85 protein-coding genes and 2 pseudogenes (1 of these 87 running past the window's edge) are annotated in these 105,363 nt (G+C 63.2%); 58 read left to right on the forward strand and 29 right to left on the reverse strand.

Annotation, left to right across the window (positions count from 1 at the left end; all coding sequences use genetic code 11):
* The 18 genes from J5J83_RS17525 to J5J83_RS17610 form a co-directional block, all read left to right on the forward strand.
* On the forward strand, positions 1-895 hold the 3' portion of the coding sequence (locus J5J83_RS17525; protein WP_212351237.1) for a GTP-binding protein. 242 nt of this gene lie to the left of the window's left edge; only the last 895 of its 1,137 coding nucleotides appear in the window; its start codon lies beyond the left edge, outside the window; it ends in the stop codon at positions 893-895.
* Between the two features lie 214 nt (positions 896-1,109).
* The gene (locus J5J83_RS17530; RefSeq protein WP_212351238.1) at positions 1,110-1,799 is read left to right on the forward strand and encodes a DUF3047 domain-containing protein; all 690 of its coding nucleotides are present in this window, start codon (positions 1,110-1,112) and stop codon (positions 1,797-1,799) included.
* A gap of 57 nt (positions 1,800-1,856) precedes the next feature.
* Entirely contained in the window at positions 1,857-2,399 is a 543-nt protein-coding gene (locus J5J83_RS17535) for a DUF2946 family protein (protein ID WP_212351239.1), read from the forward strand.
* A gap of 445 nt (positions 2,400-2,844) precedes the next feature.
* Positions 2,845-3,540, forward strand: coding sequence for a TetR/AcrR family transcriptional regulator (locus tag J5J83_RS17540; protein ID WP_212351240.1), 696 nt, complete (start codon positions 2,845-2,847; stop codon positions 3,538-3,540).
* 66 nt (positions 3,541-3,606) lie between these two features.
* Positions 3,607-6,081, forward strand: coding sequence for an acyl-CoA dehydrogenase (locus J5J83_RS17545; RefSeq protein ID WP_212351241.1), 2,475 nt, complete (start codon positions 3,607-3,609; stop codon positions 6,079-6,081).
* Positions 6,078-7,364, forward strand: a complete 1,287-nt coding sequence (locus J5J83_RS17550) for an acetyl-CoA C-acetyltransferase (protein WP_212351242.1) — start codon at positions 6,078-6,080, stop codon at positions 7,362-7,364. The genes J5J83_RS17545 and J5J83_RS17550 overlap by 4 nt, the downstream gene beginning before the upstream one ends.
* Positions 7,361-9,370: a 3-hydroxyacyl-CoA dehydrogenase NAD-binding domain-containing protein gene (locus tag J5J83_RS17555; protein WP_212351243.1), complete on the forward strand. Its 2,010-nt coding sequence runs from the start codon at positions 7,361-7,363 to the stop codon at positions 9,368-9,370. Before J5J83_RS17550 ends, J5J83_RS17555 begins: the two co-directional genes overlap by 4 nt.
* Entirely contained in the window at positions 9,367-9,771 is a 405-nt protein-coding gene (locus J5J83_RS17560) for an acyl-CoA thioesterase (RefSeq protein ID WP_212351244.1), read from the forward strand. Before J5J83_RS17555 ends, J5J83_RS17560 begins: the two co-directional genes overlap by 4 nt.
* A 134-nt stretch (positions 9,772-9,905) precedes the next feature.
* Positions 9,906-11,180, forward strand: coding sequence for an outer membrane protein transport protein (locus J5J83_RS17565; RefSeq protein ID WP_212351245.1), 1,275 nt, complete (start codon positions 9,906-9,908; stop codon positions 11,178-11,180).
* 122 nt (positions 11,181-11,302) lie between these two features.
* A complete protein-coding gene (locus tag J5J83_RS17570; protein WP_212351246.1) occupies positions 11,303-13,684 on the forward strand; it encodes a 3-hydroxyacyl-CoA dehydrogenase/enoyl-CoA hydratase family protein in 2,382 nt (793 codons plus the stop codon).
* Positions 13,685-14,236: 552 nt separating this feature from the next.
* A complete protein-coding gene (locus J5J83_RS17575; RefSeq protein WP_212351247.1) occupies positions 14,237-15,436 on the forward strand; it encodes an acetyl-CoA C-acyltransferase in 1,200 nt (399 codons plus the stop codon).
* A 263-nt stretch (positions 15,437-15,699) separates the two neighbouring features.
* Positions 15,700-17,037 carry a Na(+)-translocating NADH-quinone reductase subunit A gene (locus J5J83_RS17580; RefSeq protein WP_212351248.1) on the forward strand — a complete coding sequence of 446 codons (1,338 nt, stop codon included), beginning with the start codon at positions 15,700-15,702 and terminating at the stop codon, positions 17,035-17,037.
* Between the two features lie 2 nt (positions 17,038-17,039).
* Positions 17,040-18,254, forward strand: coding sequence for an NADH:ubiquinone reductase (Na(+)-transporting) subunit B (locus tag J5J83_RS17585; protein WP_212351249.1), 1,215 nt, complete (start codon positions 17,040-17,042; stop codon positions 18,252-18,254).
* Positions 18,244-19,032 (forward strand): Na(+)-translocating NADH-quinone reductase subunit C, encoded by a 789-nt coding sequence (locus J5J83_RS17590; protein WP_212351250.1) that lies wholly within the window; start codon positions 18,244-18,246, stop codon positions 19,030-19,032. The genes J5J83_RS17585 and J5J83_RS17590 overlap by 11 nt, the downstream gene beginning before the upstream one ends.
* 2 nt (positions 19,033-19,034) lie before the next feature.
* The gene (locus tag J5J83_RS17595) at positions 19,035-19,703 is read left to right on the forward strand and encodes an NADH:ubiquinone reductase (Na(+)-transporting) subunit D (RefSeq protein WP_212351251.1); all 669 of its coding nucleotides are present in this window, start codon (positions 19,035-19,037) and stop codon (positions 19,701-19,703) included.
* Between the two features lies 1 nt (position 19,704).
* Positions 19,705-20,313, forward strand: a complete 609-nt coding sequence (nqrE, locus tag J5J83_RS17600) for an NADH:ubiquinone reductase (Na(+)-transporting) subunit E (protein WP_212351252.1) — start codon at positions 19,705-19,707, stop codon at positions 20,311-20,313.
* 15 nt (positions 20,314-20,328) lie between these two features.
* Positions 20,329-21,555, forward strand: a complete 1,227-nt coding sequence (gene nqrF / locus J5J83_RS17605; RefSeq protein WP_212351253.1) for an NADH:ubiquinone reductase (Na(+)-transporting) subunit F — start codon at positions 20,329-20,331, stop codon at positions 21,553-21,555.
* A gap of 163 nt (positions 21,556-21,718) precedes the next feature.
* A complete protein-coding gene (locus tag J5J83_RS17610; RefSeq protein WP_212351254.1) occupies positions 21,719-22,519 on the forward strand; it encodes an enoyl-CoA hydratase in 801 nt (266 codons plus the stop codon).
* Positions 22,520-22,579: 60 nt separating this feature from the next.
* Here the strand turns inward: J5J83_RS17610 and J5J83_RS17615 are convergent, their stop codons facing one another.
* A complete protein-coding gene (locus J5J83_RS17615) occupies positions 22,580-23,359 on the reverse strand; it encodes a YdcF family protein (protein ID WP_212351255.1) in 780 nt (259 codons plus the stop codon).
* Positions 23,360-23,493: 134 nt separating this feature from the next.
* Here J5J83_RS17615 and J5J83_RS17620 point away from each other — a divergent pair, with 134 nt between their 5' ends.
* The 9 genes from J5J83_RS17620 to J5J83_RS17660 all read left to right on the forward strand — a co-directional run bounded on the left by J5J83_RS17620 (position 23,494) and on the right by J5J83_RS17660 (position 31,471).
* A complete protein-coding gene (locus tag J5J83_RS17620; protein ID WP_212351256.1) occupies positions 23,494-24,093 on the forward strand; it encodes a DUF2802 domain-containing protein in 600 nt (199 codons plus the stop codon).
* The gene (locus J5J83_RS17625; RefSeq protein ID WP_212351257.1) at positions 24,090-24,671 is read left to right on the forward strand and encodes an SPOR domain-containing protein; all 582 of its coding nucleotides are present in this window, start codon (positions 24,090-24,092) and stop codon (positions 24,669-24,671) included. The genes J5J83_RS17620 and J5J83_RS17625 overlap by 4 nt, the downstream gene beginning before the upstream one ends.
* Before the next feature lie 56 nt (positions 24,672-24,727).
* Positions 24,728-25,162, forward strand: a complete 435-nt coding sequence (gene fliW / locus J5J83_RS17630) for a flagellar assembly protein FliW (protein WP_212351258.1) — start codon at positions 24,728-24,730, stop codon at positions 25,160-25,162.
* Between the two features lie 137 nt (positions 25,163-25,299).
* Positions 25,300-25,680 carry a RidA family protein gene (locus J5J83_RS17635; RefSeq protein WP_212351259.1) on the forward strand — a complete coding sequence of 127 codons (381 nt, stop codon included), beginning with the start codon at positions 25,300-25,302 and terminating at the stop codon, positions 25,678-25,680.
* A 20-nt stretch (positions 25,681-25,700) separates the two neighbouring features.
* Entirely contained in the window at positions 25,701-27,761 is a 2,061-nt protein-coding gene (recG, locus tag J5J83_RS17640) for an ATP-dependent DNA helicase RecG (RefSeq protein ID WP_212353361.1), read from the forward strand.
* Positions 27,762-27,801: 40 nt separating this feature from the next.
* Positions 27,802-28,671 carry a 4-hydroxybenzoate octaprenyltransferase gene (ubiA, locus tag J5J83_RS17645; RefSeq protein ID WP_212353364.1) on the forward strand — a complete coding sequence of 290 codons (870 nt, stop codon included), beginning with the start codon at positions 27,802-27,804 and terminating at the stop codon, positions 28,669-28,671.
* A 27-nt stretch (positions 28,672-28,698) separates the two neighbouring features.
* Positions 28,699-29,511 carry an orotidine-5'-phosphate decarboxylase gene (pyrF, locus tag J5J83_RS17650; protein WP_212351260.1) on the forward strand — a complete coding sequence of 271 codons (813 nt, stop codon included), beginning with the start codon at positions 28,699-28,701 and terminating at the stop codon, positions 29,509-29,511.
* A gap of 12 nt (positions 29,512-29,523) precedes the next feature.
* Positions 29,524-31,014, forward strand: coding sequence for a 4-hydroxy-3-polyprenylbenzoate decarboxylase (gene ubiD / locus J5J83_RS17655; RefSeq protein ID WP_212351261.1), 1,491 nt, complete (start codon positions 29,524-29,526; stop codon positions 31,012-31,014).
* A 37-nt stretch (positions 31,015-31,051) separates the two neighbouring features.
* Positions 31,052-31,471, forward strand: coding sequence for a hypothetical protein (locus J5J83_RS17660; protein ID WP_212351262.1), 420 nt, complete (start codon positions 31,052-31,054; stop codon positions 31,469-31,471).
* 17 nt (positions 31,472-31,488) lie between these two features.
* Here J5J83_RS17660 and dacB read toward each other — a convergent pair whose 3' ends face one another.
* A complete protein-coding gene (gene dacB / locus J5J83_RS17665) occupies positions 31,489-32,889 on the reverse strand; it encodes a D-alanyl-D-alanine carboxypeptidase/D-alanyl-D-alanine-endopeptidase (protein WP_212351263.1) in 1,401 nt (466 codons plus the stop codon).
* Between the two features lie 175 nt (positions 32,890-33,064).
* On the opposite strand from dacB, the gene J5J83_RS17670 reads away from it, so the two are divergent.
* The gene (locus tag J5J83_RS17670) at positions 33,065-33,409 is read left to right on the forward strand and encodes a hypothetical protein (RefSeq protein WP_212351264.1); all 345 of its coding nucleotides are present in this window, start codon (positions 33,065-33,067) and stop codon (positions 33,407-33,409) included.
* A gap of 31 nt (positions 33,410-33,440) precedes the next feature.
* On the opposite strand, the gene lysA is transcribed toward J5J83_RS17670, so the two are convergent.
* Both lysA and J5J83_RS17680 read right to left on the reverse strand, forming a co-directional pair.
* The gene (gene lysA, locus J5J83_RS17675) at positions 33,441-34,703 is read right to left on the reverse strand and encodes a diaminopimelate decarboxylase (RefSeq protein ID WP_212351265.1); all 1,263 of its coding nucleotides are present in this window, start codon (positions 34,701-34,703) and stop codon (positions 33,441-33,443) included.
* Positions 34,700-34,885, reverse strand: a complete 186-nt coding sequence (locus tag J5J83_RS17680; protein ID WP_212351266.1) for a lipoprotein — start codon at positions 34,883-34,885, stop codon at positions 34,700-34,702. The genes lysA and J5J83_RS17680 overlap by 4 nt, the downstream gene beginning before the upstream one ends.
* Before the next feature lie 45 nt (positions 34,886-34,930).
* Here J5J83_RS17680 and cyaY point away from each other — a divergent pair, with 45 nt between their 5' ends.
* Entirely contained in the window at positions 34,931-35,257 is a 327-nt protein-coding gene (gene cyaY / locus J5J83_RS17685; protein WP_212351267.1) for an iron donor protein CyaY, read from the forward strand.
* Between the two features lie 11 nt (positions 35,258-35,268).
* On the opposite strand, the gene J5J83_RS17690 is transcribed toward cyaY, so the two are convergent.
* Positions 35,269-37,671 carry a penicillin-binding protein 1A gene (locus tag J5J83_RS17690; protein WP_212351268.1) on the reverse strand — a complete coding sequence of 801 codons (2,403 nt, stop codon included), beginning with the start codon at positions 37,669-37,671 and terminating at the stop codon, positions 35,269-35,271.
* 182 nt (positions 37,672-37,853) lie between these two features.
* Between J5J83_RS17690 and J5J83_RS17695 the strand changes: the two genes are divergently transcribed.
* The 11 genes from J5J83_RS17695 (at position 37,854) to J5J83_RS17745 (ending at position 52,933) form a co-directional block, all read left to right on the forward strand.
* A complete protein-coding gene (locus J5J83_RS17695) occupies positions 37,854-38,930 on the forward strand; it encodes a pilus assembly protein PilM (protein WP_212351269.1) in 1,077 nt (358 codons plus the stop codon).
* Entirely contained in the window at positions 38,927-39,508 is a 582-nt protein-coding gene (locus J5J83_RS17700) for a PilN domain-containing protein (protein ID WP_212351270.1), read from the forward strand. Before J5J83_RS17695 ends, J5J83_RS17700 begins: the two co-directional genes overlap by 4 nt.
* Entirely contained in the window at positions 39,505-40,179 is a 675-nt protein-coding gene (locus J5J83_RS17705; RefSeq protein ID WP_212351271.1) for a type 4a pilus biogenesis protein PilO, read from the forward strand. Before J5J83_RS17700 ends, J5J83_RS17705 begins: the two co-directional genes overlap by 4 nt.
* Positions 40,179-40,697 carry a pilus assembly protein PilP gene (locus J5J83_RS17710; protein WP_212353367.1) on the forward strand — a complete coding sequence of 173 codons (519 nt, stop codon included), beginning with the start codon at positions 40,179-40,181 and terminating at the stop codon, positions 40,695-40,697. Before J5J83_RS17705 ends, J5J83_RS17710 begins: the two co-directional genes overlap by 1 nt.
* Complete coding sequence (locus tag J5J83_RS17715) at positions 40,694-42,847, forward strand: type IV pilus secretin PilQ (RefSeq protein ID WP_212351272.1); 2,154 nt, start codon at positions 40,694-40,696, stop codon at positions 42,845-42,847. The genes J5J83_RS17710 and J5J83_RS17715 overlap by 4 nt, the downstream gene beginning before the upstream one ends.
* 108 nt (positions 42,848-42,955) lie before the next feature.
* Complete coding sequence (locus J5J83_RS17720) at positions 42,956-43,462, forward strand: shikimate kinase (protein ID WP_249116057.1); 507 nt, start codon at positions 42,956-42,958, stop codon at positions 43,460-43,462.
* Positions 43,450-44,532, forward strand: coding sequence for a 3-dehydroquinate synthase (aroB, locus tag J5J83_RS17725; protein WP_212351274.1), 1,083 nt, complete (start codon positions 43,450-43,452; stop codon positions 44,530-44,532). Before J5J83_RS17720 ends, aroB begins: the two co-directional genes overlap by 13 nt.
* Positions 44,529-45,659: a deoxyguanosinetriphosphate triphosphohydrolase gene (locus J5J83_RS17730; RefSeq protein ID WP_212351275.1), complete on the forward strand. Its 1,131-nt coding sequence runs from the start codon at positions 44,529-44,531 to the stop codon at positions 45,657-45,659. The genes aroB and J5J83_RS17730 overlap by 4 nt, the downstream gene beginning before the upstream one ends.
* Before the next feature lie 249 nt (positions 45,660-45,908).
* Positions 45,909-50,582, forward strand: a complete 4,674-nt coding sequence (gene gltB, locus J5J83_RS17735; protein WP_212351276.1) for a glutamate synthase large subunit — start codon at positions 45,909-45,911, stop codon at positions 50,580-50,582.
* Positions 50,583-52,049, forward strand: coding sequence for a glutamate synthase subunit beta (locus tag J5J83_RS17740; RefSeq protein ID WP_212351277.1), 1,467 nt, complete (start codon positions 50,583-50,585; stop codon positions 52,047-52,049).
* A gap of 128 nt (positions 52,050-52,177) precedes the next feature.
* Complete coding sequence (locus J5J83_RS17745) at positions 52,178-52,933, forward strand: sulfite exporter TauE/SafE family protein (protein WP_212351278.1); 756 nt, start codon at positions 52,178-52,180, stop codon at positions 52,931-52,933.
* Positions 52,934-52,952: 19 nt separating this feature from the next.
* On the opposite strand, the gene J5J83_RS17750 is transcribed toward J5J83_RS17745, so the two are convergent.
* The gene (locus tag J5J83_RS17750; protein WP_212351279.1) at positions 52,953-54,140 is read right to left on the reverse strand and encodes an acetate/propionate family kinase; all 1,188 of its coding nucleotides are present in this window, start codon (positions 54,138-54,140) and stop codon (positions 52,953-52,955) included.
* A complete protein-coding gene (locus J5J83_RS17755; protein ID WP_212351280.1) occupies positions 54,137-55,546 on the reverse strand; it encodes a bifunctional enoyl-CoA hydratase/phosphate acetyltransferase in 1,410 nt (469 codons plus the stop codon). Before J5J83_RS17755 ends, J5J83_RS17750 begins: the two co-directional genes overlap by 4 nt.
* A 188-nt stretch (positions 55,547-55,734) precedes the next feature.
* Between J5J83_RS17755 and glmU the strand changes: the two genes are divergently transcribed.
* The 6 genes from glmU to J5J83_RS17785 all read left to right on the forward strand — a co-directional run bounded on the left by glmU (position 55,735) and on the right by J5J83_RS17785 (position 67,256).
* The gene (gene glmU / locus J5J83_RS17760; RefSeq protein WP_212351281.1) at positions 55,735-57,093 is read left to right on the forward strand and encodes a bifunctional UDP-N-acetylglucosamine diphosphorylase/glucosamine-1-phosphate N-acetyltransferase GlmU; all 1,359 of its coding nucleotides are present in this window, start codon (positions 55,735-55,737) and stop codon (positions 57,091-57,093) included.
* A gap of 45 nt (positions 57,094-57,138) precedes the next feature.
* Positions 57,139-58,965, forward strand: coding sequence for a glutamine--fructose-6-phosphate transaminase (isomerizing) (glmS, locus tag J5J83_RS17765; protein WP_212351282.1), 1,827 nt, complete (start codon positions 57,139-57,141; stop codon positions 58,963-58,965).
* Positions 58,966-59,726: 761 nt separating this feature from the next.
* The gene (locus tag J5J83_RS17770; RefSeq protein WP_212351283.1) at positions 59,727-60,794 is read left to right on the forward strand and encodes an OmpA family protein; all 1,068 of its coding nucleotides are present in this window, start codon (positions 59,727-59,729) and stop codon (positions 60,792-60,794) included.
* Positions 60,795-61,755: 961 nt separating this feature from the next.
* Positions 61,756-63,066 carry a Glu/Leu/Phe/Val dehydrogenase gene (locus J5J83_RS17775; protein WP_212351284.1) on the forward strand — a complete coding sequence of 437 codons (1,311 nt, stop codon included), beginning with the start codon at positions 61,756-61,758 and terminating at the stop codon, positions 63,064-63,066.
* Between the two features lie 88 nt (positions 63,067-63,154).
* Positions 63,155-65,890, forward strand: coding sequence for an aconitate hydratase AcnA (gene acnA, locus J5J83_RS17780; protein ID WP_212351285.1), 2,736 nt, complete (start codon positions 63,155-63,157; stop codon positions 65,888-65,890).
* Between the two features lie 7 nt (positions 65,891-65,897).
* Positions 65,898-67,256 (forward strand): MFS transporter, encoded by a 1,359-nt coding sequence (locus J5J83_RS17785; protein WP_212351286.1) that lies wholly within the window; start codon positions 65,898-65,900, stop codon positions 67,254-67,256.
* A gap of 28 nt (positions 67,257-67,284) precedes the next feature.
* Here J5J83_RS17785 and J5J83_RS17790 read toward each other — a convergent pair whose 3' ends face one another.
* The 5 genes from J5J83_RS17790 to J5J83_RS17810 form a co-directional block, all read right to left on the reverse strand.
* The gene (locus J5J83_RS17790; protein ID WP_212351287.1) at positions 67,285-68,025 is read right to left on the reverse strand and encodes a gamma-glutamyl-gamma-aminobutyrate hydrolase family protein; all 741 of its coding nucleotides are present in this window, start codon (positions 68,023-68,025) and stop codon (positions 67,285-67,287) included.
* Entirely contained in the window at positions 68,010-69,008 is a 999-nt protein-coding gene (locus J5J83_RS17795; protein ID WP_212351288.1) for an amidoligase family protein, read from the reverse strand. The genes J5J83_RS17790 and J5J83_RS17795 overlap by 16 nt, the downstream gene beginning before the upstream one ends.
* 44 nt (positions 69,009-69,052) lie before the next feature.
* The gene (locus tag J5J83_RS17800) at positions 69,053-69,496 is read right to left on the reverse strand and encodes a gamma-glutamylcyclotransferase family protein (RefSeq protein WP_212351289.1); all 444 of its coding nucleotides are present in this window, start codon (positions 69,494-69,496) and stop codon (positions 69,053-69,055) included.
* A gap of 64 nt (positions 69,497-69,560) precedes the next feature.
* A complete protein-coding gene (locus J5J83_RS17805; protein ID WP_212351290.1) occupies positions 69,561-70,343 on the reverse strand; it encodes an alpha/beta hydrolase in 783 nt (260 codons plus the stop codon).
* A 4-nt stretch (positions 70,344-70,347) separates the two neighbouring features.
* Positions 70,348-71,364 carry a M14 family zinc carboxypeptidase gene (locus tag J5J83_RS17810; RefSeq protein WP_212351291.1) on the reverse strand — a complete coding sequence of 339 codons (1,017 nt, stop codon included), beginning with the start codon at positions 71,362-71,364 and terminating at the stop codon, positions 70,348-70,350.
* Positions 71,365-71,509: 145 nt separating this feature from the next.
* Here J5J83_RS17810 and J5J83_RS23175 point away from each other — a divergent pair, with 145 nt between their 5' ends.
* From J5J83_RS23175 to J5J83_RS17820, 3 genes are all read left to right on the forward strand, one after another.
* Positions 71,510-71,638 (forward strand): hypothetical protein, encoded by a 129-nt coding sequence (locus J5J83_RS23175; RefSeq protein ID WP_282959134.1) that lies wholly within the window; start codon positions 71,510-71,512, stop codon positions 71,636-71,638.
* A gap of 135 nt (positions 71,639-71,773) precedes the next feature.
* The gene (locus J5J83_RS17815) at positions 71,774-74,671 is read left to right on the forward strand and encodes an EAL domain-containing protein (protein ID WP_212351292.1); all 2,898 of its coding nucleotides are present in this window, start codon (positions 71,774-71,776) and stop codon (positions 74,669-74,671) included.
* A gap of 166 nt (positions 74,672-74,837) precedes the next feature.
* Positions 74,838-76,091 (forward strand): nitronate monooxygenase, encoded by a 1,254-nt coding sequence (locus tag J5J83_RS17820; RefSeq protein WP_212351293.1) that lies wholly within the window; start codon positions 74,838-74,840, stop codon positions 76,089-76,091.
* Positions 76,092-76,125: 34 nt separating this feature from the next.
* Here J5J83_RS17820 and J5J83_RS17825 read toward each other — a convergent pair whose 3' ends face one another.
* Positions 76,126-77,388, reverse strand: coding sequence for an Hsp70 family protein (locus J5J83_RS17825; RefSeq protein ID WP_212351294.1), 1,263 nt, complete (start codon positions 77,386-77,388; stop codon positions 76,126-76,128).
* Positions 77,389-77,520: 132 nt separating this feature from the next.
* Between J5J83_RS17825 and J5J83_RS17830 the strand changes: the two genes are divergently transcribed.
* The 6 genes from J5J83_RS17830 to J5J83_RS17855 all read left to right on the forward strand — a co-directional run bounded on the left by J5J83_RS17830 (position 77,521) and on the right by J5J83_RS17855 (position 85,818).
* Positions 77,521-79,149 (forward strand): thymidine phosphorylase family protein, encoded by a 1,629-nt coding sequence (locus tag J5J83_RS17830; protein ID WP_212351295.1) that lies wholly within the window; start codon positions 77,521-77,523, stop codon positions 79,147-79,149.
* A 2-nt stretch (positions 79,150-79,151) separates the two neighbouring features.
* Complete coding sequence (locus J5J83_RS17835) at positions 79,152-80,033, forward strand: ribose-phosphate diphosphokinase (RefSeq protein WP_212351296.1); 882 nt, start codon at positions 79,152-79,154, stop codon at positions 80,031-80,033.
* Positions 80,030-80,596, forward strand: coding sequence for a DNA-3-methyladenine glycosylase I (locus J5J83_RS17840; protein ID WP_212351297.1), 567 nt, complete (start codon positions 80,030-80,032; stop codon positions 80,594-80,596). Before J5J83_RS17835 ends, J5J83_RS17840 begins: the two co-directional genes overlap by 4 nt.
* Before the next feature lie 149 nt (positions 80,597-80,745).
* The gene (locus J5J83_RS23265; protein WP_212351298.1) at positions 80,746-81,660 is read left to right on the forward strand and encodes an adenylate/guanylate cyclase domain-containing protein; all 915 of its coding nucleotides are present in this window, start codon (positions 80,746-80,748) and stop codon (positions 81,658-81,660) included.
* Between the two features lie 91 nt (positions 81,661-81,751).
* The gene (locus tag J5J83_RS17850; protein WP_212351299.1) at positions 81,752-82,729 is read left to right on the forward strand and encodes an efflux RND transporter periplasmic adaptor subunit; all 978 of its coding nucleotides are present in this window, start codon (positions 81,752-81,754) and stop codon (positions 82,727-82,729) included.
* A complete protein-coding gene (locus tag J5J83_RS17855) occupies positions 82,726-85,818 on the forward strand; it encodes an efflux RND transporter permease subunit (RefSeq protein WP_212351300.1) in 3,093 nt (1,030 codons plus the stop codon). The genes J5J83_RS17850 and J5J83_RS17855 overlap by 4 nt, the downstream gene beginning before the upstream one ends.
* Positions 85,819-85,838: 20 nt before the next feature.
* Here the strand turns inward: J5J83_RS17855 and J5J83_RS17860 are convergent, their stop codons facing one another.
* The 7 genes from J5J83_RS17860 to J5J83_RS17890 form a co-directional block, all read right to left on the reverse strand.
* Positions 85,839-87,143 (reverse strand): TolC family outer membrane protein, encoded by a 1,305-nt coding sequence (locus J5J83_RS17860; protein WP_212351301.1) that lies wholly within the window; start codon positions 87,141-87,143, stop codon positions 85,839-85,841.
* Positions 87,144-87,161: 18 nt separating this feature from the next.
* Complete coding sequence (locus J5J83_RS17865; RefSeq protein WP_212351302.1) at positions 87,162-87,485, reverse strand: rhodanese-like domain-containing protein; 324 nt, start codon at positions 87,483-87,485, stop codon at positions 87,162-87,164.
* Positions 87,486-87,494: 9 nt separating this feature from the next.
* Positions 87,495-88,148 carry a protein-L-isoaspartate O-methyltransferase gene (locus J5J83_RS17870; protein ID WP_212351303.1) on the reverse strand — a complete coding sequence of 218 codons (654 nt, stop codon included), beginning with the start codon at positions 88,146-88,148 and terminating at the stop codon, positions 87,495-87,497.
* A gap of 172 nt (positions 88,149-88,320) precedes the next feature.
* Positions 88,321-91,488: an efflux RND transporter permease subunit gene (locus tag J5J83_RS17875; RefSeq protein ID WP_212351304.1), complete on the reverse strand. Its 3,168-nt coding sequence runs from the start codon at positions 91,486-91,488 to the stop codon at positions 88,321-88,323.
* Positions 91,485-92,579, reverse strand: a complete 1,095-nt coding sequence (locus J5J83_RS17880) for an efflux RND transporter periplasmic adaptor subunit (protein ID WP_212351305.1) — start codon at positions 92,577-92,579, stop codon at positions 91,485-91,487. The genes J5J83_RS17875 and J5J83_RS17880 overlap by 4 nt, the downstream gene beginning before the upstream one ends.
* A complete protein-coding gene (locus J5J83_RS17885) occupies positions 92,576-93,229 on the reverse strand; it encodes a TetR/AcrR family transcriptional regulator (protein WP_282959135.1) in 654 nt (217 codons plus the stop codon). The genes J5J83_RS17880 and J5J83_RS17885 overlap by 4 nt, the downstream gene beginning before the upstream one ends.
* 150 nt (positions 93,230-93,379) lie before the next feature.
* On the reverse strand, positions 93,380-93,838 hold the full coding sequence (locus J5J83_RS17890) for a hypothetical protein (protein ID WP_212351306.1): 459 nt from the start codon (positions 93,836-93,838) through the stop codon (positions 93,380-93,382).
* Positions 93,839-93,995: 157 nt separating this feature from the next.
* Between J5J83_RS17890 and J5J83_RS17895 the strand changes: the two genes are divergently transcribed.
* Positions 93,996-95,399, forward strand: a complete 1,404-nt coding sequence (locus tag J5J83_RS17895; RefSeq protein WP_212351307.1) for a PLP-dependent aminotransferase family protein — start codon at positions 93,996-93,998, stop codon at positions 95,397-95,399.
* Between the two features lie 9 nt (positions 95,400-95,408).
* Here the strand turns inward: J5J83_RS17895 and J5J83_RS17900 are convergent, their stop codons facing one another.
* The 7 genes and pseudogenes from J5J83_RS17900 to J5J83_RS17930 all read right to left on the reverse strand — a co-directional run bounded on the left by J5J83_RS17900 (position 95,409) and on the right by J5J83_RS17930 (position 102,083).
* Positions 95,409-96,479 (reverse strand): carbonic anhydrase family protein, encoded by a 1,071-nt coding sequence (locus J5J83_RS17900; protein WP_349251918.1) that lies wholly within the window; start codon positions 96,477-96,479, stop codon positions 95,409-95,411.
* A gap of 199 nt (positions 96,480-96,678) precedes the next feature.
* Positions 96,679-97,098: pseudogene (locus tag J5J83_RS17905) on the reverse strand (transposase); the annotation flags it as partial.
* Between the two features lie 15 nt (positions 97,099-97,113).
* Positions 97,114-98,145, reverse strand: a pseudogene (locus J5J83_RS17910) (ISAs1 family transposase); the annotation flags it as partial.
* Positions 98,146-98,226: 81 nt separating this feature from the next.
* Complete coding sequence (locus tag J5J83_RS17915) at positions 98,227-100,812, reverse strand: phage tail protein (RefSeq protein WP_212351308.1); 2,586 nt, start codon at positions 100,810-100,812, stop codon at positions 98,227-98,229.
* Positions 100,812-101,033, reverse strand: coding sequence for a hypothetical protein (locus tag J5J83_RS17920; RefSeq protein ID WP_212351309.1), 222 nt, complete (start codon positions 101,031-101,033; stop codon positions 100,812-100,814). Before J5J83_RS17920 ends, J5J83_RS17915 begins: the two co-directional genes overlap by 1 nt.
* Positions 101,030-101,254: a hypothetical protein gene (locus J5J83_RS17925; RefSeq protein ID WP_212351310.1), complete on the reverse strand. Its 225-nt coding sequence runs from the start codon at positions 101,252-101,254 to the stop codon at positions 101,030-101,032. Before J5J83_RS17925 ends, J5J83_RS17920 begins: the two co-directional genes overlap by 4 nt.
* A 10-nt stretch (positions 101,255-101,264) precedes the next feature.
* Positions 101,265-102,083 (reverse strand): phage BR0599 family protein, encoded by an 819-nt coding sequence (locus J5J83_RS17930; RefSeq protein ID WP_212351311.1) that lies wholly within the window; start codon positions 102,081-102,083, stop codon positions 101,265-101,267.
* Positions 102,084-102,181: 98 nt separating this feature from the next.
* Here J5J83_RS17930 and J5J83_RS17935 point away from each other — a divergent pair, with 98 nt between their 5' ends.
* Together J5J83_RS17935 and J5J83_RS17940 are read left to right on the forward strand one after the other, a co-directional pair.
* Positions 102,182-103,429 carry a phage tail tape measure protein gene (locus tag J5J83_RS17935; protein ID WP_212351312.1) on the forward strand — a complete coding sequence of 416 codons (1,248 nt, stop codon included), beginning with the start codon at positions 102,182-102,184 and terminating at the stop codon, positions 103,427-103,429.
* Positions 103,430-103,437: 8 nt separating this feature from the next.
* On the forward strand, positions 103,438-103,773 hold the full coding sequence (locus J5J83_RS17940; protein ID WP_212351313.1) for a phage tail protein: 336 nt from the start codon (positions 103,438-103,440) through the stop codon (positions 103,771-103,773).
* 75 nt (positions 103,774-103,848) lie between these two features.
* Here J5J83_RS17940 and J5J83_RS17945 read toward each other — a convergent pair whose 3' ends face one another.
* Together J5J83_RS17945 and J5J83_RS17950 are read right to left on the reverse strand one after the other, a co-directional pair.
* Positions 103,849-104,070 (reverse strand): hypothetical protein, encoded by a 222-nt coding sequence (locus J5J83_RS17945; RefSeq protein WP_212351314.1) that lies wholly within the window; start codon positions 104,068-104,070, stop codon positions 103,849-103,851.
* Positions 104,071-104,232: 162 nt separating this feature from the next.
* On the reverse strand, positions 104,233-105,240 hold the full coding sequence (locus tag J5J83_RS17950; RefSeq protein WP_212351315.1) for a TIR domain-containing protein: 1,008 nt from the start codon (positions 105,238-105,240) through the stop codon (positions 104,233-104,235).
* Positions 105,241-105,363 lie beyond the last annotated feature (123 nt).

Genomic DNA, 105,363 nt, shown 5'->3' on the forward strand with positions numbered 1-105,363 from the left:
GCAGGGCGATCTGGTCAAGGCACTCAAGGGCATGTTCATGCGCGCGTTGCGCAAGGAGATTCCCCCGGTGAGACGGGTGCTGATCGAGACCACCGGCCTGGCGGATCCGGTACCGGTGGTGCACACCCTCATGGAAGAGCTCTTCATCGCCGATCGCTATTATTGCGATGGTGTCATCACTGCGGTCGATATCACCCATGCGCTCGATCAGCTTGGTGCACATCGCGAGGCCGTGCGCCAGGTGGCAATGGCCGATCGTGTGCTGCTGACCAAGATGGATCTTGCGGAGGAAACGATGTCCGCAGCCGTCGCGGCCCGTGTGAGCGCACTCAATCCCGGCGCGAGCCAGGTGCGGGTCAGTAGCGGCAGGGTGGCCGCTGACGCAGTATTCGGTTGCGGGTTGTATGACGCCACGGCCAAGGTGCCGGATGTTGCCGCATGGTTGGGTGAAGAGCGCGTGCGCCGGGAGCAGGCGCGCGCGGCGGCCGCACCGGGGGCATGGCGCTCGCCAGGACGTCGTGCCGAGGTCAAGGGCGGGTCAGTGCCTGTGCGTCACGACTCGGGGGTGAGCAGCTTCGTGCTGCGTTTCTCCGAGCCACTGAGCTGGTTCGGGTTTTCCGACGCACTGGGTTTGTTGTTGCAGGTATACGGCGAACGTATCCTGCGTATCAAGGGGGTGCTCAATGTCATCGGCGACCCCCTGCCACGCATCATCCAGTGCGTTCAGCACACCGTCTATCCGCCCACCAGCCTGGCTGTGTGGCCGGAAACGCCGCCATGCAACGATCGCAGGAGCCGACTCGTCTTCATCGTGAGGGATCTGCCGCGGGAAGAGGTGGAGAACATGCTGATCAGCGTCGGCGGCGTGCAGACCGACCCCGATTTGCCCGCCTGAACGGCTTGGATCGTACCGGGCCGAAGGCGGACCGTCGTTGCTCGCCCGTTGCTGTTCGGGCTGTAAGCGTCGGCTACCGAGTTCCGACCAAACGTGTGGGAGCATCGCGGTGTCCAGCGCCGGCGTGCAGACGGGAAAAGTCGATATCGATGAGGGGCCAGGCATGCGGCAGTGCTGGATGGGAATGCTTTTCTGCTTCGGGTGCAGCCTCGCCGTGACGACGCATGCCCAGGACCTCCGCGCTCCGGTGAGCATCGCTGCGTTCTCGGCAGCCGCGCCCGGAGCGCCGGTTCCGCAGCCGTGGCAGGTGCAGACCTTGCCGGGGGTGGCGCGCGAGAACACGTTTGCATTGGTGTCCGACGAAGGTCGCACGGTGCTGGAGGTCCATTCCGAGTCGGCGGCGTCGACGTTGGCGCATGCGCTCGCGGTCGATCCGGAACGGTTTCCGCGCCTGAGCTGGCGCTGGAAAGTATCGAGGGCCGTCGCGGGGTCGGACTTTTCCCGCAAGGCGGGCGACGACTATGCCGCCCGGGTGTACGTGCTCTTCGACTATCCGCTTGAGAAGCTGTCGCTTGGTGACCGCATCAAGCTGGCGTTGGGGCGAACGCTCTACGGCGCCGAGCTGCCGACTGCGGCCATTGCCTATGTGTGGGGGACGGCGCAGCGCGCCGGGGCCAGCGGACCCAATCCGTACACCGATCGGGTGCAGATGATCGTCGTCGACAGCGGTGACGGAGCGGTCGGCCAGTGGCGCGAGGTGAGCCGCGACCTTGCGGCGGACTTCCGGTCCGTATTTGGAGACGAAGTCCCGCGGGTGGTTGGCATTGCATTGAGTGCGGATACGGACAACACCGGTGAAACGGTGACGGCGCGCTTCGGCGATTTGCGCTTTCTGTCGCGCTGATGTCCCGCCCGGCGACGGGGGCGGTATCCTGAGCTTTTCTGTCTTGGCTGAACGACGATGAGCGCTGCTTCGTCCTTTCCTGAATGGCCTTCCGTGCCGGCCTGTTATGGGTGGCTGTCCCTGGACCGTCGCGGGGCCTGGCGCTTGCGTGGAGACCCCGTCCGCCATGCGGGGCTGAACGCCTTCATCGCCGCGAACTATGAAGCTGAGCAGGGCGGCGCATGGGTGGTCAGGAACGGGCCACAGAAGGTCTACGTCGCGCTCGATTACACGCCCTGGGTCATGCGGCTCGATGGGGACGGCAGACTCCGGACCCACACGGGGCGTCGTGCCGGTGAGGTTCTGGCGGCGCATCTCGACGAGCAGGGCAACGTACTGTTTGCCACGACGGTCGGCGTGGGGCTGCTCGACGATCGCGACCTCGCGGACTTTCTTGCCCAGTGTCGCCTGAGCAATGGCCTGCCGGCCGATGAGGAGGCCCTGTTCGCGGTCATGGCGGGTGAGGGCCGTGTGCTGTGGAACGGTGTGACGCTTACCCCCATTGCGGCCGAAGACGTGCCGGTACGCTATCAATTCGATCCCGCGCCTGCCGGGTCATGATTTGTGCGGTGCGGTCAGACTGGCTGGAAGAGATGAATATCAGATAATGACGAATGACATTCTTTCATCGCTGTATGTGGATTAAGTGGCGCAGAATGGTGTCTTGAGCATTTATAAAGATTCTTATACCGTCATAGATAAATTCACGAGGCGGGTTATTGCATCGCAGCAATGATGGCGCTATTCTGCAGCTGTCTCCTCCACTCTCCTCCATGGATGTGGATTTCAGCCCGGGCCCGAAAGCGCCCGGGCTTTTTCTTTTCTGCGCTGCCTCGGCTCTCGAAGCGGCCTTCGCCTGCACACAATGATGCATCGGGTTCCGGTGACCTCGCCGGGGGGCGTGCGCCTTTCAGACGGGCGCTTGATCGGGCTTGCGATAATTAATACTTGACATTGGATAAGTGAAACGTATGATTAAAACGATCGTTTTAATTGGATGTTTCAAATGACCCTGTCAGACAGTCGTTCGACGACGCCCGACACCCGTGATCGCATTCTCGATGCGGCTGAGGCCCTGTTCGTGGAGCATGGGCTCGAAGCCACCTCGATGCGCATGATCACTGGCCGGGCCGCGGCGAACCTGGCAGCGGTCAATTACCACTTCGGCAGCAAGGATGCGTTGATCCAGGCAGTCTTCAGGCGCAGGCTGACCGAGCTCAACCGTCAACGCTTGGCTGCACTCGATCGTATCGAGGCCGAAGCGAGCGGGGCTCAGATCAAGCCGAGCCAGATCGTAGAGGCCTTTTTCGGCACCGCACTGGCGCTTGCCGCAGACACCGAGCATGGCGGCAGTACCTTCATGCGTCTGCTCGGGCGCACCTATACCGAGCCCAACGGCTTCGTGCGCCAATTCCTAGCCGAAGAGTACGCCGAAGTGCTGGAACGCTTTCTCGCCGCGCTGTACGGATCTCTGCCCGGTGTGCCGCGTGAGGAAATCCTGTGGCGTTTCCATTTCATGATGGGCGCCATGTCCTACGCAATTGCAGGCACGGACGCGCTGCAGCTCTTTGCGGGGACCTTTGACGATGCCGATCCGCAGCGACTGATGCCGCGGCTGATGTCCTTCCTGCTGGGCGGCCTGCGTGCGCCGCTGCCGACCTTCGTGCCGACCGATGAACGCCATGGGCTCGATGCTGCCTGACCAATACTTGCGATTGATGGCGAAGCGCAGCGACAAGACTGCAATCGCCGGTGAAAGGAGACTGTGATGATGTGGCTGATTCTGTTTTCCCTCCCTCCCTTGGCTGGTGCGCTCGCCTACGGGCGAGCGCCACTTTTTGCCTGGCTTGGGGTTGGTCTGGCGTGGATCGGCGCCTTCGCCGCCGCGGCGGGCTGGTCGATCTGGGCGGCGCTGCTGGTGATGCTGGTGTTCGGTGCAATCATGGGGGCCTTCATCAACCGGGCGTTCCGTCGCGACTTCATCACCGCGCCGATCTTCAAGGCCTTTCGTCGCGCCCTGCCCTCGATGTCGCAGACCGAGCGCGACGCGCTCGAAGCCGGCACGGTGTGGTGGGAAGGCGAGCTGTTTACCGGTGCCCCGGACTGGAAGAAGCTCTCGGCCTATCCGTGGCCCAGGCTCAATGAGGAAGAGCAGGCCTTTCTGGATAACGAGACCGAGGAACTGTGCCGCCTGGTCAGGGACTGGGATGTCACCCAGCAGCAGGACATGCCGGAACAGGTGTGGGCATATATCCGGTCCAAGGGCTTCCTCGGCATGATCATTCCCAGGGAATTTGGCGGCAAGGGATTCTCCGCCTTTGCTCATTCCCAGGTCGTCACCAAACTGTCGACACGATCGTCGACGCCGGCGGTGACGGTCATGGTGCCCAATTCGCTCGGGCCGGCGGAACTGTTGCTGCACTATGGCACCGACGAACAGAAGGCGTATTACCTGCCGCGCCTGGCGCGGGGCGACGACATTCCGGCCTTTGCACTGACCAGTCCGTGGGCGGGGTCGGACGCGGCGTCGATTCCGGATGCGGGCGTGGTGTGCAAGGGAATATGGAACGGGCAGGAAGTGCTAGGCGCGCGGGTGTCCATCGACAAGCGCTACATCACGCTGGCGCCGGTATGCACCGTTTTCGGCCTGGCATTCCGTCTGTACGACCCCGAGCACCTGCTCGGCGAAGAGGCTGATCTCGGCATCACCTGCGCACTGGTGCCGCACGACCACCCCGGCGTGGAGATCGGCCGGCGACATTTCCCGCTCAATGCGGTGTGGATGAACGGGCCGATTCGCGGCAAGGATGTCTTCATGCCGCTTGACTTCATCATCGGCGGGCCGGCAATGGCGGGGCAGGGCTGGCGCATGCTGATGGAGTGCCTGGCCGCAGGGCGCAGCATCTCGCTGCCGGGCTCCAACACCGGCATGCAGAAACTCACCGCGCGCGCCGTCGGTGCCTATGCGCGGGTGCGCTATCAGTTCAAGACCGCCATCGGCCGGTTCGAAGGTGTGGAGGAGGCGCTTACCCGCATCGGCGCCAACACCTATTTGAGCGACGCCACTCGCATCATGACTGCAGGGGCAATCGATCTCGGCGAGAAGCCTTCGGTGGTGTCGGCCATCGTCAAGTATCACGTTACCGAGCGTGCGCGTCAGACCGTCAACGACGGCATGGATGTGATCGGCGGCAAGGGCATCTGCCTCGGGCCGCAGAACTTTCTCGGCCGCGCCTATCAGCAGATTCCGGTTGGCATTACCGTCGAAGGTGCCAACATCCTCACCCGCAGCCTGATTCTGTTCGGCCAGGGTGCGGTGCGCTGCCATCCGCATGTGATGGATGAAATGAAGGCGGCGCAGCAGGGCGATCTGGATGCCTTCGATGCCGCGCTCTGGGCGCACGTCGGCTACACGGTGACCAACGGCGCACGGGCACTTGTGATGGGGCTCACCGGTTCCCATTTCGTAAAGATCGACGCCGACGTGGCGCCCGAAACGCGTCGCTACTATCAGCAGCTGACGCGTTTCTCGGCGGCGTTTGCGTTCCTCTCCGACCTGTCCATGGGCACCATGGGCGGCGCGCTCAAGCGCAAGGAAAAGCTCTCCGCCCGGCTGGGTGACATCCTGTCGCTGATGTACCTCGCCTCGGCCACGCTGCGGCGCTTCGAGGCCGAGGGGCGGCAGCAGGCCGACGCGCCGCTGATGCACTGGGCGATCTGGGATTGCATGTTCCGCGCGCAGAATGCCTTCGAAGGCGTGATTGCGAACTTCCCCAATCGTCTGGTTGCCATGTTGCTGCGACGGCTGGTCGTGTTCCCGCTCGGCCGCCCCTACGTGGTGCCGTCGGACCGACTGGGCCACGAGGTGGCGAAGCTATTGATCGAGCCGTCCGCGAGTCGCGACCGGCTTACCGCGGACGTCTATCTGCCGACCGATCTCGATGAGCCGGTGGCGGCGCTTGAAGCCGCCCTGCTGGCGACGGTCGAGGCCGAGCCGATCGAGGCAAAGGTCAAGCAGGCGATGCGAGCGGGCAGCTTCGAGCCCGGGCTGCTGGTGGGCGGCGGGGTGGATGCCCTGTGGAAGAAGGCCCACGAGACTGGCGTCATCGGCAGCGACGAGTTTGCAGTGCTGCAACGTCGTGGCGAGTTGCGCGACAAGGTCATCCGGGTGGACGACTTCCCTTTCGATTTCGGACTGCGCGCGGCCCTGCGTGACATGCCGGCGCTGAAGGAGGCCGCGTGAGTCGGGACGTATTCATCATCGACGGTGCGCGTACGCCATTTCTCAAGTCGCGCAATACGCCGGGGCCGTTCTCGGCGTCCGATCTGGCAACAGCGGCGGGCACCGCCCTGCTGGCACGCCAGCGCTTTGCGCCCGATCAGCTGGACGAAGTCATCCTGGGGTGCGCCAGCCCTGCGCCCGACGAAGTGAACATCGGCCGCGTGACGGCATTGCGCATGGGCTGTGGGCTGAAAGTGCCCGGATGGACGGTGATGCGCAATTGCGCCAGCGGCATGCAGGCGATCGATTCGGCAATGGTCAATATCCAGGCCGGGCGCTCGCAGCTGGTGCTGGCGGGCGGTGTGGATGCACTGTCGCGTGCGCCGCTGCTGCTGTCGGAGGCGATGGTGCGCTGGTTGTCGTCATGGTACGCGGCGAAGTCGGTCAGCGAACGCTTGGCGGTGGTGCGCAGATTCCGCCTCGGCAATCTTGCCCCGGTGATCGGCATCATGAAAGGCCTGACGGATCCGGTCGTGGGGCAGTTGATGGGGCAGACCGCCGAGAATCTGGCATGGAAATTCGGCATCACGCGTGAAGACATGGATGCGTACGCGGTCGAGAGTCACAAGCGTGTCGCCTTTGCCCAGGATGCGGGCCATTTCGATGCCGAGATTGTGCCGCTGATCGATCGTGACGGCACGGTGTATAAGACCGATGACGGCCTGCGCCGCGATGCGTCGATGGCTGGGCTGGCAAAGCTCAAGCCGTTTTTCGACAGGCGCTACGGCAAGGTGACCGCCGGTAACAGCTCCCAGATCACCGATGGTGCGGCCTGGCTGGTGCTGGCCTCGGCCGAAGCGGTCGAGCGCTTCGGGCTGGAGCCGATGGGGCGTATCGTCGACAGTGAATGGGCGGCCCTGGCGCCCGAGCAAATGGGCTTGGGGCCGGTGCATGCAGCACAGCCCATCCTGCACCGACATGGCTTGCGCCCGGGCGATCTCGACGCGTGGGAGCTCAACGAGGCGTTCGCCGCCCAGGTCGTCGCCTGTCTGCTTGCCTTCGGTGACGACGCCTATTTCAACGAGCACTTCGGCGTCGACAAGGCACCGGGTGCGCCCGACACCGCCCGGCTCAACATCGACGGCGGTGCGGTGGCACAGGGTCATCCGGTGGGGGCGAGCGGCGTGCGCATCGTGCTGCATCTGCTGCAAGTGTTGCGACGTACAGGCGGGCGCCGCGGCATGGCCAGCATCTGCATCGGTGGCGGACAGGGTGGCGCCATGCTGGTGGAGGCAATGCAATGAACCAGGTCGTAAACGACTGGCAGCACTGGCGGCTGCGCCGTGAGGCGGACGGCCTGGCGTGGCTGGCGCTCGACAAGGCAGGCAGTACCACCAACTCGCTCTCTGCCGCCGTGATGGACGAGCTTGGTAGCGTGCTCGACGCGCTCGACGCCGAGCCGCCTGCAGCGTTGGTGATTGCTTCGGCCAAGGCGTCGGGTTTCATCGCGGGAGCTGACATCGAGGAGTTCTCGACACTCACCTCGGCTGCCGACGCCCGCGCGCTGGTCGCCCGCGGTTGGCTGCTGTTCGAACGTCTGGCAGAAGTCGACTACCCCACGCTGGCACTGATCCGGGGGCACTGTCTGGGCGGCGGACTCGAACTTGCGCTGGCTTGTCGCTATCGAGTCGTGGTCGACGAGCCAGGAACCCGGCTCGCGCTTCCCGAAGTGATGCTTGGCATCGTGCCGGGCTGGGGTGGCATGAAACGTCTGCCGGCCCGCATCGGACCGGTGCAGGCCCTCGACCTGATGCTCACCGGCAAGTCGGTGGATGCAAAGAAGGCGACGCGTATCGGCTTGGCCGACGATTGCGTGCCACCACGGGTCATGGAGAACGCGGCCCGCATGCGGGTGCGCTCGGGCTGTGCCAATCTGCCCCTGCCGTGGATGGCGCGGCTGATGAATGGGCCGCTGAAATCAAAGGTGGCGGACAAGGCAAGAAAGCAGGTCGCCGATCGAGCGCGCCGCGAGCATTATCCCGCGCCTTACGCGATCATCGACATGTGGGCGCGCTTCGACGGCAATGCGCTGGCGGTACCGGCGGGTGAGCCGGCCTCGCTGGAGACGATCTTCGCCTCGCCCACCACGGGCAACCTGCTGCGGGTCTACCATCTGCAGGAGCGCCTGAAGGGCTTCGGCAAGGACGTCGATTTCACCCCGCGTCATGTACATGTGGTCGGCGCCGGGGTGATGGGTGGCGACATCGCGGCCGTGTGTGCGCAGCGCGGCCTGACCGTGACCCTGCAGGACCAGACCGTGGAGCGCATCGCCCCCGCGATTGCGCGCGCAGCCAAGATGTTCGAGCGCCGGTTCAAGGGCGACGGGCGCCAGGTGCGCTTTGCGCTCGATCGCATGATTCCCGATCCTCGGGGCCATGGTGTCGCGCGCGCCGATGTCATCATCGAGGCCATCTTCGAAAATCTGGATGCGAAGCGGGCCCTGTTTTCCGAGCTCGAGCGCAAGGCACGGCCGGATGCCATCCTCGCCAGCAACACCTCCAGCCTGAAGCTGGAAGACATCGCAGGCTGTCTGTCCGATTCCGCTCGCCTCATTGGCATTCACTTCTTCAACCCGGTTGCGATGATGCCGCTGGTCGAGGTGGTGGCGGGCGAGCAATCGGATGCGCTTGCCTTGCAGCGTGCGGCAGCCTTTGTACGCAGTCTCGACAAGTTGCCGCTGCCGGTGAAGAGCGCCCCCGGCTTCCTCGTCAATGCAGTGCTTGGCCCCTACATGCTGGAGGCGCTGCGCTGTGTCGAGGAAGGCGTCGCAGCTGAGGTCGTCGATACCGCACTCGTCGAGTTCGGCATGCCGATGGGACCGGTAGAGCTGGTCGATACGGTCGGCCTCGATATCGCGGTGGCAGCCGGCAAGGCGTTGGCCGGCGACGGTGGCGAGCCACCGCAGAAGCTGCTGGCGCTGGTGTCGGCGGGCAAGCTCGGCAAGAAAAGCGGCGAGGGCTATTACCGGTGGGACGATGGCAAGCCAGAGCGGGCAAAAGGGGTGACTGCACCCACAGGGCTTGCCGAGCGCATCCTTTCGCCGCTGCTGTCCGCCACCCGGCGCTGTGTTGACGCAGGCGTCGTCGCGGACGCCGACCTGGCCGACGCCGGCGTGATCTTCGGTACCGGTTTCGCGCCATGGAGCGGCGGCCCGATGCACTACCAGCAAACCCGCAAGAAGGCGCCGACTGGTAGCGCAGTCGCCGTCAACGATCATATTTCGCCAGCCGCCCAACAGGAGCCGTCATGAGCGCCTCAAACATCTTCACCAACTTGCCCGATGGTCGGCAGCCCGCGCTGCGCGTCATGCCCATGCCCGCCGACCTCAACCCTGCCGGGGACGTGTTCGGTGGCTGGATCATGGCCATGGTCGACATCGCCGGGGCGATACCTGCGCGGCGGCGTGCCAAATCGCGGGTCGCCACCGTGGCGGTGAACTCCTTCGTATTCAAGCAGCCCGTATCGGTCGGTGATCTGGTAAGTTTCTATGCGGATGTCGTGTCTTCCGGGCGCACATCGGTTACCGTGGATGTCGAGGTCTACGCCGAGCGCGATCCCGAGAATCCGGTCGTGGTAAAGGTGACCGAGGCACGGCTGACCTATGTCGCCCTGGACGACAAGGGGCGCAAGCGGCCGATGCCCGCGGAGTGATTGCAATGGCGGAGGAGGTGGCAGCGGCCTTCTCCGCCCTGCATCGAAGGACCCGTTCGCCAGCCGGTGCGTGCGGGGGATGTTGACGGCACACACTCACAATTTGTCGCAACACATGAATGGAGGAGACTTTCATGAAAAAAAACAGAATCGCAGTTCATCTATCGTTGGGCATCCTGTCGCTGTGGGCGGGGGCTGCGGCCGCATCAGGCTTCCAGTTGCTCGAGCAGAACGCGAGCGGCCTCGGCAATGCCTATGCGGGGTCGGCGGCAGTGGCCGAAGACGCCAGCACGATCTTCTTCAACCCGGCCGGAATGACGCAACTCGGCGCGCGCGAGCTCTCCGTCGGCCTTGCCGCGGTCAGGCCCAGTTTCAAGTTCAGGGACAAAGGCTCGCAGTCGGGTCTGTTATCGGGAAACACTGGTGATGCAGGAGACTGGGCCGCGCTGCCAAACGCCTACCTGTCCTGGGCACTGAACCGGGATCTCTACCTCGGCGTGGGCGTGGGCGCCCCTTTCGGCCTGGTGACCGAGTATGACAAGGACTGGGTCGGTGCCGCCCACTCGATCACTTTCGACATCAAGACCTACAACATCAACCCGTCGATCGCATACCGCATCAATGACAAGGTTTCCATCGGCGCGGGCGTGAATTGGCAGCGCATGGATGTCGAATACACGCGTGCAGCGGCGGTGGTGTCGGTCCCGCTCACACGGACCTACGCAACGCTCGACGCCGCCTCGGACGCCTGGGGCTGGAATGCAGGTGCCCTGTTCACGCTGTCCGCGGCAACCAAGCTGGGCTTGTCCTATCGCTCGTCCATCAAGCACGAACTCGACGGGGATCTTAGGGTGAAGGGGCTTGCCGCCGGCGCCAGCGCCGCACTGACGACAGGCCGCGCCAGTGCAGACGTGGAACTGCCCGATACCTTCATTCTCAGTGCGACGCACAAGCTCGACAATCGCTGGGAACTGCTGGGCGACGTATCGCTGACAGGATGGAGTTCGATCAAGAAAGTAGACATCGTTCGCACGTCGGGGGTCCTGTCGGGCGTTACCGTGCAGACGCTGGAAACCGAGTTCAGGGACACTTGGCGTGTCGCAGTTGGTGCCAACTACCAGATGAACGACGCGTGGAAGCTTAAGTTCGGTCTTGCCTACGATCAGACGCCGGTCCGCGACAAGGAGCGCCGCCTGGTGTCCCTGCCTGACAATGACCGCACCTGGTTTACCGTTGGCGGACAGTACAGGATGTCGAATGGCGCACGGCTCGACCTTGCCGCCGCCTACCTCTACGTCCCCGATACCCGCATCGACAACAATCAGGCTGCGGCCGGACGCGGGCGCGTGACCGGGGAGTACGATTCGAGCGTGTGGATCCTCGGCGCCCAGTACTCGATGGCGTTCTGACCCTTCGACCCGGCTGCCGAACCCGATGCGCGCAGTTCGCGAATGACGGGGTCGACGGTCGGAACTCTGCTCATGGCGAGCCCGGATGAGACGGGCGCGCCGCTGCAACATTGGAGACCCACGTGAGTAATTTCATCATCCGCAAGGTCGCCGTGCTGGGTGCCGGTGTGATGGGGGCGCAGATTGCGGCCCACTGCGCCAATGCCGATGTGCCGGTAATCCTGTTTGATCTCGCGGCAAAGGAAGGCGATGCCAATGCGGTCATCAACAAGGCACTGGCGGGACTGAAGAAGCTCGATCCGGCGCCGTTGGCGGCAAAGGATCGGGCGCAGCACATCGAGGCGGCCAACTACGGCAGCGATCTCACCCGTCTCGGCGAGTGCGACCTGGTGATTGAGGCCATCGCCGAGAAGATGGAATGGAAGCTCGACCTTTATGCGAAGGTCGCGCCGCACCTTAAGCCCGGCGCCGTGTTCGCGTCGAATACTTCCGGCTTGTCCATCAATGCGCTTGCCAACGGGATGCCCGAGGCGCGGCGTAGCCGCTTCTGCGGCATCCACTTCTTCAATCCGCCGCGCTACATGCCGTTGGTGGAGCTGATCGCGACCGCGGATACCGACCCGGCGATGCTGGACAATCTTGAGGCGTGGCTGACCTCCCGGTTGGGTAAGAGCATCATCCGCGCCAAGGATACGCCGAACTTCGTCGCCAACCGGGTTGGGGTGTTCTCGATTCTCGCGGTGATGCACCACACCGCCAGGCTCGGACTGAGCTTCGACGAGGTCGACCTGCTCACCGGTCCGCGCATCGGCCGCCCGAAGAGTGCAACGTTCCGTACTGCCGACGTGGTCGGACTGGATACGCTGGCGCATGTGGTCGGCACCATGCAGGCGACGCTGGCGGACGACCCCTGGCATGCCCATTTCCGCACCCCCGAGTGGTTGCAGGCATTGATTGCAAAGGGCGCGCTGGGACAGAAGACGCGTGCCGGCATCTATCGCAAGGACGGGCGCAGGATCATGGTGCTCGATCTCGCGCACGACGACTACCGCGAGGTCGGCGCAGAGATGTTCCCTGATGTCGATGACATTCTGAGCCTGAAAAATCCGGTGGAGAAGTTCGCCCAGCTGGCGGCACATCCGCATCCGCAAGCGCAGTTCCTGTGGTCGATCTTCCGCGACGTGTTTCACTACTGCGCGGTTCACCTGGGCGCGATTGCGGACAATGCGCGCGACGTCGATCTTGCGATGCGCTGGGGCTTCGGCTGGGCGCAGGGGCCATTCGAAACCTGGCAGGCGGCGGGCTGGGCCGACATTGCGGAAATGGTGAGGGATGACATCGAGCATGGCCGGGCGATGTCGAATACGCCCCTGCCCGCGTGGGTGTTCGAGCGCACGGGGGTGCATGCTATCGAGGGCTCGTTCAGCGCAGCCGAGGTGGCGCTCAAGCCGCGCCCGACGCTCGCGGTGTATCGGCGTCAGCTGTATCCCGATCGCGTGCTGGGTGAAGCGCCGGACGATCGTGGCGAGACCTTGTGGGAGAACTCGGGCCTGCGTCTGTGGCGGCGTCCGGACCAGGATGCGCGCATCGGCATTGTGTCGCTGACATCGAAGAAGCATGCGATCGGCGATGAGGTGCTCGACGGCATGCTGGAGGCGATCGCGCGTGCCGAGGCCGATCTCGATGGTCTGGTGCTGTGGAACGATGCGCCGTTTGCCGTGGGTGCAAACCTGCAGCAGGTTGGCGAGGCCTGCCGAGCCGGGCAGTTCGACATGCTGGAGCAGGTGGTGGCGAAATTCCAGCGCACCTCCATGGCGATCAAGCATGCGCAAGTGCCGGTGGTGGCCGCGGTGCAGGGCATGGCGCTGGGCGGCGGTTGCGAGTTCGTGATGCATGCGGGCCACCGGGTGCTGGCGCTGGAGAGTTATGTCGGCCTGGTCGAGGCCGGCGTCGGCCTGATTCCGGCCGGAGGCGGCAGCAAGGAGTTCGCGCTGCAGGCCCATGTCATGGTGCAGCGGGCGGCCGGCGGCGACGTGTTTCCCTACATCCAGAATGCGTTCCAGACCATCGCCATGGCGACGGTGGCCAAGAGCGGTCTCGAGGCGGTGCAGTTGGGCTTCGGTCGCGCCGGGGACGACATCGTGTTCAATGCCCACGAGTTGCTTTACGTGGCAATCCGGCGCGCGCGGGCGATGGCCGAGGCCGGCTGGCGGCCGTCCTTGCCGAGTTCTGCGGTGACGGTGGCCGGGCGAAACGGGATTGCGACCTGCGAGTTGATGCTTGTGAACATGGCCGAGGGAGGCTTCATCTCGGCGCATGACTACAAGGTGGCGAAGGCCGCGGCGACGGCACTGTGCGGTGGGGAGGTGGATACCAATGCACGGGTGAGTGAGCAGTGGATTCTTGACGTCGAACGCGCCCAGTTTGTCGAGTTGCTGAAGACGGAGAAAACGCAGCAGCGGATTCAGTACATGCTGGAGACGGGGAAGCCGTTGCGGAATTGAGGTTGTTGGTTGTTTTTTGGGTTGGGGAGCGTTGCGGTTCGGGGGCGCTGCGCGGGGCATCGGTCATTTGCTCAAGAGGCTGCGGAACTCGCCCTGCGGGCTCGGACAGTCCTCGCCCCTTGCTCAAATGACCGACACCCCACTGCGGTTGATTGGGGTTGTTATTTAAGGGAAAGGCGGGCGGTGAGTCGGGTTTCGATGCTTTGAGGCCAGTTCTTGCAGGCGTCAGGGCCGTGGGCTGCAAATTTGAGGTTCGCGTACGCAGAGCGTAGTTTTTATTTTTCGGCTCAGTCTTTGCCTTTGTCTTTGCTTTTACCTGCCCTAGAGCAACCGTGATGTGCCGTGACGGGGGTGAGTGTTTGTGGCGCGGGCGAGGACTGTCCGAGCCCAAAGGGCGAGTTCCGCAGCCCGCAGAACAAGCACTCACTTCCGGCGCGGAGATCTACCACGAACACAAACGCGCAGAACCGCCACGACAACCGACCACGAGTCCGACCACCGCGAAATGTGTTGAAGAAACGCCGACAAGCAGTTCTTTCGGAGACAGAGCAAATGAACAAACAGATTCAGGATGCATACATCGTCGCCGCAGTGCGTACCCCGGTGGCTCGGCGTAACGGCGCTTTCCGCCATGTACGACCGGACGACATGTTGGCCAAGGTGCTGCGCGAGGTCGTCACCAAGGTGCCCGGGCTAGATCCGGCCGAGATCGGTGACGTGATCACCGGCTGTGCCATGCCGGAAGCCGAGCAGGGCATGAACGTGTCGCGTATCGGTCTGTTGCTCGCCGGCCTGCCGGACACCGTGCCGGGCATCACCATCAACCGCTTCTGCGCTTCCGGCCTGCAGGCGGTGGCCGATGCCGCCAACCGCATCCGCCTCGGCGAGGCCGATGTGATGATTGCCGCCGGCACCGAGAGCATGAGCGCGATGCCGCAGATCATGGGCAACAAGGTCAGTCTCAACCCGGAAATATTCAGCAAGGCCGAGAACATCGGCATCGCCTACGGCATGGGCCTGACGGCCGAGAAGGTGGCCGAACAGTGGGAAGTCAGCCGCGAGGACCAGGACGCCTTTGCCGTCGAATCGCACCGGCGCGCATGCGCGGCGATTGTGGCCGGACACTTCTCTGCCGAGATCTCACCCTATGCCGTGCAGTCCTACCTGCCGGGCGAAGGCGGAAGCGTGCGTATCGCCGAGCGTGTGCTCGAGCATGACGAAGGCCCGCGGGCCGATGCCGCAATGGAGCGGCTTGCCAAGCTGAAGCCGGTGTTTGCCGCGCGTGGTTCGGTGACTGCCGGGAACAGCTCGCAGATGTCGGACGGTGCGGGGGCGGTGCTGTTGATGAGCGAGGCTGCGCTCAAGCGCTTCAATGCCGCTCCGATTGCGCGGTTTCGCAGCTTTGCGGTGGCAGGCGTGCCTCCGCAGGTGATGGGTATCGGTCCGGTCGAGGCCATCCCGCGGGCGCTGAAAATGGCGGGTGTGGCGCAGGACGATATTGGCTGGATCGAGCTCAACGAAGCTTTTGCCGCACAGGCGCTGGCAGTTGTTCGTCAGCTGGGGCTGGACCCGGCGAAGGTGAATCCGCTGGGGGGCGCCATCGCACTCGGGCATCCGCTGGGTGCGACCGGCGCGATCCGTACCGCGACCCTGATGGCGGCAATGCAGCGCGATACGGGGCTCCGTCTTGGCGTGATCAGCATGTGTATCGGCACCGGCATGGGTGCTGCCGGTGTGTTCGAACGGGTCTGAGCAGAAGTCACCATACTGGTGCATTTTCAAAAAGACCATTTCTTAACAATGGTTTTTCCCGGGCGCTTAGTCGGTATGAATTTAAGGAAACTCTTATATAAAAGAAATGTGTCTTATATGTGATTCCCGCAAGTGATAGGCCGGTAACAATCTCCTATAATTCGGGGGTTTGTTTACGCGGGGCTTGCGTGCGCTTGCCGGAATGACGGCTCGGGAGCATCTCAAGACCCCACCATTCTCACGAGTGATTGGGCGATAGACGCATGATAGAAATCAAACGCGGCCTCGATTTGCCTGTCACCGGCGCACCCGTGCAGCGTATCGAAGCCGGGCGGCCGGTGCGTAGCGTGGCCGTCATCGGCTTCGACTATCACGGCATGAAGCCGACGATGGCGGTGCAGGTGGGCGACCGGGTCAAGCTGGGCCAGGTGCTGTTCTCCGACAAGAAGACCGAGGGCGTGCATTTCACGGCGCCCGCCGCTGGTGTGGTGAGCGCCATTCACCGTGGCGAGCAGCGCGTGCTGCAGTCGGTGGTGATCGACGTCGACGGTGACGATGCGATCGAGTTTTCACGCTACAGCGATGCCGAGCTCGATGCGCTGACGCCTGAGACGGTGCGCGAAAACCTGCAGCAATCGGGCTTGTGGACGGCGCTGCGTACGCGCCCCCTGAGCAAGGTGCCAGCGGTGGATGCCATGCCCAGCTCGATCTTCGTGACCGCGATCGATACGCATCCGCTCGCGGCCAATCCCGCGGTAGTCATCGCCGAATATGAGGAAGACTTTACGCGCGGACTCACGGTGCTCGGCAAGCTCGCACGGGTGTTCCTGTGCCAGGCGCCGGATGCGAAGTTTGCCGCCGCCGGTGTACGCAATGTCACTGTCGAGACCTTTTCCGGGCCGCACCCCGCTGGTCTGCCGGGTACCCACATCCACTTCCTCGACCCGGTCGATGCGCACAAGTCGGTGTGGTACCTGAATTATCAGGATGTGATTGCGATCGGCAAGCTGTTTTCCTCCGGGCGCCTGTGGGAAGAGCGCGTCGTCGCGCTGGCCGGACCGGTTGTGGACAAGCCCCGCCTGGTTCGCACCCGGCCTGGCGCCAATCTGGATGAACTGACCGCAGGCGAGATGGCGGTGGGCCGCAACCGGGTGATCTCCGGTTCAGTATTCGGCGGGCGCACGGCGCGCGGTGCCTGTGCCTACCTCGGCCGCTATCACTTGCAAGTGTCCTGCCTGCGGGAAGGGACCGAGCGCGAGTTCATGCACTACCTGCGCGCCGGTACCAACAAACACTCGGTGCTCAATATTTTTGCTTCGAAGCTGTTCGGCGAGCGCAAGCTCGACTTCACCACCACCACCAATGGCAGCCCGCGTGCCATGGTGCCGGTTGGCAACTACGAGGAGGTGATGCCGCTCGACATCCTGCCGACCCAGCTGCTGCGCTACCTTATCGTCGGCGATACCGAGATGGCTCAGAAACTCGGTGCGCTCGAACTGGATGAGGAGGATCTTGCGCTGTGCACCTACGTGTGCGCGGGTAAGTATGAGTACGGCCCGATCCTGCGGGACAACCTGACACGCATCGAAAAGGAAGGCTGAGCATGGGTCTGCGTTCATATCTCGACAGTATCGAGCACCACTTCGAAAAGGGTGGCAAGCACGAGAAGTGGTACGCCCTCTACGAGGCCATCGATACCGCGCTCTACCGCCCGGCCATTGTCACCCGCACCACCGCACACGTGCGCGACGGTCTCGACCTCAAGCGCATGATGATCACAGTGTGGCTGTGCACCTTTCCGGCGCTGTTCTTCGGCATGTGGAACATTGGCTATCAGGCCAATACCATCTATGCAGCCACGCCGGACCTGCTCGCGGCGCAGCACGGCTGGCGGATGGCGCTGATCGGCGCCCTTGCCGGTTTCGATCCGGGCAGCGTATGGGACAACATGGTGCAGGGCGCAGTGTATTTCCTGCCCATCTACCTGGTGACCTTTGTCGTTGGCGGCTTCTGGGAAGTGCTGTTCGCCTCCATTCGGCGCCATGAGGTCAATGAGGGTTTCTTCGTGACTTCGGTGCTGTTCGCACTGATCTGTCCGCCGACAGTGCCGCTGTGGCAGGTCGCGCTCGGCATCAGTTTCGGCGTCGTGATCGGCAAGGAGGTGTTCGGCGGTACCGGCAAGAACTTCCTCAATCCCGCACTGACCGGCCGGGCCTTCCTCTACTTTGCCTACCCTGCACAGCTCTCGGGCGATGCGGTATGGACGGCAGTCGATGGCTTTACCGGTGCCACCCCGTTGTCGCTTGGCGCGGCTGGCGGCCTCGACCAGATCGTCGCCGGCGGCATCACCTGGATGGATGCCTTTCTTGGACTGATCCACGGCTCGGTGGGTGAGACCAGTGCGCTGGCGATCTTCATCGGTGGCGCGGTGCTGCTGATCATGAAGATCGCGTCGTGGCGGATCGTGTCCGGGGTGATGCTGGGGATGATCGCCACCAGCCTGCTGTTCAATGCCATCGGCTCGGCGACCAATCCGATGTTTTTCATGCCCTGGTACTGGCACATGGTGGTGGGCGGATTTGCCTTCGGCATGATGTTCATGGCGACCGATCCGGTGTCGGCTTCGATGACAAATACCGGCAAGTGGATCTTCGGCGCCTTTGTCGGGATCATGACGGTGCTCATCCGGGTGGTTAACCCGGCCTTCCCCGAGGGCATCATGCTGGCGATCCTGTTCGCCAACCTGTGTGCCCCGCTGATCGACCACTTCGTGGTCTCGGCCAACATCAAGCGGAGGTTGGCGCGCAATGTCCAGTAAGAAAGAATCGACAAGCCGCACGCTGTTCGTGGCGTTGGCGGTCAGTCTGGTCAGCTCGGTGTTCGTGGCCGGTGCAGCGGTATCGCTGAAGCCGGTGCAGATCGAGAACCGCCAGCTCGACAAGCAGCGCAGCATCCTTGCCATCGCCGGGCTGGGCGATGGGAGCCTGTCCGGGCGCGAGGTCAAGGCGCTCTTCTCCAAGCGTATTACCGCCAAGGTCGTCGATCTGGAAACCGGTGAGTATTCCACCGCGTTCAATCCGGAGACCTTCGATCCGCTCAAGGCTGCGCGCGATCCGAAGTTGTCCGAAGCCTTGCCTGGTGAGAAGGACACGGCATTGATCAAGCGCCGTGAGCGTTTCACCACGGTGTATATGGTTGAACAGGACGGCAAGCTCGAATCGCTGATCCTGCCGGTGCGCGGGTACGGGCTGTGGTCCACACTGCATGGCTTCATGGCGGTGAAGGCCGATCTCAATACGGTAGTCGGCTTCGGCTTCTACCAGCATGCCGAGACACCGGGTCTTGGCGGCGAGGTCGACAACCCCAAGTGGAAGGCCCTGTGGCCAGGCAAGACGCTGTTTGACGAAGCTGGCAAGCCGGTCATCCAGATCGTCAAGGGCGGGGTGGATCCGGCCAGTCCGAATGCCAATCACCAGGTTGATGCGCTGGCGGGGGCAACCCTCACCAGCAAGGGCGTCGACCGCCTTCTCCAGTTCTGGCTCGGCGAACAGGGCTTCGGCCCCTATCTCGCCAAACTGCGTTCCCAGGGGGTCTGATCATGTCGCAACCCACGGTAAAAGAAGTCCTCTTCAACCCGATCTTCCACAATAACCCGATCGGCTTGCAGATACTCGGTATCTGTTCTGCACTCGCGGTCACGTCGAACCTCAAGACCGCGGTGGTGATGTCGATCGCGCTGTCGCTGGTGACGGCGTTCTCGAGCATGTTCATCTCGATGATCCGCAGCCAGATCCCGAGTTCGATCCGCATGATCGTGCAGATGGTGATCATCGCCTCGCTGGTGATCGTGGTCGATCAGATCCTGCGTGCCTACGCCTTCTCGCTGGCCAAGCAGCTGTCGGTGTTCGTCGGCCTGATCATCACCAACTGCATCGTGATGGGACGTGCCGAAGCCTTCGCCATGCAGAACCCGCCGCTGTTGTCGTTCATGGACGGTATCGGCAACGGCCTGGGATACAGCGCGATGCTGCTTACACTGGGGGTGATCCGCGAGCTGTTCGGTGCCGGAAAACTGTTCGGCTTCGAGATCCTCAGCCTGGCCAAGGATGGTGGCTGGTACGTGCCCAACGGCCTGCTGCTGCTGCCGCCGTCGGCCTTCTTTCTGATCGGCCTGATCATCTGGGGCCTGCGTACGTGGAAGACCGAACAGGTCGAAGCGCCCGCGTTCAAGATGGCACCGCAGGTGATCAACAAGGAGGCGTACTGAGATGGAGCACTACATCAGCCTCTTCGTGCGTTCCGTGTTCATCGAGAACATGGCGCTGTCCTTCTTTCTCGGCATGTGCACCTTCATTGCCATTTCGAAGAAGGTCGAAACTGCCATCGGTCTGGGCATCGCCGTCATCGTCGTGCAGACCATTACCGTGCCGGCCAACAACCTGATCTACACCTGGTTGTTGCGCGACGGCGCGCTGGCGTGGGCGGGCCTTCCCGACGTCGACCTGTCCTTCCTCGGCCTGCTGTCATATATCGGCGTCATCGCGGCCATCGTGCAGATCCTGGAGATGCTGCTCGACAAGTACGTGCCCAGCCTCTACAACGCGCTCGGTGTATTCCTGCCACTGATCACGGTGAACTGCGCCATCATGGCGGGTTCGCTGTTCATGGTGGAGCGTGACTACAACCTGGCCGAGAGCACGGTGTATGGCGTTGGTTCCGGGGCCTCCTGGGCGCTGGCGATCGCCTTGCTCGCCGGCATTCGTGAGAAGCTGAAGTACAGCGATGTGCCTGAAGGCCTGCAGGGCCTGGGCATCACCTTCATCACCATCGGGTTGATGTCGCTGGGCTTCATGTCTTTCTCCGGCGTACAGCTGTAAGGACGGGGCAGATCCATGAACAGTCAGGAAATCTTCATCGCCATCGGCATGTTCACCGCCATCGTGCTCGCACTGGTCGTGATCATCCTGATGGCCCGTGCCCGCCTCGTTTCGAGCGGTGACGTCACCATCAACATCAACAACGAACGTACCATCACCGTGCCTGCAGGCGGCAAGCTGCTGCAGACCCTTGCTGCCAACAACATCTTCCTGTCTTCTGCCTGTGGCGGCGGCGGCACCTGCGCACAGTGCAAGTGCGTGGTGGAGTCCGGCGGCGGCGAGATGCTGCCGACCGAGGAGTCGCACTTCAACAAGCGCCAGGCCAAGGAAGGCTGGCGCCTGTCGTGCCAGACCCCGGTCAAGCAGGACATGAAGGTCGAGGTGCCCGAGGAAGTGTTCGGGGTGAAGAAGTGGGAATGCACGGTGGAGTCCAACCCCAACGTCGCGACCTTCATCAAGGAGCTCACGCTGCGCCTGCCCGAAGGCGAGAACGTCGAGTTCCGCGCCGGCGGCTACGTGCAGCTGGAGTGCCCGCCCCACGTGGTCAATTACAAGGACTTCGACATTCAGCCCGAGTACCGCGGCGACTGGGACAAGTTCAACATGTGGCGCTTCGTATCCCGGGTCGACGAGACCGTGATTCGGGCGTACTCGATGGCGAACTATCCAGAAGAGAAGGGGGTAGTGAAGTTCAACATCCGCGTGGCCTCGCCGCCGCCCGGACGCGACGATATCCCGCCGGGCAAGATGTCGTCCTGGGTGTTCAACCTAAAGCCGGGCGACAAGGTCACCGTGTATGGCCCGTTCGGCGAGTTCTTCGCGCGCGACACCGACAACGAGATGGTCTTCATCGGTGGTGGTGCCGGCATGGCGCCGATGCGCTCGCACATCTTCGACCAGCTCAAGCGTCTGTCGAGCACGCGCAAGATCAGCTTCTGGTACGGCGCGCGGTCGATGCGCGAGGCCTTCTATGTCGAGGAGTTCGACCAGCTTGCGGAAGACAATCCCAACTTCAAGTGGCACCTGGCGCTGTCCGATCCGCTGCCGGAAGACAACTGGAAGGGATACACGGGATTCATCCACAACGTGCTGTACGAGAACTACCTCAAGGACCATCCGGCCCCCGAGGACTGCGAGTTCTACATGTGCGGCCCACCGATGATGAACGCCGCTGTGATCAAGATGCTGCTCGATCTGGGCGTCGAGCGCGAGAACATCATGCTCGACGACTTCGGCGGCTGATTCATTTGCACGCCGGGTCCTGTCAGGCTCGGCGTGGAGAACGCGCCCCTGCTTCCGACGATGTCCGGATGCGGGGGCGTTTTTTATTTCGGCGTTCCGCGCTAACCTGTCGTCCTCAACATACGGTGCAGAATGGTTGCCCGACAGAGAAGAGGAAGACAGCATGGCCGGAACCGTATTGCTCGACGTCGCTGACGGCGTCGCCACACTCACCCTGAATCGCCCGGCGGCCCTGAATGCGCTGTCGGTCGAAATGATGCAGGACCTTGCCGCTGCCACCCGCGAGCTGACAAAGCGCAAGGACTTTGCGGTCCTGCTGATCGTCGGTGCCGGAGATCACTTCATGGCAGGCGGCGATCTCAAGGACTTCGCCACGCATTTGCATCTGTCGCCGGAGGCGCGACGCGCGAGCTTTCGCGCGATGATCGAGCAGTACATCAATCCCACCGTGGAGGCGCTGCAGGCGCTCGAACAGCCGGTGATCGCCAAGGTGCGCGGGGCTTGTGCCGGATTTGGCCTGACCTTGATGCTGGGTTGTGACCTCGTGGTCTGCGCGGACAGTTCGGTATTCACCACCGCCTATGCGGCGATCGGCCTGTCCGGCGACGGCGGCGCATCGTATTTCCTGCCGCGCATGGTGGGTCGGCGCAAAGCGGCCGAGCTCCTGCTGCTGGGCGAACGTTTCGATGCGGCTGAAGCTTTGCGGCTCGGTCTCGTTACCCGCAGCGTGCCGGCGGCCGAGGTCGACGTTGAGACGGAGAAACTGTGCACCCGACTGAAAGCCGGGCCGCTGCAGACCTATGGCGAGATCAAGCGCCTGCTTGCCGCATCGCTCGACAGCCAACTCGAAACGCAACTGCAGAGCGAGGCGCTTGCTTTCGGACGCTGCGGCGGCAGCGAGGACTTCGCCGAGGGCGTCACCGCTTTTCTGGAAAAGCGAAAGGCGGTTTTCAAGGGGCGCTAGCCTCGCCAGCATGGGTACGGACGTGGGAGGGGCCGAGGGCTCCCGCCCCGGTCGGCGAATTCAGCGCGACAGACGGTAGGCCAGCAGTCCAAGCCATTCATGCGCCGCGTACCAGCCGGCGTAGGCCGCAGCCGGGTTGGGTATCGCCGCCAGCGCGTCGCCTTCGTTCCTGCCGTCACGCGGTCCCTGCCAGGCTGTGGGTGCGCTGACCACCTGCAGGCCCTGCGACTCGAATTCCAGTTGCGCCCGTTTCATATGGGCGGCATGCGTGACCAGGGCGATGTGGGTGATGCCCGAGGCTTTCAACTGCAGCGCGGAATAGCGAGCATTTTCGCGAGTGTCGCGTGATGACGGCTCAACCCATCGTACGCGAATGCCGAAATCCTCCTCCAGCGCGGACTTCATCAGGATCGCCTCGGGAATGTCACCGCTGGGCGCGCCGCCGCTGACCAGCACCGGCAATCCGGAGCGGCGCGCCAGCCTGGCGCCGTAGCGCAGGCGCTCGAGGGTAAGGCGATTGACCGTGTCACCGCCGTATTCCGGGGCGTCGCTGGTGCGTCCGCCGCCAAGGATCACGACGGCTTGGGCATCGGCCAATTGTTCGGCGCGCAAGGGCACACGGGGTTCAAGTGCTTCCAGCATCCAGCCGACTGAAACCGGCGTGACCAGCGCGACGCCGACGACGAGCCCGGTCCAGACGAGCAGACGGCCGCCGCGTGCGCGTCGTCGTCCGATCAACAGGCCTGCAAAGATCAGTACGAAAGGCAGTAGCGGCGGAAGCAGCAATATCGATAGCAGCTTCTTGAGCCAAAACAGTCCCAGCACCCAGTCGAGGTTCATGTGTGTTTGTCCAATCTAGCCGTGGCCAGTATTATCAGTGCAATTCAATCCGGCGCCTTCAACCCATGTCCATGTATTGCCGCTTGCCGTTCGTGGCGCATGCCGCTGCCTTCCCGGCGGTGCGCTGAACCGCCATGGGATTTCGTCAGCTGATCTGGGCCCTGATTGCCGCCTTGCTGCTGTACGGTGGCTGGCAATTCCTGCGTGCGCTGCTCGCCGGACGCCGCGCAGGCCGCGCCGCGCGGCCGATGTCTGCGCCTGCACGCGCGCAGGCCGAGGCCCCTGCCGATGCGAACGAGGATGCGAACGAGGATGCGGACGAGATCGACGAGGCGGCGTTCAACTATGCGCCGATGCCGGCTGCGGGCCCACCCGCTGCGACCGTGCCGCCCACGGCCGGGGGCGGACCGGATCCGTTTGCGCTCGAGTTGGAGGTTCAGCGTCTGCGGCGCGAGATCGGCGCCTTGCGCGCCGCCCTGGATGTGCAGCAGGACGAAATCGGGGCGCTTCACGAGGCCGTGAAGCGGATCGGCGATGCGCCGCCGGCCGTCCCCGCGCCTGCCGCTACAGTTGACCGGACGGGGCCGAACGCGTCACCCGAATACAGTGAGGCACTCGTGCTCGCGCGCAGGGGCTTCTCGGTCGAGGATGTATCGGCGCGCTGCGGCATTACACGCGCGGAAGCCGAGCTTGTGGTGTCGCTTGCCGCACGTGACGGCGAGGGGCAAGCATGAGCATTGACGAAGGCGTGCTGCGCATCCGCGCGCTGCGGCGGGCAGGAATCGCAGTGTTCGGTGCAGTCGTGTTGTTGTTCGGGGTGCTGGTGTTCGAGGACGGTGAGCGAGCGCCGAGGCCGTCGGCGCTCGCGCCGGCGCAATCCGGGCCGGTGCAGCAGCCCGTTGTCCCCGCCCCGGTTGCCGTTGTGCCCGAACCAGTGCCCCCGGCGCCCGAACCTGCAGTGCAAGCGCCAGCGCTCGTCGCGGACGCCCCCGTTCTCGCCGCGCCTGAACCTGTGGCGCCTGCCACGGCACCTGTCGCCGCGAAGGATGGCGGTGCGGCCAGGGAGGCGATGCGCAAGCCGAGTCCACCGCTGGCGAACGGCTATCTTGTGCAGCTCGGCGTGTTCAGCGCGATGGACAATGCGGAGGATCTGCGGGCCGACGTCGCTGAGCGGGGCCTGCCGGCGCATGTCGAGGGGCGGGTTGTTGTCGGCCCTTTCGCAAGCAAGGCGGCAGCGGAGGCCGCCCAGGCGCGCCTGAAGCGGGAAGGGCTCAGTGCCGGAATCGTTGTGCCACCGCGCAAGACCAAATAGATGTCACGCACTTCGTGCGCATCTGATCAGGGAACAAGACCGAGGAGGGGAAGACCATGAAGATCGAGAGTCCGGTGCTGGGTGTGTTTGAAGTGTCCGACGACAAGCTGATCGAATTTCCGGCGGGACTGCCGGGGTTCGAAGGCTGCCACCGATTCGCGCTGGTGCACGAGGAGGGCGCGGAAGCAACGGTCTTCATGTTGCAGAGCGCGGATGATCCGGAGGTGACCTTCTCGCTGACGGGGCCGGAGCAGTTCGGCATCAACTACGAGTTCCCCCTGACCGACGAGGAGCTGGCCCTGCTGCAGCTCGAGCGCCCCGAGGATGCGCTGGTGGCGATCATCGTGCGTCGTGATGACGAGGACCCGGCTACCGCAGGTCTGCGAGCCAATTTCATGGCGCCGCTCGTCATCAATGTCGGCGCACGGCGCGGTATCCAGAAAGTCATCAACAAGCTCGGATGCGACATCCTGCTGCGGGCGCAGAGCTGATACGTACTGCTTCAGGCCGGTGTGGCGACGGCGGTTGGCAAGGTCGGGGTCGAACCGGGCCGACCATCCGTGCTGTGCCGCAATACTCTTGCTCGTGAGTTAAAATCGGACACGCAGTCAATTTCCGGAATCCAGACATGAGTCGCAGCATCGTATCCACACCCAGCGCACCCGCCGCAATCGGCACCTATTCACAGGCCGTGAAAGTCGGAAACACAGTCTATTGTTCGGGACAGATCGGACTCGATCCGGTCTCGATGCAGATGGTGGAAGGGTTCGAAGCACAAACGGTGCGGGTGTTCGACAATCTCAAGGCGGTGGCCGAGGCAGCGGGCGGTTCGCTAGCCGATGCGGTCAAGCTGACTATTTACCTGACCGACCTGTCCAACTTCGCCACCGTCAATGCGGTGATGTCGCGCTATTTCGCCGAGCCCTATCCGGCGCGTGCGGCGGTTGGCGTCAAGGAGTTGCCACGGGGCGCGGTGGTCGAGGCTGACGCTGTTCTCGTTCTTGGCTGATTGCCCGCAGCGGCGTGGGTCTGCGTGAGTCCGGGCGCGCTCAGGCATCGGGCTGGCCCGGCGTCGGCGGGCAACTGGCGGGCCGCCTCGCCAAGCTCGATATCTACCGGCAGGAGGACCTCCTGCTGCATCTGCCCCTGCGCTATGAGGACGAAACCCGACTGACTCCCATCGTCGACGCGCGCCACGGGTTTCCCGCGCAGGTCGAGGGAGACGTCGTGTCATGCGAAGTCACGCTGCGGCCGCGCCGGCAATTGGTGGCGCGCGTGCGCGACGGTTCCGGCACGTTGGTGGCGCGCTGGCTGAATTTTTACCCTTCGCAACAGAAACAACTGGCGGTCGGACGCAGGGTGCGGCTGTTTGGCGAGGTCCGGGGCGGCTTCTTCGGCGACGAGATGGTGCATCCGCGCGTGCGCCCGATCGAGGCTGGCGAGGCGCTGCCGGAGGCATTGACGCCGGTCTATCCGACCACTGCAGGAATCGGACAGGCTACCCTGCGCAAGCTGATCGACGTCGCACTGCGGACCGTCGCGCTGGACGATCCGATTCCGCCCGACGTATGCGCGCGTCTCGGCCTGCCCGGTTTTGCCGCGGCTTTGAATGCACTGCATCATCCTGCCCCCGACGCCGATCCGTCGGCCCTTGAAAGCCGCGACCATCCGGCATGGCGGCGCATCAAGTTCGAAGAACTGCTGGTCCAGCAGCTTTCCCTGCGCCGCGCCTACAACGCCCGCCGCGCATTGGGTGCGCCCGCGCTGCCGGTGCGGGATCGGCTCACCGCCGCCCTGATCGCGCAATTGCCTTTTAGCCTGACCAGGGCGCAACAGCGTGCGAGCGCTGAAATCGCCGCAGATCTGGCCGCCGCGCATCCGATGCAAAGGTTGTTGCAGGGTGACGTTGGCAGCGGCAAGACCATCGTCGCCGCACTGGCCATGTTGCAGGCGGCCGAGAACGGATGGCAGGCGGCGCTGATGGCGCCGACCGAGATTCTGGCCGAACAGCATTTTCGCAAGTTGCATGGCTGGCTGACGCCGCTGGGTATCGACGTTGCCTGGATATCGGGCGGGCGCAAGAAGCGCGAACGCGAGGCCGAGCTCGAGCGTCTGCACAATGGCGAGTTGTTGCTTGCAGTGGGCACCCACGCCCTGATCGAGGATCCGGTGGCAATGCCGAAGCTGGCGCTGGCCGTGGTCGATGAGCAGCACCGCTTCGGCGTGCGCCAGCGTCTGGCGTTGCGCGAAAAGGGACGGGCCGGTCAGCGCCCGCACATGCTGATGATGTCGGCCACGCCGATACCGCGCACGCTGGCGATGACCCACTATGCCGATCTCGATGTTTCGGTACTCGATGAGCTGCCCCCCGGGCGCACGCCGATTCGCACGCGGCTGGTGTCCGATGCCCGGCGGGATGAAGTGGTCGGCCGCGTGCGCGATGCCTGTCTCGAAGGGCGGCAGGCCTATTGGGTGTGTCCGCTGATCGAAGAGTCCGAAGCGCTGCAGCTGCAGACCGCGGTGGATACCTTCCAGATGCTGTGCGCCGATCTGCCCGAGCTGAAGATCGGCCTCATCCACGGCCGCCTGAAGGCCGACGAGAAGGCGGCCACGATGGCCGCCTTTGCCGCCGCCGAATTGCAGGTGCTGGTGGCGACGACGGTGATCGAGGTCGGCGTCGATGTGCCCAACGCCAGTCTGATGGTGATCGAGCATGCCGAGCGCTTCGGCCTCGCGCAGTTGCATCAGCTGCGCGGACGTGTCGGACGTGGGACGGCCGAGTCCGTGTGTATCCTGCTTTTCGCCCAGCCGCTGTCGGACACCGCGCGGGCAAGGCTCAAAGTGATCTATGAGCAGACCGACGGTTTCGTGATCGCCAGCGCGGATCTGCATATCCGCGGGCCAGGCGAGTTCGTCGGTGCGCGCCAGAGCGGCGTGCCGCTGTTGCGCTTTGCCAACCTCGAAGCTGATGACGACCTGATCGGGCCGGCGCGCGCACTGGCCGAACACATGCTGGCACATGAGCCGGGGTTGGCCGAACGCCTGCTGACGCGCTGGGTCGGCGGACGCGAAGGCCTGCTGCGGGCCTGATCCGGGTAAAATGCGCGCTGCGCGACCCCGCTTTCATCCGATGACGCTAGCCGACCGATTTCCCCACTATGTTCGCCTGATGCGGCTCGACAAGCCCATCGGCACCCTGCTGCTGCTGTGGCCCACGCTGTGGGCCCTGTGGCTTGCTGCCGATGGTGTTCCGCCGCTGCACATACTGCTGATCTTCGCCCTTGGCACCTTGCTGATGCGCTCGGCCGGTTGTGTGATCAACGATTATGCCGATCGCGACTTCGATGGCCATGTCGAGCGCACCCGCATGCGACCGCTTGCCACCGGGGCGGTCAGCACCCGCGAAGCGCTATTGCTCGCCGGCGGACTGGCGATCCTCGCCTTCATGCTGGTCCTGCCCCTGCAGGCGCTGGTGATCTGGCTGTCCTTGCCCGCATTGTTTCTCGCCGGCACTTACCCCTATACCAAGCGGTTTCTGGCCATTCCGCAGGCCTACCTCGGGATTGCCTTCGGCTTTGGCATCCCGATGGGGTTTGCCGCCGTGCTCGGCGAGGTGCCGATGGTCGCCTGGGTAATGCTACTGGCCAACATCTTCTGGGCCGTGGCCTACGATACCGAGTATGCGATGGTCGACCGGCCGGACGATCTCAAGATCGGAATCAAGACCTCGGCGATCACGTTCGGCCGCTTCGATGTTGCCGCAGTGATGCTGTGCTACGCCATCGCCCTGTGTCTGCTGGCCTGGGTGGGGGTCACAATGGCGCGCGGGCCGGCCTATTTTCTTGGCCTGCTGGCTGCAGCGGGCATTGCGTGCTACCACTTCACCCTCATTCGCCATCGCGAGCGGGCTGACTGTTTCAAGGCCTTTCGCCACAACAACTGGCTGGGCGCCGCGATCTTCTGCGGTGTCCTTGTCGACGATTTGCTGCGCCGGCTCTGAACCGGCCGTCCTGACCCGGAATCCACCATGCACTTCATGACCGCCCTCAAGGGCGCCTGGCAGCAGCGCAACAGCCTGCTGTGCGTCGGGCTCGACCCGGACCCCGCCCGTTTTCCCGCCCACCTGCAGGGCCGGCCGGATGCGATCTTCGAGTTCTGCAAGCAGATCGTCGATGCCACGGCCGACCTCGTGTGCTGCTTCAAGCCGCAGATCGCCTACTTCGCGGCGCGGCGCGCCGAGGAGCAGCTCGAAGCGCTGATCGACCACATCCACGAACGCCATCCCGCCACCCCCGTGGTGCTGGATGCCAAGCGCGGCGACATCGGCAGTACCGCCGAGCAATATGCGGTAGAGGCCTTCGAGCGCTTCCGTGCTGACGCGATTACGGTCAATCCCTACATGGGGCGCGATTCGGTTGAGCCCTACCTGGCCTATCCGGACAAGGGCGTGATCCTGCTGTGCCGGACATCGAACCCGGGCGGCTCAGATCTGCAGTTTCTCGATGTCGGTGGCGAAAAGCTGTATGAGCGCGTGGCGCGGCTGGTGGCGGAAGACTGGAACGCGAGCGGCAACTGCGGGCTGGTGGTCGGCGCGACCTTCCCGGCCGAGATCGCCCGTGTACGCGAGTTGACCGGCGACATGCCGCTGCTGGTGCCGGGCATCGGTGCCCAGGGTGGTGATATCGCCGCCACGATGCAGGCCGGACGCACCGCCGACGGCTTCGGGCTGATGATCAACTCCTCGCGCGCCATCCTGTATGCGGGCAAGGGCGAGGATTTCGCCAGCGACGCGCGCCGGGTGGCGCTTGAGACGCGCGACGCGATCAATGCGCAGCGCTGATACGGGGGTGGCATGAAATACCACGACCTGCGTGACTTCATTGCCCAACTCGAAGTGCGCGGCGAGCTCAAGCGCATCTGCATTCCGGTCGACACCCATCTCGAAATGACCGAGATCGCCGACCGCGTACTGCGTGCTGGCGGGCCGGCGCTGCTTTTCGAGAAGCCGATGACCCGTGGTGTGCCGCAGGACATTCCAGTGCTCGCCAACCTGTTCGGCACGCCCGAACGGGTGGCCTATGGCATGGGGGAAGACCTCAAGGAAGGTGGCTGGCAAGCGCCTTTGCGCGAAGTCGGCAAGCTGCTGGCCTTCCTCAAGGAGCCCGAGCCACCCAAAGGTCTGAAGGACGCGTGGGAGAAGTGGCCGGTACTCAAGCAGGTCATGAACATGTCGCCGAAGGAAGTGCGCTCCGCGCCCTGTCAGGAGGTGGTGCGGGAGGGCCAGGACGTCGACCTCGGCCGCTTGCCGATCCAGCACTGCTGGCCTGGCGATGCTGCGCCACTGATCACCTGGGGGCTGGTGGTGACGCGCGGGCCGAACAAGAAGCGGCAGAACCTGGGGATCTATCGCCAGCAGGTGCTGGGGCCGAATCGCGTCATCATGCGCTGGCTGGCGCATCGCGGTGGCGCGCTGGATTTTCGCGACCATCAGCTGGCGCATCCGGGTGAGCCGTTCCCGGTTGCGGTGGTGCTGGGCTGCGACCCCGCGACCATCCTCGGCGCGGTGACGCCGGTGCCGGACGCGATTTCCGAGTACCAGTTTGCCGGTCTGTTGCGTGGATCGAAAACGGAACTGGTCCGCTGTGTCGGCTCGGATCTGCAAGTGCCGGCCTCGGCCGAGATCGTGCTCGAAGGCGTGATTCATCCTGACGACACGGCGCCCGAGGGGCCGTATGGCGACCATACCGGCTATTACAACGAGGTCTCCGAGTTTCCGGTGTTTACCGTCGAGCGCATCACCATGCGGCGCCAGCCGATCTATCACTCGACCTATACCGGCAAGCCGCCCGACGAGCCGGCGATGCTCGGGCTCGCGCTCAACGAGGTTTTCGTGCCGCTGCTGCAGAAGCAGTATCCGGAAATCGCCGATTTCTACCTGCCGCCCGAGGGGTGTTCCTACCGCCTCGCGGTGGTGTCGATCCGCAAGCAGTATCCAGGGCACGCCAAGCGGGTGATGTTCGGTATCTGGAGCTTCCTGCGCCAGTTCATGTACACGAAGTTCATCATCGTAGTCGATGATGACGTCAATGTGCGCGACTGGAAAGAAGTGATCTGGGCGCTCACCACCCGCATGGATGCGACCCGCGACACTACGCTGGTGGATAACACCCCGATCGACTACCTGGATTTCGCTTCGCCGGTCGCGGGGCTGGGCAGCAAGATGGGGCTCGATGCGACGAACAAGTGGGCGGGTGAAACCAATCGTGAATGGGGCCGTCCGATTGTCATGGATGACGCCGTCAAGCAGCGCGTCGATGCGATGTGGGCCGATCTCGGCCTGTAAGACCGCAGACCCATATGGCCAACCGGAGGATGATCTGATGGCACGACCCGACTACACCGCCGCACCCCTGCAGTACGGGCAACCGAGCGAAAACCTGGTGACGCTGACCCATCTGATCTATGCGCTGCATGCGTTTGCCCTGTTTACCGGTGTGGCCACGTCCGCCACCATCCTTGGCAGCTTCATCGCCAGCCTGCCGTCGATTGCGGCGGTGGCGATCAACTACATCAAGCAGGGTGCGGTGCGAGACACCTGGCTCGAGAGCCATTTTCGCTGGCAGATCCGGACGTTCTGGTTCGCGGTGCTGTGGGTGCTGATCGCGATTGCGCTGATCGTCAGCATCGTCGGCTTTCCGGTTGCCCTCGTGGTGCTGGCGGTGACCAGCCTGTGGGTGTTGTATCGGATCGTGCGTGGGTGGTGGGCCCTGACACAACGCGAAGCGCTGCCGATGGACTGATTGCTCCGCAGCAGGGGTCAGTTGCTGCCGGCCCACACCCATTCGAGCAATGCGTCCTGGGCGGCGCGGGAGCTCGCAGCCTCTGCATGATTGACCAGCATCACCACGACATGACGCCTGCCTTGATGGTCGAGCACGTAACCGGCAATGGCGCGCACGCCGTTGATGGTGCCGGTCTTGATATGAGCGCGGCCGCGCGCGGGGCTGTCGGTCAGGCGCTTGCGGGCGGTGCCGTCTTCGCCCGCGATCGGCAGTGCCGCAATGAATTCCGCCATCCACGGCCGCTGCCATGCCGCCATCAGCAGCTGTCCCAGGGCGTCGGCACGAACGCGTTCGCTGCGTGACAGGCCTGCGCCGTTCTCGATGACCAGTCCCACCGTCTGTATGCCAGCCGCCGCGAGTTGTGCCTGTGCCACTACCGCACCCGCGGCGACCATGTCCTGCGCACGGTCGGCGTCGGTGCTGCCGAGGTCGGCCAGCAACTGGCGGGCGATGATGTTGCTCGACCATTTGTTCATGTCATGCACGACTTCCGCCAGGGGGGGCGAGTCGTCGGTCAGCAGCGTGCGCGCGATGCCCGTGGTGGTGCCGGTGCGTACCTGGCCTTGCAGTTTTCCGCCGATTTCGCGCCACAGTCCGGAGATCATGGCTTTGCCGAAATCCTCGGGGGGAAGGGGCGCTGCGCTCCAGTTGCGAGGTCCGCAGCTGGCCGGCAGGCTGCCGCTCAGCACCAGGCGCGGGCCCGGCTCGAGGCGGGCCTCGAGATCCCGGTACCAGACATCGCAGGTCGCCTCCGACGTCACCAGACGGTTGTCGATCGTGATGCCGGCAAGGGGTGGCTCACTGGCCACGGTGACGCTGGCACTCTTGTCGACGCCCGGGAAGAGCGCCAGCTGCAGGGTGTTGTAATGCAGCAGGAGTCCGTAGGGGCCGCTGTTATAGGGACGCAGTCCGCGTCCGTCGAAGGCGTCGGGGTCGTGATGGGGAAGTTTGAGTACCGAGGCGTCGAGCACGATGTCACCGCCAATGGTGTCGATGCCCAGCGCCCGAAGTCGGCGCAGGAGTTTCCATATCCGTTCGTATGAGAGCACTGGATCACCGCCTCCGACGATGTTCAGGTCGCCCTGAAGGACGCCGTGTCGGATGGTGCCGCTGGTGCTGATGCGGGTTTGCCAGGTGTAGGTCGGGCCAAGCCGTTCAAACCCTGCGAAGGCCGTGACCAGCTTCATCACCGATGCTGGATTCATCGGAACATCGGCATTGATCGCCAGCGTGGGGCCCGGCGCATCGACCGGTTGTACCCAGATGGCCACCGCTTCGAGCGGGACATGCGCCTGATCGAGGGCCTGGCGGACGCTGAAGGGGGCGGTGGACAGTACGTCGGCCAAGGCACTTCCGGTCGTGCCGAGGATAATCATTGCGGCGCTCAGGCGTGCGAAGATGTATGCGCGACGGACAATGAGTGCGGAATGTCTGGACATGGTCGATTAAGGTGAGGCAGGGCATCTGCCTGCGGTTAGAATGACTGCTCTAGCAATGTGCACGGCCATTGAATGACATTCTAATGGTCAGGGCCGGAAAGGGTGTCAATCGATGAGTGGATTTGGGCACTACGCCCAGACGGCCAGGGAACTGGAGCGGGAGATCTTCAAGCGCGGACTGTTGATCGGTGTCAACTGGGACGATCCTGCCCAGCTGCGGGCCCTCGCCCATGAGGCTTTGACCTGCTCGTCAGCGTGCCGAATGGATCTGTTGCGCAATGCCGACATGAAGACGCGTGGCCGGGGGGAGCTTTTTGCGCTCGCGGAGATGATGTTCGACACCATGCGTCAAAGCGCGCAGATCGGTGTGCACACGCAGGGCGGGGACGTGTGGAAAGCGTTGGGCCGGGCGCTGTACGAAGAATCGGAGCGCCTGGGCAAGGGAGCGGCGAAATGACCGTCTGCGAGGCAGACGGCCACTCGGCAGTTCAGTCCAGGGTGCGTTCAAGCGCGTACAGTGATTCGACGGTTTCACGCTGCCGAACCAGATGCGCCGTGTCGCCGTCCACAATGACTTCGGCTGCACGCGCACGCGTGTTGTAGTTCGAGCTCATGGTCATGCCGTAGGCGCCGGCCGAAAGCAGCGCGATCAGATCGCCTTCGGCAAGAGCCAGACTGCGCTGGCGGGCGAGGAAGTCGCCGCTTTCGCAGATCGGGCCGACGATGTCGTAGTCCTGCGGCGGAATGTCGCGTGCACTGACTGCGACCACGTCATGATAGGCATCGTAGAGCGCGGGACGGGCGAGGTCGTTCATTGCCGCATCGACGATGGCGAAGTTCTTCTCTTCACCCGGCTTCAGGTATTCGACCCGCGTCAGCAGCAGCCCGGCATTGCCTACCAGCGAGCGTCCCGGTTCGAAGCACAATTCTTCGCTGCGGCCCTCGAACACCTTCAGCAACGGGCCGAGGTAGTCTTCGACTGCAGGCGGGGTCTCGTCCCGGTAACGAATGCCAAGGCCGCCGCCAAGATCGATATGGTCGAGGCGGATGCCCTCTGCGGCGAGCCGATCCACCAGGCCCAGTACCTTGGAAGCCGCCTCGGCCATCGGCGCAGGGTCGAGCAATTGTGAGCCGATGTGGCAGGCAATGCCGCTGATCCGGAGGTGGGGCAGGGCCGCCGCGCGCCGATAGAGATCGAGTGCCTGGTCGAAGGCGACGCCGAATTTGTTGCTCTTCAGTCCGGTGGAGATGTATGGATGCGTCTTCGGATCGACGTCCGGATTGACCCGCAGTGCGATGGGGGCCTGCTTGCCGAGCTTGCCGGCGACATCGTTCAGACGTTCGATCTCGGCGGCGGATTCGACGTTGAAACAGCGGATGCCTGCTTCGAGCGCCTGGCGCATCTCTTCACGGGTCTTGCCCACACCGGAGAACACCACCTTGCCCGGGGCACCGCCTGCCGCGATGACGCGCGCCAGTTCACCACCGGAAACGATGTCGAAACCGGCGCCGAGAGCGGCAAAAACCGACAGGATGCCCAAGTTGGAGTTCGCTTTTACCGCGTAACATACCAGTGCCGGGCGGCCATCGAGCGCCTTGCGATAGGCGTCGAAAGCACTGGTCAGTGCAGCACGGGAGTACACGTAGGTTGGCGTGCCGAAGCGATCCGCGATGCTCGACAAGGCGACCCCTTCCAGCAGGAGTTCGTCATGAGGGCGGGTAAGCGTGGGGGTCGGGAAAGCGTTGTTCATCTGCTCGGGGTCGGAATCGAAGCGGGGTTGAAGTCGGGTTTGCTATTATTGCCGCCCGCATTCTGGTTCTCGGCGGGTTGTGGCGCCTGGGGCGGTTTGGGCATGTACAGCGGCGCCTTGATGCCGCAGGCAGTCAGGAGCAGTGCGCTGGTCAGCGTCACTGCGGGAATCATCGCTCGCATGGCCGTTTTTGGGGAAAAGACGGAATGCTAACAGAAGGAGTCGATATGGAAGAATCCGCGTTCAATGCGCTGGCAGAGGCCGAATTGTCAAGAATCGAGTCGGCCCTTGAAAGCTGCGGGGTGGACATCGACATCGAACTCAAGCCGGGCGGCATTCTCGAGATCGAATTCGACAATGGCAGCAAGGTCATCATCAATCGCCATACCGCTGCGCGTGAAATCTGGGTGGCGGCCAAGTCAGGCGGTTTTCACTTTCGTCCCGAAGGGGGCCAGTGGATTGCAGGCCGCGATGGCGCCGAGCTCTACGCCGTGATTTCTCGCGTCGTCGGCGAGCAGGCGGGCGAGAAGGTGATCCTGAGTCCCGCCGCCTGATCGGGTGCGCATCAGCGCCTGATCGGTGTCGGCATGCGGTCGACGACGGGTGCCGGGGTTTGCATCTGCGGAACCGGTCGCGGCACGGGCGCTGCGGCCGGGATGGCCTCTTCGGGTGCTTCGGCCGGTGCAGCATTGCTGGAGAACAGACGCTCGAGCCAGTTCGGCTCGGGAATGAGCGCCGGCGGTGCATTCTCGGCATAGTAATAGTCCACCCGGCTGCCGTCCCCGACGGGGGCGCTCTCAAGACCGGCTGGCCGGGCAAGCGCCTTTTCCGGGACATCCTTGAGCGCCGAACGCATGTAATTGATCCAGATCGGCAGCGCTGCCGCGCCCCCCGTTTCGCCGCGGCCCATGTTCTTGGGCTGGGAGAAGCCCATCCATGCAACGGCGACCAGATCCGGGTTGTAGCCGCAGAACCAGGCGTCGAGGTAATCGTTGGTGGTGCCGGTCTTGCCCGCAATGTCGTTGCGATTGAGGCTGCGCGCGCGCGCCCCGGTGCCCCGGCGCACGACATCCTGAAGCATCGAATCCATCAGCCAAGCATTACGCGGATCAATGACGCGAGGTGCGCTTTCGCCGGCGACGGGCGGATCAGTCCTCGCGATCAGCTTGCCGCTGCCGTCCTGGATCTCCTTGATGATATAGGGGTCGATCCGGTAGCCGCCGTTGGCAAAGACCGAATAGCCGGTCGCCATCTCCCAGGGCGTGGCCGACCCGGCGCCGAGGGCCATGGTCAGATAGGGCGGTGTGCGAGCGGGATCGAAGCCGAAACGACTGACGTAATCCTGTGCATAGGTCGGGGTGATGTTCTGCAGCAGGCGAATCGAAGCCATGTTCTTGGAACGTGCCAACGCGTCGCGCAGGGTCATCAGTCCGTCGAACTTGCCGTCGTAGTTCTGTGGCTCCCATGCCTGGGAGCCTGTCTCTCCGGCCGGAAAGTACAGCGGCGCATCTTCGATCAGGGAGCCTGGCGAAAAGCCGCGTTCGAAGCCCGCCGAGTAAATGAAGGGCTTGAAGCTTGAGCCGGGCTGGCGCTGTGCCTGGGTGGCATGGTTGAACTTGTTGCGGTCGAAGTCGAACCCGCCAACGAGTGCGCGCACGGCGCCGGTATGCGGGTCGACTGACACCAGTGCCGCCTGCACGTCCGGTACTTGCACGATCTCCCAGCCCTTGTCGCCATTGTCTCGCACCCGAACCACCGCGCCGCGCCTGATCCGGCGCGTTTGCGGGGCCTTGTCGCTCAACATCGGCGCGGCAAAGCGCAACCCGTCGCCGGCAATGGTGATGATGCCGGCATCACGAAAAACCTTCACCGTCGTTGGCGATGCATCGACGACGATTGCACCGACCAGGTCATCGTAATCGGGTGTGTCGGCCAATGCCTCTTCCAGCGTCTCGGTGTCGAGTGCACCGGCCGGCAGTTCGATGAAGCGCTCGGGGCCACGATAGCCATGGCGCCGGTCGTAGTCCATCACCCCTTTGCGCAACGCGGTATAGGCCGCCTCCTGATCCGCTCTGGTGATGGTGGTGATGATCTTGATGCCGAGCTGGTAAGCCTCTTCGCCAAACTGCTCGACCGCGATTTGCCGGGCCATCTCGGCGACGTAGTCGCCGTGCATGGGGGTGCCATTTCCCCCACTGCGTGCGACACTCCCGGACTGGGTACGCAGTGGTTCCTTGATGGCCTTGTCGTAAGTGGCCTGATCGGTGAAACCGGCCTCCACCATCCGGCGTAATACGTACTGTTGCCTGAGCGTGGCGCGCTTGGGGTTTACGATCGGGTTGTATGCGGAAGGCGCCTTTGGAAGGCCCGCAAGCATTGCAGCTTCCGCCGTGGTGATTTCGGCGAGCGGCTTGCCGAAGTAGGCGCGGGCGGCTGCAGAGAAGCCGTATGCGCGCTGCCCCAGATAGATCTGGTTGATGTAGAGCTCAAGGATCTGATCCTTGCTGAGGTTGCGCTCGATCTTGAGCGCAAGCAATATTTCGTAAAGCTTGCGGTTGTACGTTTTTTCGCGGGACAGGAAAAAGTTGCGTGCAACCTGCATGGTGATGGTTGACGCGCCTTGCCCGCGACCACCGGAGGTAAGGTTGGCGAGCGCGGCGCGGGCAATTCCGATCGGATCGATGCCCGGATGTTCATAGAAGCGCTCGTCTTCGGCGGCAAGAATGGCGTGCTTGAGGACGGCTGGCACATCCTCGATCTTGACCACCGAGCGGCGCTCCTCGCCGAACTCGCTGATCAGATGGCCATCGGCGGTATAGATGCGAAGCGGAATGCGGGGGTGGTAGTCGGTCAAAGCCTCGAGCGACGGCAGATTGGGCCAGGCCAGAATGGAGACAGCTGCCAGCGTGGCCAGCCCGAGCGTCGCCAGCGCGGTGAGCGCGGCGACGGGATAAAGGACCCAGCGCATTTATTTGTCCGGGGAAGTGGAATAGTCGCGCATTATATAAGGCGAAATCTGCGGTGACTGTGTTGGCTACGGATTGATGCAAATTGATGCAAATTGCTTTACACCACGTGCGCTTGTTGCTAGGATTTGAGAGCCTTATTCAGCATTGGCGCCTAACATAAAGAAATTTAAGGGTTTTCTTTGTGATTGACTTCTCAATATTCGGTTCGAAGGCGCGACAGCTCGCAGGGCTGGATATCTCTTCATCATCGGTGAAGATGGTAGAGCTCGTGGAGAGTGAGAAAGGCGGCTATCGCCTGGAGCGATATGCGATCGAGCCCCTGCCGCGTGATGCGGTGGTGGATGGCAATATCGCCAATCTCGACGCGGTCACCGAAGGCGTCAAACGCCTTGGCAGACGCTTCGGCACCGGCGTCAAGAACGTGGCAATGGCATTGCCGGCGGCATCGGTCATCACCAAGAAGATCATCCTTCCCGAAGGTCTGCGCGAACAGGAGATGGAGCTTCAGGTCGAGTCCGAAGCCAATCAATACATCCCCTTTGCGCTGGATGAGGTCAATCTCGATTTCCAAGTCATCGGTCCGGCTCCAGGTAATCCGGGTGAGGTGGAGGTGCTGATTGCCGCGTCGCGCAAGGAGAAGGTCGAAGATCGCGTGGCTGTTGCGCAGTCATGTGGCCTGAAGGCCGTGGTGCTCGATGTCGAGTCACTCGCGATCGAGTCGTCCTTCGGCCTGGTCAGCAAGCAGTTGCCCGGTGGTGGTGCCGGTAAGGTCGTGGCGCTGATCGATATCGGGGCATCCGCGATGAACGTGTCGGTGTTGCGCGACGGCCAGCAGGTGTATTCCAGAGAGCAGGCCTTCGGCGGCTATCAACTGACTCAGGATATCGCGCGGCAGTACGGCATGAGTGTGGAAGAGGCCGAAGCGGCCAAGCGTTCGGGCAGTCTGCCCGAGGACTACGCCCGCGATCTGCTGCGACCGTTCATGGACAGTCTTGCGCTTGAAGTGTCGCGTGCATTGCAGTTTTTCTTCACATCGACGCAGTACAACCAGGTCGATTACCTCGTACTCGCAGGTGGTTGTGCTGCCATGCAGGGCCTTGCGGAGGTCGTCGGCGGGCGTACGCAGGTCGAGACCATCGTAGCCAATCCGTTCGCTGGAATGGCGCTCTCCTCGAAGGTTCGCCCCAAAAATCTGCTGGCTGATGCGCCGTCATTGATGGTGGCGTGTGGTCTGGCATTGCGGAGATTCGACGCATGATCCGGATCAACCTGCTGCCCCATCGCGAGGAAAAGCGCAAGGAGCGGCGTCAGCAGTTCTACACCATCGCCGGCGGGATGGTCCTGCTCGGTGCGGCGATCGCCCTGCTTGTCCATACGATTTATGCAGGCTATATAGAGCGCCAGGAAAGCAAGAATGCGTTCTTTAAGGCGGAGATCGCCAGGCTCGACAAGGACATCGCCGAGATCAAGCGACTGCGCGAACAGATCGATGCCTTGCTGGCGCGCAAACAGGTCATCGAATCGCTGCAGGGTAGCCGTGCCGAAACGGTTCACCTGTTCAATGAACTGGCAGAACGGATGCCCGATGGTGTTTACCTGAAATCGGTCAGGCAGGCGGCGCAGAAGGTGACGCTGGTGGGATATGCCCAGTCCAATGCACGTGTTTCCAGTCTGATGCGCGCCCTCGACGAATCGCCCTTCCTGCAGGATCCGGGGCTGGTCGAGGTCAAGGCTGCCACGGTTAATGCGCGCAGGGTGAGTGAATTCACGCTGAATATCAGCATCGAGAAGCCGGCGGTCGAGAATGCGCAGACCGGCAAGGAGGGTGGGCGATGAAGTCCGGTGAGGTGCTCTCCAGTATTCGTTCTTTCGATCTCAATCGCCTTCAGCAGGATTTCCAGAATCTCGATCCCAACGATCCTGGGGTGTGGCCGCTTGCGCCCCGGGTTGCCGTCTTCGTGATGCTGTTTGTGGCGACAATTGCAGCGGCGTGGTGGTTCGACTGGAGCGAGCAGGCCGTGGTCCTGGAGCAGCGCGAGGCCGAGGAGCTTCAGTTGCGCCAGGATTGGCTGGCGAAGAAGCGGCTCGCGGTGAACCTGGACGAACACAAGCGTCAGCTCGCCGAAATCGATCGGCAGTTCGGTGCGCTGTTGAAGCAACTGCCCAATCGGGCCGAGATGGACTCACTGCTCTCCGATATCAACCAGGCGGGGCTCGGCCGCGGCCTGCAGTTCGAGTTGTTCAAGCCCGGTAGTGATCAGGTGAAGGACTTCTATGCCGAGATGCCCATCGATATCAAGGTGAATGGCGGTTATCACGATCTGGGTGAGTTTGCCAGCGACGTTGCCCGCATGCCGCGGATCGTGACGCTGAACAACATATCGCTCGATGCGGCGAAGGACGGCCGGCTGACACTTGAGGCAAAAGCGACAACCTATCGCTATCTCGACGAGGAAGAGTTGGCGCAGCAACGTCAGGCGGCGAAGGCAGCCCAGGGGAAAAGATGATGAGAAAATGTCTGCTTCTCGTCAGTTGCTTGCTCATAGGCGGTTGTGCCGACGATCAGGAAAATATTCAGGCCTGGATGAACGAGCAGGCTGCAGGAATGCGCGGCACGGTCAAGCCGCTGCCGGAGATCAAGCCGTTTCCGGTGGTCGATTACGAGGCATCGCTGGTTGTGGAGCCCTTCAAGCCGACCCGGATCGAACCCGAGCGCAAGACTGGCGGCGGTGGATTGCGTCCGGATCCCGATCGTCGGCGCGAGCCACTTGAGGCCTACCCGCTCGAGTCCCTGCGCATGGTCGGGGTGTTGAGCAAGGATAAGGTCACACAGGCCCTGATACAGGCGGACAAGTCCTTGTATCGAGTCAAGGTGGGCAACTATCTCGGGCAGGATTACGGCGTGATTACTGCAGTTACGGATACGTCTGTCGAATTGCGCGAATTGGTTGAGGATCTGAACGGTGACTGGGTCGAGCGCACCAGTTCGCTGCGGTTGCAGGAGCGGCAGGAGGCCGGAAAATGAGAAACAGAATCGGAACATTGCTGCTAGCAGCGCTTACGGCAGTATTGACGCCCGGTGCATCGGCATTGGCTCAGAGCACGGAGCAGGCGCAATCGGCCGGCAACCGCATCGAGGCGATGGAGGTGGCGGAGCAGGGCGGGTCGATATTTGTCAGGCTGACGCTCAAGGATCCGCTTGCTGCTCCTCCGGCCAGCTTCAGTGTTGCGAATCCTGCTCGAATCGCGTTTGATTTTCCGTCGACGGGCAATGCCCTTGGGCGAAGTGTTCAGGTCATTGAGCAGGGTGATCTGCGCAGTGCGAACATCGTGCAGGCTGGAGACCGCACGCGGGTGGTACTGAACCTCGTCAAAATGACGCCTTACGAAACCCGCGTTGATGGCCGCAGCGTCGTCATTGCGCTGACGCCGGTCAGTACGAACGCGGTATCGACATCCGTGTCTCAAGCCTATGCGAATTTTGCCGAGGCCAAACCGGTCGTCGCAGGCGGAACAAGTATTCGCGATATCAATTTCCGTCGCGGCAAGGACGGCGAAGGGCGCGTGCTTGTGCAGTTGTCGAGCCCGGAAACCGGAATCGATATTCGTCAACAGGGTGGAAATCTGGTTGTCGAGTTTCTCAAGACGGCCCTCCCGGAGCACTTGCGGCGCAAGTCGGACGTTACCGACTTTGCGACGCCGATTACTGGCATGGTGGCCCAGCAGCAGGGTGACAATGTTCGACTGGTCGTTACGCCCAACGGCCTGTGGGAGCACAACGCCTACCAGAGCGACGATCAGTTCGTGCTCGAGGTCAAGCGCGTGATCGAGGATCCCAACAAGCTGGTTCAAGGCTCGCGTGGGCGATATGAGGGTGAGAAGCTTTCGCTCAACTTCCAGAACATCGATGTGCGTTCGGTGCTTCAGGTCATCGCCGACTTCACCAATTTCAACATCATCACCTCCGATTCGGTTCAGGGTAGCCTGACCCTGCGGCTCAAGGACGTTCCCTGGGATCAGGCGCTGGATATCATCCTCCAGGCCAAGGGTCTGGACATGCGCAAGAACGGCAACGTGATCTGGATTGCACCGGGCGATGAACTCGCGGCGCGTGAAAAGCTTCAACTCGAGGCCAAGGCTCAGATCAATGATCTGGAGCCACTGGTGACAGAGAGTTTCCAGATCAATTACCACAAGGCCAAGGAGATCTTTGATTTCCTCAAGAGCAAGGATCAAACCATGCTTTCCAAGCGGGGAAGTGTGGTTGTGGACGATCGCAGCAACAAGCTCTTTGTGACCGACGTCGCGGCGCGGCTCACCTCGCTGCGGAGGCTCGTGACCGAGATCGACGTCGCGCCCCGGCAGGTTCTCATCGAGGCCAGGATTGTTGAAGCGAACAAGACGTTTGCTCGTGATCTCGGCGTCCGGCTCGGGTACGGCGACGCCAAGAACAGAAGTCTGGGTGGCGGAGCGAAGCTCGGCTTCGGTAGTTCCGAATTTGCGAGCTACAACGCGGACGGAACGATCAATACCAGCGAAACCGCGCCGCTCAACGGGGTGCTGAGGCGCATTGGTGAATCCGCGACGTCAGGAGAAGGCTTCGGTAAGACCGGTTTTGGTGTCATGAATCTCACCCTGTTCAATAGCAGCCTGACGCGCTTCCTCAATCTCGAATTGCAGGCCCTCGAATCTGACGGTCGTGGCCGCGTGGTTTCGAGTCCGCGCGTGCTGACCGCCAATCAGGTTGAAGCGAGGATCGAGCAGGGTACGGAGATCCCTTATCTCGAGGCATCGAGTTCCGGAGCGACCAGCGTTTCATTCAAGAAGGCGGTGCTGTCCCTCAAGGTCAAGCCGCAGATTACCCCTGACGGAAGGCTGCAGCTGTCGATCGAGGTCAATAAGGATCGCCCGCTGTATGAGAATGCCCTGGCCAATATCCCGCCCATCGAAACCAAGAACGTGAAGAGCGAGGTGCTGATCGAGAATGGCGGTACCGTGGTGATTGGCGGCATCTACGAAGAGGAAGATACGACCAATATCGACCGGGTGCCGGTGCTCGGCGAGCTGCCCGTCGTTGGCGCGCTGTTCAGAACCACGAGCAAGGTCGCGAACCGGAAGGAGCTGCTTGTCTTCATCACGCCTCGCATCGTCTCAGACGCGCTGACCCTCAGATAGGTCGATCCTGCTGCTACAATCCGGGGGCGGTGACTCCAGTAGGGGTTGCCGCCCTTTCGTATTCTTGAAGCCGGCGATATACGTGTGACTTGTCTGATACTGATCGGGATGATGGGGGCCGGAAAGACGACTGTGGGGCGTGAGCTTGCGAAGCGCAGACGAATGCGCTTTGCGGATTGCGACCATGAGATCGTCGCGCGCACCGGGGTCACGATTCCAACGATATTCGAGATCGAAGGTGAGGAGGGCTTCCGTCGTCGGGAGTCCCAAACACTCGAGGAGCTGACGCACGAACCCAACCTCGTGCTGGCGACTGGCGGTGGCGTCGTGCTTGACTCCGGCAATCGTGCCCTCCTGAGTCAGCGCGGTATCGTCATCTATCTCAATGTGCCTCCCCAGATTTTGTGGGAGCGTACCCGTCATGACCGCAATCGGCCTCTGCTTCGTGTCGAGAACCCGCGCCAGCGGATTGAGGAGTTGCACCGCGTGCGCGATCCGCTTTATCGGGAGGTGGCAGATCTCGTGGTCGACGGCGGTCGAGGCAATCCGGGCGCGATGGTTCGACAGATCGAAAAGGCGCTGACCTCCCTGGACAGGACTTCATGCGAACATTGAACGTAGCGCTCGGTGAGCGCGCCTACCCCATCCATATCGGTGCCAGTCTCCTCGATCGGCCTGAACTGATAGCGTCCCACCTGCGGGTACCCCGCGTGGTGATCGTAACCAATGAGATTGTCGGGCCGCTCTATCTGGCGCGTCTGCAGCATGGCTTGGAGGCTGCGGGTGTTGCTGTCAGTTCGGTGGTGCTGCCTGACGGTGAGCGCCACAAAGACTGGCAGACGCTCAATCTGGTCTTCGATGCCCTGCTCGGCAGTCGCTGTGAGCGCTCCACCACGCTGATTGCACTTGGCGGCGGGGTCGTTGGCGACATGGGGGGCTTTGCCGCCTCGTGCTATCAGCGCGGCATGCCCTTTGTCCAGGTCCCGACCACCCTGCTTGCGCAGGTGGATTCATCGGTCGGGGGCAAGACCGCGATCAACCATCCGCTGGGCAAGAACATGATCGGGGCGTTCTACCAGCCCCGGCTTGTGCTTGCAGACACCTCCGTTCTCGACACCTTGCCCTTGCGCGAACTGTCGGCCGGACTGGCCGAGGTCATCAAGTACGGTTTGATCCGGGATCCTGCATTCCTGCAGTGGCTTGAAATCAATCTCGACCGGCTCCTCGCGCGCGACCCGGAAGCGCTGGCCTATGCGATCGAACGTTCGTGCAGCAACAAGGCCGAGGTCGTGGCAGCAGACGAAACCGAACGCGGCGAGCGCGCTTTGCTCAATCTCGGGCATACCTTCGGGCACGCCATCGAGACCGGCATGGGATACGGGCAGTGGTTGCACGGCGAGGCGGTGGCGGCCGGCACGATGATGGCCGCCGAGCTGTCGCGCCGTCTCGGGTGGCTGTCGCCGGCCGATGTCGAGCGCGTCGAATCGCTGTTCCGCCGCGCTTCGCTCCCGGTTCATGGACCGGCGCTGGGTGTGGAGCGTTATCTCGAGCTCATGTCCCATGACAAGAAGGTCGAGGATGGCCGCCTGAGGCTTGTGCTGTTGCGGCAACTCGGTCAGGCCGTCATGTGGGGCGATGCGCCCGCTTCTGACCTGGCGGCGGCCATCGAGGCGCGCAGTACGTGACGGCGCGCGGCCTGGCCAGCTACGCGGTCTGCGCGGGCAATACGCGCGGGCGTCAGCATGACGAGCCGCCGCCAAGCGGTCGGGACGATTTTCAGCGCGACCGCGACCGAGTCATCCATTCAACGGCATTTCGTCGCCTCGAGTACAAGACCCAGGTATTCGTCAATCACGAGGGCGATCTGTTTCGCACGCGTTTGACCCACAGTATCGAGGTGGCGCAACTCACGCGCAGCATCTCGCGTGCGCTCGCGCTCAACGAGGATCTCGCAGAGGCGATCGCTCTCGCGCACGATCTCGGCCATACGCCCTTCGGTCACGCCGGACAGGACGCATTGAACGCGTGCATGAAGTCCCATGGCGGCTTCGAGCACAACCTGCAGTCCTTGCGCACCGTGGACCTGCTCGAAGAGCACTATGCCGCATTCGATGGTCTGAATCTGCTGTACGAGACGCGGGAGGGCGTGCTCAAGCATTGCTCCAGGGTCAATGCCGAGCAGCTTGGCGAGCTCGGGCGACGCTTTATCGAAGGAACGCAGCCTTCTCTCGAGGCTCAGCTCGCCAATCTTGCGGACGAGATTGCCTACAACAATCATGATCTCGACGATGGGCTGCGCTCGGGCCTGATTTCCCTCGAGCAACTGGACGCCGTCGACTTGTTTGCCGACTGTCGTCGCGAGGCCGAGGCGCAGTGGCCGGGGTTGCGCGGCCGTAAGCTCATCCACGAAACGATCCGGCGCATGGTGGACGGGATGGCGCTCGACCTGATTGCCCAGACCCGGATCAATATCGCCCGGGTCGGCGTAGTGACACTGGAAGATGTGCGCCGGGCGCCGCGCCTGGTGTCCTATTCAGACGCGTTGTGGCCTCGACTGCAGGCGCTCAAGGTGTTCCTGCGCGAGAATCTCTACTGGCACTATCAGGTGCTGCGCATGACCGACAAGGCGCGCCGGATCATCGAAGACCTGTTTTCTGCCTTCATGTCCGATCCCCGGCTTCTCCCGCCCCAATACCAAGCGAAGGCACGCATCGACAAGCCGCGCGCGATTGCCGACTACATCGCGGGAATGACGGACCGTTACGCCATGAAAGAGCATCGGCGTCTCTTTGCGGTCGGTGAAATACACTGATTTGTCATAGTGTTACTGCACTGCAAAAAAGGCTTGAGTCAAGCGTTTTGCACGGGTATATTCAGACATCCGTTTAATGTGTTCGTAGCGGTCGGTTGTTGATTCTGCTGATCGTGCAAGCCGGGGTGCCCGCGCGCCCGGCTTTTTTGTGTCCGCATGGTTTACGTGTGCGGGTTTGAGCAGCGGCGAGAGCCGCCCGAACTTCGCCGGCGAGTACCCGGTGAGCGTGTTGTTTCGAGGACAGACGAGATGGATCTCCCCCAGAAGCAGGGTCTTTACGATCCCGCAAACGAACATGATGCCTGTGGCGTGGGTTTCATTGCCCACATCAAGGGCAAGAAGTCGCACGACATCATTCTGCAGGGCCTCGAGATCCTGAAAAATCTGGATCACCGGGGTGCAGTCGGTGCCGACCCGCTGCAGGGCGACGGTGCCGGCATCCTGATCCAGATTCCGGACCGGCTCTATCGCGAAGACATGGCTTCAAGAGGCATCACCTTGCCCGCGCCGGGCGAGTATGGCGTTGCCATGGTGTTCATGCCCAAGGAAGCCGCATCGCGTCTCGCCTGTGAAGAAGAGATCGAGCGTGCGGTGCGCGCGGAAGGGCAGGTCCTGCTGGGCTGGCGCGATGTGCCGGTCAACGCCGACATGCCGATGTCGCCGACGGTGAAAGCCAAGGAGCCGGTCATCCGCCAGGTTTTCGTCGGCCGCGGTCCCGATGTCATGGTAACCGAGGCGCTCGAGCGCAAGCTCTACGTCACCCGTCGTCGTGCAGCGAACGCCATCAACGCCCTGAACCTCAAGCACGGTCAGGAGTTCTACATGGTCTCCATGTCGGCGCGCACCGTGAACTACAAGGGCTTGCTGCTCGCCACCCAGGTCGGTGAATACTTTCTCGATCTGGTCGACCCGCGCGCATCGTCCGCACTGGCGCTGGTGCACCAGCGCTTCTCGACCAATACCTTCCCCAAGTGGAACCTGGCTCACCCGTTCCGCTATATCGCCCACAACGGCGAGATCAACACCGTTCGCGGCAACTACAACTGGATGCGTGCCCGCGAGAAGGGCGTGTCTTCGCCGCTGCTGGGTGCGGACCTCGAAAAGATCTGGCCGCTGATCTACCCTGGCCAGTCGGACTCGGCCGCCTTCGACAACGCCCTCGAACTGCTGGTCATGAGCGGCTACTCGATGGCGCACGCGGTGATGATGATGATCCCGGAGGCGTGGGAATCGCACACTCAGATGGACGAGAAGCGCCGCGCCTTCTACGAATATCATGCGGCGATGATGGAACCCTGGGACGGCCCGGCTGCGGTTGCCTTTACCGATGGCCGCCAGATCGGTGCAACCCTCGATCGCAATGGCCTGCGCCCGGCACGCTATCTCGTGACCGACGACGACCTCGTGGTGATGGCGTCGGAGTCGGGTGTGCTGCCCATTCCCGACAGCAAGATCGTCAAGAAGTGGCGACTGCAGCCCGGCAAGATGTTCCTGATCGACATGGAGCAAGGCCGGATCATCGACGACAAGGAGCTCAAGGACAGCCTGGCCTCGGTTCGCCCCTACACCGACTGGCTGTCGCGCATCAACATCAAGCTCGATGGTCTCGCCGTCCCGGCGGATGCCGCTGCGCCCGAGTGTTCGGCCGAGCTGCTCGATCGCCAGCAGGCCTTCGGCTATACCCAGGAAGACATCAAGTTCATCCTCGAGCCGATGGGCAAGACCGGCGAGGAGAGCACCGGCTCGATGGGCAACGATTCGCCCCTGGCCGTGTTGTCGGGACGCGAGAAGCCGCTCTATAACTACTTCCGCCAGCTCTTTGCGCAGGTGACCAACCCGCCGATCGACCCGATCCGCGAGCAGCTGGTGATGTCGCTCGTGTCCTTCATCGGGCCCAAGCCCAACCTGCTCGAAATCAACGAGATCAACCCGCCATTCCGTCTCGAAGTGACCCAGCCGGTACTGGACTTTGGCGACATGGCCAAGATCCGCAACATCGCGCAGTTCACCAAGAACAAGTTCCGTTCGGCCGAACTCGATATCTGCTATCCGGTGAGCTGGGGCAAGGAGGGCGTCGAGGCGCGGCTGGCCTCCCTGTGTGCCGAGGCCGAGAATGCGGTCCTCCAGGGCAGCAATATCCTAATCGTATCCGACCGCAAGGTCTCCCCCGAGCAGGTCGCCATCCCGGCACTGCTCGCGCTGTCCGGCATCCACCAGCACCTGGTCACCAAGGGGCTGCGCACCCGTGCCGGCCTGGTGGTCGAGACCGGCTCTGCGCGCGAGACGCACCACTTCGCCGTGCTGGCGGGCTATGGCGCCGAGGCGGTCCATCCCTACATCGCCCTCGAAACCCTGCAGCAACTCGCAGGTGACGAGGAAACCGGCGCCAAGTACATCAAGCACTTCGTCAAGGGCGTGGGCAAGGGCCTGATGAAGGTGATGTCCAAGATGGGTATCTCCACCTACATGTCCTACACCGGCGCGCAGATCTTCGAGGCGGTCGGCCTGCAGACGGCGATGGTGGACAAGTACTTCACTGGCACCACAACGCAGATCGAGGGCATCAGCGTGTTCGAGGTCATGGAAGAGGCCATCCGCCTGCACCAGAAGGCCTTCAGTCCTGACCCGGTGCTGGCGACCATGCTCGATGCCGGCGGCGAGTACGCCTACCGTATTCGCGGCGAAGAGCACATGTGGACGCCCGACGCGATCGCCAAGCTGCAGCACTCCACGCGTTCGAACAAGTACGATACGTACAAGGAGTACGCGCGCATCATCAACGACCAGAGCCGTCGTCACATGACCCTGCGCGGCCTGTTCGAGATCAAGCCTGCCGGGGCTCCGGTCCCGCTGGACGAGGTCGAGTCGGCCAAGGAGATCGTCAAGCGCTTCGCTACCGGCGCCATGTCGCTCGGTTCGATCTCGACCGAGGCGCACACGACGCTGGCCGTGGCGATGAACCGCATCGGCGGTAAGTCGAATACCGGCGAGGGTGGCGAGGATCCGATGCGCTTCAAGCCCATCACCCAGGCCATCAAGCTGTCGCAGATCATCGGTGAGGGCCGTATCGAGCGCGATCTCGACCTGAGCGCGGGCGACTCGCTGCGTTCGTCGATCAAGCAGGTCGCTTCGGGCCGCTTTGGCGTGACCACCGAGTATCTGGTCAACTCCGACCAGATCCAGATCAAGATGGCGCAGGGCGCCAAGCCGGGCGAGGGCGGTCAGCTGCCCGGCCACAAGGTGTCCGAATACATCGGCTTCCTGCGCCACTCGGTGCCGGGCGTAGGTCTGATTTCGCCCCCGCCGCACCACGACATCTACTCGATCGAAGATCTGGCGCAGCTGATTCATGACCTCAAGAACGCCAATTCGCGTGCCGACATCTCGGTGAAGCTGGTGTCCGAGATCGGCGTGGGTACGGTTGCCGCCGGGGTGGCCAAGGCCAAGGCCGACCACATCGTCATCGCCGGCCATGACGGCGGTACCGGCGCGTCGCCGTGGTCGTCGATCAAGTATGCGGGCTCGCCGTGGGAACTCGGCCTCGCCGAGACCCAGCAGACGCTGGTGCTGAACCGGCTGCGCAGCCGTATCCGCCTGCAGGTCGACGGACAGATCAAGACCGGGCGCGACGTCGTTGTCGGTGCGCTGCTCGGCGCCGACGAGTTCGGCTTCGCGACCGCGCCGCTGGTCGTCGAAGGCTGCATCATGATGCGCAAGTGCCACCTCAACACCTGCCCGGTGGGCGTTGCCACGCAGGATCCGGAGCTGCGCAAGCGCTTTACCGGCCAGCCTGAGCATGTGGTGAACTTCTTCTTCTTCATCGCCGAAGAAGTGCGCGAACTCATGGCCCAGCTCGGCATCCGCAAGTTCGACGATCTCATCGGCCGCGCCGATCTGCTCGACATGAAGAAGGGCATCCAGCACTGGAAGGCACGCGGACTGGATTACTCGCGCATCTTCTATCGCCCCAATGTGCCCGCCAGCGTGCCGCGTCTGCATACCGAGACCCAGGATCACGGCCTCGAGAAGGCGCTCGACAACAAGCTGATCGCGCTTGCCAAACCGGCGCTTGAGAAGGCCGAAAAGGTCTCGATCGATCTGCCCGTGCGCAACGTCAATCGCACGGTCGGCACCATGCTGTCCGGTGCGGTGGCCAGCAAGTACGGCCATGCGGGCCTGCCCGACGACACCATTCACGTCAAGCTGACCGGCACCGCCGGCCAGGCCTTCGGTGCCTTCCTGGCGCGCGGCGTCACGCTGGAGCTGGTGGGCGAGGGCAACGACTACGTCGGCAAGGGGTTGTCGGGTGGACGCATCATCGTCCGGCCGCAGGCTGAGTTCCGTGGTGCAACGGCGGACAACATCATCATCGGCAACACCGTGCTCTATGGTGCGACCGAGGGCGAGGTCTATTTCGCCGGTGTCGGTGGTGAGCGCTTCGCGGTGCGCAACTCCGGGGCCACGGCGGTGGTCGAGGGCGTGGGCGACCACGGCTGCGAGTACATGACGGGCGGGACGGTCGTGGTGCTCGGCCAGACCGGGCGCAACTTCGCTGCCGGCATGTCGGGCGGCGTGGCTTACGTGCTCGACGAGGATGGCACTTTCGAGCAGCGCTGCAACATGGCCCAGGTCGCACTCGAGCCGTTGCCGGAAGAGTACGAGGCGCGCAAGGGTTCGGAGTCGGGCGACGATCTCGAGTCGCATGGCCGGGTGGCGATCGATCACCTCAGCATGGGCGACGAGCTGATCCTCAAGGGTCTGATCGAGCGTCACGCGCGTTTCACCGCCAGCCCGAGGGCACGTGAGATTCTCGACAGCTGGCCGATCTGGCGGAGCAAGTTCGTCAAAGTGATGCCTAACGAATATCGTCGCGCGCTTGCCGAAATGGCCGCGCAGCGTCAGCAGCAACTGGAGGCCGCATAAATGGGCAAACCCACCGGATTTCTGGAATATCAGCGCCTGTCGGAGGGCTACGAGCCCGTCCCGCAGCGGCTGAAAAGCTACAAGGAGTTCGTGCTCCGCCTCAATGACGATGAGGCGGCAGTGCAAGGCGCACGCTGCATGGATTGCGGCATCCCGTTCTGCAATAACGGTTGCCCGGTAAACAACATCATTCCGGACTGGAACGATCTGGTCTATCGCGGGCAATGGAAGCAGGCGATCGAGGTCCTGCACTCGACCAACAACTTTCCCGAGTTCACCGGCCGCATCTGCCCGGCGCCGTGTGAAGCGGCCTGTACGCTGAACATCAATGCCGATGCGGTCGGCATCAAGTCGATCGAGCATGCGATCATCGACAAGGCTTGGGAAGAGGGATGGGTGGTGCCCCAGCCCGCCGCGGTAAAGACCGGCAAGAAGGTCGCCGTGGTCGGCTCCGGCCCGGCAGGTCTGGCCAATGCGCAGCAGCTTGCCCGCGCCGGGCATGACGTGACCGTATTCGAGAAGAACGATCGCGTCGGCGGCTTGTTGCGCTACGGCATTCCCGACTTCAAGATGGAGAAGGGGCTGATCGATCGCCGTATCGCCCAGATGGAAGCCGAAGGCGTGACTTTCCGCACGAGCGTGGTGGTCGGCACCAAGGACATGCCGTCGCGCATCATCTGCGACGCCAAGGAGATGGTGACCGCCGAAGAGTTGATGAAGACCTTCGATGCCGTGGTGCTCGCCGGTGGCTCCGAGGTTCCGCGCGATCTTCCCGTGCCCGGTCGGGACCTCGACGGCGTGCATTTCGCCCTCGAGTTCCTGATTCCGCAGAACAAGGCGGTTGCGGGTGATCGGCCGAATCCGATTTCGGCCGAAGGCTGCAATGTCATCGTGATCGGTGGTGGCGACACCGGCTCCGACTGCGTGGGTACCAGCTACCGTCATGGCGCGAAGTCGGTCACCCAGTTCGAAGTGATGCCGCAGCCGCCCGAGCAGGAAAACAAGGCGCTGACCTGGCCGTACTGGCCGATCAAGCTGCGCACGTCGTCGTCCCACGTCGAAGGAGATACCCGTCGCGAATACGCCATCGGTACCAAGGAGTTCGTCGGCGAGAACGGGAAGCTGACCGGCGTGCGTACGGTGCACCTCGAATGGAAGGACGGACGCATGAGCGAAGTGGCCGGCACCGAGAAGGTGTATCCGGCAGAGCGCGTCTTTCTGGCAATGGGCTTTACCAACCCGGTCGGCGGAGTGCTTGAAGCCTTCGGCGTCGAGAAGGATGCGCGCGGCAACGCCAAGGCGACGACCGACGGCGAGGGCTGCTATGCCACCAACGTCAGCAAGGTGTTCGCCGCGGGTGACGTACGGCGTGGCCAGTCGCTGGTGGTGTGGGCCATTCGGGAAGGGCGTCAATGTGCCCGCGAGGTGGACGCCTTCCTGATGGGCGCGAGCGTCCTGCCGCGCTGAGCGCGACACTTGCCCCCGACCTCGGGCCGCGCACGGTCTGAGGTACGGAGGAGTTCAAAGGGCGACCCATGAACATGGGTCGCCCTTGTTTTTGTGCGACGCCCGTATTGACCGAGGATGGGACTGTCATGGAAATGGATGCAGTGGGCTGGATCGTTACCGCCATCGCAATTCTCCTCACCGGTATCTCGAAATCCGGTCTTGGCGGCGCATTGGGTGGGTTGGCGGTGCCGTTCATGTCGATGTGGATTTCGCCCCGCGATGCGGTCGCGGTGGTTCTGCCCATCCTGATCGCGATGGATTTTGCCGGCATTCGCGCCTGGCGGGGCAAGGCCGACTGGGGCGATCTACGCCTGTTGATCCCCGCCGCGCTGGTCGGCATTGCACTGGGAACACTGGCTTTCGGGGTGATGTCGGACAGGGTGGTGAAAGGCGCGCTGGGCCTGATATCGATTGCCTTTGCCCTGCACCGCCTGCTGCATCGCCCCGGCGGCGGGGTGACGGCCGCCGCACCACATGGGCGGTGGTTCGCCTGGGCATGCGGGGCCGGCGCGGGCTTCACCAGTACCCTCGCGCATGCAGGAGGGCCGCCGGTGATGGCCTATCTGCTCAGTCGCCGTGTGCCAAAGCAGACCTACGTGGCGACCTCGGTGTTTTTCTTCGCGGTGATCAACCTTGCCAAACTGCCCTTCTACATCGGTCTGGATCTGTTCTCACGCGATACGCTGATCATGTCGGCCACCTTGTTGCCGCTGGTGCCGATCGGGGTGTGGCTGGGCATGCGGCTGCTGGCAAGGATCCCCGAACGCCCCTTTTACTATTTCGCGGTCACGGCACTGGGGCTGTCTGGCGTGAAGTTGCTGTGGGACGGGCTGCTCGCTTAGGCTGCCCGTCCCGGAGGGCTTACAGTCCGAGCACGTCAACCGTGTAGCGGGCAATCATGCCTTCTTCGTTCGTCGGCACGACGGCGACGGCGACCCGACTCGACGCAGCCTCGATGCGCTGCGCATGCGCTGAATTTGCCTCAGGATCGATGGCCACGCCGATCCAGCCCGACAGGCTGGCGACCTTTTCGCGCACCTGTGCAGCATGCTCGCCGATGCCGCCGGTAAAGACCAGCGCATCGAGCCCGCCCGCCGCCGCCGCGAGCGAGCCCAGTTCGCGCGCAATGCGGTAGCAATACAGGTCGACCGCTTCCTTGGCTTCCGCAGCATCGGAGGCGAGCAACGTGCGCATGTCCTGGCTGATGCCGGAGACCCCGAGTAGGCCGGACTCCTTGTACAGCAGATTGGTCAGCTCTTTCGAGCTCATGCCCTTCTGGTCCATCAGGTAGAGCAACACGCCGGGGTCGAGGCTGCCAGTGCGGGTTCCCATCATCAGGCCCTCCACGGCAGTGAAGCCCATCGTGGATGCGACGCTGCGCCCGTCGCGCAGTGCGCACATCGATGAACCATTGCCGAGGTGGGCGATCACTACGGCACCGCCTGCTCGCTCGCCAATGATGGAGGGCAGCTGGCGCGCGACGTAGTCGTACGACAGACCGTGGAAGCCGTAGCGCTTGACGCCCTCGGCGCTGATCTTGCGCGGCAGCGCGTAAGCCTGGGCAACTGCCGGCTGTGAACGGTGAAACGCGGTATCGAAACAGCCCACCTGGGGAATGTCGGGTGCCATGGCCGAAATGGCCTGGATCGCATTCAGATTGTGCGGCTGATGCAGGGGGGCGAGCGGTATGAACTTCTGCAGCTGCAGCATGATGTGCCCGTTCAGGCACACCGGCTCGCTGTAGCGATCACCACCGTGGACAATGCGATGGCCGGCTGCGGCGATTTCGAGCGCGGGATTGTGTGCGACCAGCCAGCCCAGAAGGAAGGTAAGTGCATCGCGGTGCTGCTCACGCTGGCTCGACGAGCTCGTGGGCACGGTCTCCTCGAAATGCTCGCCAGTCGCCGTCCGGGCGCTGAAATGCGGTGTTGCGCCGATGCCGTCGATCTGCCCGGACAAGGCGGCCTGCGTTGCGAGTTCGGGTTCGGTCGCGAACAGCGCGAACTTGAGGCTGCTGGAGCCTGCGTTGAGAACAAGAACGGCCTTCATAGCTGGGCCTCGCGCTTGCGGTGTGCCATCAGTTGCGCAATCGCGCACGACGCAGCACGGGTTTCAGCCGTATCGGCACGGCTGGTGAGCACGATGGGTACGCGCGCGCCAAGCACCACGCCTGCCATCAGCGCATCGGCCAAGTACTCGAGTTGCTTGGCAACCATGTTGCCCGATTCCAGGTCGGGCACGACGAGGATGTCGGCATTGCCGGCCACTGCCGAACGAATGCCCTTGGTCTTGGCCGCGACCAGCGACACCGCGTTGTCGAAGGCCAGCGGACCATCGAGCAGGCCGCCGGTAATCTGGCGCCGATCCGCCATCTTGCACAGCGCAGCCGCGTCGATGGTGGAGCGCATCTTGGGATTGACGGTTTCCACTGCCGCCAGAATCGCGACCTTGGGTTCAGGCAGGCCCAGCATGTGGCCGAGCTCGATCGCGTTCTGGATGATATGCACCTTGTCCTCGAGCGTGGGCTCGATGTTGATTGCCGCGTCGGTGATCATCAGCGGGTGCGGATAGGTTGGCACGTCGGCGAGGAAAACATGGCTGATACGACGCGCGGTGCGAAGGCCGGTGGTCTTCGATACCACTGCAGCCATCAGTTCGTCGGTGTGAAGGGAGCCTTTCATCAGGGCTTCGATGCCACCGTCGCGACACAGGGCCACCGCCGTTTCGGCCGAAGCATGACTGTGAGGGACGTCCACGATGCGAAAGCCCTTGAGATCGAGTCCCTGTTCTTCGGCAACCGCCCGGATCTTGGCTTCGGGGCCGACGAGGATCGGGTCGACCAGACCCGCCTGAGCCGCCTGGATCGGCCCGCGCAGCGATTCCGCATCGCAGGGGTGGGCGACTGCGATCGGAATCGGCGACAGGCCTGATGTAATCGACAGCAGGTGGCGATAGCGTAGTTCGCGATCCGAAATCGTGACTTCGGGCAATACGACACGCGCACGCGAGATCTTTTCGGTGGGGGCCGCGACTTCGGCGGTGCCGTCGATGACCTTGAGCCCGTCCTGATTGACTGCCAGGCAATCGAGAATGATGTGATGGTTGTGCTCGAACTTCTCGCGACAGGTCACCGTGATCGTGAGCGTGTCGCCGATCGTGATCGGGCGCCAGAAGTTGAGCCCTTGCGAGACATATACCGTGCCGGGGCCGGGGAATTCGGTGCCAAGCACGGTGGAGATCAGGGTGCTGCCCCACATGCTGTGGCCGACCACCTCGCGGAACTGGCTGGAGCGGGCAAACTCGGGGTCGACGTGGGTTGGATTGACGTCACCCGACATGGCGGCAAACAGGTGGATGTCTTCCGGGCGAAGCGTGCGCACCAGCTGCGCGAAGTCTCCGACCTGTATCTCGTCGAAAACGCGGTTCTGGATAAGCGATTGAGCGACGTGTTCCATAGCTGACCTTTTTTGCGTGCATTGCAACATGACCATTCTAGCCTCACCATTATTACGAAGGTTGAATTCAGTGGCGAATTCGTGCAATGCAGCACGTCTGTTGCAATGACCGCAATCCGGTCACCGTTCACAGGTCGGCTGCATGACGCATGCTAAAATCCGTCGCGATCAATCTCCCGGAATGCCTCATGGAAGTCGTGATTCTTGCCGCAGGGCAGGGCAAACGCATGCGTTCGGTACTGCCCAAGGTTCTGCAACCGATTGCCGGTAAGCCGATGCTTGCACATGTGCTGGGCGCCGCCCGTGCGCTCGACGCGAAGCGCATTTGCGTCGTTTATGGTCATGGCGGCGAGGTGGTGCGGCAGCGGCTCGATGCGCCCGATCTGGCGTGGGCGTTGCAATCCCCGCAGTTGGGAACGGGCCACGCGGTGCAGCAGGCCTTGCCTCACCTTACCGACGGCGCGCTGGCGCTCGTCCTGTATGGCGATGTGCCGCTGATCGGGGTGCCGACCTTGCGTCGTCTGGTCGCGGCAGCAGGCACCGACCGCATGTCGCTGCTGACGGTCGAGCTCGATCAGCCCACCGGTTACGGCCGTATTCTCCGTGACGATGCTGGACGGGTGCTGCGCATCGTCGAGGAGAAGGACGCGTCCGACGCCGAGCGCCGCGTGCGCGAGGTCAATACCGGCATCCTGGTGGCGCCTGTTGCGCGGCTGCGCGACTGGCTCGGGCGTATTGGCAATGACAATGCGCAGGGCGAGTACTACCTCACCGACATCATCGCCATGGCGGTGGCCGAGGGCGTCGATGTCGCCACGGTGCGGCCCGATGCGGTGGCCGAAACCCTTGGCGTCAACAGTAAGGCCCAGTTGGCCGAGCTCGAGCGTCTGCACCAGCGTACGATCGCCGGCAGCCTGCTGGACGAAGGGGTGACCTTGATCGATCCGTCGCGGATCGACGTGCGCGGCGAACTCGTCTGTGGGCGCGACGTCGAGATCGACGTCAACTGCGTGTTCGAAGGGCGTGTCGAGCTGGCCGATGGCGTGTCCATCGGTGCCAACTGCGTGATCCGCAACACGTCCATCGGTGCCGACACGCGGGTGGCGCCCTTCTCGCATCTCGACAGTACGGTGACCGGCGACGCCTGCGTGATCGGCCCGTATGCGCGCACCCGGCCGGGAACGGTGCTCGGCACTGATGTGCATGTCGGCAATTTCGTCGAGATCAAGAACAGCGTCGTGGCCGATCATTCCAAGGCCAATCACCTGGCCTACGTCGGCGATGCCGATGTCGGCCAACGCGTCAACATCGGCGCGGGCACCATCACCTGCAATTACGATGGTGCCAACAAGTACCGCACCGTGATCGAGGACGACGTCTTCATCGGCTCCGATACCCAGCTGGTCGCACCCGTTCGGGTAGGTCGCGGTGCCACGGTGGGCGCGGGCACCACACTGACCAAGGACGCACCGCCCGAGCAGCTTACGGTGTCCCGGGCCAAACAGCTCAGCATCTCCGGCTGGAAGAAGCCGGTCAAGAACACGTAACCGTCTGCAGCGGGCCTGCAGTCAACGTACCTAAGGACAAGCGCCATGTGCGGTATCGTCACAGCCATCGCCACCAACAACGTCGTGCCCATGCTGCTCGAGGGCCTGCGCAAGCTCGAATATCGCGGCTACGATTCTGCCGGGCTCGCGGTGCTGTCGGGCGAACTCACCCGCCTGCGCTCGGCGGGCCGGGTGGCCGAACTCGCCGCACTCGCCGACGCCCGCCAGCTGTCTGCCAACATCGGCATCGCCCACACGCGCTGGGCAACCCATGGCGTGCCTTCGGAGCGCAATGCCCATCCGCACATATCGAGTGGGCTGGCGGTGGTGCATAACGGCATCATCGAGAACTTCGAATCGATCCGGGGCAGCCTCGAGGAACGTGGTTATGTATTCGAGTCAGAGACCGACACCGAAGCCATTGCGCACTTGATCCACAGCAAACTTGCCGCCACACCGGACCTGTTCGAAGCGGTGCGGCTGGCCACCAACGAGCTGGTCGGCGCCTACGCCATCGGCGTGCTCTCCGAGGCCGACCCCTTCCGCGCGATCGTGGCCCGTCGCGGCTCACCGCTGTTGCTCGGTATCGGCGAAGACGGCATGTACGCCGGATCGGATACCGCCGCACTGCTGCAGGTCACGCGCAAGGTGGTGTATCTGGAAGACGGCGACCTTGCCGAATTGCGGCGCGATGGCTACCGCGTCATGCTGCCAGATGGCAGTGCCGTCGAGCGCGAGGTGCACATCTCCAGCCTGTCGGCGGATGCCGTCGAACTGGGGCAGTTCCGCCACTACATGCAGAAGGAGATCTTCGAGCAGCCGCAGGCGCTGGGCAACACGCTCGAGATGATCGCCGGCGGCGGCTCGATCTCGCCGCTGCACTTCGGTGCGCGTGCGCCCGAGGTCTTCGACGGTGTGCGCCGCGTGCTGGTGCTGGCCTGCGGGACCAGCTATCACGCCGGTCTGGTGGCGCGCTACTGGCTCGAATCCGTTGCCGGCATTCCATGCACGGTCGAAATCGCCAGCGAATACCGGTACCGCAAGTCGGTGCCCGAGGCCGACACTCTGGTCGTCGTGATCTCGCAATCGGGCGAAACCGCCGATACCCTCGCTGCGCTCAAGCATGCCGCCGCGCTTGGGATGATGCGCACGCTGGCTGTGTGCAATGTGCCCGAATCTGCCATCGTGCGCGAGGCCGCGTTGCGTTTCATCACCCGCGCGGGGCCGGAGATCGGGGTCGCCTCGACCAAGGCCTTCACCACCCAGCTCGCCGCACTCGCCCTGCTCACCTTGTCGCTGGCCAAGATCAACGGCCGCCTACCCGAGACCGATGAGGCTGACTATCTCACCGCCCTGCGCCATCTGCCCGTAGCCATCCAGAAGGTACTCGAACTCGAGCCCGAGATCGAAGCCTGGGCGCAGCGCTTTGCGGGCAAGGAACATGCCCTCTTCCTCGGTCGCGGCCGGCACTGGCCGATCGCCATGGAAGGCGCGCTCAAGCTCAAGGAAATCTCCTACATCCACGCCGAGGCCTACGCGGCCGGAGAGCTCAAGCACGGTCCGCTGGCGCTGGTCGACAAGGACATGCCGGTGATCGCCGTCGCGCCCGCAGACGAATTGCTGGAAAAGCTCAAGTCCAACCTGCAGGAAGTCCGCGCCCGCGGTGGCGAACTGTACGTGTTTGCCGATGCCGGCAGCGAGATTCCGGAATCCGAAGGCGTGCACATCCTGCACATGCCCGAGCACTACGGCATGCTGTCGCCGGTACTGCACGTGATTGCACTGCAGTTGCTTTCCTACCATGCAGCGTTGGTGAAGGGCACAGACGTGGACAAACCGCGCAACCTGGCGAAGTCGGTGACGGTGGAGTAGCGACGCTGGCGGGTGATCGTAATAAATGAAGTCTGTCGGCGTGCAACAATGTCTGTTGGACGGATCGTTACGGTGCCGGAGTGCATGGAGCAGATCAAACTGGTGAACGCCAAGGCGGCGGACGTGTATCGCTACATGAACTTTGACCAGATTCCGGCCTTCGTGGAAGGGGCGGAAACGGTCGAGATGTAAGCTTTTCGGGTATTTCCCGAGCGTGAGCGGCGCCCTTCGGAGCGCCGTTTTGTTTATACCGGCGTGCCTCGATGTCTGTATTTGCATACAGCCATTCATCCCGATCCTCCGATCCGGATACCCATGCCCACACCCGCCGGGAAAGCCTGCCCGGTGCCCGTCGTCTATCGCCGTCGGTGTCTGGAGCGCACGCTTCTCTACCGTCTTGTCCAAATCCACCTCTCCACCCGGCTGGCGCAGCACGATGACGGGCAGGGCCGGACAGTGCTTTTGGCGCCCACCTACGAAGTCTTTCCGCTCATCTGTCTGCAATGCGGTGGCACGATGCGGATCATCGCCCCCGGGCGGTGCTGACCGTTTGTGCAGCCGATTCCGGAGTTCGAATTCGATCAGCGCATTGCGTGCTAACGGAGGGTTTCAGGGACTCCGGCATCAGGCAGGGTATGGTGGTAGATATCAGCGATACACCGGAGCAAGAACGCACCGAATTTCTTGGATGACGATGGGTACATAAGGGGGGGATGCTGAGAGTATGATGCTTGGATTTTCCATCCTTGACAGGGACTCCGATGATCCGTTCGATGCACGCCCGCCTGCGCGCGGGCCTGGTCTGCCTGGCGCTGGCCGGCACCCTGGGCTGCCCTGCCATGCAGGCTGTCGCCGCCCCCAGCTGGGCCACCGATGTGGCAGGTGGGCACGACCACCCGCTGCTGCAGCGCTACACCGATTCCTGGCTGATCGCCTACCAGCAGCAGTCCTTTGCCCAGACCAGCTTCCCCGGCAAGCTGGGCCTGGACAACAAGAACCACTTCCTCGCGCCGGTGACGGTGGAAGGCCAGGTCACCCGCCTGGTCTACCTGGCCCCGCCGGGCAAGACCCCGCTGGAGGTGCATCGCAACTACGAGCAGGCCCTGGCTGCCGCTGGCTTCAAGGCGGTGGTGAGTTGCACGCCCAGCCAGCCCCTGTGCGAGAAGATGCGCTACGGCTTTGCCGATGACCGCTACGAGGCGCTCGAGCAGGCCAACTTTGCGGCCAGCCGCGATCGCCAGTCCGACCCCAAACTGGCCGATGCGATGCGTGGCCTGGGCGGCGTGAACATGGTTGGCACCGAGGACCTGTTCTTCAGCTACGGCACGCTCAGCCGCAACGGCACCACCGTGCATGTGATGATCAACACCGGCAAGGTCTACAACAGTCCCTTCGTCGGTAGCTACATCGAGATCGCCGAGCCCAAGGCCATGCTGGGCGGCCAAGTCACCGTCAACGCCGACGCGCTGAAGAACAGCCTGCAGGCCGAGGGCAAGATCGCCCTCTACGGCATCTACTTCGATACCGGCAAGGCCGCGCTCAAGCCCGAGTCCAAGGCCCAGCTCGACGAGATGGCCCACCTGCTTCAGGCCCAGCCGATGCTGAAGGTCTACATCGTCGGCCACACCGACAACCAGGGCGCACTGGCGGCCAACCTGACGCTGTCGCAGCAGCGCGCGCAGGCGGTCGTGGACGCGCTGGTTCGGCAGTACCAGATCCCCGCCGCCCGCCTCTCGGCCCAGGGCGTGGCCAGCCTGGTGCCGGTGGCCGCCAACGCGGCCGAAGCCGGCCGCGCCAAGAACCGCCGCGTCGAACTGGTCGTGCAGTGAGACCCTCCGCCACGGAGAGCCGGTCCCGGAAATTTGGACAGTAAGATAAGTGATAGCGTTGCCCAACCGAAGGCTGCGTAGCGGTCTAGAAATGGAGCAAGAGCATGACGAGGATGACGCGGCGGAATCACTCGCTGGAGTTGAAAGCCGCGTCGCTGGAAGCTCAACTTAATCGAGGCATTTCCAAAATTCGGCCTTATGTTGAGGTTCAAATAAGGCCGATGAGCAGGCGCTCGAAACAAAGGCCATTTTTGGTCCCGACAGAAAATATTCAAGCGCAGATGATTGCATTGACATGTTCTGGGCGGTCCGACAGACATTATTTATTGCGATCATGGGGCCGGGTTGACAGGTGCTGGCCCCATCGGACAATGGTTCACTCTCGAAGACACAAGAGGGGATAGGGTGATCTGCCCCGCGCCTGCCGCGTGCTGATCATTGCCGTCGGGCAGAGGTTGCGCAATGCAGGCGGACTCGGTGCGTCGAATTGTTGGTCGCCCAATTTCTTGGGACCACGCTATCGTGAGTGCATGACAATTGCGTCGGATGCTCGAGTCCTTCGATCGTACGTGATCGATCGATTTCCGCTCCGCCCTGTTTTCGGGCGTTGACGTTCGCCCGTATTCGGGGCGACCAGCGTGGTGTTGTGTCTTGCGCGCGCGGTCTTGCGTTCCAGGGATGCGTTCGCATGGACGCCGTCATCGTCCGGCGCCGAACTTGCTGGCTGAGGCAGGTGAGGGGAGATGGGACACGGGGCTTTTTATGCATCCGCAGATAATGCGGGAACCGAATCGGTCACCTTCCATCGAACAGGACACGACCGGCATGCAACATGGGCTTACCGTGCCGCATGCAGGGGTAATGGCATCACGATAGCGCGATTGCAATGCCTGCCGTGCTGTCGACGACCCCCATCTTGCCCGCAGCCGGTTTGCGGCGGCACGCGCGGAGGAGTACGACGATGGCAGAAGATTCCGATCCCCGGCCTGCGCAGTTGGAAGATGCACACGCACGCCTGAAAACAGTGTTCGAGCGGCTCGATGTGGCCGAAGATGTGCGTGTGCGCCTGGCGCAGCCGGCGCTGTCGCTTCAAGTTGGCATTCCGGTACGGATGGACGATGGGCAGTTGCGCGTATTCACCGGCTGGCGAGTGCAGTACGGCACCATTCGTGGGCCGGCCAAGGGCGGGGTGCGCTTTCATCCGGCGGTCACGGCGGACGAGGTGAGCACGCTCAGCTTCTGGATGGCGATCAAGTGTGCGGTTGCCGGATTGCCCTATGGTGGCGGCAAGGGCGGTGTGCGGGTTGATCCGAAGTGTCTTTCGCGGGGCGAGCTCGAGCGCCTGTCGCGTGGCTACATGCGTGCCATTGCCGATGTCGTCGGCCCGGACCGGGACATTCCTGCGCCGGACGTGAATACCAACCCGACCATCATGGGCTGGATGGCCGATGAGTACGCGAACATCGTTCGGCGCCACGACCTTGCGGTGATCACCGGCAAGCCGCTGGAGCTGGGCGGGTCGCGGGGTCGTGTCGAATCCACCGGACGTGGCGCGCTGCAGGTACTGGATCTGTGGGCGCAGCGCGAAGGACGCGAGGCGGCGCGGACGACCGTGGCGGTGCAGGGTTTCGGCAACGCCGGATACCACTTCGCACGCCTTGCCCATCAGGCCGGCTACCGCATCGTCGCACTGTCCGATTCAAAGGGCGGCATTCATGCGCCTGACGGCCTTGATCCCGAGCCCATCTGGGCCCACAAGCATGAGCGTCGCAAGCTCAACGACGCGGTGTATTGCGAGGACTCCGTCGTGGGGGGGCATGACTGCGCACGCGAGATCAGCAACGAAGAACTGCTGGCGCTCGAAGTCGACGTGCTGGTGCTTGCAGCGCTGGAGGACCAGATCGACGAGCGCAATGCCGGCGAGGTGCGCGCCGGCCTGATCCTCGAGATTGCGAACGGGCCGGTGACCAGCAAGGCAGATGCCATTCTGGCGCAACGTGGTATCGCGGTGCTGCCCGATGTGCTGTCGAACTGTGGTGGCGTGATCGTGAGCTATTTCGAGTGGATACAGAACCGCAGCGGCGACTACTGGGATGAAGACTGCGTCAATCTGCGTCTGAGCAAACGTCTCGAGGCAGAGGCGACCGCGGTCATGGACCTGGCGGCGGTGGAATCCGTGTCGTTTCGCGACGCGGCCTACCTGCATGGCGTCGGACGTATCGCCGATGCGCAGTCGCAACGCGGTACCTGCCGCGATTTCTCTACAGGCTAGCACCGGTCTGTTCAGCACCAGTGAATCTGCCGCCGAACTTGCGTGGCGTCAGATTGAAACCGCAGGACGCACAAAAGGAGAGCGAACCATGAATGACAGTTTCAACGCCCGTGCCACCTTCGACGTCGGGGGCAAGGCGCACGTCTATTATCGTCTCGAAGCCTTGGCCGCCCACTGCGATCTGCCTCGCCTGCCCTTTGTTACAAGGATCCTGCTCGAGAACCTGCTCCGTTTCGAGGACGGAAAATCGATCACGCGCGATGACATTCTGGCCGTCGCCGCCAATCGACCGGCGCAGCATCAGGACCGCGAGATCGCCTTCACGCCGGCGCGGGTCGTCATGCAGGATTTCACCGGCGTGCCCGCCGTTGTCGACCTTGCTGCCATGCGCGACGCCATGCAGGCGCTGGGCGGGGACCCCGAGCGGATCAACCCGCTGGCGCCTGCCGAGCTGGTGATCGACCATTCCGTGATGGTCGATCACTACGGCAGTGCGGATTCGCTGGACCTCAATTCGAAGCTCGAATATCAGCGCAACCGGGAGCGCTACCAGTTCTTGCGCTGGGGCCAACAGGCTTTCGCCAGTTTTCGCGTCGTGCCGCCCGCCACCGGCATCGTTCATCAGGTCAATCTCGAGCACCTGGCCCGCGTCGTGTTCTCTGTCGAGCAGGATGGCGTGCGACTGGCCTACCCCGATACGCTGGTCGGCACCGATTCGCACACGACGATGATCAATGGTCTGGGCGTGCTCGGCTGGGGGGTTGGCGGCATCGAGGCCGAGGCGGCCATGCTCGGTCAACCGATCACGATGCTGATCCCGGAGGTGGTCGGCTTCCGCCTGACCGGCAAGCTGGTCGAGGGGGTGACGGCGACCGATCTGGTGCTGACGGTTACCGAGATGCTGCGCAAGGAAGGGGTGGTCGGCAAGTTCGTCGAGTTCTTCGGTCCCGGACTGGCCGCCATGCCGCTGGCCGATCGTGCCACCATCGCCAACATGGCGCCCGAATATGGCGCGACCTGTGGCATTTTCCCGGTGGATGACGAAACCCTGCGCTACCTGCGACTGACCGGGCGTGACGACGAGACGGTGGCATTGGTCGAGGCCTACGCCAAGGCGCAGGGCATGTTCCACACCGCGGACACTCCGGAAGCGGAGTACGGCAGCTGCGTGGCGCTCGACCTGGGCGACGTCGTGCCCAGCATCGCCGGGCCGAAACGGCCGCAGGACAGGATTGCGCTGCAAGACGCCAAGACCGTTGTCGCGCACCATCTGGGCGAACTGCAGGCGGCGCGCGAGGGCGATCCGATCCATGAGGAGGACATCGCCCGCCTGCAGGACGAAGGTGGCGTCACGGGCGTTGGCGAGGGGGCACAGCAGGCGGCGGGGCGGGCGCGGGTGACGCTGAACGGCTCGACCTTCGATCTGACCGACGGCGCGGTGGTGATCGCCGCGATCACCAGCTGTACCAATACTTCCAACCCCAGCGTGATCATGGGCGCGGGGCTGCTGGCGCGCAAGGCGCGGGCGCGGGGCCTGAGGACCAAGCCATGGGTCAAGACTTCGCTGGCGCCAGGGTCGAAGGTGGTCACCGACTACCTTGAGCGCGCCCGATTGCTGGACGATCTCGTCGGCCTTGGTTTCGACGTCGTCGGCTACGGCTGCACGACCTGCATCGGCAACTCCGGGCCGCTACCCGAGCCGGTTCGCAACGGCGTGCAGGAAAAGCACCTCGCCGTGGCGTCGGTGCTGTCGGGGAACCGCAATTTCGAGGGCCGGATTCATCCCGACGTCAGCCTCAATTTCCTCGCCTCGCCACCGCTGGTGGTGGCCTATGCGCTGGCCGGGCGTATGGACATCGATCTGACCCAGGATCCGCTGGGCGATGACGCCGACGGCAAACCCGTGTATCTCAAGGACATCTGGCCATCGCTGGCGGAGGTGCACGATGCCATCGCGCTCATCGACCGCGAGATGTTCCTGCGCACCTACGCCGATGTGTTCAGGGGCGACGCACGCTGGGCGGATATGGACACGCCGGCCGAGCGCCGCTACGACTGGCCGGCGGAATCGACCTACATCCGCAATCCGCCCTATTTCGAGGGCATGACGAAGGATCCGGCTCCACTCAGGCCCATTACCGGCGCCCGTGTGTTGGCCCTGCTCGGCGACTCGATCACCACCGATCACATCTCCCCGGCCGGCTCCATCAAGGCGGACAGCCCGGCGGGCGAATACCTCAAGCGTCATGGGGTGGGCGTCGCCGACTTCAATTCCTACGGTTCGCGCCGCGGCAATCACGAGGTCATGATGCGCGGCACCTTTGCCAACGTCCGTCTGCGCAACCGGCTCGCACCCGATACCGAAGGCGGGTGGACGCGATTCCAGCCCGGCGACGAGCAGATGACGATCTACGACGCAGCCATGCGTTACCAGGCCGAGGGCACGCCACTGATCGTGATCGCGGGCAAGGAGTATGGCACTGGCTCGAGCCGCGACTGGGCGGCCAAGGGGACCTTGCTGCTCGGTGTGCGGGCCGTGCTTGCGGAAAGCTACGAACGCATCCACCGCTCCAATCTGGTCGGCATGGGCGTGCTGCCGCTGCAGTTCAAGGACGGCGAGTCCGCCAGCTCGCTGGGCCTGAGCGGAAAGGAATGCTACGACATCGGACCGGTAGCGCCGGGTGACCGTGAAGCCCGCGTAACGGTTCACGGCGGCAGGACATTTACGGTCAGGGTGCGCGTCGATACCCCCAAGGAGTGGGATTACTTCAAGCACGGCGGCATCCTGCACTACGTACTGCGCCAGCTTTCGCAGCCGCAGTGAGTGCCGGATGAATGCCGTCAGCAGTGCGCGCCACGGCGCCGCCGAGCGCCTGTTCAAGCGTCTGGTCGATGTCGACGATGATGCGGCAGAGGTGTTTCGGCCGTCGGCACGCGATTCCATTCCGGGCAATTTCTTTCGCACCATCGGCGCCACCTTCCTGGTCCAGCTCGGCGATGCGCTGACCGGCCCCAAGATCAGTCTCGTCTGGCTGCTGGGTGCGGTCGGCGCGCCGGCCTACCTGGTCGGCCTGTTGGTGCCGATCCGTGAGTCCGGCTCCATGCTGCCGCAATTTGCCATTGCCAGTTTCGTCAGCACGTGCCGGCTCCGAAAATGGGTGTGGGTCGGTGGCGCGGTAGCGCAGGCGGTCGCAGTGGCAGGCATTGGCCTGAGCGCCATGTTTGTCGGCGGCGCGACCGCGGGCTGGCTGATCATCGCGCTGCTGATGGTGTTCAGTCTTGCGCGTGCATTCAGTTCGATTGCCGCAAAGGATGTCCTTGCCCGGACCATACCGAAATCTGCGCGCGGGCAAACAAGTGCGTGGGCGGCGAGTGCGGCCGGGCTCGTTACGGTCGGTGCGGGCGCCATGCTGGTGTTGAGCCCGGATACACGCCACGATGCCGGCTTTTATGCGTTGATCGTGCTCGGGGCGTCCACGCTGTGGCTGCTTGCTGCTGCAATCTATGCGCGCATGCGCGAGTCTCCCGAGTCCCCGGACAACAAGGCAGGCGGCGCTGCGACCGCAGGTGCACGGCTGGGGTGCCTGAAGACCGACCCCCTGCTGCGGCGTTTCGTGGTCGCGCGCTGTCTGCTGCTATGTACGGCATTGAGTGCACCGTTCTACGTCAGTCTGGGTCAGGCGGCGTTCGGTTCGCAGCCCCTGTTGTTGGGAGCCTTCATCGCTGCAAGTGGGCTCGCGAGTCTGGTCAGCGCGCCTTTCTGGGGGCGACTCGCCGATCGCTCCAGCCGCAAGGTGATGATGCTCGGAGCCGGCCTGGCTGCGGCCGCGGGCGTGGCGGCATTTGCCATCGATGCGCTGGGCGAGGGCCGGCGGGGAATGTCGTGGCTGTTGCCGGTGCTCTACTTCGTGCTCGCCGTTGCCCACCAGGGCGCGCGGATCGGACGCAAGACCTATGTCGTCGACATCGCTTCGGGCAATGAGCGCACTGACTATGTTGCCGTCAGCAATACCGTGGTGGGGCTGGTGCTGCTTGGCGCGGGAACCCTGGGGGCGATCGGCGCGGCATTCTCGACGCCGCTGGTCATTCTCGCGCTGTCGATGCTCGGGCTTGGGGGTGCCTGCATGGTCTATCGCCTGCCGGAAGCGGAGGGGGCGGGCGCTGCGGACCACGGGGCAGCGGAGACCTAGCGCGGTAAGGCGCGGCGGAAAAAGGACTTCACGGTGCGGGCTTGCTGCCGGTGGCGCGCCCTGGCCGGGAACTGCGTGTGGAGGACACCGCATCGGCGGCGGCATGACGACGCGCGCTGTCGACCAGCGCCTTGAACAGGGCGCGGTGGGCGGTCACGGGCAGCAGGAATTCGGGATGCCACTGCACGCCGAGCAGAAAGCCGTAGTCGGGGTCTTCGATCGCCTGCACGATGCCGTCGAGGTCGCGTCCGCAGACCTGGAGACCGTCGCCGGTGCGGTCGATGGCCTGGTTGTGCAGGCTGTTGATACGTTGCGTGCCATCGCCGACCAGGCGCGCAAGCATGGAGCCGGCCTCGACGTGCAGTTTTTTCAGCGGCAGCACCGTCCATCGATTCGACGTGTGGCGACGCCGCGAACGCAGTTCCTGGAACAGACTGCCTCCACGATAGATGTTCAGCAGCTGGGCGCCGCGGCAGATCCCGAGGATCGGAACCCGCCGCGAGAGCGACGTGCGGATGATCCGCATCTCGAGGGCGTCGCGTGCGGTGTCGTGACGGGGCTCGACCTCGGGTTCGGCGGCATAGAGCACCGGATCGATGTCATGACCGCCGGTGATGACGACGCCATCGTAATGGTGGAGGCGCCACCTGTCGCTAGGGCGAATGTGTATCGGTTTGCCGCCATACAGCCGCACCGCGCAGGCAACGAGGATTCGCGGTCCGAGCGCGCCCTTCTCCGGACCGGTGATCGCGATCAGTGGGTGATCCACGTGCGCTCGACCTCGTCGGCCCAGTCACCGAGCAGTCGCTCGATCGGGCTTCGCAGTATCTTGCGGTAGCGCTCGCTGCATGCGCGCAGGCGTTCCGGGTCTGCGGCGAGCCGTTCGACCTCGATCCAGTCGTTCCATGCGCAATGCAGTCCCCAGCTGGGGCGGCTGATCTCGCAGTCGGGGAGGCGGTAGTGGAAGGCCGGGCGTGGCTTGATGCGGGCGTCGGCCGTTGCACGGCGCACGCGCGGCGCATCCAGCTCGAGGAACAGGGGCAGCAGGTCGAGGGCGCGGTTTCGCGTCGGGTTGGCGTCGAGATAGTCGTCGATCAGCGTTGCCAGATCCGGACGGTAGTCGGCGTCGAGCACGCGCACGACGTAATCGACGGGAAACGGATCGACGTAGCTCGTGACGCGCCTCGACATGTCGATGTCCGCGCGCGCGTAGAGCCAGTCGTACAGACACAGGAAGGCCTGCAGATAGGCTGCGATCGTCTTCGCGTCGGTGTGCGGGAGCTCAACGTTCAGCTGCATGCCGAAGGCGTTGACGAGGCGATCCGACGTCCCTTGAGCGCCCGCCTCGCGCAGATGCGCGATCAGGTCTTCGACCTCTCCCAGGCGTGCCATGGGCATGGGTGGGCTGACGACCTCGAGCGGTACCAGCGGGGTTGCAAGCCACTTGAGCGCTTCTTCGGTGGATTTGCCAATGCCGCCCGCGAAAGTGTCTTCGTCGTGGTGCTCGCGGCCCAGTTGTTTCAGGAGTTCGAAGTCCAGTTCGACCAGCCAGTCGCCCGCTGCATCCCCCCTGAGCACCCGCTCATAACGTCCCCGATGCTCGATGTCTGCGCCGATGGCGTCCGCGACGAGCGTGGCCAGTGTGTCGAGCGTAAAGCCATTCATTTCCAGTTCGACGCCGACCCGACGGGGGCCGCCATCGGGGTTCTGTGTCAGCGCCGGCTTTCGCAGGGCTCTCTGTTGCTGTGGCATTGTTTTCGCACGCTCCTCCGGTTGATGACTTGCTGACCTTTCGTTCACGGCTTGAGTCGGCGATATACCCACGCGGTTTCTCCATCGTCGAGTGTCATTTCAACGCGTTCGTAGCGTATGCCAAGGCGTTCATATCGATCGAGCGCCTTGAGCCCGGCTGCCGTGACCTCGAACACCACGCCGTCGACCCGTGCTGCAGCATCGGCGACGACATTGAGCCCGTCCGCGCGAAAGCCGGACAATCGCGCCATTCGGGGTATTGTCGCGTCGCCGATCACCAGCCAGCGCACCGGGCGGTAGCGGAGCGTGCCGTATGCGAACACGCGATGGGCGTGTGTCGTGTCGATTTGTGCTAGTCCGGGCGGCGGGGCGTATCCATAGGGGCTCAGCAGCAGGTACCACAGGCAGGCCCCAACGATAGCCGTTGCCGCGCCAGCGCCGGAAATCCAGTATTCAAGTCTGCGCCAAAACGTATTGCTTCGCCCCATACCCTCCAGGCCTGCGGAAATCCGTCTCCTGATGGACAGGGGAGAAGACGCCAGGGTTCCTGCGTTACGTCTTGATTCGTTTCCGCGCCGTGCCGTTGGCGGGAGCGAGCCAGTCGGCGACCTGCGTCGCGACCCATTCCCCGTCGTCCAGCGGCAGGTCATGTCCGGCCGTGGGGTGTTGGCGGAGCGGACAGTCCCAGGCCGCTGCAAGCGCAGCCGAACAGGCCGGGTTGACCAGCATGTCGCCCGCAGCGGCCAGCAGCAGCATTTCTGCAGCCGGCTTGCGCGGCGGCGCGTGAAAGCGCGCCGCGGCAATCAGTTGGCGCATGGCGTTGCGGGTGGAGACCGGGTGGTCATCGTGGATGCGGCTCCACTCATCCACGATTGCGGGGTCGTTCGCGTGGTGCCGGCTGGTCAGTTGCAGGATCGCACTCGCATGCCTGCGCGGATCGCGCACCGTGAGTGCAAGGCGCAGCAGGGGCCAATACGTGTGCGGACGCAGGCGGTGATGGAATGGGCTGAAGGGCCGCATGCTGGTGTTGATGAGCACGCAGCGCGCAATATCCTGGGGATATGCGTCCGCCCATGAAACTGCCACCATGGCGCCGAGCGACATGGCCAGCAGGTTGTATGGTGGGGACAGACCGATCCCTGCCGAGCGCTCATGGGCGAATCGTGCCAGTTGCCGAACGTCGGTCGGGCTGATCTGTCGGTTGAGGTCTCCATTGCCGGGCAGATCGAGCGTCACCACGTCCGCGCTGGGCAATGTACGGCGGAAGGTGTCGATGAAATGACCCCAGTGACGCTGCTCCCGCGTCAGGCCGCGAAGAAATATCCATGTCGCCATCGGCTCAGGCGTACCAGTGCGCCACTGCCTGGGCGTGGTGTTCGGCGCGCGCGGCCCCCTGAGGCAGCCACTTGTGCGCGCTGCAGGTTGCGCGCGACAGGAAGTCGAGCAGCGATACGTGGCGGCGCAGCACGCGTTGCTGCCGATGCGCAATGAGCGGGTTGAACATGCCGTTGCGCGACAGCAGCTGGCGCGGATTCTTCTTGATCCACTGCCAGGAGCCCATCTCCAGCGTCAGCGGCAGAAAGATCCGCCCCGGTGTGCCGCAGGCGCGCTGATGGAGGTAATCCCACAGATCGCCGTGAGCCAGGTACTGGCGGCTCTGGGGTTCGAAAATGTAGGGATGGTGGAGGTGGGTGCGGAAGAACACTTCCTTGAGCGCATGGATTTCGGCGAGATGGCAGAAAGGCGTGCGCGTATGTGCGTAGGGAAACCAGATGCGGTCGCTGAGACCGAAACCGGAATGGCAGTCTACGGCAAGGGAAAACTGGCGTCCGAGCAGTTCGTCGGCGACGGCTTCGGACACCGCCTGGTTCTCGATCTCCATGGCATCGCCCTGGCTGCCGCGGTACCAGGGCAGGCGTGGGCTGATGCGCTGACCGCCGATCATCAGCGGGACGCGTTCGGACGATTCCAGCGGTGCGTTGCGCATCAGGTCGACACCGTTGGGATTGGCGCGCGTACCCAGAAGCATGCCGCCGGGATTGACGAGCGGCATGAAGACCAGGCGCAGTGTATCGAGTTGCCGATGGAGCGTGGCGTCCCACTGCAGACGCATGGCAAGGTAGTGCAGATAGGCGATCGCGACATTGGCACCGATGCGTTCGAGGCCATGGATGCCGCCGAAGATGCCGATGGCAGGCAGTTCGGGCGCCGGATTGCCGAGCGTGATGGCGTAGATCGGGAGCGGCTGACCCGATCGCAGGACGACCGTCCGCATGATGCGCGCTTCGAGATGTTGCGCACCATCGTCGATGATGCGCTCCAGTGCAGACAGTTCGGGAAGCGCAGGGTGGCTCACTTGCGGTCGTCCGAAGGTGGGTATCCGAGCATAGCGCAGTGGTCGGAAAAATTCTGCGCTCAACGCCATGGCCTTAACGACACGACCCTGTCACATAGCGCTGATAGCGTAGGCGGTTCCCGATCCGCCTCTTCCCGGAGTCCGAATGCGTGCGCTGATTGACGGCGTTTCCCGTTATCCGCTGTGCGCCCTCATCAGCGCCATGCTGTGGGGCGTGGTCGAGCTTGTCGCATTGCAGCGTGCGCGCTTCCGCCACGGGCCGCCCGATCGCTAGCGCAGGTGCGGCCGCACCTGATCGCAGCGATCATGGGGCACGATGTCACACCGCAGAGATTCTTTTATTGCCCCCGCATGCGCCAAGGATACAATGCGCTAATACCAAAGGCAGATCTCCTTCCTCGCGCTTCCCGTGCTCCTCCCCGCCATCAAGCTTGCCGACAGTGAGCAAACCGTCCCTCGACTGTACCTGATCGGCACGCTTGTCGTAGTCTTCGCGCTGACGCTGGCGCTGGGAACCTTCTTTTCCTGGCAGCACATCCTCGAGCGCCGCGAGTTGCTCGCGCGCCTGGAAAAGAATGTTGCATCCCAACTCGAAACCAGGCTGCAGGCGGAGATGAGCTCCGCATTCAGTTACCTCGATTTCACCCGTTCGCTGAGCGACACCGAACTCAGGCGCACCCTGGTCGACAAGGTCGACTCGGCAATGCAGATCGCCGAGGCTATCCATGCGACCGAATCGGGGCGGCGCCCCGATCAGGAGGTCCGGCGCCTGATCGTGGAGGCTTTGCGAAAAGTCCGCTTCTTCGACGGGCGAGGCTATTACTTCATCGACGATCTCGAGGGACGTTTCGTCCTGCTGCCGACCGCGCCCCAGCTCGAAGGGCGTCTGCTGCCCGACAACCAGGACGATACCGGGCGCTACATCATGCGCGGCTTGATCGACGCCGCGCGCGAGCCGGCAGGCAAGGGCTTCTTCAATTACCGCTGGTACCGTCCCAACACCCGCGGAAGGATGGCGGACAAGCTTGCCTACGTGCGTCACTTCGCCCCATACAACTGGTTGATAGGCTCCGGCGACTACACCGACGAATGGGACGCAGTGCAGCAGCGTGAAGCCATGCATCGCCTGCGCACCTTGCGCTTTGGAAAAAGCGGCTATATCGGTTTGCTCGACAGCGACGGGCAGGTGCTGCTGTCGCCATCTGAAGCGGTGCTCGAAAGGATGGCGCCGGGCGCGTTGTCCGCACTGCAGCGTGATGCACTCGCTGCGCTGCACCGCAAGGCGCAGCAAGGTGGCGGGCTGCTGCGCTATGAGTGGATCGACCCCCAGACAGGGCGCCAGGTCAGCAAGCTCGCCTTGGTCCGGATCTATGAACCATGGGGCTGGACCGTCGTCGCAACCGTCCTCGAAGATGAATTGCGTAGTGCGCTAGAGGAGGAACGCATTTCCTATGAGGCGGGTGACGGGGCAGCGGTGGCCGACCTGCTGACCAAGGTCATGCTGGCGCTCGTGGTTGCGCTTGCCGCATCGTTCCTGTTTTCGTACTGGTCGCGCAGCCTTTTTCGTGCCTACTACCTCGAAAACGTTGCCCAACGCGATGCATTGCGACGTCAGGCACTTGAGTTGCGTGAGAGCGAAGACAAGCTCGCGGTGATTCTCGACAGCGTCGAGGCCTACATCTACATCAAGGGTTCGGACTATTGTTACCAGTATGCCAATCGGAAGGTGTGCGAGTTCTTCGGCCGCGACGCTCGGGAAGTGATCGGTCGCGACGATGGGGCCTTCTTCGACCACGACACGGCGGAGACCTTGCGCGCGAACGATGCCCGGGTGCTCGAGAAGGGCGAGCACGTTGCGGTGGAGGAGTTGAACGTCCGTCACGGCGAGGAGGGCGCCCACACCTTCCTGTCGGTGAAGATTCCGCTGCGCCACGAGGATGGGCACATCTACGCACTGTGCGGTATCTCGACGGACATCACCCAGCGCAAGACGATGGAGGAGGAGATCAAGCGGCTCGCCTTCTACGATTCGCTGACCGGCCTGCCCAACCGGCGCCTGCTGATCGACCGGCTGCAGCAGCAGTTGACGGCCAGCGTGCGCGGCAAGACCTGTGGCGCGCTGCTGTTCATCGACCTGGACAATTTCAAGACCCTGAACGATACGCTTGGCCACGACAAGGGTGACCTCCTGCTCAGGCAGGTCGCCGAGCGTCTGGTGAAATGCGTCCGTGACGAGGATACCGTGGCTCGCCTTGGCGGCGATGAATTCGTGGTCATGCTCGGCAGCCTCGAGGCCGATCGCGACACTGTTGCCGCAAGCGCGAGAACGGTGGCGGAGAAGATCATCGCCTGCCTCGGGAGGCCCCATGTCTTCGACGGACAGTCGCGTTTCAGTACGCCGAGCATCGGCATCACGCTGTTTGCCGGCAAGGGCGTCGCGGTCGATGACCTGTTGCGGCAGGCGGATCTGGCGATGTACCAGGCCAAGGCCGCAGGGCGCAATACGCTGGTCTTTTTCGACCCGGAGATGCAGGCGGCTGTCCGCGCGCGCGCGGAGCTGGAGGCCGATTTGCACCGCGGGCTCGAGCTCGGGGAATTCGAGCTCCACTACCAGGCTCAGGTCGATTACGAAGGACGCCTGATCGGCGCTGAAGCCCTGCTGCGCTGGAAACATCCGGAGCGCGGCATGGTCGGGCCGGCGGATTTCGTGCCCGCCGCAGAGGAGACCGGCCTCATCCTGCCGCTCGGCGCCTGGGTGCTCGATACCGCCTGTGCGCAGTTGCGCGAGTGGGGCGATACCCTCGAAACGGCGGCGCTGACGCTGTCGGTCAATGTCAGTGCGCGACAGTTCCGGCAGCCGGATTTTGTCGAACAGGTGCTGGCGGCGCTCGATCGCAGTGGCGCGAACGGGCGTTGCCTGAAGATCGAGCTGACCGAGAGTCTGCTATTGCAGGATGTCGAGGCGACCATCCTGCGCATGGCCCAGCTGCGGGCGCGCGGGGTCGGATTTTCCCTTGACGACTTCGGCACCGGCTATTCATCGCTGGCCTATCTCAAGCGATTGCCGCTGGACCAGCTCAAGATCGACCGCTCCTTCGTGCGCGACCTGCTGACCGACCCCAGTGATGCCGCCATTGCGCGTGCCATCATCACCCTTGCCGAAAGCCTGGGGCTGTCGGTCATCGCCGAGGGCGTCGAAACCCTGGCTCAACGCGACGCGCTCGCAAGGCAGGGGTGTCTTGCCTATCAGGGCTATTACTTTGGTCGTCCCGGACCGGTGGCGGCGCTATTCGAGTCCCGGCCGTGAAGGTGTCGATGCCGGCAGTGAGCCCGTCGCGCGCTGAAACGCGGTTGTGCGGCGTTTACGCCTCTTTTTCGTGCGTCTTTCGGGGTGTGGGCGTACTCAGTGCTGCCATCCTCCGTCCGGCTGAGGGATAATGCCGGACTGCGTCAAAAAAACGGACACCCAAGCAATGAAGCGTGTTGATGATTTTCGCCTGCGGCTCGGCTCGCACGAACTGGTACCGATCATGGTGGGAGGCATGGGGGTCGACATCTCGACTGCCGAACTCTCCCTCGAGGCGGCTCGTCTCGGCGGGATCGGACACATTTCGGACGCCATGGTGCCGACCGTGTCCGACCGTCGCTTCAATACCAAGTTCGTCAAGAACAAGCTGAAGCAGTACAAGTTCAACGTCGCCAATTCCGACAAGTCGGTGGTGCAGTTCGATCTCGGTCTGCTGGCCGAAGCGACGGCCATGCATGTGGGGCGGACCATGGAGGCCAAGCGCGGGCCCGGTCTGGTGTTCATCAACTGCATGGAAAAGCTGACGATGAACAGCCCCAGGGACACCCTGCGGGTGCGCCTGCAGACGGCGATGGACCATGGCATCGACGGCATCACGCTGGCGGCAGGCCTGCACCTGGGTTCGTTCGCACTGATTCAGGATCATCCGCGCTTCTACGACGTCAAGCTCGGCATCATCGTGTCCTCGCTGCGTGCGCTGCAGCTCTTCCTGAAGAAGAACGCTCGCACCGGGCGTCTGCCGGATTACGTGGTGGTGGAAGGGCCGCTTGCGGGGGGGCACCTCGGCTTCGGTATGGACTGGGCGCAATATGACCTGGCGACCATCGTGGCCGAAATCCATGCCTGGCTGCAGGCCGAGCAGCTCGATATCCCGTTGATTCCGGCCGGCGGCATCTTCACCGGCAGCGATGCGGTCGCCTTTCTCGAGAACGGCGCCGCGGCGGTGCAGGTGGCGACGCGGTTTACCGTGACCCACGAGTGCGGACTGCCTGAAGATGCGCAGCAGGAGTATTTCAAGTCGAGCGAGGAAGACATCGAGGTCAACGGCATTTCGCCCACCGGTTACCCGATGCGGATGCTCAAGAACAGCCCGGCGATCGGCAGTGGCATTCGACCGAACTGTGAAGCCTTCGGTTATCTGCTCGATGCCAAGGGCAACTGTCAGTACATCGACGCCTACAATCGTGAAGTGGCGGCGCATCCCGATGCGGCCAAGGTCAAGGTGTGGGACAAGACCTGCCTGTGCACCCACATGCGCAACTTCGATTGCTGGACCTGCGGCCACTATACCTATCGGCTCAAGGACACTACGCGCAGGAATGCGGATGGCAGCTATCAGATCCTTAGCGCCGAACATGTGTTCAAGGATTACCAGTTCAGTACCGGCAATACCATCGCCCTGCCCGAAACTGTTGCCTGATCAGTCGGGCGGCCACCGTGTCGGCGCCTTTGCGCTAGCCGTAACGGCGCATGGCCTGCACGGCCAGGCCGGCACCGATGCTGCCGTACAGATCACCTTCCACCGCCCGTGCCAGGGGTAGCTCGGCGGCGATGCGGGTGCGCAATTGTGGCACGCCGCTTGCCCCGCCGGTGAAGTACACGGTATCGACCTCGTCGCGCGCAATGCCGGCCTGGTCCAGCAGCGTGCTTACCGTCTCGGCCACGCGCCCGACCAGCGCTCGCGTCGCGGCGGTAAAGGCGTCTGTGCCGATCACATGCGTCAGCCCGGACTCCAGACGGTCCAGCGTCATTACCGCTTCGGCCGCGGTCGACAAGTCGATTTTGGCCTGTTCCACCTGGAGCGCCAGCCAGTGCCCCTCGCGCCGCGCGACCAGGCGCGACAGGCGATCCAGCTCGGTGCGCGCGGCGGCGTCGCGGTAGATGTGCTGAAGGTCCGCACTCACCTGGCGGCTGTAGGCAGAATTGATGGTGTGCCAGGTGGCCAGCTGGAAGAAAATGCTCGACGGGATTTCCGCACCGTTCTTCATCTTGCCGCGGTAACCGAGCAGCGGCATCACGCATTCCAGGCTCAGTGCGCGGTCGAAATCGGTGCCGCCGATATGCACGCCGGCGTTACCCAGCAGGTCCTCGCGCCGGTCTTCCGAACGCGCGCGTTGCGGCGACAGGCGCACCAGAGAGAAGTCGGCAGTGCCGCCGCCGATGTCGGCAACCAGCACCAGCTCCTCGTGATCGAGTGATGCCTCGTAGTGCAGGGCCGCGCCGATGGGTTCGAACTCGAAACTTATCTCGTTGAAGCCCGCTTGGCGGGCAATGTCCTCGAGCGTGTCCTGCGCCTTGCGGTCGGCGTCGGTATTGTCGTCGACAAAATGCACCGGACGGCCGAATACGGCCGTATCGAACGGTCGACCGGCTTGAGTTTCGGCGCGCAGCTTGAGCTGGGCGATGAAACTCGCCAGCAACTGGCGGAAGGGCAGGGCGCGCCCCAGAACCTCGGTGTGGCCGTCGATCAGACTGCTCCCGAGCAGACTCTTGAGTGCCCGCATCAGACGGCCCTCGTAGCCTTCGAGATACTCGTCCAGTGCGGCACGTCCGAAGCAGGTGCTGTCCTCGTCGGCATTGAAGAACACCGCGGAAGGCAGGGTCGCTTTGCCCGCCTCCAGCGCAAGCAGAGTGGGCGCACCCGGACGCAGCCAGCCGACGGTGGAATTGGATGTGCCGAAATCGACGCCACAGGCGCGGGCAGGCGCAAGGCTCATGATGTAGGTGCTGGCCGACGAGGAGGGCTGCGATGCTACTCGATGCGCGCGGCGAGGGCGAGGCCATTTTCCTGTGCCGCGCCCTTCGTTGCCGCGTGTACCGGGCGCGAAAGCGGGTGTAGGCTTGGCGTCATGACGCCACACGACACGAAAGATGCCGGCGCAGTGCCGCCGGTAGCGCCCGATCCGCTCACTGCCGCGCCCGACCCGGTGGCCGACGCCTCGTTGCAGCTCGTGCTGCGCAGGGTCGCGATCGATACCTATCGCGAAAACGTCGCTTATCTGCACCGTGATTGTCCGGTGTACCGGGCCGAAGGTTTCCAGGCATTGTCCAAGGTCGAAGTGCGGGCCAACGGACAATGCATTCTTGCCAGTCTCAACGTGGTCGACGACGAGCGCATCGTCGGATGTCGCGAACTCGGCGTATCGGAGGATGCCTTCGATCAACTCGGGGTGGAGGACGGGCATCCGGCGTCGATCTCGCAGGCCGAGCCGCCGTCCTCGATTCCTGCGCTGCGGCGCAAGATCGACGGCGAACGCCTGGAGCAGGACGACTTTCGCGCCATCGTACGTGACATCGCCGCCCATCGTTACTCGAAAATCGAGCTCACGGCCTTCGTGGTGGCCTCGAGTCGGGGGGAGCTCGATCGCGAGGAGGTGTACTTCCTTACCAACGCCATGGTGCTGTCGGGTAGCCGCCTCGACTGGCGTGAGCACCCGGTCGTGGACAAGCACTGCATCGGCGGCATCCCGGGCAATCGTACGTCGATGCTGGTGGTGCCGATCGTCGCCGCGCATGGCATGTTGTGCCCCAAGACCTCATCGCGCGCGATCACTTCGCCTGCCGGTACCGCCGACACCATGGAGGTGCTGGCCAATGTCGAACTGCCGATGGAAACGCTCGCCGACATCGTGCGCGAGCATCGTGGGTGTCTTGCGTGGGGCGGCACGGCCAGATTGTCGCCGGCCGACGACGTGCTGATCTCGGTCGAACGTCCCTTGTCGATCGATTCGCCCGGGCAGATGGTGGCTTCGATCCTGTCGAAGAAGATCGCTGCGGGGTCGACCCACCTGGTGCTGGACATTCCGGTCGGACCGACCGCCAAGGTGCGCTCGATGTCTGAGGCGCAGCGCCTGCGCAAGCTGTTCGAGTTCGTTGCCGGCAGAATCAATCTCACCCTCGATGTGGTGATCACCGACGGCCGGCAGCCGATCGGCAACGGCATCGGCCCGGTGCTGGAGGCGCGCGACGTGATGAAGGTGCTCGAGAACGATCCGTCCGCCCCCGACGATCTGCGCCAGAAGGCCCTGCGCCTGGCGGGCCGGATGCTGGAATTCGACCCCGATGTGCGCGGCGGCGAAGGTTTCGCCATTGCACGCGACATTCTTGATTCGGGACGGGCGCTGGCGAGGATGCAGGCCATCATCGATGCCCAGGGCGCCAAGCCCTTCCTGCCCGACCAGCCCCGTTGCGGCCGGCTGAGCTTCGATGTGAAGGCGCCGGCCGATGGTGTCGTCACCGGTATCGACAATCAGCAGATTGCCCGCATCGCGCGCCTTGCGGGCGCACCGAAGGTGCAGGGCGCGGGGGTCGATCTGTTCTGCAAACTCGGCGCCGCGGTAAAGCATGGCACTCCCCTGTTCCGCGTCTATGCCGACTATTCCGCCGATCTCGAATTTGCGCGCCAGGCGTGCGAACGCAATTCGGGTTACATGGTTGGTGCGGCCGACGAGGTGCCGCATCGTTACGTGGAGTTCTGAGCATGGCAGGTGTGTTGCTGCATTTCGACGACGAGCAGGCGCTGGCGGCGAAAGTCGCCGCGGCCGCAGGTTTTGACAGTGAGCCGGTGGCGCGTCATCGCTTTCCCGACGGTGAACTCAAGCTGCGCCTGCCGGCGGCCTTGCCGCCTCGGGTGGCGCTGCTGCGAAGTCTCGATCGCCCCAATGAGAAGCTGGTCGAACTGTTGCTGGCGGCGCGCACAGCACGCATCCTTGGCGCACGACGACTCACGCTGATCGCACCCTACCTCGGCTACATGCGTCAGGATATTGCGTTTGCGCCTGGCGAGGCCGTCAGTCAGCGCATTATCGGTGACTTTCTCGCGTCGCTCTTCGATGCCGTTATCAGCGTCGATCCGCACCTGCATCGCGTGCATCGGCTGTCGGACGCGGTGCCGGCGTCTCAGGCGGTGGCGCTGTCCGCTGCCCCGTTGCTGGCCGGGTTGATTGCGCACCGGCGCAGCGGTGCATTGCTGCTGGGGCCGGATGGCGAGGCCGAACAGTGGGTCGCTGCCGCGGCCCGGGGCTGTGGCCTCGCATACGGCGTATGCAGCAAGCTGCGCCACGGCGACCGCGAAGTCGACATCCGCTTGCCCGATCTCGAGTTCGGTGGACGTCAGGTGGTGTTGATCGACGATGTCGCCAGTAGCGGGCAGACCCTGGCCGTTGCGGCGAAAAAATTACGCGCGGCCGGCGCACGCTCGGTTGATGTCGCTGTCACCCATGCGCTGTTTGCAGGGGATGCGTTGCAGATCGTGCTCGAGGCGGGCGTCGGCGAGGTATGGAGTACCGATTGCATCGCGCATCCGACCAATTCGGTCAGCGTTGCGCCGCTGCTCGGCCAGGCGCTGGGAGGTGTACTTTGAGCCGCCGCTGCGCATGGGTATCCGACGACCCGTTGTACGTCGAGTACCACGATCGCGAGTGGGGGGTGCCACGCTACGATGCGGCGGGGCTGTTCGAATTCCTGTTGCTCGAGGGTGCGCAGGCCGGCTTGTCGTGGATTACGGTGTTGAGAAAGCGGGCCCACTACCGTGAGGTGTTCGACGATTTCGATCCGGTGCGCATGGCGAGCTGGGGGGAGGACAAGAAGGCCGCGCTGCTGGCCGATCCGGGCATCATCCGCAATCGTGCCAAGGTCGACGCAGCCATTGCCAACGCCCGCGCATGGCTTGCGCTGCAGGCCGACGGCATCGACCCCGCAGTCTGGCTGTGGTCCTTCGTCGGCGGCAAGCCGCAATGCAATGCATTTGCTTCGTTGGCCGAGGTGCCCGCCAGTACCGCGGCCAGTGTGGCGATGAGCAAGGCTCTGCGCGCGCGTGGCTTCAAGTTCGTGGGGCCGACAATCTGTTACGCCTTCATGCAGGCGGTGGGGATGGTGAATGATCACACGACGGATTGCTGTCGGTATGCGGCCTGCGGTCGATGACGCCGATGCTTCCATTCGGCTGCAATCGCGCTGAGCGGTCATCAGGCGATGACGCGCACGGTGTCTGATGCTACGATCACGGGCCCGTCAAGTGTATCTGTCACGCTGCGGGCGCGGATGAGGTCAATTCCTGAAAGGTGAGGAGGCGCGTGGAGCAAGCGGGTAAAGCGGTCGTGTTTGCCGATCTGACGGGCAGCACCGGTCTGTTCGAGACTGCGGGCAACGTGGTTGCGACGCAGATCGTCACCCGCTGCACACAGTCGTTGGGCTCGCATTTTGCGCGTGCTGGCGGGGTAGTGGTCAAGTATCTCGGCGACGGCGTGCTGGCGACTTTCGACGACACAGTCGCCGCGGTCGAGGCCTGTTTCCGTGCGCGTGAGTTGCTGCAGGACATCAACACCACCCAGTTCCGCCAGGCGCCGCTGGCTTTCAAGATCGGCGTCGAGTATGGCGAGGTGGTGGAAAAGGACGGCGACTGTTATGGCGACGCGGTCAACGTGGCGTCGCGCCTGAGCGATCGTGCCGAAGCCAACGAGATCCTCATCGGGGAGTCGGTGTTCGCGCGCTTGTCGGACGTGCAGCGGCTCTCCTGCAGCAGCCTCGACCGCATTTCCGTCAAGGGCAAGGCCGAACCCATTCGGGTATGGCGTATCGACTGGGCACGTACCGCCGAAACCACGATCACGGTGTCGATCGATGCCATCGCCGCAGGGGGGAGGAGCGTGCCTTCGCAGCGACTCGACCTCGACCTGCTCGATCAGCACCTGAAGCTGTTGCCCACCGACGGACCGCTTGTGATCGGGCGGGGAGACGAAGCCGGCTTCGTCATCAACGATCCCAGGGTGTCACGGCGACATGCCCGTATCGAGTGGAAAGGCGGCCAATGCATCCTGACCGACTTCAGCAGCAACGGGACATGGGTGAGTTTTGCCGGTGCCGCGGCGCCAGTGATGCTGAAGCGTGAAAATTGCATGCTGCATGGGCGCGGAGAGATCGGACTGGGTGCAACGCCCGACGACTTTACCGCACCGACGCTGTCCTTCCAGGTGATCGACGAATTCTGACGTCGCGTGCCGGGCGGCGCATGCCGTCGGCGTCACCTTGCTCTTTGCCAGTGCTTCTGTCCGTATCGCATTCCGGTCGAGGTCGTGATTGATGAGATTTCCGTTTCTGCTTCTGCTGTGCCTGTCGCAGCATGTATTCGCTGCCGAGTGGTCCACGCGTGCCTTGACCGAGGTGGGCATCTTTCCGCACTTCCGCGCGCCGGCAGACGTCGTGGCACGTGACGAGGCGAGCTTGTCGGCTGAAGTGTCCGCCCGCATCGTGGACATGCCGGTACGAACCGGCGAGATGGTCAAGCGTGGTGCCGTGCTGGTACGCCTCGACGATGCGGGGTATCGAATCGACGTCGCACGCGCGCAGGCCCAACTCAAGCTCGTGGATAACCGTATTCGCCTCGCTGAGTCGCAGTTCGCACAGTCGCGCGCGCTGGCTGCCAAGGGTTTCATCAGCGACGACGGCCTGCGCATCCGCGAGACCGAGCTGGCGGTGCTGCGCAGCGAGGCCGACGCCGCCCGCGCCACGCTCGATGCCGCCCGCCTCGGTCTGGCGCGAACGGTGATTCGTGCGCCCTATGACGGCGTACTCCGTACCCGGCTGGCGAACGTCGGTGACCTTGCTGCGCCGGGGACAGCGCTCGTCGTTTTTGCAAGTGCCGCAGAGGCGGAAGTGCGCGCCCGCGTGCCGCAGCAGCAGATCGATGATCTGAAGGCTGCGGCGATGTGGCGCCTCAAGGCCGGCGACACGTCATATCGCCTGCAATTGCGCCGGATTTCTCCCCTGCTCGATCGGGCCGGGCAGGCCCGCGACGTGATATTTGCGGCTGAAGACGACCTGCCGCCGGGCTTGGCGGGCGAACTGCAGTGGCAAAGCAAAACGCTGCATCTGCCCCCTGCCTACCTGCAGCAAGTCGATGGCGCGCTCGGCGTTTTCGTCGAGCGCGAGGGCAAAGCCGCATTTCTGCCCGTGCCTGGCGCCCAGGTCGGGCGCGCAGCAGCGGTCGGGCTCGCGCCCGAGACCCGCGTCATCGATCAGGGGCGTTTTGCCCTGGGCCTGAACAAGGGGGCGCCGTGAGCCGTCTGTATGCGCGCCTGATCGACAATCATCCCCTGGCCAATATTGCCTTTGCACTCGTATTGCTTGGCGGTCTCTTCAGCTATCTGACCATGCCCCGGGCGCAGGACCCGGAGATTAACTTCAACTGGGTCAGCATCATCACCACGCTGCCCGGGGCCTCTGCGGAGGATGTCGAGCGCGAATTGACCGGGCCGCTAGAGGATGCGATCAAGCAGGTGAAGGACGTTCGCTTCGTGTCTTCATCGAGCCGCGAAGCGGTGTCGTCGATTCTGCTGCGCTTCGAGGAGATCCCCGATCGCACCTTCGACAAGCGTGTCAATGACCTCCGGCGCGAGATCCAGAACAAGGCTGCGTCGGAACTGCCGCTCGAGGCGTCCGACCCGCAGGTGCTCGAAATCACCTCTTCCAACGGTTTTCCCACGGCCATCCTCGTGCTCTATGGCGCCGCCGGTGAAACCCTGAGATCGGGCGCGTTTGCCGTCAAGAAGGATCTGGAGCGGGTCGCCGGCGTTGATCAGGTGATCGCGTTGGGACAGGACGATGCCGAGTTGCATGTGGACTTCGATCCGGTTCGGGTGGCGGCCGCAGGGCTGTCGCCGATCCAGGTGTCCGATGGCGTCGCGGCGTGGTTTCGCAACACGCTGGGCGGACGCGTCCGGGTGCAGGATCGAGAGTGGCTGGTCAGGCTCGAAGGCAAGACGCCGTCACCGGAGGAGCTCGCCCAGGCGGCGATCGTCACCCCGCAGGGGCGCGTGACGCTGGACGAACTGGGGCGCGTCGAGCGTTCGCATGAGCGTTCCAGCCAGCTTGTCAGTTACAACGGGCGGCCGGCGGTGATGTTGTCGATTACCAAGGATGCGCGGGCCAACACGCTGGAGCTGGTCGAGTCGCTCAAGGCCTTCGTTGCCGAGCGCAACGGCTTGCTTGCCGGCCAGGGGCTGCAGCTCGCGCTGGTGGATGATCAGACCCACGCCACGCGCAACGCCATCAGCATCATGGAGTCGAATGCGATCATCGGATTGCTGGCGGTGCTGGGCATGTGCTGGCTGTTTCTCGGCCCACGGCTCGCGTTGCTCGTCGGGCTTGGCGTGCCGTTCTCGCTGGCCGGGACCTTCATCGCGGTCGACGTGATTGATTCGACCCTTAATCTCACAGTATTGCTCGGGGTGGTAATCGCGCTCGGCATGCTGGTGGACGACGCCGTGGTGATCGTGGAGGCCATCTACTATCGCCTGCAGCGCGGCGAGAATGCCCGCGACGCCGTACAGGCCGGCGTGTATGAGGTCGGGCTGCCGGTGCTGGCTTCGGTACTGACCACCATCGCGGCCTTTCTGCCGCTGATGCTGCTGCCCGGCATCCTTGGCAAATTCATGTTCGTCGTGCCCTTCGTGGTCACCGTGGGGCTGCTGGTCAGCCTGCTCGAGGCATTCTGGATATTGCCCGCCCACATCCTCACGCTCAGCCCGGACTATTCGCGGCGTCCGAGCCGCCTGCAGGTGATGCGTGAGCGCTTTACGCGCAAGGTCCGCATCCGTTATGCGCAGGTGCTGGTGTTCGTGTTGCGTCGTCCGCGCCGGATGATGGCAGTCCTGATGCTGGTGATGGCCGCCGCCATTGGTGCGCTGGGTGCGGGGCTGGTGAAGACGGAGTTTTTCGCTTTCGATTCGATGCGTCTGTTCTACGTGAGTGTCGATATGCCCGCTGGCGTTGCGCTCGACCGCACCCTCGAGGAGGCGAACCGCGCGCTTGCGGTGGTCGAGTCGTCACTCGACGGCAGCGAGTTGCGTGCCGTGACGAGCTATGCGGGGACGAAATTCACCGACACGGAACCGGTCTATGGCGACCAGTATGGACAGGTGCTGGTCTCGCTGTTGCCGCGTGCGGGGGAGATGCGCGATACCGCCGACATCATTGCGGCGCTACGCCCCCGCATCGAGGCGCTCAACGGCGAAGCGCGCTTTTCCTTCCTCGAGTTGAAGGGCGGCCCGCCGACGGCGAAACCGGTCAGCATCAAGGTGCGTTCGGATGACTATGGTCAGCTGAGGGCCGCGGCCGACGCCCTGCTCGAAGAGGTCCGCAAGCTGCCCGGCGTGCGCGACATCACCGACGACGATGTGCCCGGCCGCAATGAGCTGCGTCTGGTGCTTAACCGCGAAAAGCTGGCGCGCGCCGGCGTCGCGCCGTCCGAGGTGGCGCGCTTGCTGCGTCTCTATGGCGAGGGCGAGATGGTCGCTTCCACTCGAGATGAGGGCGAAAAGGTCGAAGTGATCGTGCGTGCGAAGCCCGAGCGTCTCAATGATGTCACCGAACTCCTGCAGCGGCCCGTGCCCCTGAGCGACGGCAGCAGTGTGCCGCTTGGCTCGGTCGTGGACCATCAGACCCGGCTGTCGAAAGGTTACATCCGTCATTACCAGCTCACCCGTGCGATTACCGTCGAGGCCGAGCTCGACAAGGCGCAGATCGACACCGTGAGCGCGAACGCACGTCTGAAGGAGGCATGGACCAGGCTGCAGCCCGCCTATCCGGGCGTGACGCTGGATTTCTCTGGTGAACTGGAGGACATTCAGGAGAGTATCGATTCCATGAGCAAGTTGTTCGCGTTCGGCGTCGGCCTGATCTACCTCATTCTGGCCACGCAGTTCCGCAGCTACTGGCAGCCGCTCATGATTCTGGCGACGGTGCCGCTGGCTTTCACTGGCGTGGTGCTGGGCTTGCTGATCTCGGGGAATCCGCTCTCGCTCTATACTCTGTATGGCGTGATCGCGCTGACCGGCATTGCGGTGAACTCGGCGATTGTGCTGATCGATGCCGCCAATGACCGGCGCGAGGCGGGCATGAGCGTCCACCATGCGGCGATTTACGCGGGCCGCCGCCGTGTCGTGCCGATTCTGATCACGTCGATGACGACCATCGGCGGACTGTTGTCACTTGCCATCGGGCTGGGTGGCAAGTCGCTGATGTGGGGGCCGGTGGCGGCGAGTATCGTCTGGGGGCTGGGATTCTCGACGGTGCTGACGCTCTTCGCCATTCCGCTGATCTATCGCATGAGCATGGGGCGGCGGGCCGTGACGACCCGCGCCCGCTGAATGACAGCGGGGTGACCCGCTTACTGGCTGGCAAGCAGCGCGTTGATCGCCTGCACGTCGTCTTCACCCAGTGTGCCGGCCGCCGCCTTCAGTCGCAGCTGGGCGAGCAGGGTGTCGTAGCGCGCGCGCGACAGCTGCTTGAGCGTGTCGGCGAGCTGGCTCTGGGCATTGAGGACGTCGATGTTGATCCGCACGCCAACCTCGTAACCCAGCTTGTTGGCTTCCAGCGCCGAGGTGGATGACACCTTGGCGGCCTCGAGCGCGCGCACCTGTGCCATGCCGCTGGTCACACCGAGATAGGACTGGCGCGCGGCCAGTGCCGCACTGCGGCGGGCATCTTCAAGGTCGGCGTCGGCCTTCATCTTGAGTGCAGCGGCCTCGCGTTCGCGCGAGGACACCCCGCCACCCTGGTACAGGGGCACGCTGAGCTGGAGTCCGACGGTGGTGCTTTCGCTGCGGTCGACCGAGATCGACGGGCGATTGTTGAGGCCATGGGTGGCGACGAGGTCCAGCGTTGGCAGATGGCCCGCACCGGCGCGCTCGACTTCGCGGGTCGCGATCTCGCGCGCCAGCTGCTGTGCCTGCACGCCGAAGCTGCCGGTTTCTGCGGCCTTGACCCAATCGCCGATGTTGTCGGGCTGCGGACGCTGGAGTTCGACACCCGGGCGCAAACCCGCCAGCGGCTCGGGCTCCTTGCCGATGATCTGGGCCAGCGACTCGCGGCGCACGTCGAGTTCGTTGCGTGCGGCGATTTCCTGCGCCGATGCGAGATCGAAGCGCGACTGCGCCTCGTGCACGTCGGTAATGGTCACTGTGCCCACCTCGAAGCTGGTCTTGGCGATTTCGAGCTGTTCCGCAGCCGCGGTGCGCAGCTGGGCGACCGCAGCCAGTGCATCTTCGGCATTGAGCACGTTGAAATAGGCCTCTGCGGTGCGCAGGATCAGGTCCTGGCGCGCCAGGCCGAACTGGCTGCCGGCCAGCGCAGTCTGCAGTTCTCCCTGCTTGTACTGCACCCAGTTCTGCCAACGGAACAGGGGTTGGGTGAGTTGAACGGCGTAGCCGTTGCTATTGTAGCTGTAGTCCCTGCTGCCGGCCGGCAGCCTGTAGTCGGCATCGTTGTAGGTCGTGCTCGCAGAGGCGCCGATCGTCGGCAACAGGCCCGCACGCCCCTGGACGACTTTCTCCTGGCCGGCGTCGAACTGGGCTCTGGCCGCTGAAAAACGCGCGTCGTTCGCAAGCGCATCGCGGTACACCTGCGACAGGTCGGCAGCGAAGGCCGCACTCGCAAACAGGCTGGAAAGACATACCGCTACGACTCGCTTCATTGGGTTTCTCCGTATTGATCAGTACTGCGGCATCTTCGGATCGACCCGATGCGCCCATTCGGACACGCCGCCGGCAAGGTTGATCACCTTGGCGAAGCCCTGACGCTCGAGGAACATCGCGACCTGCGCGCTGCGTCCGCCGTGGTGGCAGATCACGACGATTTCACGGTCGCGGTCGAGTTCCTGGGCGCGCGCCGGCACTGTGCCCATCGGCATCGGCTGTGAGCCTTCGATGTGGCACAGCTGGAACTCCCACGGCTCGCGCACATCGAGCAGTAACGGCGCCGGTTGCGCCGGGTCGTTGAGCCATTGGGCCAGTTCGATGGGGGCAATGTGACGCATGGCGGTCGATCAGAAAGTGAAGGTGTCGTGGCGTGCAATATTGCGCAGCATCGGCACCATGGTTTCAAACACGTCTTCGGTGCGGAAACGGCCTTCGGCTTCGCAGGTGACGAGGCGGGCCTTCATGACCGGTGCGTCGCCAACGAAGGCAAACAGGCGCCCGCCGACCTTGAGCTGCGAGAGCAGTGCCTGCGGCAGGAAGGGCATGCCGCCGGAGACGACGATGACATCGTACGGGGCACGATCGGCCCAGCCCTGAGCTGCATCGCCTTCTTCGACGATGACATTCTCCACGCCGTTGCGTGCGAGGTTGGCGTGCGCCAGCCTGACCAATTCGGGCTCGATATCGATCGTGCGCACCCATTCGGTCCTGGCTGCAAGCAGGGCAGCGAAGTAGCCCGAGCCGGCGCCGATCTCAAGCACGGTATCGGAGCGGTGAAGTTGCAGCGATTGCAGGATTTTGCCCTCGATGACCGGCTTGAGCATGACCTGCCCGCAGCCGAGCGGAATCTCGACATCGGCAAACGCCAGCGAGCGTGAGGCGGACGGCACGTACTCTTCGCGCTTGACCGTCATCAGAAGGTCGAGCACGCCCTGATCCAGCACCTCCCAGGGGCGGATCTGCTGCTCGACCATGTTGAAGCGCGCTTGTTCGAAATTCATCGGGGACTCCTGGCGAAATATTAGCACACGCTAATGTATAGCGTGTCCGCATGAGAAACTTTCGTATTCTATCGCAGTTGGTGCACTGCAAGCCCAGAGGCGTGCAGGCCATTGCGACGGAGTCCTGGACCGCTGACGGGGCGCATGGTAGGCGTAATGAGGCATTCGCGATCTACTTCGCTGTGGCAGCGTGGCCGGGCTTGACCCGGTACCAGGCGGCGTACAGCGCCGGCAGGAAAAGCATGGTCAGCAGCGTCGCGACCGTCAATCCGCCCATGATCGCCACCGCCATCGGGCCGAAGAAGGCCGAGCGCGACAATGGAATCATCGCCAGAATGGCTGCGGCCGCGGTCAGGATGATGGGGCGGAAGCGGCGTACGGTCGATTCGACGACCGCTTCCCATGGCGGACGTCCGGCGCTGCGGTCCTGCTCGATCTGATCGACCAGAATGACCGAATTGCGCATGATCATGCCCGACAACGCGATCGTGCCGAGCATCGCGACAAAGCCGAAGGGCTTGTTGAACGCGAGGAGAAAGGCGGTGACGCCGATCATCCCCAGCGGCGCCGTCAGCACCACCATGAACATGCGCGAGAAGCTCTGAAGTTGCAGCATCAGCACGGTGAGCACGACCAGAATGAAGAGCGGCACGCCGGCTGCAACCGAGCTGCCGCCTTTTCCGCTCTCTTCGACGGCGCCGCCCGCTTGCAGCCGGTATCCGAGCGGCAGTGTCGCGGTAATGGCGTCGATCTGCCCCGCGAGCTGGCCCACGACAACGGCGGGCTGGATCGTACCGTACAGGCTGGCCCTGACCGTGACCGTCGGGATGCGGTTGCGGCGCCAGATCACGCCCTCCTCGAAACCGTATTCGGCGGTGGCCAGTTGTGCCAGTGGCACGCTGCGCCCTCCGCTGACTGGAATCGCGAGGTCAGGCAGCAAGCCAAGATGAAGACGCTCCGAGGCCGCGCCCCGGAGCACCACGGAGATGGTCTCGGTACCTTCGCGGAACTGCGTCACCGTCGTACCTTGCAGAGAGGTCTTGAGCAGCGACGAAATGTCGGCGCTGGAGACGCCGAGCAGGCGGGCCTTGTCCTGGTCGATCCTGAGCCGGATCACCTTTGACGGCTCTTCCCAGTCGAGATTGACATTGGACAGGTGGGGATTGCCTCGCATGACGTCGGCAACCTGGTGGGCGATGCGGCGGATTTCGCCGATGTCCTGTCCACTGACGCGGTATTGCACGGGGAAGCCGACCGGTGGGCCGTTCTCCAGGCGGTTGATCGTTGCCCGCAGTGGCCACGCTTCGGTGGCAAAGAGTGCAATGAGCCGGGTGCGGAGTGCTTCACGTTCGGCGGTGCCCTTGGTCAGCACGACAAACTGCGCGAAATTGGTCTGCGCCAGTTGCTGGTCGAGTGGCAGGTAGAAGCGCGGGCTACCGGCACCGAGCCAAGCGACATAGTTGTCGATGCCGTCCTGCTGGTCGAGAAAGTGCTCGAGTCGCTTCACCGCGGCCTCGGTGGCCTGGTGTGAGGCGCCTTCGGTAAGGCGCAGGTCGACCAGCAATTCGGGTCGGGTCGAGTCGGGAAAGAACTGTTGCGGTACCAGGCGCGCAAACGCGACCAGCGAAAGCGCGAAGATCACGATCGTAAGCGCGATGACGATCCAGCGATGACGCACGCAGCCATTCACCAGCGCGCGCAGGCGGGTGTAGAAGGGCGTGTGGTAGATGGCGTGTTCGTCATGTGGTTCGTGGGCCGGGCGAGTGTGCAAGCGGGCGCCGAGCGCGGGTGCAAGCCGCGACACAAGTCGTTTCATGAGCGTAGGGCTGCCATTTTGCTTGCGGAAGTCGGGTAGCAAATGCAGACCGATGTAGGGCACGAACAATACGGCGGCGACCCAGGACACCAGCAACGCGATCACCGTCACCTGGAAGATCGAACGGGTGTATTCGCCGGTGGCCGATGCGGCGGTAGCAATTGGCAGAAAGCCTGCAGCGGTGATCAGCGTGCCCGACAGCATCGGCATGGCCGTGGAGGTGTAGGCGTAGCTGGCCGCCTTGGCACGCTCCCAGCCCTGCTCCATTTTCGTGGCCATCATCTCCACTGCGATGATGGCGTCGTCCACCAGCAGGCCGAGGGCGAGTATCAGGGCGCCAAGGGAGATCTTGTGCAGACCGATATTGAACAGGTGCATGAACAGAAAGGTCACCGCCAGCACGACGGGGATGATGATCAGCACCACGACCCCCGTGCGCAGGCCCAGCGACAGCAGGCTGACAGCCATCACGATGACGACGGCCTCGATCAGCACGCGGACGAACTCGCTCACGGATTCGCGCACCGCGCGAGGCTGATCGGCTACGCGTTCGAAGCGGATACCTACCGGCAACTGCGCTTCGATGCGCTTGACCGCGGCGTCCAGATGGTGGCCCAGTGCGACGATGTCGCCACCGGTGCGCATCGATACGCCGATGCCGAAGGCGTCCTCGCCCATGAAGCGCATGCGTTCGCCGGGCGGGTCTTCGAGGCCGCGTCGGACTTCGGCAACATCGCCAAGACGGAATGCACGCCCCTTGGCACGAATCAAGGTGTCGCGAATGGCGTCGAGATCGTCAAAACTGCCGCTCGGGCGCAGCCAGATGCGCTCATCCGCCGTTTCGAAATGACCGGCTCCGGTGACTGCATTCTGCGTCGACAGGGCGGTGGCAATGTCGGCGATATTGAGGCCGAAGGTCGCAAGCTTGGTGTTGGACAATTCGATGAAGACGCGTTGGGCTTGTTCGCCGAAAAAGCTGACCTTGGCGACGTCCGGAACCCGTAGCAGTTCGTTGCGAATCGCGTCGGCATGGCGTTTGAGTTCGGCATGCGGAAGACCCTCGCCGACGAGCGCGAACACATTGCCGAAGGTGTCGCCGAATTCATCGTTGAAGTAGGGGCCGCGCACACCGTCCGGCAGTCGGCCCTGCATGTCACCGATCTTCTTGCGGACTTCGTACCATACGTCAGGGATGTCCCGCGAAGGCGTGGAATCCTTAGCAAGGAAGAAAATCAGCGCTTCGCCGGGTTTCGAATAACTGCGCACCACGTCGATCTGGGCGATCTCCTGCAGCTTCTTCTCGATCTTGTCGGTGACCTGCTGTTCCACTTCACGCGCACTCGCGCCCGGCCACTCGGCCCGCACCACCATGACTTTGAAGGTGAATGGCGGGTCTTCGGATTGCCCCAGCCTCGTATACGAAAGGAGGCCGATCAGCGTGAGGGCAATCAGCAGATAGAGTACGAGCGCAGGGTGCTCCAGCCCCCACTCCGAGACGTTGAAGCGACTCGCATGCACTTTCATCGCTGCACATCCAGTGCCGGTGTGCTGCCTTGCTCGACGGGGCGAACCAGCATGCCCTCGGTGAGCAGCTGTACGCCGGTCACCACAATCCGGCTGTCGCGTGGCAGCGTATTGCGCACCACTGCGCCTTGTGCTTCGAAGGCAAGGACGTCGACCGCTGCGGTGCGAACTCTGCTTTCGCCATCGACCACCCAGACGAGAGCCGCGCCGCCGCGGTGTGTCACCGCCGTCATCGGCAGCACCACCGTATCGGCGCGCGCGCCTGCAAAGGCTGCGGTCGCGGTTGCGCCCAGTGGCAGTGTATCGCCATCGGGGAGACTGATCCGCACACCGTAGGTTCGGGTGGCGCTGTCTGCCGCGGGCGAGACCTCGCGCACGACCCCCCGCAACGATTTGTTCTGTTCGATCCACAGGCGCACCGCAAGCTCTTGCCCGACGTGAATGTCCTGGATCCGGCTCTCGGGGACGAAGATCTGCAGTTCGCGATCGCCTGGCGGGGCAAGCCGCATGACCGTCTGGCCCGCCGCGACCACCTCGCCCGCCTCGACCTGGACCTCGGTGATGATGCCGGCGCTGTCCGCAAGAAGTTCGGTGTAGCCGGTTTGATTCGCGGCCGACGCGGCCTGCGCGCGTGCCTGACGCAGGTGGGCTTCGGCTGCGTCGACCGCAGTGCGCCGGCTGTCCAGCGCAGCGGCACTGACGAAGTTGCGTGCGAGCAGTGCTTCGGTACGTTTGAGTTCGGCCCGGGCCAGCGTGGCCTCGGCCTCGGCTGCCGCGATCTGCGAGTTGGCCGCCGTCGCGGCCAGTTTCGCATCCTGCGGATCCAGGCGCGCCAGCACCTGGCCGGGTATCACCTGGGTGCCGGCATCGACCAGGCGTGAGACGACCTTTCCGCCAATCCGGAACGCAAGGCCGGTTTCGTAGCGCGCGCGAATTTCACCCGTATAGGCCTGCAGGGATGCGGTATCGGCTTGCTCGCCGACGGTGTGTACCAACACCGCCGGCGTGACCTGTTCTTCAGCCGCAGGCGGCGAGCAGGCGGCAATCAGGGGCAGCAGTGCAGCGGCGAGCCTTGTCCGCAACGAGTTCATGAGCGTGTTCCGTATTCCGTGGTGCGAACGGCCAGGCCGTTCAGCGCCAGATCGATGTGGGCATCGACATAGGCTTGCGCGTCGATGCCGTGGTTGCAGCAGCTGGCAAACGAGTGATTCCAGGTGGCGAGATGGACCAGTGGCGCGACGAGCAGCGTGCCGATCAACGCCGGGTCGACGGGCCGGAAAATGCCGCCGTCAATGCCGCGCTGGACGACCTTGCGCAGCAGGGCGAGACCACGCTGGATGACGGCTTCGTCGTAGTAGCGTGCAGTGTCGGGGAAATTGCCTGCCTCCGACATCATCAGCTTGGGAATGCCCCCCAGTTCGGTGTTGCCGATCATGGTCCACCAGCTTTGCAGAAAACTGCGCAGCAGACTCACGGGATCGTCTGCAGACTCGGCAAGCATGGCTTCGCCGGCCTCGATCGCGGGGATGACGCCCTCTGCGATGACGGCCTTGAACAAGGCTTCCTTGCTGTCGAAATAGAGATAGAGGGTGCCTTTGGAGACGCCGGCCCGCGCCGCGATCTCGTCCAGCCGGGTGGCGGCAAATCCTTTCTCCACGAACAGGCTCAGCGCCGCCGCGGTCAATTCCTGCGGGCGGGCTTCCTTGCGGCGCCTGCGCATACCGGTTGCCTCAGCGTTCATGCCAGGCCTGCCCAGGATGAATGGACGGGGTGCGGCCGAGGTCGTTCGGATGCGGCGGGCGCGAGAAGAAGGGGGCGTGGAGCAAGGGCATCGAATGTTTAGTTACTGACTGGTTAGTCATTAAACACTCAATGCCCCGTTTTCGACAAGTTAATTTTTCGGCGTCTGTTCGGTCATGGCCTGCAAAGTCTTGACCCGCGCATCGCAGCCCGTTGCCGGACGGAACATCATGCTGCGCAATGCGACGCCTGGCGGAACCTGGGCGGTGAATGCGGCGCCGACGGACTGCCATTGCTGTACGGGCTTGAGCGATCGCGCGTCAAATGCCACGCCCCCGTGCTGGCTCCATAGCCACAGGCGGTTGCCCTTTTCGTCCAGCGCCATCGCGGTCGGACACAGGGACGCCGGCAGCGCCATGCTGCCTAAGGGCGCCACGCCACCGCGCAGCGAGTACACATCGATCTGTGTGCGTGCCGCATTGAGCCGATAGATCGACTGGCGCTCGGGCCATGCGATGTCCACGGTGGCGTCAGGGCTCGCCTTTCCGCAGCCGCCTGCGGCCAAGCATGCCGTCAATAGCGAGAGAAGCTTGAATGAAAACGGGCGCATGTCGGTCTCCTTGACAATCGTGCATCGTGGACCAGACACTACCTGACACTTGATGATCTGAAACGGACACATCGACCGAAACTCTGCGGAATCGTATTGGTCGGTCCGGCAGTACAGATCAGGTTGGAAATCTCTTTTGCGTACAGGAAGGTCATAAATGCTGATGGTCAGTCTGGACAGCTCTCAAGCCACGCCATTGGTGGAGCAGATCGTCGACGCGGTTCGCGGACAGATCGACGACCGCATTCTGCGCCCGGGTATGAAGATGCCGCCCATCAGAAAGCTTGCCGAGAGCCAGCTGATAAGTCGCTTTACCGTCGTCGAGGCCTACGACCGCCTGGTGGCATTGGGCTACCTGCGCTCGAAGCGCGGCTCAGGTTTCTACGTAGCGCCGCGAGCGGAGCGGGGCGAGGGGCGCTTGCGGGCCACGACCGACCGCGCCGTGGATGTGGCGTGGGTGATGCGCCAGGGGCTCGATGATCGCCCCGGGCTGATCAAGGTCGGGGCAGGCGTCCTGCCGCCCGATTGGCTCGACGACGAGGGACTGCGCCGGCATCTGCGGACCCTGTCCAGGCGTCCCGATGTGCGTCTCACCAGCTACGGCACGGTCCAGGGCTATCTGCCATTACGCCAGCAGCTACAGGTCAAGCTGGCCGAGTTCGGCATTGGTGCCGCACCGCATCAGATCGTGCTCACCGAGGGCGCGACGCGGGCGCTCGACATTCTTGCCCGTCACCTTGTGAAGCCCGGCGACGTCGTCATGGTGGACGACCCTGGCTATTACAATTTTTTCGGCAACCTGCGCTTGCAAGGCGCCAAGCTGGTGGGCGTACCGCGCAACCTGGACGGGCCCGATGTGGCACAGATGGAGGCTTTGCTCGAACACCACAAACCGAAGGTGTTCTTCACGCATTCGGTACTGCACAATCCGACCGGTGCCAACCTCTCCCCGGGGGTCGCGTTCCGTATCCTGCAGCTGGCCGAAAAGCACGACTTCCTGGTGATCGAGGACGACACCTACGCGGACTTTCATCCGCACTCCACGACGCGTCTCGCCAACCTCGATCAGCTCAACCGCGTGATCTTTGTCGGCAGTTTCTCCAAGACGCTGTCCGGTAGCCTGCGGGTGGGCTACCTCGCTGCCCGGGCCGACCTCGCCGCCGAACTGACGGACGTGAAGACGCTGACCACCGTGAGTTCGAGCGAATTCAACGAACAGCTCGTGTACCAGATGCTCACCGACGGGCATTACCGCAAATACCTTGATCGTTTGCAGGGGCGGCTCGCTCAGGCCGCGGATGCTTGCCTGCGCATGGTGGAGCGGGTCGGCCTGGAGGTGTATCTCGAGCCCAAGGGCGGTCTCTTCATCTGGGCCCGTCCGCCCGGTCTCGAAGATGTGGCCGAGATCGCCTCGCGTGCGGCTGAACAGGACATAATGCTGGCGCCGGGCAAGGTTTTTCGTCCGCAGATGCAGCCCAGTCCGTGGATGCGCTTCAATGTCGCCTTTTCGGTTGCCGAGCGGGTCGAACGTTTCCTGGGCGAGGCGCTGGGCCGTGACTGAGCGGGGGCTTCAGCGCGATTCCAGCACCAGCCTGCCATTGGTGGGCTGAATCGGGCGTGAGTTGCGCGGGTAGAGCCGATTGAAGATGTCGAGCTGGTTCTGGGAGAGTTCGCCCGACTGCTTCATGACCACCCACAACACCCCCTCGGTGCACGGCGGTGTGGTGAGCGAACCGAGGTAGAGATAGTGCTCGGGCCGGGTGGGCATGAAGGCGGCAAGGTCGATGGTGAGGTCGGGCATGTAGGTGCTGCCCTTCTCGAGCGGCAGGTTGTTCAACAGTACCTGCAGCATGGGATTGTCCTGCTCGCCCCGCTCCATCAACACCCCGACGTTGGCCAGTTCTCCGTCGGCGCTGCGGTGGTGGAAATGCACCACCATGTCCGAGGCACCACCGCCCACCCGCTCCTGCGATGGACGGTGCAGGGTGACGTATTCCAGTTCGTAGCGCTTGCCGCGCACCTCGACGCTCATGCCGACGTCGACATTCACCCTCAGCATCTTGCCGGTGTCGGTAATGCGGAATCGTGTCGGCCGGTAGTCGAATTTCACCGGCTCAAGGTCTACCGCAACGCCATTCTGCAGGTTGATCGGCGACTGCCGCTTGCCTTCGCTGCATAGCTTCCATTCCGGGCGTAAGCCTCCCCAATGGTCGGGGCCGGTGTCGCCGCTGTAACTCCAGCCCTCGTCCGCAATCTGTAGTACGGGCTTCTGCGCCGGGGGTGCCTTTGCTCCGGCCTTCACTGGCATGGGCTTTCCCCCCTTGCGCTCACGTGTGCTCGTGGCGCGCGACGGCGCCGCAGATTGGGGCCGGGGCGTTGCCTTGGGAGATTGAGCCGGTTTGGTCGCCGGGGCCGCTTTCTCGGCCACTCTGTGCGTCTCCGCCATCGGCAGCTCCGCCATCGGCAGCTCCGCCATCGGCAGCTCCGCCGTCGGTGTCTCCTCCGATGCCTTTGGCGGTGGAGGGGCGATCTCGCTTTTTGCCGGGCTGGTCATGTCCTTCTCGACCAGCCCCGCAAGGTTTGGGCGAATGGACGGAATTGGCATGGCGGCCGGCGTCGGCAGCCGACTGGTGGCGGCCACCTCGCGTTCCTTGATCAGCGTTTCCGCTGGCGTGGGTTTGGCCGCGGGCGGGGCTGCCGCCGGCTTGGACTCTGTCTCTTATACCCCTCTGACCTGCCGCCGAAGAGGATAGTGTAGTTATTGGTCTGTGCCGTGTAGTTGTCAAAACAGAGATCGATCGTACGACGACTACGTTGGAAGACGAAATTCGTGGGGCAGCTCATACCTCCGAAACGCTCAAATTAGCGATTCGGAGCAGGTTGTATGCAGCCCCGGAAAAGAAGGCCGCCATCTGGGTCTTCGCCTGGCCGATGAAGCGGGTTTTTCTCAACCCGCCGACCGTTTTCAGCCAACCGAATATTTCCTCGACGCGCTTTCGCTTTCGCTGGCTGACCCGGTAGCCCTCGGTCCGAATGGTTCCCCCATCCAGTCCAGGTGTCTTCCGATTCTTGATGCGTGCAATGTGCGGACGGATCTGATGCTCGCGCAGATGCTCGACAAACGCCTCCACATGATAGCCCTTGTCCGCACCCAGTGTCTCGGGGTGAACGTGCCTGCGTCGCGCTCACGTGAGCAACTACCGGGCCGCACGGTGCTCTGCCTGAATCGATTCGGTGATGAGGGTATCCACGCACAACCCAGGGCAATCGCACCTTCATGTCATCACCCCGAGCAGTTCTGCGCGAAATTTGTCCGACGTAGCGGCCAGTATGCGCTTGGTCTTTATGCTGCCCTTGCGTGACGTGTTCAATCGGAGGAGATTCATCACGATGCGGCTGACGATGGCGAAGTTGTTGGCAGCGAAGCCGGTACGAACGGTGGATTGGTCTTCGTTGAACTGGACGTCCAGGCACCAGTGAAGCCGGTTCTCTACTTCCCGGTGACTGCGAACGGCACGCGCGATGCGCGCGGCGTCAGCCGGCAGGGAGCTGATGTAGTCGCGGCGCTCGCGGGTATGCTGGCCCGCGGCGATGCGCTCGCGCTCGACGATTGCGAAACTCTTCAGATCTGCCCACTGATCGGCCTTGTAGAGCCGGTCGACGGCATCGAAGGCCCAGCAGCGCCGGATTTCGCTGCGCCCGTGGCCATCGTCGCAGGTTTCGTTCGTGGTTGTCGGGACGATTTCGCCACCCACGCCGGCCTGCGTGAGCAGGAAGGATTCGACGAGCTTGGGGTGATTGTCCTTGACGCACAGCACGTAGTGCGCGCCACGGTCGCGGATCGTGCGTGCAATGCTGGTCCGGGCACCCATCGCGTCGATCGTGACGACACAGCCTTCGAGCGCAAGTGTGGCCAGCAGCTCCGGGATGGCGGTGATCTCGTTGGACTTCTCGGCGGTCGCGGTCTGCCCGAGCACCAGCCCCATATCGGCGGCAAATGCGCTGACCAGATGCAAGGGCCTCGCCTCGGCTTTGGTCGTGCTGCGCCGGCTGGTCTTGCCGTCGATCGCAACCACGGTGTCGCCGTCCAGAGCAGGAATCAGCTGGCTGACCCAGCGCCGAAACGCGGCCTCGAATTCGCGCGGATCCAGGGCGGCGAACACGCGTCCGAATGTGTCGTGCGACGGGATGCCGTGCTCAAGCACCAGAAAACCTCGCAGCCGGTCGAGCCGCTCCTTCGCCCACGCCTCGATCTCCGAGAACTCGTCCGCGCTGCACAGCACAGCACATACCGCCACCGTGAGTAAAGCGCGCCGCGATAAATGCAGGCTCGCGAGCGAGATAAATGCGACTGAAGATAGTTTTACTATGGGAAAGAGAATTTCGCCCTAGAAGAAGAATTCTCGCCACTCAAGAGCGGGCCATCCGACAACACCACTCCGAGTATCAAGATCAGTCCACGGACCACTGTCGGAGGCTGACCCTTGAACAACCCATCCAGTGGGCTGCCGATCGCTCAGAACCCTTTGACACTGAAGCCGGTAGGACACCAACGGCTCAGTAGTACCACGGTCGATCAACCACCATTGAGGGAGCGACGATCCTGTGTTCGCGACCCACTCGGAACCATCGCTATCCTCGACGGCCCTACCAGCCCCATCAGAACCATCCTGCGACGACGCGGAGCATGACGCCGACAGACCGGTCGTAACATCAACGCCGCTACCGTTGCGCAGCTCAATCTCGCCGATGCTAGGGAATGAAGAGCCTCCGGTCGCCGTAATCAGGATCCGGATGAACCGATAAGTGACCCCACCGGCCCCGCCTGACCCCAGACTTTCGAACGCCGCAACAGCGGAGAATAGGCTTCCAACGCCACCACGAAAGGATTGCACGCTGACTGTGACGTCGCCCGCATAGATGCTACTAAGCTCGCACGCGTTCGAGGAAATACCGGTCACCTCATCGATCAGTGCCCCCGTATCCACTCGCCGCAGCTGCGCAACGTACGTCACGCCTGGCTCAGGTCCGATATCACCGACACCGGCGTCGATGACCTGGTCAGCCTGCAATAGACGGTCTCGGTGTGCCCACGTCACCGCAAAGACGCCGCTCGCAGTATCAGGGTAGGCAATTCCGTTGATTCTCAGCCGTCCGGGCGGATAGGGTCGGCCCTGCCGCTGCGATACGACAATGCTGTCGACACTCGCATCGACCGGATCCAGTTGCTCCTGACTTGTATTCGGCAACACGCGAACCTCAACGGTCGTACCTGGGCCATAGGCCAGCCCGTCCGTTGCAGCACCTTCCATCACAAACATGCGCGCGCCGGCGCTGTGCGACGCGGGTACTGTATCGAGACACCCCCGGCCAATCGTCCCTGTCATCGTCGCGGCGTCCCACGAATCGACCCTGACAATCTCATCGTCGACAACGGCGATCGCACCGGCCTCGATCTGATCACCATCAATCACAGACGACAGCGAAAACGCCGTGTCGACGACGCTCAAAGGCGCAGACAAAACACCTGACGGGACGAAGTCGCCAGCCGCATCGGTATCGATCCAGTCACCAGATCCAACACGCGTTTGAAGGCCAAAATCGATTGACATCGATGTCGGCTTTGCCGCCAGCACGGAAACATACCCAGCAGTCGAATCGACCAGGTTCAGATTCGCAGGATCTGTCGTTGCGGCGATATCGCGCCAGGTGCGCTCCATCACGCGCCGAACGGTCACCGGCACTGCGGACCTGTCTGGAGCAGCCCAGATCGCGGGCTGATTGCTCGACATCTGAGCAGAAGGAAGGCCGAATATGTCCTGCACCACCGTGATCGTGATCGCGGCATCGGTGAGCGTGCCATCCTCACACCGACCGGCCCGCACAACGAGATCGCCAATACCACGAGCCGTGCTGCGGATACGGAACACGTCGCCTGGCTCGATGCGGTATCCACGGCGGTCCAATCGCACCTTGAAGCGCTTGATCTGGCTCGAACGCAGGCGCACCTCTCGCGCGGCCACACGGCCAGCAAGCTCGGCCGTTGGGAGCCCCTTGAACTCGAGCGACGTCGATATCACCTGCCCATCAGAGACGATCGCCGCAAGATTGCGTTCGCGCGTCTGGCGATCTTCATCCTTGATCGGGTCTTTCCATTTGACGATCACCTCATTGACTGCGCCCGAAGCCGCGCCATTTTCATCCTCATCGAGTCCGAGAAGACCCGTGTCTTCATCGAACAGCGGCAGCTCAGCTGCGACATAGTCGTCGCGAATCAGCTTCAGGTGGAAGAGCCCATCGAACCGACTCTGATACAGCGACGCCCCGATGTGATCGATCACCAGCTGCACGAAGTTCGCCACGGTGTCTTGCCTGTTCCAACGCAAGCACAAGCCGAACCCTTCCGCATACAGTGCATCGGCTACTGCACGGAACGCAGAGTCGGAAAACCGGGATCTGTCGATGCCCGCACCCCAGTCACGGTTCGTCAGCGACTCATACACGATGTGAGCCGCGTTCATCGCATGGATGTTTCCGCCCGCCAGCGGAATCATGGCCTTTTCCGGGTACCAGACCTCACCATCCCATCCAGCCGTGCTGCGACGCAGCCGCATCTTCCAAGGTTTGATGTACGGGGTCATCGAACTGACCAGGCCGTCGAAAAACATCGTCAGCACACCACGAAACCCGGGGACATCCTCACCCAACATGCTGACCAGCTCTGCGGGCGGCGTCTGGGTCGGCTCACCCATCATCACATGCAGGGTGCCGTCGATCCCACCTTCCTTCTTGTCACCGCCAAATAGCTTCGGCTGCGCGATCACGACCGGCACGCTCGCCGTAACGCTGCCTGAAAACGCAGTCTTGCCTCCGGCATCGATCTGAACCAGTTCGTTCACCGGGCCGCGCGACACACCCATGTGAATACCCATCAAGTACTTAAACCCGATCGTGACCTTCTTTCCGCTACCCATTACGCCACCACCGACTTCATCGCATGTTCCACAAGCGAAATTGCCAGCGCATCGCCTGTTTCAATCAGCACCGCCGACGACACACCACCCGCCTTTACAATCGCGGCCCAGTCCATCCCATACCGCTCGCAAAGCGCGCGCGCACCCTTATGGCAAAGCCCAGGCCGAACGCCGGTACCGGGAAAGCTATGCAGATGGTCGAACGTCACGAATACCATCACTTCCCGCCTCCAGACTTCACCGGCTTCGTGCGCAGGTTCCCATAGCTGAGCACCTGCCAATCAGACGTCCAGCAGTCCCCGAAAATAACGCATTGAGGCGTACCCTCATCCGGAACCGGCAGATCGAACTCATCGAGCGACGCCCGCGACGCTGTCGACTTCGGATTTGCCAGCATGCTGCTGACGATCATCACAACCAGGTAGATGACGAAGTTCCACACAGCGACCTCCTCAGAATGGGTTGTTTTCGAACGGAGACTGGCCAGCCAGGTGAGGAACACCGCCGAACTGGAGCACATTGCCCTGGAAGAAGCGGCACGCTTCGACCGTCTGCGGGCAGCCTGGATACGCACGCACAGGCTGATTCAGAGACAACCCGGATGTCCCGCCCAGCAATTGCAGCGTGCTGCCAACGTGGCGCTCGATGCCACGGCGGTCGTACTCACCGCTACCGATAGCCCACTCAACATAGCCCGCAGTGAAATAGCCGTCGGCAAACCCCGCGAAATCACCATTGCTGATGGTCGCGCCGTCCATGTCCTGGACTGACGACTCCACGCGAAGCGGGGCGGGGCTGACACCACACGCTGCCGTGTACATTGCGTGCGGGCATGACCGCTCCCACCCCAACCGGAGGCCCTCCCGATTAATGCGCACAGTCATGGGAGAGCAGGTGATATTGCAGCGATCGACACGCGGCCACCTCACTGACCGAATCTCGCCAGACCAGATCACCACATAGTCGTCTACGCCCACATGTCGAGCGAACACAGTGACCTCCACTGCAGACGCCGGCGGCGCACCGCGATAGAGCTGCGCCACCTCGATATCACCTGGCGCAGTGATCACAAACTTGTCCGGCTCGGCCTGGCCGGTCTGCCGCACTCCGTCATCCGACACGCCACCGGCGATCGCGCGATACGTCCGCGTGAGGTGCTCGATATCAACCCCGCTGGAGTTGTATCGCCACGCCAACGCCCCACGCGTGAATTCATACAGCCGGACTGGCGCGCCGTCCGCAAGCGACCGCTCAGCAATATCAAACGTCATCGTCGCGTACCCCACGGAAAACCAATTGAGACTCGGCGACCAGTATTTTCGATGTTGCCGCAGGCGCTGCGAGAACCACCATCGAGACGCTTGCCATCGTGGGCGCAAACGTCGCCTTTGTATTCGCCGGTGTGGGCCGTGAGATTGGCGGCGTGGCTGCCCAACTGACCGCATTATCGACGCTCGACTTTGCCGCCTTCAGTGCCATCGGCGACGCGATGAAGGCCGACGCAGAAGAGGCACGCAAGCGCCTTGAGGCGTTTGAGCAACGCGTGCTGAACCCGCAGGCGTCACCAACTGCAGCACCCGGAACGAAGCCGGCACCAGTTGTCCCGACCGGATCGTCGAAGACGCCCAAGAAGAAAATCGACGCACCACAGGACGCGCTCGCCGATGCTGCGAAGGCATACGCCGACGCAATGGACCTCGTGAACCGTGCGCAGGTCACCGCGAGCACGTCTGGGCTGAACCTGACCGCGACACAGCAGAAGCTGCTGGAAGTGATGGTCGATCCTGCCTTCGCGCTGATGCCTGAACAGTGGCGCGTGATGATCGCCGAGCAGGCGGAATACGCCTTGCAGGCTGAGAAGATCGCAGCCGACCAGCAGAGACTGAATGAACTGGTTGCAGCCACGCCCACCGCCCAACTCGAAGCACAACGCGGCACGATGCAGTTTCTGGCCGACGCATTCAACGAGGGCAGAATCAGCGCCGACCAGTTCAGCGAAGCCGCCTCGACCGCACTGGGCAACGTTCCGGACAAAGCAAAGCCTGCCGCCGACTCGTTTGTCGATCTGGCGAAGATCGCACAGGACGGCGCGAAAGATATGGCCGGCGCGTTCGTTGATTACCTGTTTGATCCGATTGACCAAAGCATCGGCGACATGGTGACCAGCTTCGCGAAGGGCATCGCGAAGATGATCGCGCAGCAGCAGATTCTGAAGGCTATGCAGGCAAGCAGCATTTTCGGTGGCTTGTTTGCTGACGGTGGCGCGTTCGGTCAGTCTGGGCAGATCAACGCCTTTGCATCCGGTGGCGTCGTGGATCGTCCGCAGTTCTTCAAGTTCGCATCCGGTGGCAGCTTCAAGGCTGGCGTCATGGGTGAGGCTGGCCCCGAAGCGATTTTGCCCTTGAAGCGTGGCAGCGACGGCAAGCTGGGCGTGACGATGAATGGCGGCGCAGATAGCGGTGTGACCGTGAACATCACCGTCAATGAGAGCGGCCAAAGCACGACAGACGGTAATGGCGGCGCAGAGGCACAACAGCTTGGCGAGTCGCTAAAAGCGGCGGTCCTGCATGTGCTGATTCGTGAGAAACGCGCGGGCGGGCTACTCGCCGGAGCATAAGGAAAACTGTGAGCACATTTATCTGGATTGCCACCTACGGCAGCAACGTCGAAACCAAGCCGAATGTGGCCGTTGCAGAGTTTGGCGACGGCTACGAACAGCGCGTGGGCCTGGGGCTGAATATCACCCGGCGGCGATGGAACCTGCAATTCAACAACCGCCCGAACGATACCGCCGATGCCATCGAAGGGTTCTTGAAGGCGCGAAACGGTATCGAGTCATTCGACTGGACGCCCAAGTATGGCGGCGCTGGTAAGTGGGTCTGCTGTGAGTGGAGCAGCATTCCCACCAGCCCGAACACCCGGAGCGTAACGGCTACGTTCGAAGAGGTGTTCGAGCTTTGACCGGTTACGCTGTAACGAAAACAGCGGGATCGAGTCTCGTTAGAAGCTTTCACCCGCTGTTGTCAGCCCATCAAGTTACAGCTGCTCTATGGCCGCAGGCCAGCGCTTAAGGCGCTTAAGCACCCCGTCAGTTCGAACCCGATAGACCGCAAGCACGCCATTCACATTGCGAAGCACCGCGTATTGCTTTTCCTCGTGCTCAACTACTCCGCTGTCTGCCGTACTCGGCTGGTTCGTGGTGGCAGAATCCCCGTACCGGAAGTAACCCGCAATCGCACGCTTCAGAATGTCATCCATTTCTTCTCTCTCCTCAGTGTATTGAACATGAGGATATGTTAGCTCGCCAAGCTGAGCTTGTAAAGCTGAGCTTATTAAATAGCTAAGGGGCACAGACACCCCCGACGAGCCCCGAAGACCCGGACGGTGACGGCTACGTTCGAAGAGGTGTTCGAGGTTTAGTCAATGTGAGTTAATAATCCCTTCTCGAACAAGTACCCGTTGGACTTCATAAAAGACGGCACTAATACTATCCTTTGGAAACCGAATCGTCGTAAGACCATCAATATTCGAGAAGGCCGAGCAGCCATCTTCAATAAGAATAATGGCGCGTCGCGTTCCGAGTCTTCCCTGAAATAACCCTGCCTCGTGGATTACATTTGCCCTCGCGACGAAGGTATTGTCTGCTTGCTGATCTTCAGCCGTCATGACCAAGAAAGCGAATGTGGACGTGTCCAGCATCTCATAGAGCCGATCATTCGTGGAAATTCCGGCTGTCGGCGTGCTGTTAAACTCGACGCAACTGAGATGAAGGTCCCCGGTAAGAAACTTATTCAACAGAAGCCACATGGGAGACCTGCCGTGTCCGATGAAGATCTTATGCCCACCCGGTCCGTACAAAGTTTTCTGTGCCTCCTGAAGAGCGGAGTAGAACCTTTCGGCGGCCAAGACATGCGTTTCAAATAGACGCGTAGCTCTATCACCTCTCACATCCGATGGCGCTGGCCAAGAAAGATACGAATTTGAGTCCAAGCCACATATACGGCCGATTTCGACCCTCACGGACCCAATCCATAACTGCAACACCCCAATGCGGGACTCGTGGGCGTCGAGCAGCTTCCGACCACGGGACACAACCTTGTGAAGCGCGTCCATACGACTAACAGAATTCGTCCCAGGACCTTTAGTATCGTCCCCGTTGTTCAGTGCTTTAGCCTTCTCGGTGACCAAGAGTTGTTCTCCCTGGTAGGTCAAACCATTTGAGATAATTGCAAAGTCATACCGCAAACGACCACTTGTACTTTCCTTACGAATATGGAGTCCGTCAATAAGCCCCTGCTTATTCGCAAAATCAAGAATTTTTCCAACAGCCTGGAATTTCTCCCGGTCCTCTTCGTTGTTGCTCACCGGCTCAAAATTTATCCTCCCCTCTTTTACCTCTTGCAGAACGGATAACAGGTCCGACTTCATGAAAATGGCTCCACGTGTATGGGCGGTCAGTGCAACACGCGCTTAAACCTGTTCAGCATTATACGGTTTGTACAGTAAGCGCCCGGCGAACCCGTCTTGCCGTTTCGCTCAGGCGCAGTGGCT

The sequence above is a fragment of the Azoarcus sp. L1K30 genome, from assembly GCF_018122735.1.
In the GTDB taxonomy this organism is placed as follows: Bacteria; Pseudomonadota; Gammaproteobacteria; order Burkholderiales; family Rhodocyclaceae; genus Parazoarcus.

Bases quoted from the DNA above. Each gene is read 5' to 3' on its own strand.
- J5J83_RS17535 (WP_212351239.1), top strand. From the start codon at position 1,857: ATGAGCGCTGCTTCGTCCTTTCCTGAATGGCCTTCCGTGCCGGCCTGT.
- J5J83_RS17540 (WP_212351240.1), top strand. From the start codon at position 2,845: ATGACCCTGTCAGACAGTCGTTCGACGACGCCCGACACCCGTGATCGC.
- J5J83_RS17545 (WP_212351241.1), top strand. From the start codon at position 3,607: ATGATGTGGCTGATTCTGTTTTCCCTCCCTCCCTTGGCTGGTGCGCTC.
- J5J83_RS17555 (WP_212351243.1), top strand. From the start codon at position 7,361: ATGAACCAGGTCGTAAACGACTGGCAGCACTGGCGGCTGCGCCGTGAG.
- J5J83_RS17560 (WP_212351244.1), top strand. From the start codon at position 9,367: ATGAGCGCCTCAAACATCTTCACCAACTTGCCCGATGGTCGGCAGCCC.
- J5J83_RS17565 (WP_212351245.1), top strand. From the start codon at position 9,906: ATGAAAAAAAACAGAATCGCAGTTCATCTATCGTTGGGCATCCTGTCG.
- J5J83_RS17575 (WP_212351247.1), top strand. From the start codon at position 14,237: ATGAACAAACAGATTCAGGATGCATACATCGTCGCCGCAGTGCGTACC.
- J5J83_RS17580 (WP_212351248.1), top strand. From the start codon at position 15,700: ATGATAGAAATCAAACGCGGCCTCGATTTGCCTGTCACCGGCGCACCC.
- J5J83_RS17585 (WP_212351249.1), top strand. From the start codon at position 17,040: ATGGGTCTGCGTTCATATCTCGACAGTATCGAGCACCACTTCGAAAAG.
- J5J83_RS17590 (WP_212351250.1), top strand. From the start codon at position 18,244: ATGTCCAGTAAGAAAGAATCGACAAGCCGCACGCTGTTCGTGGCGTTG.
- J5J83_RS17595 (WP_212351251.1), top strand. From the start codon at position 19,035: ATGTCGCAACCCACGGTAAAAGAAGTCCTCTTCAACCCGATCTTCCAC.
- nqrE (WP_212351252.1), top strand. From the start codon at position 19,705: ATGGAGCACTACATCAGCCTCTTCGTGCGTTCCGTGTTCATCGAGAAC.
- nqrF (WP_212351253.1), top strand. From the start codon at position 20,329: ATGAACAGTCAGGAAATCTTCATCGCCATCGGCATGTTCACCGCCATC.
- J5J83_RS17610 (WP_212351254.1), top strand. From the start codon at position 21,719: ATGGCCGGAACCGTATTGCTCGACGTCGCTGACGGCGTCGCCACACTC.
- J5J83_RS17615 (WP_212351255.1), bottom strand. From the start codon at position 23,359: ATGAACCTCGACTGGGTGCTGGGACTGTTTTGGCTCAAGAAGCTGCTA.
- J5J83_RS17620 (WP_212351256.1), top strand. From the start codon at position 23,494: ATGGGATTTCGTCAGCTGATCTGGGCCCTGATTGCCGCCTTGCTGCTG.
- J5J83_RS17625 (WP_212351257.1), top strand. From the start codon at position 24,090: ATGAGCATTGACGAAGGCGTGCTGCGCATCCGCGCGCTGCGGCGGGCA.
- fliW (WP_212351258.1), top strand. From the start codon at position 24,728: ATGAAGATCGAGAGTCCGGTGCTGGGTGTGTTTGAAGTGTCCGACGAC.
- J5J83_RS17635 (WP_212351259.1), top strand. From the start codon at position 25,300: ATGAGTCGCAGCATCGTATCCACACCCAGCGCACCCGCCGCAATCGGC.
- ubiA (WP_212353364.1), top strand. From the start codon at position 27,802: ATGACGCTAGCCGACCGATTTCCCCACTATGTTCGCCTGATGCGGCTC.
- pyrF (WP_212351260.1), top strand. From the start codon at position 28,699: ATGCACTTCATGACCGCCCTCAAGGGCGCCTGGCAGCAGCGCAACAGC.
- ubiD (WP_212351261.1), top strand. From the start codon at position 29,524: ATGAAATACCACGACCTGCGTGACTTCATTGCCCAACTCGAAGTGCGC.
- J5J83_RS17660 (WP_212351262.1), top strand. From the start codon at position 31,052: ATGGCACGACCCGACTACACCGCCGCACCCCTGCAGTACGGGCAACCG.
- dacB (WP_212351263.1), bottom strand. From the start codon at position 32,889: ATGATTATCCTCGGCACGACCGGAAGTGCCTTGGCCGACGTACTGTCC.
- J5J83_RS17670 (WP_212351264.1), top strand. From the start codon at position 33,065: ATGAGTGGATTTGGGCACTACGCCCAGACGGCCAGGGAACTGGAGCGG.
- lysA (WP_212351265.1), bottom strand. From the start codon at position 34,703: ATGAACAACGCTTTCCCGACCCCCACGCTTACCCGCCCTCATGACGAA.
- J5J83_RS17680 (WP_212351266.1), bottom strand. From the start codon at position 34,885: ATGCGAGCGATGATTCCCGCAGTGACGCTGACCAGCGCACTGCTCCTG.
- cyaY (WP_212351267.1), top strand. From the start codon at position 34,931: ATGGAAGAATCCGCGTTCAATGCGCTGGCAGAGGCCGAATTGTCAAGA.
- J5J83_RS17690 (WP_212351268.1), bottom strand. From the start codon at position 37,671: ATGCGCTGGGTCCTTTATCCCGTCGCCGCGCTCACCGCGCTGGCGACG.
- J5J83_RS17700 (WP_212351270.1), top strand. From the start codon at position 38,927: ATGATCCGGATCAACCTGCTGCCCCATCGCGAGGAAAAGCGCAAGGAG.
- J5J83_RS17705 (WP_212351271.1), top strand. From the start codon at position 39,505: ATGAAGTCCGGTGAGGTGCTCTCCAGTATTCGTTCTTTCGATCTCAAT.
- J5J83_RS17710 (WP_212353367.1), top strand. From the start codon at position 40,179: ATGAGAAAATGTCTGCTTCTCGTCAGTTGCTTGCTCATAGGCGGTTGT.
- J5J83_RS17715 (WP_212351272.1), top strand. From the start codon at position 40,694: ATGAGAAACAGAATCGGAACATTGCTGCTAGCAGCGCTTACGGCAGTA.
- J5J83_RS17720 (WP_249116057.1), top strand. From the start codon at position 42,956: ATGATGGGGGCCGGAAAGACGACTGTGGGGCGTGAGCTTGCGAAGCGC.
- aroB (WP_212351274.1), top strand. From the start codon at position 43,450: ATGCGAACATTGAACGTAGCGCTCGGTGAGCGCGCCTACCCCATCCAT.
- gltB (WP_212351276.1), top strand. From the start codon at position 45,909: ATGGATCTCCCCCAGAAGCAGGGTCTTTACGATCCCGCAAACGAACAT.
- J5J83_RS17740 (WP_212351277.1), top strand. From the start codon at position 50,583: ATGGGCAAACCCACCGGATTTCTGGAATATCAGCGCCTGTCGGAGGGC.
- J5J83_RS17745 (WP_212351278.1), top strand. From the start codon at position 52,178: ATGGAAATGGATGCAGTGGGCTGGATCGTTACCGCCATCGCAATTCTC.
- J5J83_RS17750 (WP_212351279.1), bottom strand. From the start codon at position 54,140: ATGAAGGCCGTTCTTGTTCTCAACGCAGGCTCCAGCAGCCTCAAGTTC.
- J5J83_RS17755 (WP_212351280.1), bottom strand. From the start codon at position 55,546: ATGGAACACGTCGCTCAATCGCTTATCCAGAACCGCGTTTTCGACGAG.
- glmU (WP_212351281.1), top strand. From the start codon at position 55,735: ATGGAAGTCGTGATTCTTGCCGCAGGGCAGGGCAAACGCATGCGTTCG.
- glmS (WP_212351282.1), top strand. From the start codon at position 57,139: ATGTGCGGTATCGTCACAGCCATCGCCACCAACAACGTCGTGCCCATG.
- J5J83_RS17770 (WP_212351283.1), top strand. From the start codon at position 59,727: ATGATCCGTTCGATGCACGCCCGCCTGCGCGCGGGCCTGGTCTGCCTG.
- J5J83_RS17775 (WP_212351284.1), top strand. From the start codon at position 61,756: ATGGCAGAAGATTCCGATCCCCGGCCTGCGCAGTTGGAAGATGCACAC.
- acnA (WP_212351285.1), top strand. From the start codon at position 63,155: ATGAATGACAGTTTCAACGCCCGTGCCACCTTCGACGTCGGGGGCAAG.
- J5J83_RS17785 (WP_212351286.1), top strand. From the start codon at position 65,898: ATGAATGCCGTCAGCAGTGCGCGCCACGGCGCCGCCGAGCGCCTGTTC.
- J5J83_RS17795 (WP_212351288.1), bottom strand. From the start codon at position 69,008: ATGCCACAGCAACAGAGAGCCCTGCGAAAGCCGGCGCTGACACAGAAC.
- J5J83_RS17800 (WP_212351289.1), bottom strand. From the start codon at position 69,496: ATGGGGCGAAGCAATACGTTTTGGCGCAGACTTGAATACTGGATTTCC.
- J5J83_RS17805 (WP_212351290.1), bottom strand. From the start codon at position 70,343: ATGGCGACATGGATATTTCTTCGCGGCCTGACGCGGGAGCAGCGTCAC.
- J5J83_RS23175 (WP_282959134.1), top strand. From the start codon at position 71,510: ATGCGTGCGCTGATTGACGGCGTTTCCCGTTATCCGCTGTGCGCCCTC.
- J5J83_RS17820 (WP_212351293.1), top strand. From the start codon at position 74,838: ATGAAGCGTGTTGATGATTTTCGCCTGCGGCTCGGCTCGCACGAACTG.
- J5J83_RS17825 (WP_212351294.1), bottom strand. From the start codon at position 77,388: ATGAGCCTTGCGCCTGCCCGCGCCTGTGGCGTCGATTTCGGCACATCC.
- J5J83_RS17830 (WP_212351295.1), top strand. From the start codon at position 77,521: ATGACGCCACACGACACGAAAGATGCCGGCGCAGTGCCGCCGGTAGCG.
- J5J83_RS17835 (WP_212351296.1), top strand. From the start codon at position 79,152: ATGGCAGGTGTGTTGCTGCATTTCGACGACGAGCAGGCGCTGGCGGCG.
- J5J83_RS17850 (WP_212351299.1), top strand. From the start codon at position 81,752: ATGAGATTTCCGTTTCTGCTTCTGCTGTGCCTGTCGCAGCATGTATTC.
- J5J83_RS17860 (WP_212351301.1), bottom strand. From the start codon at position 87,143: ATGAAGCGAGTCGTAGCGGTATGTCTTTCCAGCCTGTTTGCGAGTGCG.
- J5J83_RS17865 (WP_212351302.1), bottom strand. From the start codon at position 87,485: ATGCGTCACATTGCCCCCATCGAACTGGCCCAATGGCTCAACGACCCG.
- J5J83_RS17870 (WP_212351303.1), bottom strand. From the start codon at position 88,148: ATGAATTTCGAACAAGCGCGCTTCAACATGGTCGAGCAGCAGATCCGC.
- J5J83_RS17875 (WP_212351304.1), bottom strand. From the start codon at position 91,488: ATGAAAGTGCATGCGAGTCGCTTCAACGTCTCGGAGTGGGGGCTGGAG.
- J5J83_RS17880 (WP_212351305.1), bottom strand. From the start codon at position 92,579: ATGAACTCGTTGCGGACAAGGCTCGCCGCTGCACTGCTGCCCCTGATT.
- J5J83_RS17885 (WP_282959135.1), bottom strand. From the start codon at position 93,229: ATGAACGCTGAGGCAACCGGTATGCGCAGGCGCCGCAAGGAAGCCCGC.
- J5J83_RS17890 (WP_212351306.1), bottom strand. From the start codon at position 93,838: ATGCGCCCGTTTTCATTCAAGCTTCTCTCGCTATTGACGGCATGCTTG.
- J5J83_RS17895 (WP_212351307.1), top strand. From the start codon at position 93,996: ATGCTGATGGTCAGTCTGGACAGCTCTCAAGCCACGCCATTGGTGGAG.
- J5J83_RS17915 (WP_212351308.1), bottom strand. From the start codon at position 100,812: ATGGGTAGCGGAAAGAAGGTCACGATCGGGTTTAAGTACTTGATGGGT.
- J5J83_RS17930 (WP_212351311.1), bottom strand. From the start codon at position 102,083: ATGACGTTTGATATTGCTGAGCGGTCGCTTGCGGACGGCGCGCCAGTC.
- J5J83_RS17945 (WP_212351314.1), bottom strand. From the start codon at position 104,070: ATGGATGACATTCTGAAGCGTGCGATTGCGGGTTACTTCCGGTACGGG.
- J5J83_RS17950 (WP_212351315.1), bottom strand. From the start codon at position 105,240: ATGAAGTCGGACCTGTTATCCGTTCTGCAAGAGGTAAAAGAGGGGAGG.